We start from the raw sequence: 115,343 nt of genomic DNA on the forward strand, positions 1-115,343 counted from the left end.
TGCGGCGTCGTGTGAGCTGCTAGGCGCGCTCGCAAGTGATATAATGCCGCCACTTCGGTGCCGCGGAGCTGGCACCCCGTGTCTGCTTCACGCCACTGCCGCGCTGCAGTACCGACGGAGCATGCGTCGTTGCTGCAGTGGCGCCAACAGTTGAGTTCAAGGATTTGACGAATCATGGGTGAGATCGCCAGAGAGATACTGCCAGTCAACATCGAGGACGAGCTCAAGCAGTCGTATCTCGATTACGCGATGAGCGTCATCATCGGGCGTGCCTTGCCGGATGTTCGCGATGGCCTCAAACCGGTTCACCGTCGCGTACTGTTCGCGATGCACGAGCTGAACAATGACTGGAACAAGGCCTACAAGAAATCTGCCCGTGTCGTCGGCGATGTGATCGGTAAATACCACCCGCACGGTGACAGTGCGGTCTACGACACCATCGTCCGCATGGCCCAGCACTTCTCCATGCGTTATGTGCTGGTGGATGGTCAGGGCAACTTCGGTTCCATCGATGGCGACAGCGCCGCGGCGATGCGTTACACCGAGGTGCGCATGGCGCGCCTGGCGCACGAGCTGCTGGCCGACCTCGAGAAGGACACCGTCGATTGGGTCGACAACTATGACGGCACCGAGCGCATTCCTGCCGTGCTGCCGACCAAGACCCCGAACCTGCTGGTCAATGGCTCCTCCGGTATCGCCGTGGGCATGGCCACCAACATCCCGCCCCACAACATGGGCGAGGTCATCGACGGCTGTCTGGCGCTGATCGACAACGGCGATCTGACCATCGATGAGCTGATGGAATTCATTCCGGGGCCGGACTTCCCGACCGCCGGTATCATCAACGGCCGTGCCGGCATCCTCGATGCCTACCGCACCGGTCGTGGTCGTATCTACGTGCGTGCCGTGCATACCATCGAGCACAACGACAAGAACGGCCGTGATCACATCATCATCACCGAGCTTCCCTACCAGGTGAACAAGGCGCGTCTGATCGAGAAGATCGCCGAACTGGTCAAGGACAAGAAGATCGAGGGCATCGCCGAGCTGCGTGACGAGTCCGACAAGGACGGTCTGCGCGTGGTCATCGAGACCAAGCGTGGCGAGTCCGGTGAAGTGGTCGTCAACAATCTCTTCTCCCAGACCCAGCTCGAGACCGTGTTCGGCATCAACATGGTCGCACTGCACGAAGGTCAGCCGAAGATCCTGAATCTCAAGCAGATTCTGGAATCCTTCGTGCGTCACCGTCGTGAAGTCGTCACCCGCCGCACCCTGTTCGAGCTCAAGAAGGCGCGTGAACGTGGCCACATTCTTGAAGGTCTGGCGGTGGCGATCTCGAACATCGATGAGGTGATCGAGCTGATCAAGGGCTCGCCGAGCGCGGCGGAAGCCAAGGAAAAGCTGATCGATCGCGAATGGCAGCCGGGCCAGGTGGTCGAGATGCTCGAGCGCGCCGGTGCCACTTCCTGCCGTCCGGAAGATCTGCCGGAAGGTCTGGGGCTGTCTGAAGACGCCAAGCACTACCGTCTGTCGCCGGCCCAGGCTCAGGCCATCCTCGAGCTGCGTCTGCATCGCCTGACCGGTCTCGAGACCGAGAAGCTGCTGGCCGAGTACTCCTCCATCCTCGAGCGCATCGCCGAGCTGATGGAGATCCTGTCCTCTGCCGACCGCCTGATGGAAGTCATCCGCGAAGAGCTGCGCGAAGTGCGCGCCCAGTACGCCGATGAGCGCCGCACCGAGATCATGACCAGCCGTCGTGACCTGACCATCGAAGACCTCATCAACGAGGAAGACATGGTGGTGACGGTCTCGCGCAGTGGCTATGCCAAGACCCAGCCGCTGTCTGACTACCAGGCCCAGAAGCGTGGTGGCCGCGGCAAGTCCGCCACCTCGATGAAGGACGAGGATGTCATCGAGCACCTGCTGGTCGCCTCGACCCACGACACCGTGCTGCTGTTCTCCAACAAGGGCAAGGTGTACTGGCTCAAGGTCTACGAGATGCCGCAGGCGTCACGTGGCTCGCGCGGCAAGCCGCTGGTCAACCTGATTCCGCTGGACGACGGCGAGTGGGTCACCACCATCCTGCCGGTGCGCGATTACGCCGCTGACAGCTACATCTTCTTCGCTACCGCCAACGGCACGGTCAAGCGCACCGCGCTGAGCCAGTTCTCGCGTCCGCGCAGTGTCGGCCTGATCGCGCTGGACATCGAGGAAGGTGACCGCCTGATCGGTGCCGACATCACGTCTGGCTCAGACCACGTCATGCTGGTGTCCTCCAACGGGAAGGCGATCCGCTTCGAAGAGCAGAACGTGCGCGTGATGGGCCGTACCGCCCGTGGTGTGCGCGGCATGCGTCTGCTCGACGATGCACAGGTCATCAGCCTGATCATTCCGCGCACCACCGCGATCGATGACAATGAGATCGAGGTCGATGACGCCGCGGACGCGACGGCGGAAGGCGTCGAGAGCGCTGATGTGGCGGCCACCGAGGGCGCGTCGGAAGACAGCGTCGCCAGCGGTGAGGTGCCGCAGTGCTACATCCTGACCGCGTCCGCCAATGGCTTCGGCAAGCGCACGCGCCTGGAAGAGTTCCCGCTGCGTGGCCGTGGTGGCCAGGGCGTGATCGCGATGCAGACCAGCGAGCGCAACGGTGATCTGGTCAGCGCGGTGCAGGTCAGCGACAACGACGAACTGATGCTGATCACCGACCGTGGCACCCTGGTACGTACCCGCGTCGCCGAGGTGTCCACCACCTCGCGCAACACTCAGGGCGTGACCTTGATCCGCACCGCGGAAGAGGAGCGTCTGGTGACGACGGTGCGTGTCGACGAGCCGGAAGAGGTCGTCGTGGTGCAGGATGAGCTGGACGAAGAGGCGCTGAGCACCGACGAACAGGTGCAGGCGGGAGATGACGCCGAGTCGACGGATACCCCGCCGACAGACGCGGAATAAGACGCTGGATTGCGACCGCCTTCGGGGCGGTCGCTTCACTTTCGGGAAATAAGACGACATGACACGCAAGTTCAACTTCTGCGCCGGTCCTGCTGCACTGCCGACCGCTGTCCTGGAGCGCGCCCGCGCCGAGATGCTGGATTATCAGGGCCGCGGACTGTCCGTCATGGAGATGAGTCATCGCTCCGACGAATTCGTGGCCATCGCCGAGAAGGCCGAGGCGGACCTGCGCGAACTGCTCGAGATTCCGTCCAACTATCGCGTGTTGTTCATGCAGGGTGGCGCCTCGACCCAGTTTGCGGGTGTGCCGCTGAACCTGCTGGGCGCGGGTGGCAGTGCCAACTATCTGTATACCGGTATCTGGGGCAAGAAGGCGATCAAGGAAGCCGAGCATCTGGCGGTGGGCAGCCACGTGGCGGCCTCCAGCGAGAGCAATGGCCTGATCGCCGTGCCGCGCCAGAACGCGATCCAGCTCTCGGGCGATGTGGGTTATCTGCACTACACCGCCAACGAGACCATCGGCGGCCTCGAGTTCGACTACATCCCCGAGGTGGCAGCGGATGGCGTGCCGCTGGTGTGTGACATGTCGTCTTCCATCCTGTCTGGCCCGCTGGATGTCAGCCGTTTCGGCGTCATCTATGCCGGCGCCCAGAAGAACATCGGTCCGGCGGGTCTGACGCTGGTCATCGTGCGCGAAGACCTGCTCGATCGCGCCCGCAAGGACTGCCCGACCATGCTGAACTGGAAGACGGCCGCCGAGGCCAATTCCATGTTCAACACGCCGCCGACCTACGCCTGGTATCTCTCCGGGCTGGTGTTCGAGTGGCTCAAGGATGAGGTCGGTGGCCTCGCCGCCATGAACGCGATCAATGATCGCAAGGCGCAGGCACTCTACGCTGCCATCGATGGCAGCGACTTCTATTCCAACCCGATCGTCACCGAGAACCGCTCACGCATGAACGTGCCGTTCGTGCTGGCCGATGACCGTCTCGACAAGACCTTCCTCGCCGAGTCCGAAGCGGCGGGTCTCTTGAATCTGGCCGGTCACCGCAGCGTCGGTGGCATGCGTGCCAGCCTCTACAACGCCGTGCCGGAAGCTGCCGTCACTGCGCTGGTGGACTTCATGGGCGACTTCGCGCGCCGTCACGGCTAAGGGAGGAGGTGAGATGTCGGATTCCAAGGAAAGCCCTGCGCCGCAGGCGGCGGGCAAGGCGGTGACACTGGACGACCTGCGTCAGCGCATCGACGCCATCGACAACGAGCTGCTGAACCTGATCAGCGAGCGTGCGGGCTGCGCGCAGCAGGTCGCCGAGGTCAAGCTGGCGGCCGGTGACGTGGGCGAGGATGGCCAGGTGCAGTTCTACCGTCCGGAGCGCGAAGCCCAGGTGTTGCGTCGCATCATGGCCAACAACCCCGGCCCGCTGAAAGGCGAGGAGATGGCGCGTCTGTTCCGCGAGATCATGTCCGCCTGTCTGGCGCTGGAACAGCCGATCCGTCTGGCCTATCTCGGCCCGGAAGGCACCTTCACCCAGCAGGCCGCGCTCAAGCACTTCGGTGACAGCGCCGTGACCAAGCCGATGGCCGCCATCGACGAGGTGTTCCGCGAGGTGGAAGCGGGTGCGGTGCAGTACGGTGTGGTGCCGGTGGAGAATTCCACCGAGGGCGTCATCAACCACACGCTGGATTCGTTCATGGGCTCGCAGCTCAAGATCTCCGGCGAAGTGGTGCTGCGCATTCATCATCACCTGCTGGTGGGCCCGAATACGCGTCGCGAGAAGATCTCACGCATCTATTCCCACGCCCAGTCGCTGGCCCAGTGCCGCAAGTGGCTGGATGCCCACTTCCCGCACGCCGAGCGCATCGCGGTGTCCTCGAATGCCGAGGCCGCGCGTCAGGTGCGCACCGAGTGGCACAGTGCGGCGATTGCCGGTGACATGGCGGCCAAGCTCTATGAGCTGGAGAAGGTCGAGGAGAAGATCGAGGACAGCCCCGACAACTCCACGCGCTTCCTGATCATCGGTGACAGCTCGGTGCCGGCGTCCGGCGATGACAAGACCTCCATCGTGGTGGCGATGCGCAACCAGCCGGGGGCACTGCACGACCTGCTGGCGCCGTTCCACCGTCACCAGATCGACCTGACCCGCGTCGAGACGCGTCCGTCACGCTCCGGTGCCTGGAACTACGTCTTCTTCATCGACTTCCGTGGCCACCGCGATGACCCGCTCATCACGGCGACGCTGGAAGAGCTGCGCCAGTGCGCGGCGGACGTCAAGGTGCTCGGGTCCTACCCGGTCGGTGTGCTGTGAGCGAGGTTGACCACACGCGCCATGCTGAGCCGTCAGACCTGTTGTCCTCGCTGCCGTCAGCGGAGCGCCTGGCCGGTGAGCGGCGTATCCTGCTGGTCGGGCTGGGCTTGATCGGTGGCTCGCTGGCCGCGGCATTGCGCGCGGCGGGCCATCGCGGCGAGATTCTCGCCTGTGATCGTGACTCCAACGAGATCTGCCTCGGTCAGCGCATGGGGCTGATCGACGGTGGCAGCACGCAACTGGCGGCGCTGGTGCCGGGTGCCTCGCTGATCGTGCTGTGCGTGCCGGTGATGGCGATGCAGAGCGTGATGGCCGAACTGGCGCCGTTGCTGGATGATGACGCCGTCATCACCGATGTCGGCAGCACCAAGGGCGCGATCCGCGATGCGGCGCTCGGCGTCTTCGGTCGCATGCCGCCGAATCTGGTGCTCGGTCACCCGATCGCCGGGTCCGAGAAGAGCGGTGTCGCGGCGTCCAATCCCGAGCTCTATCGCGATCACAAGGTGATCCTGACGCCGGAGCCGGACAGCGATGCCGAGGCCGTGGCGCGCGTGGCGGCCATGTGGTCGGTATGTGGTGCCCAGCTTCTGAGCATGAGCGTGGCGCGGCACGACGAAGTGCTGGCGCGCACCAGCCACCTGCCGCACCTGCTGGCGTTCTCGCTGGTCGACAGCCTGGCGCGCCAGGATGAGCGGTTGGAGATCTTCCGCTACGCGGCGGGCGGTTTCCGTGATTTTACGCGCATCGCGGGCAGTGACCCGGTGATGTGGCGCGACGTCTATCTGGCCAACCGCGATGCGGTGCTGGAGGCGTTGGATGAATTCGAGGCCGGGGTAGCGCGGGTGCGCGCTGCCGTGACCGCGGGCGATGGTGAGGCGATGCTGGGGATATTCACCCGCGCAAGCCACGCCCGACACTACTTCAATACCCTCTTGAAACAGACGAGTTATCAGACCATGGAACAGCAGAACGTGCGGTACCGTGCACTGCCGGGTGGGCAGGTTCAGGGGCGCATTCGTGTGCCGGGCGACAAGTCCATGTCGCATCGCTCCATCATGCTGGGCGCATTGGCGACCGGCGTGACCGAAGTCGAAGGCTTCCTGGAAGGGGAAGACAGCCTGGCCACGCTGCAGGCCTTCCGCGACATGGGTGTGGTCATCGAAGGCCCGCATCAGGGGCGTGTCACCATTCACGGTGTGGGTCTCAACGGCCTGAAGCAGCCGCCGGGCCCGCTGTATGTCGGCAACTCCGGCACCGCGATGCGCCTGTTCGCCGGTCTGCTGGCCGGTCAGGCCTTCGACACCGAGCTGACTGGTGATGCCTCGCTGACCAAGCGTCCGATGGACCGCGTCGCCAATCCGCTGCGCGAGATGGGCGCGGTGATCGATACCGCAGACAACGGCCGTCCGCCGCTGCGTATCCACGGTGGTCAGCCGCTCAAGGGCATCCGTTACGAGATGCCGATGGCGTCCGCTCAGGTCAAGTCGTGCCTGCTGCTGGCCGGTCTCTACGCCGAAGGCGAGACACGTGCCATCGAGCCGGCGCCGACGCGTGACCACACCGAGCGCATGCTCAATGGCTTCGGTTACAAGGTCGAGCGTCAGGGTGCCGAGGCGTGGCTGAACGGTGGCGGCAGCCTCGAAGCCTGCCCGATCGACGTGCCGGCCGACATCTCCTCCGCGACCTTCTTCCTGGTCGCCGCGGCCATCACGCCGGGCTCCGATCTGGTGCTGGAGCACGTCGGCATCAACCCGACGCGCATCGGCGTGATCAACATCCTCAAGGCGATGGGGGCCGACCTGAGCGTCTCCAATGAGCGCGAAGTCGGCGGCGAGCCGGTGGCAGACCTGCACATCCGCTATGCGCCGCTCAAGGGCATCGACATTCCGGAAGACCAGGTGCCGCTGGCCATCGACGAATTCCCGGCACTGTTCATCGCCGCCGCCAACGCCGAGGGCATGACCCGTCTGCGTGGCGCCGAGGAACTGCGCGTCAAGGAATCCGATCGCATCCAGGTGATGGCGGACGGTCTGGCGCAGATCGGCGTCGAGCACGAAGTGGTCGCGGACGGTATCGATATCCGTGGCGGCGCCTACGGTGGCGGTCTGGTCGACAGCCACGGCGATCACCGCATCGCGATGGCCTTCAGTGTCGCGGCGCTGCGCGCCCAGGGCGAGATCCTGATCGACGACTGCGCCAATGTCGCGACCTCCTTCCCGAACTTCGTGGCGCTGGCCGCTGAAGTCGGCATGCAGGTCGAGAACCTCGGTGCCGTGGCACCCGGCCAGGAGGCTTCATGAGCGGGGAAGCGACACCTCATCACAGCCAGATCTGCGACGCGCCGGTGTTGACCCTTGATGGCCCCGGCGGGGCAGGCAAGGGCACCATCAGTCGTCTGGTCGCGGCGAACCTGGGCTGGCATCTGCTGGATTCCGGTGCGCTGTATCGCCTGACGGCACTGGCCGCCGAGCGTCATGGCGTGGCGCTGGAAGACGAGGACGCCGTGGCGACCATCGCCGAGCACCTCGATGTGCAGTTTGACGCCGAAGGCGACGCCACCAGTGTGATTCTGGAAGGCGAGGACGTCACCCGTGACATCCGTCTCGAGTCGGTCGGCAACAATGCCTCCATCATCGCGGCCCAGCCGCGCGTACGGACTGCACTGCTGGCGCGCCAGCGTGCCTTTGCGCGTGCGCCGGGCCTGGTGGCCGATGGTCGCGACATGGGCACGGTGGTCTTCACCGGTGCGCCGCTCAAGATCTTCCTGACGGCAAGCGCCGAGGAACGTGCGCGTCGTCGTCATGCCCAGTTGCAGGAAGCGGGTGTCGATGCTAATATTTCGAGCCTTTTGACAGAAATACAGGCGCGCGATGCGCGTGACATGGGCCGGGCAGTCGCCCCGCTCAAGCCTGCAGACGACGGCGTGATCCTCGATACGACGGATCTCGACATCGACCAGGTGATCGAACGCATCCAGCAGCTGCTGGTCGAATACGGCCTGGTAGCGGCGCGCTGAGACTCGAGTCTCAGCCTGTAAGTCGTCAGAAAAACGGATTGATCGCCTGCTGTTGCAATACGGCCTCAGGGTCGGGCAGCAGCGGGTTTCGCTCGCTTCGCGAGTGATGATGCAGAACCCAGATGACACCGAGGTGTCATCAACCCCCCGGCAAGGTGTCATGGGGTGCATCGGCGGCAAGCGGAAAGCCGGTGTATCTCGAACCAGCGTCAACGCCCCCGGGGATATGTAGATATGGCCCGTGCTTGCTGGTGGTACGGAGACTGCGGTGCAAGCCGCCCCAAACGTTGATCATGTAGGAATACCATGAGCGAGAGCTTTGCTGATTTATTTGAACAGTCACTCCAGGACATCAACATGGAGCCGGGCGCAATCGTGTCCGCTACCATCGTGGATATCGATGGCGACTGGATCACTGTCAATGCCGGTCTGAAGTCTGAAGGTCAGATTCCGTCTGAACAGTTCCGTGACGAAAGTGGCCAGCTGTCCATCAGCATCGGCGACGAAGTCATGGTTGCACTGGAAGCCGTGGAAGATGGCTTCGGTGAGACCCGCCTGTCCCGCGAGAAGGCCAAGCGTGCCGAAGCGTGGAAAGAGCTGGAAGCCGCCTTCGAGAAAGACGAGATCGTCAAGGGCGTGATCAACGGCAAGGTCAAAGGTGGCTTTACCGTCGACATCAACACCATCCGTGCCTTCCTGCCGGGTTCTCTGGTCGATGTCCGCCCTGTGCGCGACACCGCCCACCTCGAGAACAAGGAACTGGACTTCAAGGTCATCAAGCTCGACGCCAAGCGCAACAACGTTGTCGTGTCTCGTCGTGCCGTCCTCGAAGCCGAGAACAGCGCTGAGCGTGAAGCCCTCCTGGCCACTCTGCAGGAAGGTCAGCAGATTCAGGGTATCGTCAAGAACCTGACCGACTACGGCGCCTTCGTCGACCTCGGCGGCGTTGACGGCCTGCTGCACATCACCGACATGGCATGGAAGCGCATCAAGCATCCGTCCGAGATCGTTGCTGTCGGCGACGAGATCAATGTCAAGGTGCTGAAGTTCGACCGCGAGCGCAACCGTGTGTCTCTGGGTCTCAAGCAGCTGGGCGAAGATCCGTGGGTCAACATCAAGGCTCGCTACCCGGAAGGCGCCAAGATCAACGCACGCGTCACCAACCTCACCGACTACGGCTGCTTCGCCGAGCTGGAAGAGGGCGTCGAAGGTCTGGTCCACGTGTCCGAAATGGATTGGACCAACAAGAACATCCACCCGTCCAAGGTCGTCAATGTCGGCGATGACGTGGAAGTGATGATTCTGGACATCGACGAAGAGCGTCGTCGTATCTCCCTGGGTATCAAGCAGTGCACCACCAACCCGTGGGAAGACTTCAGCGGCAAGCACAACAAGGGCGACCGTGTCTCCGGTACCATCAAGTCAATCACTGACTTCGGTATCTTCATCGGTCTGGAAGGCGGCATCGACGGCCTGGTTCACCTCTCCGACATTTCCTGGAACGAAGCTGGCGAAGAAGCCGTGCGTCGTTACAAGAAGGGCGAAGAAGCTGAAGCGGTCATCCTGTCCATCGATCCGGAACGTGAGCGCATCTCTCTGGGCGTCAAGCAGCTCGAGAGCGATCCGGTCTCCGAGTACCTGGCCGTCAACGACAAGGGCGCTATCGTGTCCGGTCGTGTTGTCGACATCGATGCCAAGGAAGTTCAGGTAGAGCTGGCGACTGACGTCATCGCTATCCTGAAGGCTTCTGAAATCAGCGCTGACCGTGTCGAAGACGCACGCAACGTCCTGAGCGTCGGCGATGCTGTCGAAGCCAAGATCGTCGGTGTGGATCGCAAGAGCCGCCTGATCAACCTGTCCGTCAAGTCCAAGGACCAGGTTGAAGCACCGCGTCGCGATGCTGCCAAGCCGCGTACCCAGGAAGTCGAGAGCAACGGCCCGACTACCATCGGTGATCTGATCAAGCAGCAGCTGGGTCAGGAGTGATCCCGAGACACTCCACCTCCTCGTGAGGTGGGGTGTCCGGATCCACGCTGAGGTGACATGCCTCTGGTAGTCACCTCGGCGTCTCCGAATCGGTATCCTGCATGAGGCGCATGTCATATGCGGGAACGAAAAAAACCGCCACCCTTCGGGGTGGCGGTTTTTTCATGCCTGGTCGTTACGGGTGGCTGCTGGTCATTGTTGGTCGTTGCTTGTCATTACCAGTCGCCACCTGCCAACCACCTCATCTGGCGTCGTTCAGTGCGCTTGCGAGGCTGCGGGCTGACTTACCTTGGCCAGCAGTTGCATCTGGCGTAGCGAGATCGTGCAGTACAGGCTGCGGTAGAGCGTCGGTTCCTGCGTCGGGTCGGTCTTGAGCAGGCGAGCTTCCAGCTGGTGGATGTCGCTGGCCAGCTGTTCCGCGTCCGGGGTCTGAGTCTGTCGTGCGGCTGTCTGAGTCATGTAAAGGCGCTCCGTGAGTCCATGGTCGTGGATTGGATCAGGGTCGGCTCTTCTTGTGGGTGTCTCGAGGTGCGTCGCCACGCTGGCCTGTCATGACCCTTCGTGTGTTGGCGTGGCGGCGTCTCTGCCTGCTCTTGCGGCAGTTCTCGACCTGCATGGCAGGTCTCAAGGTCGCAAAGGAGCCTTTGCCTGACACTGCAGCCTTCGCGCGTGACTTCCTTGCTGGGCTGCAGCTACTGCATGAGTCTGTGCCGTATCTCTATGCCGGTATTTCTATACCGGTATTTCTGTACCCGTATTTCTATACCTAGGCTGTGTGACGGGTTCTGCGGTGCCTGACGTCTTGCCTATCAAGCATAGCGGAAGGTCTACAGTGCACCTTGATCCGTGTCAGAAGGATGACGTTGCGCTGACAGGCTGTTGCGAAGTGGCAAGTGCCAAGTAGCAACAGTCCGAGCCTCAGTACATGAAGGGACGGCCGTGCACGACTCAGGGCGCCTCGTGATCGCTCTGCTCGCTGCCTGTGCCAGCGTTCGCCGCTGCCGTCTGACGCTCAAGATTGGACAGCATGCCACGCAGGATGGAGAGCTCGCGACGTGTCGGCTCGGCACGCGCGAACAGGGCGCGCAGCCGCTCTTCGGTCTGGGAGTGGGGTTGGTTGAGGAAGCCGGAGCCCTGCAGGGCGCGACCGAGATGCTCATGGAAGTAGCCGAGCTGTTCGCGGGTCGGCAGCTGATCATCCTCACGGCGCGCGACAGGCGCCTCCTGAGGCTTGTCGAGCGTCAGGCGCCATGCACTGCGGCACTCGTGCGCCAGCACCTGGACGGCCTGTGAGACGTTGAGGATGCCGTAGTCCGGGTTGGTGGGGATCGATACCTGATGCGTGCAGCAGGCGATCTCCTCGTTGGTCAGTCCGAAGCGCTCGCGGCCGAATACCAGCGCCACCTTGCCATCGCGCGCGATATCCATGGCGTGCGCCGCCATCTCGCGTGGCTCATCGAAGTGGGGCAGCGGGACGCTGCGTAGACGAGCGCTGGCCCCGATGACCAGCTGGCAGTCATTGACGGCGTCTTCCAGGCGCTCGACCACGCGCGCGTTTTCCAGCAGCTCCGCGGCGCCGCTGGCCATGCGTGTCGCTTCCTCGTCGGGGAAGCAGCGCGGATTGACCAGCACCAGGTCCTTGATGCCCATGGTCAGAATGGCGCGAGCGGTGGCGCCGATATTGCCAGGGTGGAAGGTCTGCACCAGCACGACACGCACATTGTCGAGGGCGCTAGTGGTCGGGGAAGCGGCGGGGGTATCAGTCATGAGAAGGTCCTGGGCAAGCGAGGCGCGCGGCCTGAGCGGTTGGCGTCGTCGGTCGTGACCGTATGCATTTCAGCCTCAATACATCGTCAGCCTCGATGCACTGTCATCACCAGGCGCAATGTCTCGGGTCGCGGCAAAAAGTGGCGCCTAGTGTAGCGTGGTGAGCGGGAGGCGTCAGGTGCCGAGAGCCGCGGCGCTTACCGTATAAGGGCCGCGGCGTTCACTGTATGGGTCTCGCGCTGCTCACCGCACGGAACTCGCAGCGCTCGCCGAATGACAGGCATGAAAAAACCGCCCCTGCTTGCGCAGGAGCGGTTCGGGTCACGACGGGTGAGTCGTGGGGGGGGGCTGGCTTACATCATGCCGCCCATGCCACCCATGCCGCCCATACCACCCATGTCGCCGCCGGCAGCGGCCTTGTCTTCCGGATCTTCAGCGATCATGCATTCGGTGGTGATCATCAGACCGCCGATGGAGGCCGCAGACTGCAGTGCAGAACGGGTCACCTTGGCCGGGTCCAGCACGCCCATCTCGAACATGTCGCCGTAGACGCCGGTAGAGGCGTTGTAACCGTAGTTACCTTCGCCAGCCTTGACGTTGTTGAGCACGACAGAGGCTTCTTCACCGGCGTTGGTGACGATCTGACGCAGCGGCGCTTCCATGGCACGCAGTGCGATAGCGATACCGTGAGTCTGATCTTCGTTGTCGCCTTTCAGGTCGACCAGCTGACCCAGCACGCGAACCAGGGCAGTACCACCGCCAGGCACGACGCCTTCTTCGACGGCTGCACGAGTGGAGTGCAGGGCGTCTTCGACGCGAGCCTTCTTCTCTTTCATCTCGACTTCGGTGGCAGCACCGACGCGGATGACGGCAACGCCGCCGGCCAGCTTGGCGACACGTTCCTGCAGCTTCTCGCGGTCGTAATCAGAGGAGGTTTCCTCGATCTGAGCGCGGATCTGGGCAACGCGTGCTTCGATATCGCCTTCGTTGCCGGCGCCATCGATGATGGTGGTGTTTTCCTTGGACATGGTCACGCGCTTGGCGGTGCCCAGGTGGTCCAGGTTGGCCTGTTCGAGGTTGAGGCCGACTTCTTCGGAAATCACGGTGCCACCGGTCAGGACAGCGATGTCCTGCAGCATGGCCTTGCGACGGTCACCGAAGCCCGGTGCCTTGACGGCAGCGACCTTGACGATACCGCGCATGGTGTTGACGACCAGAGTCGCCAGCGCTTCGCCTTCGATGTCTTCGGCGATGATCGCCAGCGGCTTGCCGGACTTGGCAACGCCTTCCAGCACCGGCAGCAGTTCGCGGATGTTGGAGATCTTCTTGTCGACCAGCAGGATGTACGGGTCTTCGAGTTCGACCGCCATGGTGTCCTGGTTGGTGACGAAGTACGGAGACAGGTAACCGCGATCGAACTGCATGCCTTCGACCACTTCCAGCTCGTCTTCGAAGCCACGACCTTCATCGACGGTGATGACGCCTTCCTTGCCGACCTTCTCCATCGCTTCCGCGATGATCTCGCCGATGCGAGAGTCGCCATTGGCGGAGATGGTGCCGACCTGGGCGATGGCCTTGGTGTCGGTGCACGGCACGGACAGTTCACGCACGGCCTTGACGGCTTCGATGACGGCCTTGTCGATGCCGCGCTTCAGGTCCATCGGGTTCATGCCCGCGGTCACGCCTTTCAGGCCTTCGTTGACGATGGACTGAGCCAGCACGGTGGCGGTGGTGGTGCCGTCGCCAGCCACGTCAGAAGTCTTGGAAGCGACTTCCTTGACCATCTGGGCGCCCATGTTCTCGAAGCGATCCTTCAGCTCGATTTCCTTGGCGACGGAAACGCCGTCCTTGGTGACGGTCGGAGCGCCGAAGGATTTTTCCAGTACCACGTTACGGCCTTTCGGACCGAGGGTAGTCTTGACCGCGTCGGCCAGGACATTGACTCCACGCGCCATGCGCTTGCGTGCATCATCGGAGAAACGAACGTCTTTTGCAGCCATGTTTATCTCTACCTTTAATCAGTAAGTCGAAGCGTTGGAACCCGAAAAAGCTGAAACTCAGCCTTCCACCACGGCGAGGATGTCGCTCTCGCTCATGATCAGCACCTCTTCGCCGTCGATTTTCTGCTTCTCGACGCCGTAGCCATCCTTGAAGATCACGGTATCGCCGACTTTCACGTCCAGCGGGCGAACTTCACCGTTTTCGAGGATGCGACCGTTACCGGCAGCGAGAATCTCGCCACGGGTCGGCTTTTCCTGGGCGCTGCCGGGCAGAACGATGCCACCTGCAGTTTTCTGTTCTTCTTCCACGCGACGAACCACGACGCGATCGTGCAAGGGACGAATGTTCATTGCTCACGTTCTCCTGATGGTAAATCCCGCCAGCTCCCGTTCTTTGTCGGTGAGTCTGGCGTTCAATGGGGTTGCCTACCGAGTGTTGGGCCCCGCCGCTGGGGGCGTGGCCGTTATCCATTGCACCGCTTTTATGGTGGCGGGGGGACAGCTTTCAAGTAGGCGATCATAAAAAAATTTCAAATCGGTGCATCTTGTGCGTCGCATGAAAGCTACGCACCCTGGCTGCAGCCTCTCTTCCGCAAGGTTCCGCTAGATGAATCAACGGCTTGAGTGTATCCGAGCCATTCACCGTTGGCATATAGCTGGCAGCCTCCAGACGGTGTCCATTGGTACAAGACGCCAGAGGGTGATCAGCGGCCAGGGTGAGTCTTGTGCAAGGCGCAAGGGTTCGGGCGGGCAGCTCACAGAGCGCGAACTCTGCCAGTGACAGGCGGGCGGGTAGGGAAGGGGGGGTAGAGGCCAAGGCTGGACAGGGCAGCGTGATGGGGCCTGTGAGGCGAGATATCGCGAATGAAAAAGGCCCGGGACTGGTGTTCCAGTGCCGGGCCTATCGCTTTCAAACATGACTTTCAAACATGGTTCTCAAGCAGACGATTGCGCGTAGTGCTTGTGCGTGACAAGGCGCTAGAGGCGCGGCTCGTCACGGCTGATGTAATCGCCTTCCAGCGGCTCGCCGGTCTGCTGGCTGCTGCCTTGCTGCCCTGCATGGTTTTCACTTGCGTGCTGCTGATAGCCACCGCTGCGTGATGCGCTGTCAGCACGGGCGTCGGCTTCCCAGTCACCCGTGCGGGTGCTGCGCGAGGTTCCCGTAGCAGAGAAGCGGCCCTTGAAGAAGCGCGCGATCGTGCCATTGCCGCTCAGGCCGCGCGTCAACAGTCCCCGTGAGGCGGGGAGCAGGCACAGCAGGCCGAAGGCATCAGACAGAAAGCCCGGCGCCATCAACAGGGCGCCGCCGAAGATGAGTGCCGCGCCTTCCATCAGCTCGCCGGAAGGCATCTCGCCACGTTGCAGGCGTTCCTGGGCGCGCACCAGTGTCGCGCGACCTTCGCGGCGAATCAGATGCAGGCCGACGGCGCCGGTGATCAGCACCAGCGCCAGGGTCGGCAGCAGGCCGATCTGGCTGCCGAGGCTGAACAGCACCACGAAATCCAATAACCCGAACAGGGTAATCACTAACAGTATGGGCATCGTCTCTCCCGAAGCAGGTAAATGGCAGGTTGCGCCAATGCGTCAAGGGTAAACCAGCCGCCGGATGGGGAACAGTCGAATCGGGCTCATGAACGGGCCATGATCTGCTGATGAGCCGCTGATGGTCGGCGGCGTGGATGGCTGGCGCTGCAGGAGTAGCGGTGCCATGCTGAACGATGTTGCATGTTGCAGTGCACAATAGAGGGGTTAGACAGGGAGAGTTAGATAGAGAGAGCCGGCCAGGGAGGGTCGGACAGGCAGAGCCCAAGCGTCCGCAGGGGGCGGGCCGAGGCTCACTCATCAGCATTCTCTGCTTTCGCGCACGCTGTTGCTGGCGTGCGTTGACGCCGTCGGTGCGTTGCGTTGGCGGATCTCGCCTGCGTTGAGGCAGGACACGCCGCGATCTGTTGCACTGCATCATGAGAATTCACCGCGAGCTGGCAGCGGGCGTCATCCCGAGGCATTCTCTGTCACGATGACGCTCAATACTGAAGGACGCGGTGCGGGACACTCGACACATCGATCGTGACGCCCGTACGGCATGCGGGCCTCGCATCCGGCAGACGTTCCTCACTGCCGGCAGACAACCTGGGAGACGGGACATGAAGCTTGACGACAAGGTCATCGCGATTACGGGCGGCGCTCGTGGGCTGGGGTTGGCCATGGCGCGCTATCTGGGCGAGAAGGGAGCGGTACTGGCGCTGCTGGACATCGAACAGGACGGCCTGGATGACGCCGTCGCGAGTCTGGAGGCTGCAGGCATCAAGGCGCAGGGTTTCGTGACCAATGTCGCGGAAGAGGATTCCGTCACGGCGGCCTTCTCGGCCATCAAGAGCGCATTGGGACCGGTGAGCGGTCTGGTCAACAATGCCGGCATCACCCGCGATGGGCTGCTGATCAAGGCGCGTGATGGCGTGGTGGAGAAGACCATGTCGCTGTCCAGCTGGCAGCAGGTCATCGATGTCAATCTGACCGGTGTCTTCCTGTGCACGCGTGAAGCGGCCAGCCAGATGATCGAAGCCGGCCAGCCGGGCGTGATCGTCAATATCTCCAGCATCTCGCGCGCCGGCAACATGGGGCAGAGCAACTACACCGCCGCCAAGTCCGGTGTCGCGGCACTGAGCGTGACCTGGGCCAAGGAGCTGGCACGCTACAGGATTCGCGTCGGTGCCGTGGCGCCGGGCTTCATCGCCACCGAGATGACCGCCGGCATGAAGCCGGAGATGCTCGACAAGATCAAGAGTGGCATCCCGATGCGCGACCTGGGCCGCCCGGAAGATATCGCCAGCAGCGTGGCCTTCATCTTCGACAATGACTACTTCACCGGGCGAGTGATCGAATGTGATGGTGGTCTGCGCATCTGACCCGATGGCTGGCGTCAGCCGATGAGACCCAAGCCCCCGCGATGGCAGCATCGTGGGGGCTTTCTCTTGAGGCGATGCATCCAGCGCAGGCCGCTGCGCGTAGAAGTCAGTATTGCCGTTCATTGCTACAAGGAGACACGTCATGCAACGTCGCCAATTCATGGGGCTGGTGCTGGGGGCGGGAGCGATGCTGGCGCTGCCCAGACTGTCTGCCGCGCGTCCGGAGCTTGAGCTCGAGCGTGGCGCGGACATCACGCCGCTGACCCTCGAGGAAGACGAATGGCGTGCCCGCCTGAGCCCGGAGCAGTATCGCGTGCTGCGCGAGGAGGGCACCGAGCGTGCGGGCTCCAGCGAGCTCAACAAGGAGCATCGCGACGGCGAGTATCGCTGTGCCGGTTGTGATCTGGCGCTGTTCTCTTCTGCCACCAAGTTCGAGTCCGGCACCGGCTGGCCCAGCTTCTTCGATCATATCGAAGGGCGCCTTCTGACCAAGACCGACTACGGGCTCATCTGGCCGCGTACCGAATATCACTGCGCGCGCTGCGACGGGCATCAGGGGCATGTCTTCGAGGATGGCCCCGAACCCACCGGCCTGCGCTGGTGCAACAACGGTGTCGCGCTGCGCTTCGTGCCCGCGTGAGGCGCTTGGGAGGCACCCCGGTTGTCGCAGTGAGCGGCTAAAGCAATCTTGCCGCTTTGTGGTAACGTGACGACATCGTGATACAGACGGCCCGGTCGATTCCACGACCGGGCCGTCTGTATATTGCCGCATGAATTCTGCTGTAAGGGACTGACGTTTCATGGACGCTACTGCAACTGACGCTACCACTTCCCGTCCTGCACCGACGCTGTCGCCTGCTGCCACCACTCGCCGCATCCAACAGGCGCTGGCCGGTGAGCTTGGGGTGCGCGAAGAACAGATCACCGCCACCGTCGAGCTGCTGGATGGCGGCGCGACCGTGCCGTTCATCTCGCGCTACCGCAAGGAAGCCACCGGCGGGCTCGATGACACCCAGATGCGTCAGCTCGAAGAGCGCCTGCGCTATCTGCGTGAGCTGGAGGAGCGGCGTCAGGTCGTGCTCGAGTCGATCGCCGAGCAGAACAAGCTGAGCGCCACGCTTGAGCGGGATGTGCTGGCCGCCGACAGCAAGCAGCGCCTGGAAGATCTCTATCTGCCGTATCGCAAGAAGCGCCGTACCAAGGCCCAGATCGCGCGTGAAGCGGGGCTTGAGCCTCTGGCCGATGCGCTGCTCGCGGACCCGACGCTGGAGCCGGAGGCTCAGGCGGCTGGCTTCGTCGCTGCCGACAAGGACGTTGCCGATACCAAGGCGGCGCTGGATGGCGCCAAGCAGATTCTGATGGAGCGCTTCGCGGAGGACGCCGCGCTGGTCGGTCGCCTGCGTCAACGTCTGTGGGACGACGGCATCCTCAGCGCTCGCGTCATGAAGGGCAAGGAGCAGGAGGGCGCCAAGTTCTCCGATTACTTCGAGCATGACGAGCCGCTGCACAAGGCCCCCTCGCACCGTGCGCTGGCCATGCTACGTGGTCGCAATGAAGGCGTGCTGAGTCTCGCGCTCAAGCTGGAAGGCGAGGACGACCTGCCGCGTCACCCGATGGAAGGCGCCATCGCGGCGCATTTCTCCATCGAGGATCAGGGGCGCGCCGCGGACCGCTGGTTGAAGGAAGTGGTGCGCTGGACCTGGCGCGTCAAGCTCTATACCCATCTGGAAAGTGAATTGATCGGCCGCCTGCGCGAGCGCGCCGAGCAGGAGGCCATCCAGGTCTTCGCCGACAACCTGAAGGACCTGCTGCTGGCGGCGCCGGCGGGGCCCAAGGCCACGCTGGGGCTGGACCCGGGGCTGCGTACCGGCGTCAAGGTCGCGGTGGTGGATGCCACCGGCAAGTATGTCGATCAGGCCACCATCTATCCGCATGCGCCGCACAATCGCTGGGACGCCTCGGTGGCCGAGCTGGTCAAGCTGGTCGAGCGGCATGACGTCGAGCTGATCGCCATCGGCAACGGCACCGCCTCGCGCGAGACCGACAAGCTGGCCGCCGACGTGCTGACGCGCCTGTCCGGCCGTCGCCTGCAGAAGGTGATGGTCAACGAGGCCGGCGCGTCCATCTACTCGGCCTCGGAATATGCGGCCCGCGAATTCCCGGACCTGGACGTGACCATCCGCGGCGCGGTCTCCATCGCCCGCCGCCTGCAGGACCCGCTGGGCGAGCTGGTCAAGATCGAGCCCAAGTCCATCGGCGTCGGCCAGTACCAGCATGATGTCAGTCAGGTGCAGCTGGGGCGCAGTCTGGAGGCCGTCGTCGAGGATTGTGTCAACGGTGTCGGCGTCGACCTCAACATGGCCTCAAGTGCGCTTCTGTCACGCGTCGCCGGTCTCAACACCACACTTGCCGAGAATATCGTCGCGCACAGGGATGCCAATGGCCGTTTCGCCTCGCGCCAGGAATTGCTCAAGGTCAGCCGGCTGGGTCCGCGCACCTTCGAGCAGTGTGCCGGTTTCCTGCGCATCGCCTCCGGCAAGAATCCGCTGGATGCCAGTGCCGTCCACCCGGAGGCCTATCCGCTGGTCGAGCGTATCGCCAAGGCGCACGGGCGTGATCTGCCGAGTCTGCTGGGTGACAGCGCCTTCCTGCGCACCGTGAAGCCGACGGAATTCACCGATGAGCACTTCGGCCTGCCGACGGTGACCGACATCCTGCGTGAGCTGGACAAGCCGGGACGTGACCCGCGCCCCGAATTCCGCTTCGCCGAGTTCAAGGAAGGTGTCGAGACCCTCAAGGACCTCGAGCCGGGCATGAAGCTTGAGGGCGTCGTCACCAACGTGACTCACTTCGGGGCCTTCGTGGACATCGGCGTGCATCAGGACGGCCTGGTACACATCTCTGCCCTGTCGCAAAAGTATGTTGCCGACCCGCGCGAGGTGGTCAAGGCGGGCGACATCGTCAGCGTCAAGGTGATGGAAGTCGACATCCCGCGCGCGCGCATCGCGCTGAGCATGCGCATGAGCGATACTCCCGCCGAGAAAGGCGCGGCAGGCGAGGCGCGACGCGGCGCAGAGGGTGGTCGCGGTGGGCGCTCGCAAGGTGGCGGTGGCCGTCAGGAGCGCGGTGGTCGCGGCAGCAATTCTGGCGCGAGCGGCGGCGCGGCACCGGCCAACAATGCGATGGCAGCAGCATTGCTCAATGCGCGCAAGTCGAAATCATAAGCCTTGAAAGCATTTTTTACGCGCCCATAATGTGGGCATACTGACCTGACGCGAACGGTACCTGCCGTTCGCGTCTTGCATGGCATCCGGTGCAGCACGCGGGCCATGGTCATCCAATTCGACCGGAGAGGCTGGGCTTCTCCCCATGCGAAAGGGTTCATACCTTGTCCGAGCAACTCGCGTCCGCCATTGCGCGACTCACGCCCCAGGCCCGTCAGGGTCTCTTCGGGCGCCTGCGCCGTGGTATCGAGAAGGAAGGCCTGCGGGTTACCGCTGGCGGTGACATCAGCCAGACGCCGCATCCGCGTTCTCTAGGGTCGAAGCTGACCCACCCGTACATCACCACGGACTATTCCGAGTCTCTGCTCGAGTACATCACCCCGGTGTTCACTCGTCCCAAGGAGTCGCTGGAGTTTCTGGCTGACCTGCATCGTTTCAGCTATCGCAACCTGGGCGATGAGCTGATCTGGCCGGCCAGCATGCCGCCGCGTCTGCACGGCAACGACAGCGTGCCGATCGCCGATTACGGCACCTCCAACAGCGGCACCATGAAGCATATCTACCGCAAGGGGCTGGATGTCCGTTACGGACGCATCATGCAGTCGATTGCCGGTATCCATTACAACTTCTCGCTGCCGGATGACTTCTGGAGCCTGCTGCAGGGGCTGGAAGGGGCAGAGGCGGAAGATGCGCGCGACTTCCGCTCGCGTCGCTATTTCGAGCTGATCCGCAACTTCCGTCGTCACAGCTGGATCCTGCTCTATCTGTTCGGCGCCTCGCCGGGCATCGATGAGAGCTTCCTTGATGGCGGCAATGATGATCGCCTCAAGCGTCAGGCGGACCGCAGCCTGGTCTCGGCCTACGCCACCAGCCTGCGCATGTCGGACCTGGGCTATCAGAACAAGGTGCAGGCGCAGCTCAAGATCTGTTTCAACTCGCTGGACAACTTCGTCGGCACGCTGCGTCACGCCATCGTCACGCCGTGGAAGGATTACGAGAAGCTGGGCGTCAAGCAGGCCGATGGCAGCTGGTCGCAGCTCTCCAGCAACATCCTGCAGATCGAGAACGAGTACTACTCCGACATCCGTCCCAAGCGTGTCACCCGGCAGAACGAGACGCCCAGCCAGGCACTGGAAGGGCGTGGTGTCGAGTACATCGAAGTGCGCTGTCTGGATCTCAACCCCTTCCTGCCGGTCGGGATCGACGAGACGCAGATCCGCTTCCTCGATACCTTCCTGATCTGGTGTCTGCTGACCGAGAGCCCGTGGATCGACGACGAGGAATGCGCCACGCTCGACAACAGCAAGCGTCGCGTGGTCGAGGCTGGGCGTGATCCGGAACTGACCCTGAGCGTCAATGGTGAAGAGCGTCGCCTGCGCGATCTGGCGGCCAACATCATGGATGAGCTGGGAGAGGTCGCGGGCCTGCTCGACAGTGGCGACAAGACAGGCAGCGCGCACCGTGATGCGCTGGCAGCGCTCGCGCCGCGCTTCGACGATGCCCAGACCACACCGTCGGGCCGCCTGCTGACCAGCATGCTCGACAACGGCAGCAACTTCGTCGACGAAGTGCTGGCACTTGCCAAGGGTCAGGCCGAGCAGTTCAAGTCAGAGCCGACGGAGCGTGCGCGCGGCTATCTGCTCGATCAGCTGGTCGAGACCTCGCTGCAGCAGCAGGGCGATATCGAGAAGGGTGATCATCAGGATTTCGACACCTTCATGGCCGAGTACTTCGCGTCCGCCCATGGTACGCAACCGGCGTGATCTCGTGACGCAACGCCAATTCATGTTCAGGTCATCGCGACACGGCATGATAGATATCAGTCGCTGATAGTGACGGATTCGGCTATCGCTTCATCATCGGCGCCTCAGGCTTGAGGCGCCGATGATGTATGTGGCCTGTGCAGCCAGACTGAGCGCGGCTGCGGGGCACGACGCGGTGCAAGCCTCAATGCAGTCGCAGGGCCTTGATGGTCTTGCGGCTGCGTCATTTCTCACCCATGACTCCACTGGAGTTCCACCGGCAAGGACGGCAAATGACACAAGCGCACAAACAATCGGGGCAGCAGCCAGTCGCGCGCAAGGGCGGGATTGCCCAACTGGCGAGCTGGAGCGGGCGCCAATGGTGTCTGTTGGGAGCGCTGGGGTGCGCCTTTTTGCTGGGCGTGGCCTTCGTGCTGCAGTTCGCCTTCGATCTGGCGCCGTGTTCGCTGTGCATCTTCCAGCGCGTGGCGGTGGCCGTGGCCGGCGTCTTCTTCCTGCTGGGAGCCTTGCATGGCCCCGGACGCATCGGCACGCGTATCTACGCGCTGGGCGCACTGGCCGGCAGCATTGGCGCGGTCGTGCTGGCGGGTCGCCATATCTGGCTGCAGTCACTGCCGCCGGATCAGGTGCCGGCCTGTGGCCCGGGCCTCAACTACATGCTGGAAGTGCTGCCGGTATGGGACGTGATCACCCAGGTGCTCAACGCCTCCGGTGAGTGCGCCCAGATCAGCGCGCAATGGTTGGGTCTCTCGATCCCGCAGTGGTCGTTGATCGGCTTCTGTGGGCTGGCGCTGGTGCCGCTGGCGATGATGTGGAGCAGCTTTCGCCGTTGAGGCAATATGCCCTGCCACCATGGTGGGGGGTTGGCAGCGTGCACGGCATGGAGGATAGTGGGTTGGCAGCGGGGCGAGCACCGGATGTCAGCCCCTATCGTTCGGGTCATGCCAGAGGAGGCGCCCATGCTGGAGGAATGCACCACTGCGGCGGAACGCTTTCGTGGCGTTCATCAGTTGGTTGATCGCTGGCTGGACCAGCGACGCGAGATGCTGGTCTGCTTCATGGATCTGCACGAGGCCTGCGTGAATGACCTCGAGCAGCTCGAGATGACACGCGTCAATCGCTTCATCGAGCTTTTGATGGACTACATCTCGGCGGGGCATTTCGAGGTCTATCCTCAGCTCAAGGAAGAAGGCCGTGTCTTCGAGGACACCGCGGCGCTGGCGGTCTGCGAGCAGCTGATGCAGCGCCTGGAGCCCTCCACCGAGCTGGTGCTGTCCTTCGATGAGGATTTCTCCAGTCCTACCCGCTGCCAGCACTATCGCGCCCGACTGCCGGAATGGCTGGCCCGCCTGCAGCAGGGGCTGACCGAGCGTTTCGCGCTGGAGGATCAGCTGATCCAGCGTCTGCATGCGGTGCACGAGCCCATGGCCCAGTCGGCCCAGTCGGCCCCGTCGGGTCAGTCGGTGTCCTGAGGCCGCCTACCGCCAGGCACCCATCGACAGGCACCCATCGACAGGCACCCATCAAAAAGCCCCGCCAGCGAATGCTGGCGGGGCTTTTTGATGCTCATCCCGATGCGTGTCTCGAAAGAGGCTTACATCAGTGAGGAGGCTTCCGGACGCTCGATCTCGGTCAGTTCGATCTCGCCGGTCAGCAGATCACGCTCGAAGGTTTCCTTGTCGATGTTGAAGCCAAGGAATTCCTGGGCGAGATACATGTCCTTCTCGGCGTTGCCCAGACAGCTGGTACCACCCGGTGACGGCGTCATGTTGAAGACGATGCCGGTGCCCGGATTGATCTTGGCTTCGCCCATCACGAGCTTCTGCTTGCTCTTGTCGATCAACTGCGGACGAACGCCACCGAAGCCCTTGGCGAAGCTGACGTCCTTGACGTCCAGGCTCGGCACGATCTTCTTGATGTCGCCGTGGAACAGACGCTCACGCAGCACCGGCACCTCGAACATGAAGTTCTTGAAGATGTAGTTGCGGATGTCGCGCACCTTCATCAGGTCCCACAGGGCCTTGACGACGTTGCGGTCCATGCGCAGCACCTTGAGGAACTCCCAGAAGGTCTTGCCGTTGTAGCGCTCCAGCAGCGGCAGCATCAGGGCGGTCGGACCGAAGCGGGTCTTGCCTTCCACCAGCACGTCCGGGTCGCCGTGGACGGCGGCGAACGGCAGATTCTCGTTCTGGATGGTGTAGACCTTGCCGTTGAGCACCTTCGGGGTGAAGTAGAAGGAGCCGGCCATCGGCAGACAGGACTTGTCCAGGCCGTAACCCATCTTGTGGGCGAACAGCAGGGAGTGACCGCCGGCGCTGACCACGACATAGCGTGCGCTGAGCTCGCCCTTGTCGGTCTTGACCTTGTAGACGTCACCTTCCTTGCGGATGTCTTCCACGGCGGTCGAGAGGCGAACGTCGAAGTTCATGCCTTTCTCGGCCGCTGCCTTCTCGCCTTCGCTGACGAAGGCTTCCGACAGGGTGGTGTAGTTGACGGCGGTATATTCGTCGGTGGAACCCAGCGCGACGATTTCCTCGTCAGGACGACGACCTTCCACCACCTTCGGCTCCAGCTCGGCGATGTCATCACGCTCGAGCAGCTTCAGGTTGGGGAACAGCTGCTTGAAGGTGTCGAAACGCTTGCGCAGGAACTGGCATTCCTTGGCACCGACCGCCAGCACCATCTTCGGATACTTGTAGACGATGTGATCGCGCTCACTCTCGCTGAGCTTGGTGGCGAAGTTGACCACCATGCCCGCGGTGCGCTTGGTCACACGCGCCTTCTCGACCGTGTAGTTGGTCTCGATGTCGCCGCAGTGAATGGTCTGGGAGTTGTTGCGACCGTGCGAGTTGACGATCGCGACGTGGTCGTACTTTTCCACCAGGCCGACCGACTTGAGGTCGGTGTAGCGGGCGAGTTCATAGAGAAGGGCGGTGCCGGACACGCCGCCACCCACAATCAGGACATCGTATGTCGTTGAGGACATGGCTGCTCACGCTCAAGGTTGGTGAGGGACATCCCCCGGACCCGACCGGGATTCCGGAGGCCGTCCTGCCGTGACGGGGCAAAAGTTGCCGCACCAGGCTCGACGGTTCGATGGACACACATTATAGACACATCTTGTGCGAAATGATTCAGCAAATAAGGTCGACTTTATGGTGAATGCTTGTAGCCACATGAAAACCTTATAGCTGAGGCTGCTCGACCTTATGGATCGAGAAACTTCATGTAAATCAGTCTTTTATCAGTCGCGCAGCGAAATGATCCGCCAATCGCGCGCGTCAGCGGCGGCGCGCAGTTGCTCATCCGGGTCCACTGCGATGGCAGTATCGACACGCTCCAGCAGCGGCAGGTCATTGATGGAGTCGCTGTAGAAGGTGCTGCCATCCAGGGTGTGGTCACGCTCGGCCAGCCAGGCCTCGAGGCGGGTCACCTTGCCGGCCTGGAAGCTGGGGACACCGCTGACGCGACCGGTGTAGCGGCCGTTGACGATCTCGGGCTCGATGGCGATCAGCTCATCGACGCCCAGGCGGTCCGCGATGGGGGCGGTGATGAAGCGATTGGTGGCGGTGATGATCAGCAGGGTGTCGCCGCGTGCCCGGTGACGTGCCAGCAGCTCTTCCGCCCGCGGCAGGATGATGGGCTCGATCTTGGCGGCCATGAACTGCTGGTGCCAGGCCGCCAGCTGCTCCGGACTGTTCTCGGACAATGGCTTGAGTGAGAAGGCCAGGTATTCGTGAATGTCCAGCTCGCCACTCTGGTAGAGCTGGTAGTAGCGCTCGTTGGCTTCACGGTAGACGTTGGCGTCGACAGCGCCCTGTTCGACCAGAAATTCGCCCCAAGCGTGATCACTGTCCCCGGCGATCAGGGTATTGTCGAGATCAAAGATGGCCAGACTCACGGAAAACTCCTTGCTCTGCCCAGCCACACTCGGCTGGGCGACAGACACGGACAACAGAGCACGATAGGGTGCCGGCCCAGTGTTTGCGCGGGTGTACGGTGGCCGACGAGCAGTCTCGCACGGCCGTGTTGCACTGCAATAGCGTGAAGGCAGCGATTATTGCAGAGGTGCTCGGGCTTTCACACCGCCAAACCGCGTATTGAAGCGCTTTCAGCCTTTGTGGAAGAATGGTTTCAATTAACGAATCAAAGGTGACATCCGTGATCGACGCTGACGGCTTTCGCCCCAACGTTGGCATCATCATTGCCAACTGTGAGGGCCAGCTGCTCTGGGCGCGCCGGGTAGGACAGAATGCGTGGCAGTTTCCGCAAGGGGGCATCAAGCCAAACGAGACACCGCAACAGGCGCTGTTTCGTGAACTCGAAGAAGAGATCGGCCTGAAAGCTGAGGACGTCGAGATACTGGCCTGCACCCGTGGATGGCTGCGCTACCGGTTACCCAGACGCATGGTAAGAACGCACTCCCGACCGATCTGCATCGGTCAGAAGCAGAAGTGGTTCCTGTTGCAGATTCGCTGTCAGGACAACCGCGTAAGTGTGGATACCACACCCAATCCTGAATTCGATGGCTGGCGTTGGGTAAGCTACTGGTATCCGCTGGGGCAGGTCGTGGCCTTCAAGCGCGAGGTCTATCGACGCGCCCTGCGTGAGTTGGCGCCGCGTCTGCAGCGTCTGGTAGACACCGAGCGGCTCAAGGCGCTCGCCGAGGGGCCATCGCTGCATGAGGTGCGGGGTGCCTGCGGGCCGTCTGGCGCCAGTGGCTCACCGGTCGGTACCGCCAATGCGGCGGCGGCCAAAGGGCTCGATGGCACAGGTGCCGCAGATTCCGGGGCCGATGGCGCCAGCTCCGAGGGTCACGGACGTCATTCGTCCGGCTGATGGCGTTGATGGGCGCGGGTGGCTGAGCGTGGGGCACGCCGCCGTGGCTGAGCAATCACCTTCTCGACGTCTTCGATGCGCGAGATACACCATGCTTGAGGTACTCCATGCTTGAGGTGCTACGTCGTATCGTTCAGGAGGTCAATGGCGCACGTTCTCTGGACGCGGCACTGGCGACCATGGTGTTGCGCATACGCAAGGCCATGAAGACGGACGTCTGCTCCGTCTATCTGCTGGCACCGGAAAGCGATCGCTTCGTGCTCAAGGACACCATCGGTCTGCGCTCGTCGTCGGTGGGGCAGGTCAGTCTGGCACGTGGCGAGGGCCTGGTCGGGATGGTGGCGCTCAGAGAAGAGCCGCTCAACCTCGAGGATGCGCCCGCACACCCCCAATTCCGTTATTTCGAGGAGACCGGAGAAGAGCGTTTCTCCAGCTTCCTCGGTGTCCCCATCATCCATCAGCGTCGTGTGCTCGGGGTGCTGGTCATCCAGCAGCACGAGAAGCGCCGTTTCGATGAAGGGGAGGAAGCCTTCCTTGTTACCCTCGGCGCGCAGCTGGCGGGAGTGCTGGCCCATGCGCTGGCCACCGGGGCGCTGGGCAAGCTGGCCGGTACCAGCGGCCAGGCGACCTTCTCCGGCGTGGCCGGCTCGCCCGGTATCGCCATCGGCAAGGCCTTCGTGCTGTCTCCGCCTGCCGACCTGGACGCCGTCCCCGACCTGATCCCCACCGATATCGAATTCGAGATCGCACGCCTCAAGGAGGCGATCAACGCCGTGCGCGAAGAGATTCGCGTCGCGGCGGAGCGTCTCGCCAGTCGTATCTCCACCCAGGAGCATGCGCTGTTCGAGGTCTATCAGCAGATGCTGGGTGACGCGGCGCTGGGGCAGGAAGTCGAGAAGCGCATCCGTGAAGGACAGTGGGCGCCGGCGGCGCTGGCCGATATCGTGCGCCGCCATGTGCAGTATCTCGAGCGGGTCGATGACGACTATCTGCGCGAAAGAGCCGCCGACATACGGGATCTTGGGCGCCGCGTGTTGTCACACCTGCAGGAAGAGGGTGACAGCGGTCCGATCGAATACCCGGAAAACACCATCCTCATCGGTCACGAGATCAGTCCCGCCACGCTGGGGGAAGTCCCGCGGGAACGCCTCAAGGGGCTGGTCGCGGTCAGTGGCTCGAGTACCTCGCATGTCGCCATCCTGGCGCGTGCGATGGGGATTCCCACCGTGCTTGGCATGGTGGATCTTCCGTTGTCGCGACTGGGCGGTGCACCGGTCATTCTCGATGGTCACCGTGGTCGACTGGTAGTGCGTCCCGAGCTTGAGCTCGGCGCCTACTATTCACGGTTGATCGAGGAGGAGCAGGCGTTGAGTGCGCTGCTGGAACAGGAGCAGGATCTGCCAAGCGTGACCCCGGATGGTCATGTTCTGCCGCTGATGGTGAATACCGGCCTGGCGCTGGATTCCGTCGCGTCGCTCAAGTCGCGGGTCGGCGGGGTCGGGCTCTACCGCACCGAAGTGCCGTTCATGATGAGTGACCGCTTCCCCAGCGAGCAGGAGCAGGCGCGTCTGTATCGTGAGCAGCTGCTGGGCTTCGCGCCGCTGCCGGTCACCATGCGTACGCTGGATATCGGCGGTGACAAGGACCTGCCCTATTTCCCGATCAACGAGGCCAATCCTTTCCTGGGCTGGCGGGGCATCCGGGTGACGCTCGATCACCCCGAGGTGCTGATGGTGCAGCTGCGGGCCATGCTGCGTGCCGCGGAAGGGCTGGACAATCTGCGCATCATGCTGCCGATGATCTCGGGAATCGAGGAAGTCGATGCGGCGCTGGCGCTGGTCAATCGGGCGCTGGTCGAGCTGGCCGAAGAGGGCATCAACGTCTCGCGACCGAGTGTCGGCGTGATGATCGAGGTGCCGGCGGCGCTCTACCAGCTGGAAGCGCTCGCCACCCGGGTCGACTTCTTCTCGGTGGGCTCCAACGATCTCACCCAGTATCTGCTGGCGGTGGACCGCAACAACCCGCGCGTGGCAAGCCTCTACGATGCCTGTCATCCGGCGGTGTTGCGCGCCCTGGCGCGTCTGGCGGAAGAGTCGCGTGCGCTCAAGATGCCGGTGAGCGTCTGCGGTGAGCTGGCGGGCGACCCCGCCGGGGCCTTGCTGCTGCTGGGCATGGGCTTTGACAGCCTGTCGATGAATGCCCCGAGTCTGCCACGCGTGCGTGCGGCCATTCGGCGGGTGTCACTGAGTGCGGCGCAGGGGCTGGTGGACGAGGTGCTGTGTCAGCCCACCGCCGATGAGGTTCATGACCTGTTGCTCCACCGCCTGCAGGCCTGGGATCTGGCCCATCTGCTGCCGCCGCGCGACAACGCGCCTGTGGCACAGAAGGCTGGTGAGACGACTAGCTGAGCCGCCAGCTGCCGATATCTCCTTCCTCGTCGCTCCCCGTGGAGAGCAAGCGGGTCATGGCCCTGCGGCTGGCGATGGTATGACCCTCAGGGCTGAAACGGCGCTCCAGCAGGGTCAGGGTCTGCACCACTCCGGACGGATCAGTCGTATCCCTTGTCGGGTGGCGTTGCCAGCGCACCAGGGTCGAGGCCCGCGTGCCATATTCGGCACTGACGATAAACGGGCTGGACAGCAGGGCTTCGCGTTCGGGCGAGAGTCCGGTGGCCGGTAGCTGAGTCGGCGCGGGCCGCCAGTCATCCTTGAGCAGGTCGAGCAGCGCGTCGTCGCTCAATGGCCGTGCGGTTGTCTGACCGGCACGGACTGACGGGTCGAGGAGGACTGCCAGGCGGTCACTCAGGCGTCGTTGTTTGGGCCAGTCGGTCTCGGGATGGCCATTGCTCAGGCTGTGGATGCCCGCGCCGAGGCGGCTCACCTCGGCCCCTTGCGGGCCATGATGCAGGCGCCACAACGCCTTGCCATCGCAGACCAGCAGGTTGCACCAGTCCACGGCCTCAAGCGTCAGCGCAGACAGCTTCTGTGCGTCCGCTCCCTCCAGTGCCGCGGGCACGCTCTCTCCCGCGACCAGTGCGCGCAACCAGTCTTCAAGGCGCCAGCGCGAGCATCGACCCAGCGCCTGACGCGCCGCGGCCGCGACCAGCTGGCCACGGCTGATGCTGGCCGTCGGGGCAGGGTGGTCCAGCTGGCGCACATTGGTCAGCGTGGCGAGGCTGCCGGCGGGGTGCATGACCAGCCAGCCGCCGCCGGCCACCAGGTCGCGTCCGCCGCACAGGACACCATCCGGCCACACGCAGAGCCCGGCGGTGGCGCGTGCGTGAAACTCATCCCGGTTGCCGATCAGTAGCAGGCATTCGCCCTGCGGCGAGTCCGGTTGCCAGTCAAATGCCATCAGGCACATGTCGCCACTCCATCAGGGGGTCGGGAGAAAATAGCGCCTCTGTCACGCTGGCACTGCATGACGCCTGACGGCGGCTTGCGTATGCTGCTGCTTTGTCTCGACAGCTTGCGCTGGTCAGCGGTCGGGCTTGCCGACGCCTCACCTACAGGATGCTTTCAGATCATGTTCTCGCGCCGTGCTTCCTCTGTCGAGCCACCGCCTGCGGCGGCGATGGCTTCGAATGCCCAGAATCCCGCCAGTGGCCTGGAGAAGGTCTGGGCGCGCATGATTCGGCTGACGGCTGGCCCGCTGCTGCTGGCGGAGCTGGCGGTGGCGTTGAGCTTTCTGGTCGGGGCCGCCGTGGTCTGGGACAGCACGCAGCATGCCGCTGTCGATACCGCGCTGGGGGAACTCCGGCAGGAGCATGCGCTGGCCACGGCGCTGGTCAGCGAGCGCCTGGAAACCCAGCAGCGTCGCCTGCAGATTCTGGCGCGCTATGCACGGCGCCATCTCGACTTCGGCGCCAACGGGAGCAGCGCCTATGACGATGGCCTGGACCAGTTCTCGCTCACCGAGCAGGGCCAGCTGTTCAGACCGGTATCGCGTGGGGGGGCCGCACTCTACGGCGAATTCGCAGGGCCGTTGAGCGATGAGGATCGTGACGCCGGGCGGCGACTGATGCATATGCAGTGGCTGCTGTCGGACCTCTACTCGTCGGACCCCCTGATCTCACGCCTGTTCGTGAGCCTCGATAACAGCATGGTCATGCTCTATCCCTGGTTCAACGTGCTGGATGCCTTCGCGCCGGGCAGCGATTTCATGCCCTATACTGGCGTGCTGCCGGACACCGTGCGTCAGCTTGCCGAGAACACCGACAATGGTGCGGCGCGCGTGGTCTGGCTACCGCCGCATCCGGGGCCTGCCGGTCTGCCGCAGATCACGGCGCTGGCGGAGGTCTCACTCAGCAATGGCCAGAAGGCGCGTGTCGGGCTGGATCTCGCGCTGCCGCAGATGGAGGCGCGCCTGCTGCTGCCGGGGCATGCCCCCTCGGATGCCTTCTGGCTGGTCGATGACCACCTGAACGTCTGGGCGGCCAGCAGCAATGTCGGTGACGGCCATTCCCAGGAGCTGCCCGCGGATATCGCCCGCGCGATGGATACCAGCCTGCGCGGTGCCACACTGGATGACCCGCACGGGACTCAGGTGGTGGTGTGGGACAGCTTGCCGGTCACTGGTTGGCGCCTGGTGTCCAGCACGCGACTTGAGGTGCCCGGCCAGGTGCCGCTGCTGACCCTGTTGCTGGGCAGTGGTGGCGCGCTGCTGCTGGTGTTTGCCGTCGTCATGCTCATTCTGCAATGGCGCCTCAGGCGCATGGACCAGCGCCTGGGGCAGCCCTTGGAGTGGTTGGCGCGCCAGAGCGAGCGTATCGAGAATGGTGAGGTGATGGAGGAGTACCCGCCGGTGGGGCGGCAGGCCTATCCGGCGGATGACATCCTGCGGCGTCACCGTGGGGCCGTGGCCTTGCTGCGTCGTGGTCGCGGCCATGAGCTGGATGCCTTGCCGCTGCCGGCCTTCGTGATGCGTCATGGGCTGTTGGCGATGGCCAACCCGGCCTTCGAGAAGCTGTTCGGGCTGGTATTGCATGAGGCGCTGGGCCGGTCGGTGGGCAGCTTGCTGATGCTGGAGCCCAACCCCAGCGTGCCCAGCAGTCGTGAGCTCCGGGTACATGACGCCGAGGGCCGCATGCGGCGCATGCGCCTGGAGCTGTGTCGCTTCAACAATGACCCGGCGCAGGTGCTCGGCGTGATGATCGATGAGTCGGAGCACGATCAGGCCAGCCAGCAGTTGCTGGTCGCGCGTGACCGTGCCCGCGAAGAAGCGCGTCTGAAGAGTGATTATCTGGACATGCTGCACGCTGAGCTGACGCCGCCGCTGCAAGGGCTGGTGCGCAAGCTTGGTCAGCTCAGGCGTGAGCGTCATATCGAGGATGCCGAGCTCAGCCTGCTGCAGGGCCGCCTCGACAGCGTGGCGCAACTGCTGGACGCCCTGACCGAGCGCGAGGAAGTGGTACGGACACCGCTGGAAGAGAATGACTTCTCGCCGACCGAGACGCTGGGGGCGCTGCTCGAGGACATGCAGCAGCGCCATCATGATGTCGGCTGCCCCTTCGAGTGGCAGCTGGGACCGATGCCGGAGGCATTGCGCGGTGATGTGCGCCGCCTCGCGCAGCTGTTCGAGCATCTGGCGGAAGGCTGCGTGCGCCGCGAGAGCGCCAGTCATCAATCTCTGCTGCTTGAGCTGCAGCAAGCCTGTGAGCTGCCGGCCTGTCGCGATGCAGCGTTCTCTGCAGAGGGCTCAGAGGACGAGGGCGCTGGCTGTTGCTGTCTGCGGCTCGAGCTGCGTGGACATGTCGGGCTCGATATCGGTCATCAATCGCCCTCGAGCCTTGTCATGGCGCGGCGCTTGATCGACGAGCTGGGCGGCAGCTATCGCCAGATCAACCTGGACGATGAGCAGGCGCTGGAAATCCTGCTGCCGATGATATGGCCGGGCAAGCCGACCGAAACCCGCATTCTGGTGGTGGATGACGGGCCGGTGAATGCGATGCTGGCGCGCACGGTGCTCGGGCGGCAAGGGTTGTTGGTCGATACCGCCAGCAGCGGCGAAGAGGCGCTGGCCGCACGTGGCCAGCATTTCTACGCGCTGGTGTTCATGGATATCTTCATGCCCGGCATGGATGGCGTCAGTGTCAGCCAGCGCTGGCGCGAGCAGGAAGCCGCTGCCGGCAGTGAGCGGCGCAGTGTCATCATCGCGCTGACCGCCAATGCCAGTGAGGCCGATCGCGAGCGCTTCTTCGCCGCCGGGCTGGATGATTATCTGGGCAAGCCCTACCGCCCTCAGGCGCTGATCGACAAGGTCAGCATGTGGCTGCCTGATGTGACGCTGACGCCACGCGCGTCCGGCAGCGGCGAAGGTTCGCTATCAACAGACGGCTGACGGTCATGGCGCTGAGAGGCCCGGGCCACTCTCGGCAGACAGTCACCACAATGCAGCATGAAAGGAGTCGGGTATGTGGTGGTGGTATCCCCTGTTGGGCGCAGTCGCCGGCATGATTGCGGGGTTGTTCGGGATCGGCGGAGGGCTTGTCATCGTGCCGGTGCTGGCCGCGGCCTTCGTGCTGCAAGGCGTCGCGCCGGAGGTATTGATGCACCTGGCGATCGGCACCTCGCTGGCCACCATCGTGGTGACCTCGCTGTCGTCGGCGCGGGCACATCATGAGCGCGGTGCGGTGCGCCTCGATTGGCTCAAGCGGCTGTTGCCGGGGCTGGTGGTCGGCACCGGGCTGGGCGTGGTGCTGGCCAGTGAACTGAGCGGCGAGACGCTCAAGCTGGCCTTCGGCGTCTTCGTGCTGCTGGTGGCGGCCAAGCTCGGGCTGGATCTCAAGGTGGGCCAGATGGCCCAGGCGCCCGGGCGGGTCGGTCAGTTCGTGGGCGGCAGTACCGTCGGCGTGATTTCCTCGCTGTTCGGCATCGGTGGCGGCACGGTGATGGTGCCGATGCTTTCCAGCTGGCAGGCGCGCATGACCGAAGCGGTGGGGACCGCGGCCGCGGCAGGCTTTCCCATCGCGCTGACCGCCGCACTGACCAACATTATGGTCGGCTGGCATGCCCCCAATCTGCCGGAGCACGCCATCGGCTATGTCCATTGGGTGGCGTGGCTGGGCATCGTGCTGGCGTCCGTGCCGTTTGCGCGCCTCGGGGCGCGGCTGGCGCATGCCTTGCCGGCTCTGCTGCTCAAGCGCCTGTTCGCGCTGATTCTGGTCGTCGTCGGACTGCGGTTTCTGCTGGCGTGAGCGGGAATACGCTGCCTCAGGCAGGTCGTGTTCATGCTTTGACTGTTATGCTCTGCCCGCCTGAGAGGCGATGACTGCATCGCCCAGTACGTTGGTAGAGCCCGACTTCCTCATTCAAGGTTTTCACATGTTGCAATATCCTGAGATCGACCCCGTGGCGTTGGCGCTGGGGCCCTTCAAGATTCATTGGTACGGGTTGATGTACGTGATCGGTTTCGCGGCAGCCTGGGGGCTGGCGCGAGCACGTCGCGCACGTGTCGGCCTGAGTCAGGACGCGGTGGGCGACCTGATCTTCTTCGGCGCTCTGGGTGTGGTGCTGGGTGGCCGCCTGGGGTATGCGCTCTTCTATGGCTTCGACAAGCTGCTGGCGGACCCGGTGTGGATCTTCAAGGTCTGGGATGGCGGCATGAGCTTCCATGGCGGCCTGCTGGGCGTGTTGATCGCGATGCTGATGTTCGCGCGTCGCCATCAGCTGACCTTCTTCCAGCTGACCGATTTCATCGCGCCGATGGTGCCGATCGGCCTCGGCGCAGGGCGGCTGGGCAATTTCATCAATCAGGAGCTGCCGGGGCGCATCACCGATGTCTCCTGGGGCATGGTCTACCCGCTCTACGGGCCGGAGCCGCGTCATCCCTCGCAGCTCTATCAGTTTGCACTGGAAGGCGTCGCGCTGTTCGCCATCCTGTGGTTCGTCTCGCGTGAACCGCGTCAGAAGGGCTTGATCTCCGGCCTATTCCTGCTCTGCTACGGCTGCTTCCGGTTCATCACCGAATTCTTCCGTCAGCCGGACTCCCAGCTTGGCTTCATCGCCTTCGACTGGCTGACCATGGGCCAGTTGCTGTCGCTGCCGATGGTGCTGTTCGGGCTGCTGTTGATGGCCTGGTCGCGCGGTCAGGAAGTGGCGCAGCCGCCGGTGCCTCGCGCCTCCTGAGGGGCAATGCAGGCGTGAATACAGGGGGCATTCGGTGTAAACTGGCCCCCTGCCAGATACGCAAGAACGCGGCCATCGGGCCGCGTTCTTGCGTATCTGGCAGCGTCAAATATCGTCAACTGAACGATTCGAATTCATGAAGAGGCTGGTGCAGGGCGATCCACGGCACCGCTCGCCGCGCCAGCCTCTGACACGCCGTACGGACTTGCCACCATGCAACCCTATCTAGATCTGATGCGCCATGTGCTGGAAAACGGCACACAAAAGGGCGATCGCACCGGCACCGGCACTCTGAGTGTCTTCGGTCACCAGATGCGCTTTGATCTGGCCGAAGGCTTTCCGCTGGTCACGACCAAGAAGCTGCACCTGCGCTCGATCATCCACGAGCTGTTGTGGTTCCTGAAGGGCGATACCAACATCGCCTACCTGAAGGAAAACGGCGTGCGTATCTGGGACGAGTGGGCCGATGAGAATGGCGACCTCGGGCCGGTATACGGTTACCAGTGGCGCAGCTGGCCGAACCCGCAAGGCGGTTCCGTCGATCAGATCAGCCAGCTGATCGAGCAGATCAAGACCAACCCGGATTCGCGCCGTCTGATGGTCTCGGCCTGGAACCCGGCGCTGGTGGACGAGATGGCGCTGCCGCCTTGTCATGCACTGTTCCAGTTCTACGTCGCCGATGGTCGCCTGTCCTGCCAGCTCTATCAGCGCAGCGCGGACATCTTCCTCGGCGTGCCGTTCAACATCGCAAGCTATGCGTTGCTGACCCAGATGGTCGCGCAGGTGTGTGGCCTCAAGCCGGGCGAGTTCATCCACACCCTCGGCGATGCCCACCTTTACAGCAATCATCTCGAGCAGGCCCGTGAGCAGTTGACGCGTGAGCCGCTGGCGCTGCCGCAGCTGGTGTTGAATCCGGAAGTCACGGATCTGTTCGACTTCACCTTCGATGACATTGCCATCGAAGGCTATGAATCCCATCCGCATATCAAGGCGCAGGTGGCTGTATGAGCGATAATGAATTCTCTCCGCTGACGGCGGCGGCTGACACCGTCGTGCCCGTCGCGATGATTGCCGCCATGTCGGTCAACCGCGTGATCGGCGTCGACAACCAGTTGCCGTGGTATCTGCCGGAAGACCTGAAGTTCTTCAAGCATGTCACCCAGGGCAAGCCGGTGATCATGGGACGCAAGACCTTCGCCTCCATCGGCAGGCCGCTGCCCAACCGCCTCAACATCGTGGTCACGCGTGACAGCGAGTTCAGCCACGATGGTGTGCGGGTCTGCAGTGACCTGGCCGCCGCGCTGAGCATGGCGGACCACCACGCGATGATCGAAGGCGTGGATGAGATCATGGTGATCGGGGGCGGTCAGATCTACGCCCAGGCGCTGCCGGTGGCGACGCGCCTCTATCTCACCGAGGTTGCGGTCGAGATCGAGGGCGATGCCCATTTCCCGGCGCTGGATGCAAGCTGGCAGGAAGCGCAGCGCGTCCCGGGGGAGAGCGGTGAGGGCCTGCCGGCTTATGACTTCGTGCGCTTCGAACGCCGCGACGTCTGAGCCACTGGCTGGCCGGCGTGACCTTTACAGTCAGCAGGTACTGACACAGACTGGTGCCAAACGGAACTGCCCATAGCGTGCAAGGGAGGCTCAGGCCTTGACGATGGATCGCCTCGAAGCGCTGTATTCTGCGCTTGAACATGAAGCCGACACACAGCGACAGCAGCGTGACACAGAGCGCCAGGCCCGTGCGGCCCTGGAGTCGGAAAATGCCCGCCTGCGCGATGCGCTGGCCCAGCTGGAACAGCAGGCAGCGTCTGCAGCCACGGCAGATGCCGATGCGCATCAGCATGCGCTGGCAGAAGCCGAGCGTGCACTGGCCGCAGAGCGTCATGATCGTGAGCAGCTCGCTGAGCAGCTCGCGGCGGCGCGCCAGACATTGCAGGAGCAGCAGGCGCAGTTAAGCGCAGTGAATGAGGCGTTGCTGGCGCGAGATGCGCAATTGCGTGAACTGGTTGAGCAGGCTGAGCAGGCTTCTGCGCCGCAATCCTCCACGAATGCGGAGGCGGGTCTGGCAGCGCAGCAGGAGGCGCAGGCAGAACGCCTGGCCTCAGAGCGCCTGAACGTGAGTCAGCCGGCAGCTGACGCGCAGACAACGACGGCTGCTGATTCGTCTGAGGCTCAGGCACCGCAAGCTCAGGTACCGCAGGAGCAGGAAGCGCAGCAGAGTGATGCCGAGCAGAGCGAGGCCCCGCAAGCACAGCAGGCTTCTCAGCCTGAGTCGGCGCCTTCTCCGCATGCGCTGCTCAAGCAGTGGTACAAGCGCTATCCGGATACCTTCTTCAAGGGCCATACCCGGCCGCTGAAGATCGGCATCCATATCGAGCTGCTGGAAAAAGAGCCCTGGGATGACAAGCTGGTGCGGCGCGCGCTGGCGGGTTATGTCCATCTGCCGCGGTATCTGAAGGCGGTACGGGCGGGCACGCAGCGCGTGGACCTCTCGGGTCAGTCGGTGGGTGCCGTGACGGAAGATGAGGCACGCCATGCCCGTCAGCAGCTCGATGAGCTGACGCGCCAGCAGAAGGCGCGTGAAGAACAGGCGACCGATCAGCGCATCAGCCACAAGCTCAGCGAGCTGATGACCAAGCACCGTCCCTGAACACCGTCCCTGAGAATGTGCTGGCAGGTGGTGTGACAGCTGAGGAAGACGCTCGGTCGACAATGATCGGTGCTAACAGACAAGGCCCCTGTGCGGATTCCCGCACAGGGGCCTTGTCGTTGGTGGGCGGAAATCCGCACAACTCCTCACAGATCGCCAGTGCTGGCGGAATTCGGCTCACCTGTGCGCGAGTTGTGTGCGAACTGTGCGTCTTCAACTCATTGAATTGTCTTGATTGTCTCGTCTATCTGGCGGCTGTGGCGCAATGCTCGCAGTGTCTCGGCTATCCCTGCTCGCGCCGCACCTCTGCGCGGCTTCGTGAGGGAGCCGCGCAGACGGGATATCGAATGCCCTACAAGACCAACAATATCCGCAATTCAAGAGGATTCGCCATGCGCCTTATCAAGCCAGCCCTGACCGCCCTGAGTGCTGCCATCCTGTTTGCCTCAGCGACGGCCATGGCCGACCCGATCACCATCAAGTTCTCCCATGTGGTGGCGGAAAACACCCCCAAGGGCCAGATGGGCAAGAAATTCCAGCAACTGGTAGAGGAGCGTCTGGGCGACAAGGTGGAAGTCGAGCTCTACCCCAGTTCGCAGCTGTACGGGGACGACAAGGTGCTGGAAGCCATGCTGCTGGGCGATGTGCAGCTGGCCGCGCCGTCACTGTCCAAGTTCCAGAAATATACCGATCAGCTGCAGGTCTTCGATCTGCCCTTCCTGTTCAAGGACATGGGCGCTGTCGAACGCTTCCAGAGCAGCGAGACGGGCCAGTCATTGCTGACGTCGCTGGAATCCAAGGGACTGGTGGGGCTCGGTTATCTGCATAACGGCATGAAGCAGCTGTCCGCGTCATCGCCGCTCAAGACACCGGAGGATGCCGACGGCAAGAAATTCCGCATCATGACCTCCGATGTGCTCGAGGCCCAGTTTGACGCGGTGGATGCCGTCTCGCTGAAGAAGCCGTTCTCCGAGGTCTTCATCCTGTTGCAGACCAAGGCCATCGACGGTCAGGAGAACACCTATTCCAACATCTACTCCCAGAAGTTCTTCGAGGTGCAGCCGTACATCACCGAATCCAACCACGGCGTGCTGGATTACATGGTGGTGTCCTCGGCGCGCTTCTGGAATGGCCTGCCGGATGATGTGCGTGGCGAGGTCAAGTCGGCGCTCGATGAGGCCATCGTCTACGGCAACCAGCTCTCCGAAGCCAAGAACATGGAGGCCAAGCAGGCCATCCTTGATTCCGGTCAGAGCGAGATCATCACGCTCGACGATGCCCAGCGTCAGCAGTGGGTCGACGCCATGAAGCCGGTATGGGGCGAGTTTGCCGACGACATCGGTCAGGATATCGTCGACGCCGCGGAAGCTGCCAACCAGTAAGCCATCAGGCCATCCATCACTTGCCCCATCTTGAACGCCACGACATCGGCGATCTCGCGTGGGGCAAGTGTCCTTGAGCGACATGAGGATTTTTGCCATGGCACTACGATGGCTTCACAAGGCGGAAGAGACGCTGTTCACGCTGCTGCTGGTAGCGATGGTGCTGCTGGTCTTCGTCGAGGTGGTGTTGCGCTTCGTCTTCAATACCGGCATCAGCTGGTCACAGGAGGCCACGCTGTATCTGGCGGGCTGGTTCGTGCTGATCGGCGTGTCCTGGGGCGTCAAGCAGGGCGCGCACATCGGCGTGGATGTCGTGGTCAAGATGCTGCCGATGCTCTGGCAGCGCGTGGCGACCTTGCTGGCGCTGGCGATCTGCATGGCGTACTGCGTGATGCTACTGGTCGGCAGTTATGAATATCTCTCGCTGATGAAGATGATCGGCATCGAGCTTGAGGACATCGCGATTCCCAAGTGGTACGCCCTCACCATTCTGCCCATTGCCATGTTGCTGCTGATGCTGCGCTTTGCGGTACTGGGCTGGAAGGTGATTCGTGGCGATGCCAGTGGCTTCGGCTTTCATGACGAAGGCGAGGACAGCATGCATCTGGTGCAGTCGGACGCGCCGGATGGCCAAGACCACGGCGATGCTGACCGTGACAGTGACCAGGGAACACCAAGATGACCATAGCCACTCTGTTTGCGCTGCTGTTCGGCGGCATCTTTCTCGGCATGCCGATCGCCTTTGCGCTGGGCTTCTCGAGTGTCACCACGATCCTGCTGTTTTCCAGTGACTCACTGGGGTCGGTGGCGATCAAGCTGTTCGAAGCCCTGTCGCATCACTACACCCTGCTGGCGATCCCGTTCTTCATTCTCTCCAGCACCTTTCTCTCGACCGGTGGCGTGGCACGTCGCCTGATCACCTTCGCCACCGATGCCATCGGCCACGTGCGCGGTGGGCTGGCGATGGCCTCCGTATTGGCATGCATGCTGTTTGCCGCCGTGTCCGGCTCCTCTCCGGCCACGGTGGCGGCAATCGGCTCCATCGTGATCGCGGGCATGGTGCGCCAGGGCTATACCGAGTCCTTCGCGGCGGGCGTGATCACCAATGCGGGGACACTGGGTATCCTGATTCCGCCGTCCATCGTGATGCTGGTGTATTCCGCCGCCACGGAAGTCTCGGCGGCCAAGATGTTCATGGCCGGCCTGATTCCGGGGCTTTTGATGGGCGGTATCCTGATGGTCGCCATCTATATCGCGGCGCGGATCAAGAAGTTGCCAGCACAGCCTTTCCCCGGCGTACGGGTGCTTGCGCGCTCCGGCCTGATCGCCATGGGCGGTCTGATGTTGATCTTCATCGTGCTGGGGTCGATCTATGGTGGCGTGGCCAGTCCCACCGAAGCCGCGGCCGTGGCCACGGTGTATGCCTGGTTCATCGCCGTGGTGGGCTATCGCGACATGGGGCCGCTGAAGAACGTGCCGTGGCGCAAGGGCAACGAAGCCTGGGGGAGTGCGGGGTTGCGCGCGCTATGGCAGGTGCCTGCCGGGCTTCTGGGGTCCTTCACCGATCAGGAGGTCAAGAAGGTGGTACTGGATGGCGCGCGCGTCTCGATGATGCTGCTGTTCATCATCGCCAACGCGATGCTGTTCGCGCATGTACTGACCACGGAGCGCATTCCGCACACCATCGCCGAAACCATCATCGGCTGGGGACTGCCGGCGTGGGGCTTCCTGATCGTGATGAATCTGCTGCTGCTGGCGGCGGGCAACTTCATGGAGCCCTCGGCCATCCTGCTGATCATGGCGCCGATCCTGTTCCCCATCGCGACGCAGCTGGGGATCGATCCGATCCATCTCGGCATCATCATGGTGGTCAACATGGAGATCGGCATGCTGACACCCCCCGTGGGGTTGAATCTCTTCGTGACGGCGGGGATCACCGGCAAGCCGATGACCTGGGTCATTCGGGCAGCATTACCGTGGCTGTCGCTGTTGCTGCTGTTCCTGGTGTTGATCACCTACGTGCCGGCTATCTCGCTGTTCCTGCCCAACTGGTTGAGCAGTTGAGGATCACTGCCTGCTGACAAGGTGTGATGGCAAGAATGGAGACATGGCTCTATGAAGGGCTTGTTGACTGGATTCGATGACCAAGCCTGATGACCGATATTGATAGCAGACTCATGAATGAATCATTGGCACAGGGACGGTGCCTTTCATGAAGATAAAGCTGAGAGGAAACCACAACTTGGCATCAGACAAGCACAGTAGTTGACGGGTATTTGTTCTGCGACTTTTGTCGCAAACGATGTTTTTCCACAATGAATCCGGGATTAACGCTCAGCGATGCGCTCGGTGATGCAGGAATCCGCGTCAAGACGCATGGTTGTCATGAATCCTTCATTCTTGAGCCCTAGAGTATGCTCACGCCAGACAACCGACCGATGGATAGGTTCAGGAGTGGTGATCGAAAACAGTGTTTTTTTCTGTTGCACATCCTGAAAGCCCGGTATATGGTTTCCCTGCGAGCATTGGATAATAACTAGGCCACAGAGTTTTAGAGGCGTCATCAAGCGCCCGGAACCTTGGTCACTGCCACCGGCAGACACGATCGAACAGTTAACGCTAGTTAAGGAACTATCGCGATGAAAAAGACACTTCTGGCTACTGCCATCGCCGGCGCTGCTGCCCTGGCTGCTACTTCTGCTTCCGCTGCTACTGTCTACAACCAGGACGGTACCAAGCTGGACATCTACGGTAACGTTCAGCTGGCATACGGTTATGTCGACCAGCTCGGCGGTGATCCGGAAAGCGAACTGGCTGACAACGGCTCTACCTTCGGTGCCAAGGGCGAGCACAAGATCAACGACGATATCGTCGGTTACTTCAAGGCTGAGTGGGAATACGACGCTGACGAATCCAAGGGCGGCGGCAACGGCCTGAACGATGGCGACCAGTCCTACGTCGGTGCCAAGGGCTCCTTCGGTGACGCGCGTATCGGTTCCTGGGATCAGCTGATGGATGACTGGATCCAGGATCCGATCTCCAACAACGAATACTTCGATCTGACTGACTCCAGCGGTAACATTTCTGGCGACAGCTCTGTTCGTGAAGGCAACAAGCTGCAGTACATGTCTCCGGTCATGGGCGGCATGCAGTTCGCCGTCGGTTCCAACTTCGAAGGCGACGGTGAAGACGAGAACGTCACCGATTCCAACCAGGCATCCTTCTATGCCGGTGGTAAGTACACCGTCGGTGGTTTCTCCATCGCTGCCGTGTATGACGATCTGGGTCAGTTCGACGGCGTGGATGACGGTACTGGTGCAAGCCAGGGTGATATCGGTGAGCAGTACGGTCTGACCGCACAGTACACCGTCGATGCACTGCGTGTTGCTCTGAAGGCTGAGCGCTTCGCTGCCGACGCTGAAAACGCTGACGTCGACTACTACGGTATCGGTGCACGTTACGGCTACGGCATGGGCGACGTCTACGGCGGCTACCAGTATGTCGATGCAGAAGATGGATCTGACCTGGCTGCTGACAATGGCGGCGACGACAGCTTCAACGAATTCAACCTGGGTGTGACTTACAACATCTCTTCCGCGATGTACACCTACATTGAATACGCCCAGTACGATCGTTCTGGCGATGCTGGTGACGGCGCTGCAGTCGGCATCTACTACGGCTTCTAAGACGTCTTCAATCGTCTAGCAAGCTAACGAAAGCCGGTCCCTCGGGGCCGGCTTTTTTACGTCTGTCTCTTTTGTGATGACTGACTCCCTGTCCGATGAAGGGAGGGTGGCCAATGCGCAAGCATGAGCGTCATGGTCACGAAAAAGCCCCTTTGATCTGATGATCAAAGGGGCTTTTATCATGCGCCTCTCAGGGAAATGATGGCGCTGGCGGATAACCGGTCAGCGCTATTATCCGGCCATCATTTCATGGCGTCGAGGTCTTCACGCTTGGGCAGTGCAGCATAGGCACCCGGGCGAGTCACGGCGAAGGCGCCGCACGCCGCAGCACGCTCCAGTGCAGCGTTGAGGTGACTCTCGTCTTCGCACCAGTCGCTCAGGTTGTCGGCATTGATGCCGGCTTCGCTGAGGGCTGACAGGAAGCCCCCGATGAAGGCATCGCCACCGGCCGTGGTATCGACCGCCTTGACGGTGGGCGGCGTGATGCTGACGGTCTCGATGTCGCCGCTCTGCTTGCGCACCAGGGCACGGATCACGCCCGGGCCATCGGTGAGCACGATCAGGCGCACACCGGCTTTCAGGCGCGCTTCGAGCCAGTCGGTCTGCGGCTGACTGCCGGTCAGTGCCTCGACCTCTTCCTGGGACAGCTTGAGGATGTCGGCGTTGTCCAGCAGGCGCGTGACCAGGGTCACATCGACCTGCTGGTTCGGCCACAGGTTGTGACGCAGGTTGGCATCCACGCTGACCAGAGAGCCTGCAGCACGTGCGCGTGACGCCAGCACGAAGCTGGTGTCCGCGATGCCGGCGTCGGTCAGGCTGTTGCTGCACAGGTGGAAGATGGCGGGAGTCGCGAACAGCTCAGGTCCGGCGTGCTCCGGACGGAACAGCAGGTCGGCGGCCGGCGGACGATAGAAGTCGAAGCGGCGTTCACCCTCTTCATCACGAGATACGAAGGCGAGTGCGGTGCGCGCATGGCTGGTGCGCTTGACGTGATCCATCTGCACGCCATGAGCGCTCAGTTCGTCATGCAGGAAGTCACCGAAGCTGTCCTGACCCAGCATGCCGACGAAGTGACTCGGCAGGCCGAGGCGGGCACAGGCCACCGCGACGTTGGCCGGTGCGCCGCCCGCGTAGGGCGTGAAGGTTTCCTGCTCGACGGCCTGGCCGCCGAGCTTGTTGGAGAGCATGTCGACGAGCGCTTCGCCGAACGCGATTACCGGAGTCATCAGGAGGAGGTTTCCTTGCGAGTGGTCGTCGTGGAGCCTTTGGCTTTCTTGCCCGGCTTGTCGTTGCTGTCATCCGCTTGGGTGGCGCCACCGGCAGGGAAGTGATCGCGGACCAGTGCCAGCAGGCCCTGGGTGGACGGATCGAAAGCCTTCACGTCGGTATCGATACGCGCGCTGATTTCCCCGGCGATGCGCTTGCCGAGCTGCACGCCCCACTGGTCGAAGGAGTTGATGTTCCAGATCACGCCCTGCACGAAGACCTTGTGCTCGTAGAGGGCGATCAGGGCGCCGAGATTGCGCGGTGTCATCTCATCCAGCAGCAGGGTGCTCGACGGGCGGTTGCCCGGGCAATTGTAGTGCGGATCGAGGTTGCTGCCATCCTGGCTGCCTTCCATGAAGGCGTTGGCCTGCGCCAGCATGTTGGTGATCAGCGCGAAGTGGTGCTCTTCGGTACCCGGCTCCGGCTTCAGCGAGGCGATGAAGTCGATGGGCACGTAGCGCGTGCCCTGGTGCAGCAGCTGGAAGAAGGCATGCTGACCGTTGGAGCCGGTCTCGCCCCAGACGATCGGGCCGGTCTTGTAGTCCACGGGACGGCCGAAGATGTCGACTGACTTGCCGTTGGATTCCATGTCCAGCTGCTGCAGGAAGGCGGGCAGCTGATGCAGGGCCTGGTCGTAAGGCACGATGGCCTGGGTCTCGGCGCCCATGAAGTTGATGTACCAGATGCCGATCAGCGCCATCAGGACCGGCATGTTCTCGGCCATCGGCGCATTGATGAAGTGCTGGTCCATCTCATGGGCGCCTTCCAGCAGCTCCATGAAGCCTTCATAGCCGATGGACAGGGCGATGGGCAGGCCGATGGAAGACCACATGGAGTAGCGACCGCCAACCCAGGCCCAGAATTCGAAGACGTTCTCTTCGCGAATGCCGAATTCCTTGGCCGCCTTGCGGTTGGTGGAAGCCGCGACGAAGTGGGCACCGACGTCGGCGTCCTGACCGGCGTGCTCCAGGAACCAGCGGCGCGCCGTCTTGGCGTTGAGCAGGGTTTCCTGGGTGGAGAAGGTCTTGGTGGAGACGATGAACAGCGTGGTGGCCGGATCCAGGCGCTTGAGCACCTTCTGGATGTGGTTGCCATCGACGTTGGAGACGAAGTGGAAATTGATTTCCGGGTGGCGATGCTTGAGCAGCGCACGGCAGGCCATGTTGGGGCCCAGATCAGAGCCGCCGATGCCGATGTTGACCACGTCACGAATCCGCTGGCCGTCGTAGCCTTTCCACTCACCGCTGCGCACGGCTTCCGAGAAGGCGCGGATCTGCTCGCGCGTCTTGTGGATTTCCGGCATCACGTCCTTGCCATCGACGATGACCGGCGTGTTGGTCTGGCTGCGCAGTGCGGTGTGCAGTACTGGGCGGTTCTCGGTGACGTTGATGATGTCGCCGGAGAACATCTGCGCGCGACGTTGAACGAGTGCAGAGTGCTCAGCCAGTTCGACCAGCGCCTCCATCACCTCATCGGAGATGTGGTGCTTGGAGTAGTCGAGAAACAGGCCGCCGACGCGCAGGCTCATCTTCTCGAAGCGCTTGGGATCCGCCGCGAAGTAATCGCGGATGCGGTCGTTGCGGGTCACCTCGCCCAGCCGGGTCAGCGCCTGCCAGGAAACACTACGGGTCAATTGCAGCATGGAAGTGTCCATCGTATGGGTTGTTGAAGTTCATCGGGGCGGGTCGCATTCTGTGGCGGCCCGACGCACGCTTGCAGGTGAGGCGAGACTCACTGTCAGCCGGGAGTCGTGTCGATGACACGATTCAGGCGCTTGGCGCTCTCGGTTGGTCGACAAGGTGCGCAAGGTGCCGGCCACGCCGTGAGCCGCGTGGCCGGCTGTCATTCACTCGCCGCTCGTCTCATCACCGCTCAGCGGTGAGATGTGCTGAGCCAGCAGATGCTGAGCGCCCGGCGGCAGCCAGACCGGATCGAGGCGCGTGCAGGCGGTCTCGACACATAGGAAGCTGCGCGCATTCTCGACGCTGGTGTCGGCCGGCGGCGCGTCCCCGGGATGCCAGACCACCGTGGAGTCAGAACCCTGCTTGGCGATGCGCAGCTGACGCTTGCCGTCCTCGAGCACCTGAATCTGGCTGGTCTGGTAGATGCGGTCCAGCGGGCCGCGCACGCCCAGTTCGCCCTGCTGGTCGAAGCGCGAAAAGTCCTGGCGCTTGTCCAGGTAGCTGGCGCCGGCCAGACCGGTGACGCGACACTCGAAGGCATTCGGCACTGCGAAGTAGGTATGCAGCGCGCCGGTCATCTTGATCGGGGCCTCGCCACGGTTTTCCGTGATCAGCTCGACCTTGAGGAAGCGGCGGCTGGCAAAGATCACCACGCGCGGAGAGAGGGCGGCGTGCAGCGCTGAGACCGGTGAGGCATGGATCTCGACGCCTTCCTCTTCCTCGTCCACCGCATCGATGCGCCAGTCGGCCTTGCGAGCGGGGCCGTGCAGTTCGCTTTCGCCCTCGGGGAATTCATCCGCGAACCAGGGCCAGCACAGCGGAATGCCGCCGCGAATGCTGCCCGGCAGGGCGGCGGGCGTTTCCGTCACCCACAGCCAGGGAGAGTCGCCCGTCGGCTGATAGTGCAGCACCTGAGCCCCCTGGTGGCAGACCACCAGCTCGCCCCACTCCTGGTTGAGGATCAACAGCGAGCGGCCCTGCCATTCGACAGTGCGTTGGCCAGCGGTGTCGGCGATCAGTGCGCGCAGACTTTCGGGGATCATCTCGAGCTACCTCGATGGTTCAGGAGGTGGCGGTGCATCATGCCACCTCTTCATTGTGCAGAGCCTCGGCGGCGCCCAGCAGGCCGGTCCACGGCGCGGTCACCACCCAGGTGGGTATCGCGGCATTGTAACGGCTCAGACGATTCTTGTCGGTGAAGGCGTGTCGGAAATCGCTGCGCATCAGCAGATCCAGGTTGCGCGGCAGCACGCCACCGCACAGATAGACTCCGCCACGCGCCCCCAGCGTGAGTGCTGCATCGCCGGCGACCGCGCCAAGAATCTTCATGAAGCGCATCACGGCATCAAAGGCGAGAGCATTCTGCGGTTCATCGTGATGCAGGTGCTCATGTGCTGCCTGGCTGACGTCAGCGGCGCATGCCAGCGGTGATTCCTGCTGACGCAGCTCGCCCAGGGCCTGATAGATCTCGAGCATGCCCTGGCCACACAGCAGGCGCTCCACCGAGACGCGACCATGGCGACGGCGGAAGATGCCAAGCAGGCCATCCTCGATCTCGTCGGTGGGGGCGAAGCTTGCATGCCCCCCCTCCGTCGCGAGCGGAATCCAGTTGTGCGTGCCGCGCACCAGTCCCGCGACACCCAGGCCAGTGCCGGGGCCGATCACCAGGCGTGGCGAGGCCGCATCGCCACTACCTTCGGTGAGCTCCTCACCGATGGCCAGGCGTTCGCTGGCCTCGATGTGTGGCACGCCCAGCGCCATGGCGGTGAAATCATTGAGGCACTTGAAGCGCTCAAGCCCCAATGATTCGCGCACCTCGCGCTTGAGAAACGTCCAGTGATTGTTGGTCATGCTGACGCGTTCATCATGCACGGGGCAGGCGAAGGCCAGGCAGGCCTCGACGGGTTGCTCGGCCTCTGACAGGCCCAGCATCCGATAGTAGGCCTGGATGGCCTCCTCAAGCCCGGCATGCTCGGCGCAGGCGAGCGTCTGGATGTGCTGCAGGGTGTGGCTGCCCGGCTGGACAAGTGCCAGCCGGGCATTGGTGCCACCGATATCGCCTACCAGAGCAAGGCGATGGGAGGTGTCGCGGGTCATCGTCCGGCATCCTTCCTTTGCGTCAGTGCCTCAGGAGAGTGACAGGGTGCGCCCATCACATCAGGTCGTGGCCGCTGCCCGGCAGGTCGCCGTAGCCTGCAAAGCTGGAGGCGCCTTCCTCGGCACCGCCGACCAGTGAACGCATGCCGGAGAACAGCTCGCGGCCAAGGCCGTGATGATAGCTGTCGCGAGTGATGGTCTCGGCCTCGCGCTCGGCCCATTCGGCTTCATCGACCAGCGCCGTGAGGGTGCCGGCATTGGCATCCAGGCGGACCACGTCGCCTTCGCGCAGGCGTGCCAGCGGACCGCCGTCGAGCGCTTCCGGCGTCATGTGAATGGCGGCCGGGACCTTGCCCGAGGCGCCAGACATGCGGCCATCCGTCACCAGTGCGACCTTGAAGCCGCGGTCCTGCAGGATGCCGAGGTAGGGCGTCAGCTTGTGCAGTTCCGGCATGCCGTTGGCACGCGGACCCTGGTAGCGCACCACGGCGACCATGTCCTGCTCCAGCTCACCGGCTTCGAAGGAGGCCTTCATCTCATCCTGGTCGCTAAACAGCTTCACCGGTGCCTCGACGAGACGATGCTCTTCCTTGACGGCAGAGACCTTGATCACGCCGCGGCCGAGGTTGCCGTCCAGTACGGTCAGGCCGCCTGTCGGGGCGAACGGGTTGGCCACCGGGCGCAGCACATCCTCGTCGAGGCTGTCGGTGGGGCCGTCCTTCCAGACCAGCTTGCCGTTCTCGAGGAAGGGCTCGCGGACATAGCCGGCCAGGGTGCCACCGTCCTGGGTGGGGATGTCGTGGAGCAGACCCGCCTTGAGCAGTTCACGGATCAGGAAGCTCATGCCGCCGGCCGCCTGGAAGTGATTGATGTCGGCCTGGCCGTTCGGGTAGATGCGCGTCAGGCTCGGCACCACCGCGGAAAGCTCGGTGAAGTCATCCCAGGTGATGGTCACGCCCGCAGCGCCGGCCATCGCGACCAGGTGCAGGGTGTGGTTGGTGGAGCCGCCGGAAGCCAGCAGGCCGACCATGGCATTGACGATGGCGCGGGCATCGATCTGGCGATAGAAGGGACGGTAGTCGCCGCCGACTTCACTATTGCGGATGGTCTGCTCGGCGGCGTGACGCGTCAGGGCTTCGCGCAGCGGGGTGCCCGGATTGACGAAGGACGCGCCCGGCAGGTGCAGGCCCATCAGCTCGACCATCAGCTGGTTGGAGTTGGCGGTGCCATAGAAGGTGCAGGTGCCCGGGCTGTGGTAGGACGCGGACTCGGCTTCCAGCAGCGCATCGCGGCCGACCTTGCCTTCGGCGAACAGCTGACGGACACGCGCCTTCTCGTTGTTGGGCAGGCCGGAGGGCATCGGGCCGGCCGGCACGAACAGCGTCGGCAGGTGGCCGAAGCGTGCGGCGGCGATGAACAGGCCCGGGACGATCTTGTCGCACACGCCGAGGAACAGGGCGCCATCGAACATGTTGTGCGACAGGCCGACAGCGGCGGCCATGGCGATCAGGTCGCGGGAGAACAGCGACAGCTCCATGCCCGGCTGACCCTGGGTCACGCCATCGCACATCGCGGGCACGCCGCCGGCGAACTGGGCGGTGGAGCCCATCGCCTGTACGGCTTCCTTGATGATGCGCGGATAGTCCTCGAACGGCTGGTGGGCGGACAACATGTCGTTATATGACGAAATAATGCCCAGGTTGGCCGAGTTCATCAGCTTGAGACGATTCTTGTCGGTCTCGCCACAGGCGGCAAAGCCGTGCGCCAGGTTGCCACAGGAGAGCTCGGAGCGGTGTACACCGCGGCGCTGCTGGCTTTCCATCAACTGCTCATAGGCGGCGCGGCGTTCGCGGGAGCGGTCGATGATGCGCTGGGTCACGTGCTCTACGGTCTGGTTGACTGACATGCTCTTACCTCATGTATCAGGCGGCGCAGGGCGCCGAGGCTGGCGAAAGAAAGCGTTTCCCGCTGTGTGGGCGTGCTGCTATCCGGCGACGCTATCCAGTGGTGATGGCGGTGTAAAGCCTCTGGCCTCACTCGTGTCGCGTCGTTCGGTTACCGGGGTAGCCTACAGTAGCGCGTCATGGCGCTCGAGAAACGGTTTTGTTCGGAATATTCGGTAAATTTAACAAAAAAACTGCTTGAAGACTGGACGACTTTCGGCCAAATTATGGGAAAAGCGTGTAGGATAATTTCACGGAACGCATTGCAGGCTTTCGTTCCTGGATCAGGTCTGGTCCTGCACCCGCCATACGCCACAGGAGTTGAGTCATGACATTACGCGTCGCCATCAATGGTTTTGGTCGCATCGGTCGCAACGTGCTGCGTGCGCTGTATGAAGGTCAGTACAACGATCGTATCCAGGTCGTCGCCATCAATGATCTGGGTGATCCGAAGCTCAACGCTCACCTGCTGAGCCGCGATACCGTCCACGGCCGTTTCGCCGAGACCGTCTCGCACGACGAAGAGAACCTGTTCGTCGGTAACGACAAGATCCGCATCCTGGCCGAGCGTGACCCGGCCCAGCTGCCGTGGTCCAGCCTGGACATCGACCTGGTGATGGAATGCACCGGTCTGTTCACCAAGCGTGCTGCCGCTGCCAAGCACATCGAAGCCGGCGCCAAGCGTGTGCTGATCTCCGCGCCGAGCGGCGATGCCGATGCGACCGTCGTGTTCGGCGTCAACGAAGATGTGCTGAAGGCCGAGCATCAGGTCGTCTCCAACGCGTCCTGCACCACCAACTGCCTGGCGCCGGTCGCCAAGGCGCTGAATGATGAAGTCGGCATCGAGAACGGCCTGATGACCACCATTCACGCCTACACCAACGATCAGAACCTCTCGGATGTCTACCACTCCGACCCGTACCGTGCCCGCAGCGCGACTCATTCCATGATCCCGACCAAGACCGGTGCCGCCGCGGCGGTGGGTCTGGTGCTGCCGGAACTGAACGGCAAGCTGGATGGTCTGGCGATCCGCGTGCCGGTCATCAACGTGTCGCTGGTCGATCTGACCTTCACCGCGTCGCGTGATACCTCCATCGAAGAGATCAACGCCATCGTGGCCAAGGCCGCCGAAGGCTCCAGCGTGCTGGCCGTCAACGAGCTGCCGCTGGTGTCCATCGACTTCAACCACGATGCACACTCTTCCACCTTCGACAGCAATCACACTCGCGTCAGCGAAGATCGCCTGGTCAAGGTCATGGCGTGGTACGACAACGAGTGGGGCTTCTCCAACCGTATGCTCGACACTGCGCTGGCAATGCAAGCCGCCAAGTAAGCGCTTGGTGAGTCCCGCGCGGCCTTTGATCCCTCATCGATCAACCGACAAGGCCGCGCGGGACAGCAAGAATTCGGGAGTCTGTCAGTCTGTCGGCAAGACAGGAGGCAGGCTCCCAACAGGTGAGGACGAGTGGCCCGAGGATTCTCGCGTCGCGCTCAGGCTCCACGGACAAGGCAATGCCATTCGTCCCCTTTGAATCGGTGGTCGGTCAGGGTTGGCGCCAAGACCGGCTTCGATGCTGCTCGGAATGACATCGCGTCATCCATTTTTGAACCTCTCCCAATGGGAGAGGTTTTTTTTGCGCACCACGAAAGTGCGGGAGGTGCTCCAGGGCGCAAAGTGTCGTTGCCTTGCGTCAATGGCGTGACCTTATGGCAACTTTTCTGAGCACGATCGCGACAGAGTCGGGTCAGGTGGTGTGAAACGTGCGCTGATACGTCGAGAAAGGTGGTCAACATGTCGTCATCGTAATTCACGGTCGAGTGAAATTAGCGAAACTGTGGCGGTGTGTTACACTTCGCACCTGTTGGCCTTGCGTCTATCGGTGAGCCAGGTCATGACAACGTCAAATCATGCAGGCGGCCATATGGCCTGCGAGTGATCCATTGTTGTGCGCAATTCAGGGAAGGTATTGCCACACTGCCGCACACTCTCCGGCAGTTATCTCGACTTCCACAGCAGGCTGTCTCAGATGCACGATGCCATCCGCGAAGCTCATGAATTGATCGGTGCTACCTTGCGCGACCCGCGTACCCAGCGCGAGGGCAAGGTCGTGGGTATGGACCTGGGGCGTGAGCAGCCGGCGATCTATGTGCTATGGCAGGAAAGTGCCGCAGCGGAGCGCATCGGCATGGAGCCGGATGATTTTCGCGCGTTGCTCGAGCACCTGCGGGCGCGCCTGCCGGTCAAGGCGCCTTCCGCCCAGCAGGACAAGGGCAGCAGGCAGTCGCGGCGTCACAAGCGCAAGGCCCCGCGCGCTACTGCCCAGCCGGCTGGCGAGAGCAACGACGGCCGCAGCGGCGCACATGACACCCCGTCCTCCGCGCTCATCGACGATGCCATGCCGCGTTCCGCGCAAGGCTAGAGCTGTTCCAGGCCAGCTCTGTTCAAGGCCAGGTCTGATCAAGGCCAGCTCTGCCCAAGGTGAGCTCTCAAAAAAGCCCGAAGCTTATGCTTCGGGCTTTTTGCATCCTGAGGTTTTCCCTTCGGTGCCGCTTGCGTGATATTCGCCCACAACATTGCGCCAGCGCTGCCGATAAGGGAGATAGTCAGACGCATAGGCAAAGGTCGCAATCGTTCATATGCCGTCATCTGCCCGGATCTTCGCGCAACCAAGCGTTGGGGGTACTGCTGGCTGCCAGCGCCATGGATAGGGCATTCTTGAGCAAACCGCATGACAGAGAAGGGGTTTCACGTTGCCTGAATCATTCGCGGATAGTCGTTTGCTGCAGCATCATTATGCTGTCGTGGCAGATGTGTTGTTCACGCTCAGTGCTGATGGTCAGCGCCTGATTGCCATGAATGCAGCGGCGGAACGCCTGCTGGGATATACGGTGCGGGATTTTCTCAAGCAGCCGGAGCTCTGGCTTTCGCTGGTGATCACCGCCGACCGGCAGCGATTGAGTGACTTTCGCGCCTCGATGGGGCGGGTCGAGCGTACGACGTATCGCATGCGCGACCGCAGCGGGCAGCTGTTGTTGCTCGAGGAATGTCTGTGGAGTTCCGGCGTGGGGCATCCGCTGTGTGGGCGTGTGACGGATATCACGCAGCGTGACAAGGCCAATGAGCAGGAGCAGCAGCTGGCGCGTGCCTATCGTCTGATGATGGTGCGCAGCCGTGACCCGATGGCGATCCTGCTGCTCAAGGATGAGAGCCTGGTGATCAGTCATGCCAACCCGGCCTGGCACCTCTATCACGATGCGGCCTGTGCGCATTCCCGCCTCTCGCTTGAGCACCTCTACCTCCCTCATGTCCTGCGTACCCTCGAGAGAGCCGAACCCTGGCAATGCGATATCAGCCTGTCGCTGCCGCGGGGGGAAACCAGGTTGTCCGTGCAGATGGTCAGTCTGGGACGCTCGCTCGCCGACGAGGGGCGTCAGGTGGCCGTGATGGCGCGCGACATCACCCAGGTACATCAACGCCTCGAGCATGTGATCGATCAACAGCAGCGTCTGGCGCGGCGGGTGGATGAGACGCCCGGCGCGCACTACGCGACCGCTGGTGAATGGCCGCCAGAGGAATTGGAGTATCTGTCGGCAGGCAGCGAGGCGCTCACCGGGCTCTCGCATGACCTGCTGATGGCAAGCCCGGGTCTCTGGCAGGCCCGGTTGGCGCCGGAGGAGCTGGCCATCTGTCAGCAGTGCTTCGGCGAGGCCGTGCGGGAGCGCCATAGCCGTCTGAGTCTGTGTTACGCCTTCGTGCATGTGGATGGGCGCAAGCGCTATCTCCAGGATGACATGCAGCTGAGCTACTCCCCTGAGGGAGAGGTCACCGCCGTGCTCGGCAAGCTCAGTGATGTCACCCAACGCGAAGCGCATCGGCGCCAATTGGACAACCTTGTCCAGCAGATGCGCGGCGTCGTCTTCCAGTGTCGCCTGAGCCAGGAGGGCGAGCTGCGTTATACCTACCTCTCGCCGGTCGCCTCGCAAGTGCTGGGGCTCGACCCGCAGGCCGTCATCGACGACCCCATGCTGCTGCTGGCACGCATCGCGGGTCGCGAGCGTGAGCAGCTGCTCATGTCACTGCAGACCAGTGCCCAGCAGCAATCGCCCTGGGAGGCGGAGATACGCTATCAGCATCCGGATGGTCAGGAGTGCAGGCTGGCGTGTGTCGGGCTGCCGCAGGTGATCGACTCCCCCGAGGGCGGCGTGATCTGGAATGGCTATTGTGACGATGCCACCGCTCGATACCGTATCGAGGATGAGCTGCGCCAGAGCGAGGAGCGCTATCGCTTCATCCTCAACTCCGTCAGCGATCTGGTCAGCATCGAGGACTCCCACGGCATCTGTCAGTACATCAGCCCCTCGGTGGAAAAGCTCTGCGGCTATCGCCCGCAGGAGATCATCGGCCAGGAGATCAAGCAGCTGATCCATCCCGATGACATGCTGCGCATCGCGCAGGAGGTCCATCGTGCCGCCTGTCTCGGCGAGGTATTTCGAATCGACTTCAGAATTCAGCACAAGGCTGGGCATACGCTGTGGTTCGAGTCGATCTCGACGCCCTCGATGGACCCCGTCACCGGGCGTTATCAGCGCGTGCTGTCGGTGTCGCGCAACATTCATGAGCGCAAGCTGGTCGAACAGCGGCGTGAGCATGAGGCGATGACGGACGCCATGACCGGCGCCATGACGCGAGCCAGCTTCCTCGACACGCTCGAGACCCTGCTGAGCTCGTCATCGCGGGAGCAGATGGCGTTGATCCTGTTTGATATCGACCACTTCAAGCGCGTCAATGACACTCACGGCCATGCGGCGGGCGATCAGGTGCTGATCAGTCTTGGCGAGGCGTGTCGTGCCCAGCTGCGGCGCGATGACTGCTTTGCGCGTCTGGGCGGCGAGGAGTTTGCCGTCCTGCTCACCGATGCCGGTACCGCCACCGGTGTCGGAATGGCCGAGCGCCTGCGACAGCAGATCGCGGCGCTGGAGGTGCGCTTCAAGTCGCTGACACTGCGCTGCACCATCAGCATGGGAGTGGCGACACCGCTGCCGGGGGAGACCCGGGATGGCTACCTGCACCGTGCCGATATGGCGCTCTACAGTGCCAAGCGCAGCGGTCGCGATCGGGTGGTGCTGGCATCGCAGTCCTTGAGCGAGGACAATTGAGCCAATACTGGTGATCAATCGGGCACACCTGCAGCCGGTGTCTCGGGTTGTGGATCGCGTCATGCAAGTGGATCACGTCATACAAGGAGTAGGCGATGCGAATGTTACGTGGCTGGTGCGCTGGCACCCTGTTGTTTGCACAGTCGGTATTTTCCGCCGGACAGGCCATGGCCGCCGAGGATGCACCGCTGGTCAATCGTCTCGAGGGGCCGCAGGTGGTGACGGAGACGGTGACCTATCGGGCCAATGGTGAGGAGCACGTAGGCCTGATCGCACGCGATGCCAAGGCGCAGGGGCGCCGCCCCGGTATCCTGCTGGTACATGAGTGGTGGGGCTTGAACAGCTATGCCCGCAAGCGCGCCGAGCAGCTGGCAGGACTTGGCTACGTGGTCATGGCCGTCGACATGTATGGCGGTGGGCGCACGGCCGAGCACCCCAAGGAAGCCGGTGCCTTCTCCTCTGCGGTGATGAGTGACTGGCCGAAGGCGGAATCCAGCTTCAATTCGGCGTTGGCGGTGCTGCGCTCACGCCCGGAAGTCGATGGCGAGCGCATGGCGGCGATCGGCTACTGCTTCGGCGGTGCCGTGGTGCTCAACATGGCGCTGACCGGAGCGCCGCTCAAGGCAGTCGTCAGCTTCCATGGCAGCCCGTCGATTGCCGTGACGGAGCCCGAGCCGTTTGCCGGCCGGGTCGTGATCCAGAATGGCGCGGCAGATACGCTGGTGCCGCAGGAGGATCTCGACAAGCTGGTCGCGACCTTCCAGTCTCTCGAGACGCGCACCACGCTGATCCAGTATCCGGGCGCCAAGCACGCCTTCACCAATCCGGAATCGGATGCCAAGGCGGCCAAGTACGATCTGCCGCTGGGCTATGACGCGGCCGCGGATTCGGCTTCCTGGCAGGTCATGCTCAATCTGTTCAATGAGGTCTTCAAGACACCGAAGAAATCCGTCAAGACCTGATGCGTCAAGACCTGATGCGTCAAGGCCTGAGCTGCAAGACCTGAGCCGTCGTCACCGGTGCTGAAGGTGATCGACATGAAAAAGCCCGCCCGGGAGGTTTCCGGGCGGGCTTTTTCATGGGGCTTTTCCAGCAGCTATTTCATGAGCCTGTTTCAAGGTCTCTGGCAGGAGGCAATGGCAAGGCGTTCAGCGATCGCTGAGCGCGCGCTTCAATCCAGCTCCTTGAGCGACAGCACCTGGTGCGCCAGACGAATCATGTCGGGGTCGCCGGTGTGTTTGCTCGAGACGTCCGACAGCTTGATCACCGGCACCCACTCCTGACCCTCGGGGCGAGCTTCGGTCATCTTGATCACCATGTTCATCGGTTGCGGGCCGACATCATTGGTGAAGTTGGTGCCGATGCCGAATGACATGCCGATACGCCCGGCGCAATAGCGCACGATGCGATCGACCTTGTCGGTGTCCAGGCCATCGGAGAACACGATGGTCTTGGTCTTGGGGTCGATGCCCAGCGACTCATAGTGACGGATGGTGGTCTCGGCGAAGTCGATGGGGTCACCACTGTCGTGGCGCACGCCGTCAAACAGCTTGGCGAACTTCTTGTCGAAGCTCTTGAAGAAGGCCTGGCTGGTGAAGGTGTCAGACAGGGCGATTCCCAGGTCACCGCGATAGACCTTGACCCAGTTCTCCAGCGCCAGAATGTTGGCCATCTTGAAGCCGAAGCGCGCGGCATGAAACATGAACCACTCATGGGCGTGCGTGCCGATCGGCTTGATGCCGTGGCGCTGCGCCATGTGCACGTTGCTGGTGCCGATGAAGCAGCCGCGGCCGTGGTCCTTGAGACCCGCGACCACCTTGTCGTGCACATCGTAGGAGTGCCGACGACGAGTGCCGAATTCCGCCACGCGGATGCCGAGTCGCTTGTAGTGCTCGATCTTGGCCAGGGTGCTGTCGCGCAGGGCCTGATCGCTGTCGCGTTGATCTCCGCCCAGCTGATACCAGAGCTCGCTGATCATCGCCATCAGCGGGACTTCCCACAGGATGGTGCGATACCAGTAGCCTTCGATATGCACTTCCAGCTCATCACCGGTCTGGGTGATGGTGATTTCGGAGGGATCGAAGCGGAAGCCCGCCAGGAAGTCGCGGTAGGTCGGGTCCAGGAAGGGGCAGTGAAGCTCGAGGAAGGATTTCTCTTCCACGCTCAATGCCAGTTCGGCCATGTTGTCTACCGCGATGCGCAAGGCCTCGCCGAACCCCGGCGGGAACGAATGCTCGCCACGGTTGATGAGGGCATAGCGAGCGCGCGCATACGGAAACAGTTTCACCACGGCGTTCTGCATGGTGAACTTGTAGAAATCATTATCGAGAATCGAGTACAACATCGAGGCTCGCTCAGTATCAAGGCGGCTCGGGGGAACCGGAATCGCTGGCAGGGCAGGCGCTGCGAGAGGCAGGCATGCCCCGCTGGCACGGGGAAGCAATGTCGACGCATTATCCGTGCAGGCGCGCTGCACGTTCAAGCGGGAGTGCCCAGGCGTAGGTCAGGTGCTGAAGGCCATGATGCCGAACATGGTCAGCATCATGCCGCCGAACATCAGCAGGCCGGCCAGCGACAGGGCGATCAGCAGATAGCCGAGAATCAGACCGGCCAGGGCCCAGCTGTCACCGGCTTCGCCACTGCGGCGGATCTGGCTGCGCGCAATGTGGCCACACACGACGCCGCCGAGTGCCGCAGGCGCGAGCAGGCAGCCGAGCACGCTCAGGGCAAAGGCGGCCACTGCCATGAGATTCGTGCTGGCATGGGTGTCCTGCGCGGGCGGGGTCGGCGCAAAAGGCCCTTGCGAGGACTCTTGAGCGCGCCCCTGGGTCTGTGAGCCGCTCGTGGACGTGTCGTCGCGCGGCGTGGGAGTCTCTGTCATGTGGGTCTCGTTGTCCTGCATCATGACGACACACTAGCATGTCCTGGGATGTGCGGCATGTCTGCACCAGCGGTGGGCATGGCAAGACTATGAGGAGAGTACGGTGACAGGGCAATGGCAGGCAGAGGATGAGGCGGCTCAGGCGTTGACAGGGGCGGCGACAGACCAGCAACAGGCTGTGAGCGCCGCAGATGCCGCACAGAAGCAGGGCTGGCGCCTGGAGGTGCTGGATTCCCTCGACGCCCTCACCGCCAGTGAATGGAATGCGCTGGCAGGCGATGACTATCCCTTTCTGCAGCATGCCTATCTGAGTGCGCTGGAAAGCTGCGGTGCCGCCAGCGCCGCCAGTGGTTGGCATCCTGCCCATCTGGTGGTGCGAGACGCCGACGGCCGCTTGCTGGCGGGGCTGCTGCGCTATCTCAAGCTGCACTCGCGTGGCGAATATGTGTTCGATCAGCAGTGGGCGGAGGCCCTGGAGCAGGCTGGTGGGCGCTATTATCCCAAGCAGCTGACTGCCGTGCCGTTCACTCCCAGTGATGGCCCCCGCCTTGTCACCTCGCCGCAGTTGACGTCGCCCGCAGCCCGACGTGCCTTGCTTGAGTGGTTGTGGCCGCATCTCAAGGCCGGCATCGCGCCCGCCGCTGAGCCGGGTAGCGCGCTGCGTCGTTATGAGCACAGCGGGTTTCATCTGCTGTTTGTCTCGGCACAGGAGCGGCAAGACTGGCAGGCGGCGATTCCGGAGCTGATTTCGCGTCCCGGGATGCAATATCACTGGCAGTCACGCGGCGAGCCGGACTTTGCCACCTGGCTTGAGAGTCTGCGCTCCAAACGGCGCAAGGAGATCCGTCGCGAGCGGCGCAAGGTCGCCGAGCAAGGCTTCACGCTGGCCAGGCTCGAGGGAGCGCAGATCGGCCCTGATGACATCGAGGCCTTCTACCGTTGCTACTGCATGACCTATCTCGAGCGCGGCCAGCGCCCTTATCTGCCGCTCGATTTCTTCCAGCAGCTCAGGCGCAGCATGCCCGAGCGGTTGCTGCTGGTGCAGGCGCGTGATGAGCAGGGCGCGCCGGTGGCGGCAGCCTTGTGTCTGATCGGCAGTGACTGCCTGTATGGTCGTTGGTGGGGCAGCGAAGTGCATGCCGACTGTCTGCACTTCGAGGTCTGCTATTACCAGGGGCTCGAATTCTGCCTGCAGCGAGGGCTCAAGCGCTTCGATCCCGGCACCCAGGGTGAGCACAAGATCAGCCGTGGTTTCGCGGCGTATGCCACTGGGTCGCTGCATTGGCTGATGCATCCCGGGCTTCAGGAGGCGGTGGCAGAGGCGGTCGAGGAGGAGGCACGCTGGCTCAGCAAGGCCCGTCAGCAGGTGACGGCAATGCTGCCCTACCGGGAGACCGCGCCTCAGACAGCGCAGGAGTGATGACCCTCAGCCTTCGTCACTGCCATCCGCTATCCGCTGGCGGATTCTCCCGCGGAGTCAGAGGCAAGAAAGATTGCGAATAGAGCACTACACTGAGTTATATATGAATGCTCTAATCCAGAGGCGCCCATGCTGATCAAGGACTGCGATTCACGGGAATACGACCTGCTGGTGCTCGAGGTGCTGGCGCAGGATGCTGCGCTTGCCGCGCCCGAGCGCCACAAGGTGCTGGAGGCCCTGCGTGCGATACGTGCCCGTCAGGCGCGTCGCCGTGCGCTGGCAAGCCAGCTGGATGCCTTGTTGGGGACGCGGGATGATTGGGTCGTGCTGCATGATGTGCGCCTGGCGCAGGCAGAGGGCGTGATCGAGATCGATCACCTGCTGATCAACAGCCTCATGCAGGTCTGGGTGCTGGACGCCTCCTGTTTTGATCTGACGCTCTCGATCACCCCCTTCGGTGAGCTGTTGGCCCATAGCGGACGAGTCTCTGAGGGTGGCGAGACACCCTCAGGCGAAGATGGCGTCATGGCACATGCCGTAACGCCGTGTCCCTTGCAGACGATCCCTGAGCGTAGCCGCACTATCGTGCAATGGCTGGAGGCCTCCTCGTTGTTGCCTGTGCGCCTGGGGATGACCCTGCAGCCGCAATTGCGCTATCGCATCGTGGTGGCCGATGCTGCTCAGGTCAGTCGGCCGCCGGAAGACATCGTCGACAGTCGTGCGCTGCTGTCCTTCGCGCGCCTCAAGCGTCAGTGCCTGCAGGTGAGCGGCAAGACCGCTTACGTGACACGGCTGCGCAGTTTTACCCACCGCCTCGATCAGCGCCGCCTGCGCCAGCTGGGGCGCGCCATCGCGACCCAGCATGTGGCCCCCAATACGGATTGGGTGGCGGAGCTGGGCCTGGCCGCCGGCACGCGCGCGACGGAGGGCGACGCTGCCACTCAGGTATCCCCGCTGGCCTATCTATGCCAACCGCCGCTATCGCCTGAAGAGCTGGCGCGGGCCTCAGGCGAAAGCGCTGCCGTGGCGGCAGAGTCCGATGACATGGAAGGGGCGTCGGATGACACGACGCTGGCGGTCCAGCGTGGCGTGACATCTACGGCTGCCCTGAAACGGCAGTGCGGTTTTGGGGGGCGAGGGCTGCAGGCCGCGCATTGGCAGCCCGGGCACCAGGCTCTGGATCAGGATGGCCGAGAAGGCCCCGCTAGCCCGCAGGCGGCAGGCGAGCAGCCGGGGGCTGCGGCCGACAATCAGCAGGGCGCGTCTTCCGCCCAGTCGCAGGATGAGGAAGGCTTGCCGCGCTGCCAGGGCTGTCGGCGATGGCTTTCCACCCAGAGTGTCGACTTCTGTCGCCAGGCAGATCAGGCACGCGCGCTGGGCGGGCGCCTGCTTTGCAAACGCTGTCGCGACGCCTCATGCCAGTGAGGCAGCAGCACGGCGCTATCCTCAAGTTCAGGCTTTCAGCTTCGGGCTTCTGCCTCAGCCCTCTGTCCTAGCCCTTTATCCTCCCAGCACTTTGGCCCAGCACTTTGGCCAGTCTGGCGTTCCAGGGCGTGGTGTGTGGCATGACGGGGCCCCAAGGCGTCAATTTTCTTTTCGACTTCTGATTGTTTTTCTCTAGTGCAATCAAGCAACTGCATCAACCAGGGCGTACAGATCAGTCGTTGCGATGTTTTTGATGTTGCAGTGCAACAAAGACTGTCTTATGCTGCATTGCAGCGAGGATGGAACCTGGTCGATAGCACTATCTGACCGCGACGGCTTGATAGTGACGGCTTGATAATGATGGCTCGGTCACTACGGTGCACCAGCCCGGTTCAGTCCTGATAACCGAACGGAGCAACGCTCCGGTTCATTTCAGTGTGATGCCAATACCCTGGAGGGTGCCTACATGTTCAATGCCAACTTCGAGAAGTCCGCTCAGCAGTTCGACGATATGTTCCTGTCTCCGCTGCGTGCGTTCAGCGCCCTGAGCATCGATTACAGCGAGAAGCTGATCGGCGCACAGATGGAACTGACCAAGTCCTATGCTGATGCTTCCCTGACCCAGGCGCGTTCCATGCTCGAGATCAAGGACAGCGAAGGTCTGAAGAACTTCGTCAAGGAGCAGCAGGAAACCGTCAAGACTCTGGGCGAGAAGCTGCAGAACGACACCCAGAAAGTGGTCGAGCTGAACCAGGAATACGCCAAGAAAGGTCAGGAACTGGCAGAAAGCAACGCCAAGTCCGCCTCCGAGGCCATGCAGAAAGTCGCCAAGTAAGCGACTGCTGCCGACGCTCTCAGGCGAGCGTCCCCAACGCCCATCCGGTCTTCCGGGTGGGCGTTCGCGTGTCTGGGGTACTGAATCTGATTACTCGTTGCTGGAGAGGGAAGCGTTGGCATCATCCCCTTGAGCGTTAAGGCAATGATGACGGTGTACGGGTAATGTCGCAGGGAGTGCGCCGGCGCTATCAGTCGGCGTTATCAGTCTCGTCATGAGGCAGCGCTATCAGGTCATGTCACCGCAAGTGACGGTCATGGATGATCGAGCAAGGCTCCCCGGCGGCATATGCCGGGAGGTATCAACACAAGGAGTGTGTGATGAATTCTGTCAGTGCGGCATTGGCAGCGTTAATGGATGCGGTCTCGGGCTTGAGTGGGCAATTCGGTGAGGGTGTCGCCTCGCATCTGACGACGACAGCAGGGCTTCAGCGCGAGCATGTCGAGACCCGCTATCAAGGGCAGGTGATCGATTTCGATACCCTGCATTGGCGTGTTCTCAATGACTCGGTGTGTGCCAACAAGCGCCAGAATGCCATGGCCCATACCCGTTGCAGTCAGGCAGCCAGCGAGATGTTTGCCTCGACGTGCCGGGAAATGACCAGCAACCCTCCGACTCTGCCTTCGCAGCGTTACCACAGTACGCGGCGTATGGCATGCAATGCCGCGGTCAGTTACCGGCCCAGTGTCGGCAACATCCAGTGGGCGGAAACCTCCGCTGCCGATGACTTGGCCGAGGCGGAATGCAACGCTGCCACGGCGGCACTGCTCGGCAGCAATGATCTCGATGCCATCCAGTATCAGCGGCGGGTCTGTGCAGGACGCTAGCGGCGAGCTCTGCCTTGGGCCACAATGACCTGCCACGCCGCCGGTGATTGCCGGCGGCATTTATTCGATCAGTGACAGGTGATAGACATGGCACAGGCCACAGCGCGTCATATTCTCGTTTCCAGCGAAGAACAGTGTGCAGCTCTCAAGACCGAAATCGAGAACGGCCGCGATTTCGCTGATGCCGCTCGCGAGCACTCCTCCTGCCCGTCCGGCCGCAGTGGCGGCGACCTGGGTGCCTTCGGCCCGGGCATGATGGTCAAGGAATTCGACGAAGTCGTGTTCAGCGCCCCGATCAACACCGTGCAGGGCCCGGTGAAGACCCAGTTCGGTTATCACTTGCTGGAAGTCACCAGCCGCACGTGAGCCTTCTGTCACGCTCATGAGATGTCATGAGCCCCTGGCAGGATGTGACGAAAACGCCCCGACCATCACTGGTCGGGGCGTTTTTTGTGTCGCTCGGAAAGTCAGCCTTCCTGTGTGTCAGGCGCTTGGCTAGACCTCCTGATAGAGCTGGCTGCCTTCACGCTTGAACTTGTCGGCCTGCTCCTGCATGCCGGCCATCACGCTGTCGGCATCGCCGGTCAGACCATGCTCATTGGCGTAATCGCGCACTTCCTGGGTGATCTTCATCGAGCAGAACTTCGGCCCGCACATGGAGCAGAAGTGGGCGACCTTGGCCGAGTCCTTGGGCAGCGTCTCGTCGTGGAAGCTGCGCGCGGTGTCCGGGTCCAGGCCCAGATTGAACTGGTCTTCCCAGCGGAACTCGAAGCGCGCCTTGGAGAGCGCATTGTCACGGCGTTGCGCGCCCGGGTGGCCCTTGGCCAGATCGGCGGCATGCGCGGCGATCTTGTAGGTGATGATGCCGGTCTTGACGTCGTCCTTGTTGGGCAGGCCCAGGTGCTCCTTGGGGGTCACGTAGCAGAGCATGGCGCAGCCGAACCAGCCGATCATCGCGGCGCCGATGCCGGAGGTGATGTGGTCGTAGCCCGGGGCGATGTCGGTGGTCAGCGGGCCGAGGGTGTAGAAGGGCGCCTCGTCACATTCGCTGAGCTGCTTGTCCATGTTCTCCTTGATCAGGTGCATCGGCACGTGACCCGGGCCCTCGATCATGACCTGGACATCGTGCTGCCAGGCGATCTTCGTCAGCTCGCCGAGCGTCTCGAGCTCACCGAACTGGGCGGCGTCATTGGCATCGGCCACCGAGCCCGGGCGCAGGCCATCGCCCAGTGACAGGCTGATGTCGTAGGCCTTGCAGATCTCGCAGATGTCCTCGAAGTGGCGATAGAGGAAGCTTTCCTCGTGATGCGCCAGACACCACTTGGCCATGATCGAGCCGCCGCGCGAGACGATGCCGGTCACGCGGCTGGCGGTCAGCGGCACATAGCGCAGCAGGACGCCGGCGTGGATGGTGAAGTAGTCGACGCCTTGCTCGGCCTGCTCGATCAGCGTGTCGCGGAAGATCTCCCAATCGAGGTTCTCGGCCACGCCATCGACCTTCTCCAGCGCCTGATAGATCGGCACCGTGCCGATGGGCACGGGAGAATTGCGCAGAATCCATTCACGGGTCTCGTGGATGTTGGCGCCGGTCGAGAGATCCATCACGGTGTCGGAACCCCAACGGATCGCCCAGGTCATCTTGTCGACCTCTTCCTCGATGGAGGAGGTGACCGCCGAGTTGCCCAGGTTGCCGTTGACCTTCACCAGGAAGTTGCGGCCGATGATCATCGGCTCGCTTTCCGGGTGATTGATGTTGGCGGGAATGATGGCGCGGCCGCGGGCGACTTCCTCACGCACGAATTCGGCGGTGATCTCGTCGGGCAGGTTGGCGCCGAAGCTGTGGCCCGGGTGCTGGTGGCCCAGAATGCTCTCGACGGCTTCGCTGCCCTGATATTCCTCACGCAGCGCGATACGACGCTGATTCTCGCGAATCGCGATGTATTCCATCTCGGGGGTGATGATGCCCTGACGCGCATAGTGCAGCTGGGTGACATTCTTGCCCGGCAGGGCGCGACGCGGGCGGTGGTCCAGCTCGAAGCGCAGGGACGACAGGCGCAGGTCGGCCTGGCGCACGCGGCCATATTCACTGCTCAGCTGATTGAGCTGTTCGGTATCACCGCGCTCCTCGATCCACTTCTCGCGCAGCGGCGCCAGGCCCCGGCGGATGTCGATCTCGACCGCCGGATCGGTGTAGGGGCCGGAGGTATCGTAGACGACGATCGGCGGGTTCTCTTCCAGGCCGCTGGAGGTCTGGGTCGGCGAGCAGCCGATCTCGCGCATGGGCACGCGGATGTCCGGGCGAGAGCCTTCGATATAGATCTTGCGCGAGCCGCTCAGCGGCGCGATGGCTGCGGCGTCGACCTGTGCTTCGCTGGCGAGGTGGCGGCTGCCATCCTTGCGACCGGCGCGCGCGCGCGCCTTGGGGGCAGCCTCAGGCTGCGAGGCGAGCGGTGACTCGGCGGCGTTGGTGGCTTGCGGGTCTTGTGTCGTCGGGGCAGTGCTCATGCAGGTCTCCTCAAAGGGCGACGTCACGGCTGACGTCATCATGGGAAGACCGTGCGCAGGGAGAGGATGGTCGTCGCCGACTCCTTGCCAGCAGGTGGCCCGGGAGCGAGGCGGCCGCGCGCAGCGGCTGGCCATCAGCTTGATTCCTACGCCGGTCCTAACCGGTTCAGGTTCCACGGGACCCCTTGCTGGCAAGCTCGCACGTCAGGGCGGCGAAGCATGCATGCAGGATCTCAGCCGGTTCCACCGGCACCCCGTCAAGCGTGTTCAGATTTCAATGCGAGAGGGTGTTGCCCGAAGCGTCAGGCTTGCCTCGGGGAGTATTCTCGCATCCAGGCTCTGTTGGCCTGTCAGTCGTGCCATCCATGGGGGATGGCGTCATCCCGAGCGGCTCATGGCGAGCGCCGGGACGTCAGTCCGTCATGCCTCAAGCGCGATCGAGGCCCATCTGCCAGAAGTCGATCTCGAGTCGCGTGGCGTCCCGGAAGACATCGACCAGTTCACCCAGTCGACGCTCCGAGACCTCCGAGAGACGCGCATCCAGCCATTCACGTTCGGCTTCGACGGCTTCCTTGAAGTCATCGCTGGAGTACATCGCGATCCAGTCCGCGTATGGATTGTTCTCGATCTCGGTGGTGTCCTGATCGAGCAGCCACTCGGCGATCTCGCCGTAGCCGATCAGGCAGGGCGCGAGCGCCACGTGCAGATCGAGCAGGTCGCCGCGCTGGCCGCAATCGAGCACGTAACGGGTATAGGCCAGGGTGGCGCGGGATTCCGGCAGCTCGCTCAGGTCATCCTCGCTGATGCCCCACTCGCTGCAGTAGCCGATATGCAGATCGAGCTCGGTATTGAGGATGGTGTCGAGACTGGCCGTGGCCTGACGCAGCTCCGCGAGGGTGCGGCTCTTGTAGGCGGCCAGCGCCCAGGCGCGCGCGAAGTGGATCAGGAACAGGTAGTCCTGCTGCAGGTAATGGCGGAAGGACTCCTCCGGCAGACGACCTTCGCCCAGCTGGCGAACGAAGTCGTGCTCGAGATAGTCACGCCATTCCTCGGCGCAGGCACTGGTCAGGTCGTTGAAACTAGGCATGACGCATCCCTCGGTGAGCGTGCTGACGACCCGTGATGGGGCGACAGGTCTCTGGCGCAAGCGTGGCCAGTACCGGAACAGGAGCAGGGGAAAAGCGGGGGAGGTGCCGACAGTCACCGTGAGAAAGTGGTGACGATATCGAGTGGCATCGCTTCGCGCTTGATCCCTACGCCGGTACTAGCCGGATCAGGTTCGGCGGGATCGTCATTCACGCAAGAACATCGCCTGCGCATGACATCTCAGCCGGTCTTACCGGCACCCCGTCAAGCTGTGACATATGAGTCACGATGCAGCGAGTGTAACAGCCCTGAGGCGCAGAAGAAGGGCAGTGTGAGCAAAAATGCATACGACTTTGGGAGGCATGCCGAACCTGTGAAGAGTCTCAAGCGGGCTTGTTTATGGAAAGCCTCAAGCGGCAAGGTCGGCCATGAGTGCCGGCAGGTGGCGCGACAGTCGCGCAAGGTCACGCGGCTCATCGACATCCCAGCTGGTCGGCAGGCAAGCGGCCGTTTTCCCGGCCCGGGCCAGCAGCTCCAGAGTGTCCCGGCAGACATGGGCATGACTCCAGCGGGGTAGCAGGAAGGCTTGCGGGCAGGGCGCCTTGAGGCCGATCAAGCCATAGCCGCCATCGTCGGTGGGCTGAAGCACCGCGTCGTGAGTGCGCAGTCTATGGGCTGCCTCGCGCAGCCGCTGGCTGTCCAGCGCCGGCAGATCGGAGCCCATCAGCAATACCGGCCCCTCGGGCAGATGTCGGGCCATGGCCCGGGACATTCGCTCACCGAGCTCCCCCTGCGGCTGTGCCTCGAAGGTGAGGTCGGCAGAGGCATCGACAACGCTTCGCAGCCGGGCTTCCAGCGCTGCCCGCAGAGCCGCCTGTTCAGGTGTCTGACCCGACGGCTCGGCAGAGGGCGTCAGCATCACCACGACCTTGCCGAGGCGCGCGGCGCAGGCGTGGTCAACGATATGGCTCAGCATCCGCGCGTAGAGTCGAGCTGCGCCCTCGGGGCCGAGTGCGGGGATCAGGCGTGTCTTGCAGTGGCCGGCGATGGGCAGGCGACCGAAGATGATGAGAGTCGGGCGCACCTCTGACGCGGCATCAGCTGTGGGCAAGGTAGGCAACGCCGTATCACGCATGGGGCATGCCGCGCTGCTCACAGGCCTGCGCCGCGGCGCGATAGCCGTAAAGGCGTGCCAGGCGTGCAGGGGAGACGCCACACCAGGCCGCCAGCCGCAGTCCCCACATCTTGACGATGGTGCGCCAGACGCCGTGGGTCTCCCAGCGTCGACCGCTGGTCGTGACACGCGCCGTCAGGTTCATTGGCGGGGTCAGATGCTTGAGCTGGGCACTCAGCCAGATATCTTCCATCAGTGGCATGTCGGCAAAGCCGCCGATGGCCTCGAAGGTCGAGCGCTGCACGAACTGGGTCTGGTCGCCCGTGCTGATGCTGGTCAGCCGCGAGCGCAGATTCATCATGGCAGCGATCATCGGTAACCACGGCGACTCGCCCTTGATGCTGACATCGAAGCGGCCCCAGTCGCTGCGGCGATGCGTCGTGACGGCCTCCTTGAGCAATGCCAGCGCATTGTCGGGCAAGTCGGTATCGGCATGCAGAAACAGCAGCCATTCTCCGCGTGCACGTGCGGCTCCGGCATTCATCTGGCGTGCCCGGCCCGGCTCACTGTTCAGCACGACATCACACAGCGGTCGGGCCAGTGAGGGGGTGCCATCCGTAGAGCCACCATCCACCACGATCACTTCACAGTCACCCCCCGCGCGCAGGCGACTCAGGGCAATCAGGGTTTGCACGATGTCGGCTGCCTCGTCATGCACCGGCATCACGATGCTCAGCCAGGGAGCGCGCGTCAGGTGCATGCATGTGCTCGACAGGGAGTCCCGGTTGGCGGGCGTCCGTGATGCTGGGGGTGGCTGCTGGTTCATGGCGGCAGGCTCCGACGATGGCGTATTCGTTGGATCATACGCAGGAGTTCGTAGGCTGGATGCACGAGCGAGAGACGCTCTCTCAACGCGTCATCGCTCATTAAACGCTTGGCGTCGACCCAGTGTCGCTCCATGGCCACACAATGCCTAGCTGGCCATTGGGTGCATGCGAGGGCACAGGACTACATTTCTGTAATTCGCAGGCGGGGCATGCCAGGCAGGTTTTCAGAATCTGTAGCAGGCAAGCGCTGCATTCATCGGCCCTATTTATAGGCCCTCTCCATAGGCCCTCTGCCAGACAGCTCCCGGAAAGAGAGCCTGAAGAGAGGGCTTGGAGAAGAGGGCTTGGAGAGAGGACTTGGAGAGAGCGCGTGAATAAGGGCCAGGGCCTCGCTTCTCAAAAGCCCGTTCTGCTGAAGGTGAGGTCATCAATCGAAGGTGAGGCGATAGAGGCCAGCCGCGCCGCTATCCGAGGTGAAGTACAGGCTGCCATCAGGGCCGAACAGGACATCGAGCGGGCGAATCCAGCGCTGACCGCTGCTGCTGTCCTGCAGACCGGTCAGTACCGGCACCAGGCGTGCTTCAGTGTCTGGCGTCGCCAGCTTGAGGCCCAGCAAGCGAGGCTCACGGCGGCTGGCCGGGTCACCCGCCGCGTTGCCGGAGGGCGCCGTGCCCCAGCTGCCGTGGACTGCCACCACGACATCCATGTCTGCCGCCAATGGATGCTCTGGCGGTACCACCGCGATTCCCATCGGCGCACTGCGAGCGGGGATCTCGGCCAGCGGCGGCGCAATCTCGTCACGCTCACGCGGTGAATCGCTCGTGATGCAATCATCCGCCTGCCAGCGGCCATCGACCCACTGATACCAGGGCATGCCATGGAAGCTGCCTTCGCGGGCAGCAACCACCAGCTCGCGAGGATGTTCATAGCCCCAGTGGTCGGGGCCGTTGTTGGTGGCCAGCAGACGCGGCTCATCTTCCCTACCTGGCTGCCAGGCGAGGCCTACCGGGTTGCGCAGCCCGCTGGCCCAGGGCTGCCAGTGCGGGGCATCGCCGGATTCCTCAAGGCGCAGCACGCCGCCGCGGCGTTCACTGAAGGAGTAGCCCTGCTCGCTGCCTGAAAGGTATTGATTCGAGCAATTGCCCTGGATGCCCAGCGCCAGATAGAGGCCACCATCCGGCCCGAGACTCAAGGTGCGCGAGTTGTGGCCACCGCCGCCGGGCAGGGCGATCAGCTCACGAAAGTCATCGCGGGTGAGAGACTCGCCGGGTGAATAGTCGGCGACCAGCAAGGCGGCGGTGGTCGCGACATAGAGCTTGTCGCCGCGCACCACCAGCGAGTGAGGGTAGCCCGACAGTTCGGCCAGCGTCTTCACGGCAGAGAGGTTGCCGTCCGGCGTCAGCTGAGCGCGATAGACACGCTCGGCCCGCGAGCCGATCAGCAGTTCGCCAGCATCAGTGAGGTGCAGCATGCGTGGACTGTCGAGCGAGGCCAGCCGCTCGAGCGTGGCGCCCTCAGGCAGCTTGAGCGCAGGGGCATCGCTGGGCACTTGCTGAGCGCTCACCAGCGACAGTGAGGAAGCGGCATCTGTCTCTGCCTGGGCTGGCAGAGACAATGCGAGACAGGCCGCCGCGGCACTTGCGGCCAGGCGTGTTGCCGCACTTGTTGCCAACCTTGTCGCCAAGCCTGTCACCAGACTTGCCGGCAGGCGTGTCGATACCGCCCGGGACAGGGAGGGGCGCCGGGGCGATGCGCCACTTGTGAGGTGAGCGGTGTGAGCGACGTGAGTCTCGATCGGCATCCTTGCCTCCTGTCATTGAGCCATGCGCATTCAGTCTGGGAGCTGATGGCCTGATCCGCCAGTGCTGCCCTCAGCCGCGCTTGCTGGCCTTGCGGCGATGCTTGAAGTAGCGGCGCCAGCCCTTGAGCGAGAAGAAGGAATAGGTGCGCGCATAGAAGCGGGCTTCCTGCCAGCCCGGTTGTTGCTCCATTTCCTGCGGGCTCTTGCGCCAGCGCTTGTATTCCCACTGATACTGGGCCGGCGCCAAGGCGATCGCCGCTTCCACCGAGGCATTCACCCCGCGTGCCGAGGCGACTTCCTCTTCGCAATAGACACCCTCATCCGCGGCGAGGAAGTGGATGGCGAAGCCATGGCCATCTTCCAGGCGCTGGGCGACACCGGTGACGACGCGCGCATCGGTTCTCGCCACCAGCTTGGGCAGCAGGGTGGCGGTATAGGCGGGGCGGCCATAGAAGTCGGCGAAGACGCCGCTGCCACGGCCCGGCTCCTGATCCGGCAGTATGCCGATCGCTTCGGCGCGCTTGAGCGCCTTGAGCAAGGCAGCGACGCCACGCGAGTTGGTGGGCACCAGGCTCGCGCCCATGCGTTCACGACCATTGCGGATGATCGGGTCGAGGCGCTCGAACTTGGGTGGCTCGTACATGGCGGTGAACGGGAAGTGGCTGGAGAGCCAGAAATTGAGCACTTCCCAGTTGCCGAAGTGCGGCGCCAGTACGATGACGCCGCGCCCCTCGGCGCGGGCCTCGTCGAGCAGGTTGCGGCCGTGGACCTCGAGAATCGAATCGCGCACGGCGTCTTCATCGCCCAGCCACACCTTGCCCAGTTCCAGCATGGTGGCGGTGGAATGCGCGAGGCTGTCGCTTGCCAGACGCGCGCGCGCCTGCCTGTCGAGCTGCGGGAAGGCCTGGCCCAGATTCTGGCGCGTGACCCGGCGCTCACGGGGGTTGCACAGCTGCACCACACGCGCCAACGGGCGCGCCAGCCACCAGAGCTGGCGGGTGCTGAGCCCGGACAGTCGCTGCCACAGACAGGCCACGGAATTGGCCTTGAGAGGAGTCAGGCGCTGTTCCATGGCCTGTTCGAACCGCTTGAGAGTCTTGTCCATCGTCACACGTGAAGTTCCGGTGGTCTGGCGTGAAAGATCGCGCCTGTCTGACGCGAAGGCAGGCGCCGTGACATCGTCAGGTGTCGCGGTGCCGCACTCGAATGATGCTCATTGTGCCAGAGGGGGACGGTGCCTGCAGGCTCCATCGTGGCAGGCGCAAGACACTGGCGCGGGGTATCATTCAGCACTCAGACAGTCGCCACCTTCGATACGTTCACCTGCTGCGGAATTGCCCGTGCCGCCGCGGTATCGCGCGTGGCACCGAGTCGTCACCGCCAGCCGTGTGGTGACGTCGACCCTCATCGCCAGTGTCCCTTGCCGCGGAGCCCTGATGTCAGCCCCTGATTCCCTCGTTCCCTATCCGCCTGCGGATACTGTCTGCCCGCTGTGTGAGGCGTCCCAGAGCCAGCATGTACTGCACCTGGTACAGCGGCGCAGGCCGTGCCCCGACACCGGTCAGCGACCGCCCGCCGACGAGCGCGATTACCTGCGCTGCCCGGAATGTCATCTGCTGTATCTGGCGCCGTCCCAGCGCCTGGATGCCAGGGCAGAGCAGGACATCTACGACCAGCACGAGAATGACCCGGCAGACCCGCGCTATCGAAGCTTCCTGGCCAAGCTCTTCACGCCGATGTGCGAGCGGCTCGCGGCCGGTGCCAGCGGGCTCGATTTCGGCTGTGGGCCGGGGCCTGCCCTGGCGCAGATGTTCGAGGAGGCGGGCCATCCGATGGCGCTGCACGACCTCTATTATCATCCGAACCCGGCAGCGCTCACCCGCCAGCATGACTTCATCGTCAGTACCGAGGTGATCGAGCATCTCTACGCGCCGGGCGAGGTCTTCCGCCAGTGGTTGCGCTGCCTCAAGCCCGGCGGTCTGCTGGGGGTGATGACGCAGCCCGCCTCGGATGATCCGGAGGCGCTCAGGCGCTGGCACTACCTGCGTGATCCGACGCATGTGTGCCTGTTCAGCCCGGCGACCTTTGCCTGGCTTGCGCGCACGCACGGACTCGAGCTTGAGCAGGTCGCCAACGACAGCGTCATCTTCCGCGTGCCCCAACCCGCCTGACAAGGGCGTGGGGCAGGGCATGGGACAGGGCGTGGGACAGGGCATGGATAGGGCGCTGGACAGGGCGCAGCGACACCCAAGACGATATTGTCGCCAAATGACGCAAAAAGGCTTGGATTTGGCGCGGACTGTCACTATATTGCCCGCGCCTTGACGTATTCTCGCAGGGCAAATTCCCCCTCCCGACGATATCCGCACCTTGCGGCATTGGCTGATCGCTGACTGGCGGCCGGCCGAGGATCTGGTCATGCCCCGTCATCTGTTGTTGATGTCCCTTGCGCCCCTGCTCGGCCTTGCCTTGCTGGGGATCGGTAACGCCATGCTGACCTCGCTGGTCCCGTTGCGGCTGTCTGCCGCCGGCGTCTCGAGCGAGGCGATCGGCCTGATCAGCTCGGCCTACTATCTGGGCCTCGGGCTCGGCGCGCTGGTCAACGACCGCCTGCTACTGCGCATCGGCCATATCCGCGCCTATGCCGGCTTCGCTTCGCTGGTGGCGGTCGCGGCACTGGCCATGGGGCTGGGTGAACACCCGGTGGTGTGGTTCCTGCTGCGCATGATGATCGGCTGGTCGCTGGTCGGAGTGTATCTGGTCATCGAGAGCTGGCTGCTGAGCGCCGCCGACCCCGCCGTGCGCGGTCGCCTGCTGGCGCTCTACATGATCGTGCTCTACGGCGCGGGGGTGCTCGGTCAGCTGCTGCTGGGCGTGACCGCCATGCTGAGCCTCGAGGCGGCCTTCATGCTGGTGGCGATGCTGGCGGCGGCCTCGGTATTGCCGCTGGTACTGCTGCCGCGCGTCTCGCCGCTGATCGAACAGTCCGAGCCCTTGAGTCCGTGGCGGCTGATTCGCATCACGCCGACGGGCGTGTTCGGCTGTCTGGCCTCGGGACTGGTGGTGGCGGTCATCTATAGCCTGCTGCCTCTGGCACTGGGCGATGGCGGCACCCTGAGCACCGCGGAGATCGGTCAGCGCATGGCGCTGGTGATTCTCGGCGGCATGCTGCTGCAGTACCCCATCGGCCGCTGGTCTGACAGCCACGATCGCCAGCAGGTGCTGATCATCCTGTCGATCGCCATCGTCGGCTTCGCCGCCTTGCTGATGGGGCTGGCGCGCGAGGGTATCGCCCAGCTGACGGTGCTGTTCCTGCTCGGCGGCGCCGCCTTCACGCTCTATCCGGTGGCGGTCAGCCACGCCGCCGACCGTGCGCCCGCCGGTGCCCTGGTGCGCATGAGTCAGGGCCTGCTGTTGATCAACGCGGTGGGGTCGACCCTGTCACCGCCGGCGGTATCGCTGCCGATGGCCGAGATGGGTGCGATGCCCGGCATGGCGCTGAGTCTGGCGGTGATGGGCGGCGGCATGCTGCTCTTCTTCGTCTGGCGACGCGTGATGCGTCCGGCGCCGCAGCCGTTGGCACCCTTCGAGACCCATGCTCCGCAGACACCGCTGGGCACCGAGCTTGCGGTCGGGCCTGAACTGGTCGAGGCCGCCGAGGACCACCTGCGTGACGCCGAGGCCGATGACCCGCTGGTCGAGGTCACGCGTGAGCTGGTCGCTGACATGCCGGAGCTGATCACGGATGCCTCGCTGGACAGCCTCGAGGAGATCGAGGTCAAGGAGGAACAGGCGCGGCACGACGAGCAGGCCTTGAATGACGAGCAGTCATTGCAGGACGCGCAGCGCCAAGTGCCGCCACGCGATGACACGCCGCTGGCGCGCGACTGAGGGACGCTGGCGCGGCGCTGTCCAGACCTGTCTGGCCGGGCCTTCCCGCCCGGGAATCAGCGTGCGGGATCGACCAGGTTGCCCTGTGAGCTGTTGCGCCGGAACCAGCCGGTGACACTGGCGCGTGCCTGATGCGTCGGCAGCACCTCATGGGGGATCTGCTCGGAGAGGAAGCACACGAAGGTGCCGGCCTCGGGGGTGACGCGTGCCATTTCGCGGCTGTCATCCTCGGGGTCGTAGAGCACGATCTCGCCGCCGCCATCGCGCGGCCAGTCCTCATTGAGATAGAGCACGCTGGAGATCAGGCGATTGCCGCGGCCGCGAAAACTGTCGAGATGCTTCTTGTAGAAGCTGCCGACCGGATAGTGGGCGAAATGGGCCTCATATTCGAACAGCCCCAGATAGAGGGCACGGTTGAGCTCATCCTTGAGCACGTTCATCGCTTCCAGATAGGCGCGCTGGGCGCGTGAATTACGGTCCAGCCAGCGAATCGCGTCGCCGCGGATGTCCGGGCGCAGATCATGCTCGCGTCCGCGCCCGATACCCGCCGCCATCAATTGCTGCCGCGTCTCAAGCTCCGTCAGTTCGTCATTGAGCTGACGGATGACCTGACGCGGCAGGAAGTCGGGGCGCACGCTGTAGCCATGCTCGACCAGTTCATCGATCAGCAGGTTCAGCGCGACAGGGTCCAGCAGTGGGGCGGGTGCAGGTGCAGCGGGCATCAGGCGCTCCGAACGGGAAGTGGCGTGGCATCGTGGGCGAGGAGTTATAGTCCAGTGCCATTGTCGGTGCAATATCGTCGGTGCAATGGCAGCGGTGCAATGCCATCAGGGCGATGACATCAGGGGAATGGCGAGCCGCTCGGCGGGAACACACCTTGTCTGGTTCAGCTGCTCAGGAGCTCAGGAACTCAGGAGTTCAGGGTCTTGAGGTTCAGGGCCGAGGCGGCACGGGGCGCGGCGGCAGATGGCGCAGCGGGGCACCAGGCGGTGGCGCTGCCTTGAGGCTCACGGCATGGCCAAAGCCGATGGCCATCAGTTCGACCAGCATCATCGAGGACAGCCCCCACAGCACCTGGTCGGCCACGCGATAGCTGGGCACGTACCAGGTCTCGTCACCGACGGTGATCACATCGGTATGCTCGCGCTCGTCCTTGAGCAACATGCTCAGCGGCATCTCGAAGATCTGCTCGATCTCGCCGGGGTCAGCGCGCAGCGGCAGGTCGGCGGGAATGCGCCCGACAAAGGGCGTGACACGCATGCCGTGCAGGGAAATCACGTCGCTCAGCTGGCCGAAGACCTCCACGGCGCTGGGCGGCAGCGCGACTTCTTCCTCGGCTTCGCGCAGCGCGGTGGCCAACAGATTGCTATCATCGGGTTCGGCCTTGCCGCCGGGGAAGGCCACCTGGCCGGGGTGCTGGCTGAGATGGCTGGCACGCCGCGTGAGCAGCAGCGTCGGTTCGGGACGATCGATCAGCGCGATCAGGACGGCGGCGCGGGGCAGCTGGTGGTCGGTCGCAAGGGGTTGATGTGCTTGCAGGCGTTGGCGCAGGGCTTCTAGCATGTCGTTTCCTCGTAGGCATTCATCATGTGGCGCGAGGGTCCTGGCGGTCAAGGCGACTGCCATGCCGCTGGGCCCACCGCGCAGCGAGGAAGCGGAGACGGGATGTCACTGAAGGGCGCCTTGAGATTTCATGGGAGAGCGAATGAATTATTGCAGTCACTGTGGTGAAACGGTGCGTCTGGCAGTGCCGCAGGGCGATGATCGTCTGCGCTACCTGTGTGATAGCTGCGGCACCATCCATTATCAGAATCCGCGCATCATCGCGGGCACCCTGCCGGTGCGGGACGGCAAGGTGTTGCTCTGTCGGCGTGCAATCGAGCCACGGCTGGGCTATTGGACCCTGCCGGCCGGCTTCATGGAGAACGCCGAGACCACCAGCGACGCCGCTGCCCGCGAGACGCGGGAAGAAGCCGGCGCCGAGGTCAAGCTGCAGGGGCTCTATACGTTGATCGACCTGCCGCACATCAATCAGGTCTACATGCTGTTTCGGGCCGAGCTGATCAGCGGCTACTCGGCCGGCGTCGAGAGTCTCGAGGTGGCACTGTTCGCCGAGGAGGAGGTCCCCTGGCAGTCGCTGGCCTTCCCGACTATGGAAGTGACGCTGCGCCGCTACTTCGAGGACCGCAGCCACGGCGAGGGTGACGAGCATTTCCCGCTGCATCTCGAGCAGATCGACCTGGAAACCCGCGAGCACTTCTTCAATACCACCTTCCTGCCCGCGAGCTAGATCGTCTGGCCATTGCTGACCTCGCGTGCCTCGCTCTTCGGGGTGCGTGGGGTCAGAACGTTTCCAGTCGCCAGCAATCGAAGGCGACTTCTTCATAGGGATGGGCCTCGCGCAGCGCCGCCACGGCAGCGGCGATGAGCGAATCGTCACATACCAGCTCTATCTTCAGTTCGGCGACGCGCTCCAGCGTGCCGCAGGTCCCGATATGCGGATTGGCGCTGGCCAGTGGCCGAAACTGGCCGGTGCCGCGTGTCTCGAAGCAGCAGGTCTCGTAGTCGCCGATGCGCCCTGCACCGGTGGCGAAGACGGCTTCCTTGACGTGTTCGGCGTCATTCTCCGGGACGAAGAACGCAAGCTTGTACATCGGATGACTCCTGGCAGAAGGGTGAGGGGGCGCTGTCATCAGGTGGCCCTGATCGACAGGGGTGCGTCAAGCGTGGCAACGGATGCTGGCAGTGCCTGCGTCACGCTCCCGGATGATGGCATAATGCGCGCTGCAACGGCCAAGGACATCGCCATGCTCAAATGGATCAATATCTCACTGCTGCTGCTGCTGGCACTGCTCCAGTATCGGCTGTGGTGGGGCGAAAATGGCATCACCGAATTATTCGATATTCGCGCACGCGTGCAGCAGCTTTCCAAGGAAGATGCGGTGCTGGACAACCGCAATCAGCGGCTCGGTGCGGAAGTGGTCGACCTCAAGAATGGCCTGGCGGCCATCGAGGAGCGTGCACGCAATGACCTCGGCATGGTGCGCAAGGACGAGCAGTTCCTGTGGGTGCCCAATGTCGCGGTACCGGAACGCAAGGCGCCATCACCCGATGAAGTGGCGGACGGTGCGCTGGAGGGCAAGGGCCTGGAAGGCGGGCTGCCCAAGGTGATCACGCCATGATGCCGACAGACACCTCGCGCGAGCCCCGTCTGTGGTATCTGGTGCCGGCCGCCGGCGTAGGCAGTCGCATGCAGGCCGACCGCCCCAAGCAGTATCTGGAGCTGTCGCCCGGCGGCTGCGTGCTGGAGGCGACGCTGGCGACACTCAAGCGCGCGCTGCCCGAGGCAGGGCTCTGTCTGGTGCTGGGCGCCGATGATGGCTATTTCTCGCCGTCGATGGTGCCGTGGCAGGACTGGCTGCGCGCCGATGGCGGCAGCGAGCGTGCCGACAGCGTGCTGGCGGGCCTGGATTGCCTGAGCCGCCACGCCCATGACGATGACCTCGTGCTGGTGCACGATGTCGCACGCCCCTGCGTTCGCGAAGCCGATATCCATGCGCTGGTCGAGACCGCTCGTCGCAGTGCCGATGGCGCCATCCTCGCGGCCCCCGCCAGTGACACCATGAAGCGCGCCGCGCCGGCCGGCGACTCCCGCCCGCATGGCGATGGCGATGAAGAGCGTGCGCCGAGCATCGCGCACACCGAATCCCGCGTCGGCCTGTGGCATGCCTTCACGCCGCAGGCCTTCCCGCTGGGCCTGTTGCGACGGGCGCTGCGTGAAGCGCTTGGGGAGAACCCCGCGCTCATCACGGATGAGGCCTCGGCACTGGAGGCCTGTGGCCGTGCCCCCGTGCTGGTCGCCGCCGCCCGCGACAATCTCAAGATCACCCATCCGGAAGACCTCGCCATGGCGCGCCTGCTGCTGGCCGCGCGCGAGGCGCTTCCCGATAGCCCCCGGACGTCTGCCTGACATGACTGAGCAATCTGCAACACCCGCTGCTGCCACTTCCTCTGCGCAATCCGCGACCTCTTCCCCGCAGGCTGGCCATGTGCCGATGGCCCTGCGCATCGGCCACGGCTTTGATGTGCATCGCTTCGGCGATGGCGATCACCTGATGATCGGTGGCGTGAAGATCGCCTACGAGCATGGCTTCGTGGCGCACTCCGACGGTGACGTGCTGCTGCATGCACTGTGTGATGCGCTGCTCGGCGCCTGTGGCATGGGCGATATCGGCAAGCATTTCCCGGACACCGACAGCGAGTGGTCCGGCGCCGATAGCCGTGGCCTGCTGCGCCACGTGATCGGGCTGGTCAATGCCGCCGGTTTCGGGGTCGGCAATGTCGATCTCACCGTGATGGCGCAGGCGCCGAAGATGGCGCCGCACATCCAGGCGATGCGGGGAGTGATCGCCGAAGACCTGCGTGTGCCGCTGGCGGTCGTCAACGTCAAGGCCACCACCACAGAGCGGCTCGGCTTCACCGGTCGCAAGGAAGGCATCGCCGCCGAGGCGGTGGTGCTGCTGGGCGCGCTGCCGACCGCGGGCGGAGCCGAGCATGTCTGAAGTGAATGACATGTCTGAGTCGCCCGAGGCGGATGCGCTGTTTGCCGAGGCGCTGACAGCGCTGGACGCCGCGGGCAGCGAGGCGTGGGTCAAGGAAGCCGAATTGATGCAGCGCTGGCCGCATGCGCATGGCGGCCCGCTGGGAGCAGGCGACTTCCGTCACACGCCGGAGGACTTCCGGGTCACCGAGCTGATGGACTTCGTGCCCGAGGGCCACGGCGAGCATCAGTGGCTGTGGGTCGAGAAACGCGGCCTGACCACCGATGACCTGTGCCGTGAACTGGCCAGCCTGTGCGAGGTCGCGCCACGTGATATCGGCGTGGCCGGTCTCAAGGACAAGCAGGCGATCACCCAGCAGTGGGTCTCCGTGTGGTTGCCGGGGCGTGAAGCGCCGCAGGATCTCAGCGATGCGCTGGCCGAGAAGGGCGTCCGCGTGCTGGCCAGCGTGCGTCATCCGCGCAAGCTCAAGCGTGGCGTGCATCGCGGCAACCGCTTCGCGCTGCGTGTCAGTGGTGAGGCCGTCGCGCATCCCGAGTTCGAGGCGCGCTGGCAGACGCTGATACGTGATGGTGTGCCCAACTATTTCGGGCCGCAGCGCTTCGGCCATCAGGGACATAATCTCGGCCGGGCACGTGCCGTGCTGGTGCGTGGCTGGCGCAAGCGCGATGACCGCAGCGGCATGCTGCTGTCGACCGCGCGCAGCTTCCTGTTCAACGAGGTGCTGGCTGCGCGCCTCAAGGCGCATTGCTGGGCGACGGCGTTGAGCGGTGAGGTGTTTGCGCTCAACGGGACGGGCTCGCGCTTCGTCACCGATGGCAGCGAGTCGGCCGAGACGCTGGCGCAGCGCCTGGCGAGTGGCGATATTCATCCCACTGGCCCGCTGTGGGGCACCGGGCGTGCGGAGGCTCATGCTCAGGTCGCCCAGCTCGAGCAGGTCCTGGCCACGCGTTGGCCGCAGCTGTGCGAGGGGCTCGAGAAGGCTGGCGTCAAGGCGGAGCGTCGTCCGCTGCGCCTGATGCCCGGCAAGCCGCGTCTGGAGTGGGATATCACGCCAGAGCAGGCAAAAACCGAAGGTGGCGAGGCCAGTGTCTGGCTGCACTTCGATCTGCCGCGCGGCAGCTTCGCGACGGGCCTGTTGCGTGAACTGATCGCCCACCCGCTGCTGTAGTGCCGTCAGGCGACATGACGACTATCCGATGATTCGCAAAGGAGTGAGATGATGCGCAGGATTCTGCTTTCCAATGATGATGGCGTGCACGCTCCGGGGCTCAAGGCGCTGCATGACGCGCTGGCCGGGCAGGCACGTATTCGTGTGGTCGCGCCGGACCGTGACCGCTCAGGGGCCAGCAACTCGCTGACGCTGAGTCGGCCGTTGCTGCTGTCCGCGATGGAGAACGGCTTCTACAGCGTCGACGGCACGCCCGCGGATTGTGTCTATCTGGGCGTCAATGGGGTCTGGGACGAGAAGCCTGACATCGTGATTTCCGGCATCAACCATGGTGCCAACCTGGGCGATGACGTGCTGTATTCCGGCACCGTGGCGGCGGCGATGGAAGGGCGCTCGCTGGGCATGTCGGCGATCGCGATGTCACTGTGCGGCAAGACCCACTTCGAGACCGCTGGACGCGTTGCGGCGAGCCTCGTCGGCGCGGCCGAGACCCTGGCATTGCCGCCGCGCTCATTGCTCAACGTCAATGTGCCGGATGTGCCGTGGAGCGAGATTCGCGGCTTTCGCGTCACGCGTCAGGGCCACCGTGGCCCGGCGGGCGCCCCGATCGAGGTCAAGGACCCGCGTGGCCGTACCCGCTACTGGATCGCGCTGGCCGGCGATGGCATCGATGATGGCGATGACACCGACTTCGCCGCCATCGCGGCCGGCTATGTGTCCATCACGCCGTTGATGACGGATCTCACCTCCCATGGGGCGCGTCACGATGTGGCGCAGTGGCTCGAGGCGCTGACCTGAGCGACGTAGCGCCAGCCAAGGCTCAAGATTTCGCTGTGAAGTCCTCGTTCGAAGGATATGAATCAAGACCATGAAGGACGTGTATCAGAACGCTTTCCCGCTTGCGCAGTCAGACAGCGCAGCGGGAATCGCCGGGCCCTTGCATCTCAGGCGACCGGACACGGCGCAGCTGAGCGGTATCGGCATGACGTCCCAGCGCACGCGAGACCGCATGGTGGCGCGCCTGGAGGATGCCGGCATTCGCGATGAGCGGGTGCTGGAGCTGATGGCCAGTGAACCGCGCCATCTGTTTCTCGATGAGGCGCTGGCGCACCGTGCCTATGAAGATACTGCGCTGCCGATGGGGCAGGGACAGACCCTGTCCCAGCCTTACATGCACGCCCGCATGACGGAGCTTGCCCTGGCGCAAGCGCCGCGCCCGCGTGAGGAGTGTCGGGTGCTGGAGGTCGGCACCGGTTCGGGCTATCAGACATTGCTGCTGGCGCGTCTGTTCGCTCGGGTGTCTTCGCTCGAGCGCATCGCCGTGCTGCACGCCAGGGCCGCTCAACGCCTTGGCTGGTTCGGGCTCGACAATGTCGAGTTGCGCCATGCCGATGGTGGGCATGGCTGGCAGGACGATGACTCGGCATTTGATCTGATCGTGGTGACCGCCTGCGCGCCACATCTGCCGCAGGCGTTGTTGAAGCAGTTGGCCCCGCAGGGGGTGATGATCGTGCCATTGGCCGAGGACGACAGTGATCGTCAGTGGCTGACACGAGTGCGCCACGTCGGCGACACTCAGGATATTCAGCGGTTCGAGGCCGTGCGCTTCGTGCCGTTGCTCGAGGGAGTGATCAGGTGAAACGAGCTTTGAGCGTGTTCTTCAAGGGCGCTGGCATGGGGGCGGCGGATGCCGTGCCCGGGGTATCAGGCGGCACGATTGCCTTCGTGACCGGCATCTATGAAGAATTGATCGAGTCCATCAAGCGCTTCGGCCCCTCCGCCATCGGCGTATGGCGTGAGCAGGGCTTCAAGGCGCTGTGGCAGCATTTGAATCTGGCCTTTCTGCTGCCGCTGGTCGCTGGCATCTTCGCCAGCCTGATCAGCGTGGCGCATCTGGTGACCTGGTTGATGGAGGCGCAGCCGCTGCTGCTCAACGCCTTCTTCTTCGGGCTGGTGGTGTGCTCCGGGGTGGTGGTCGCGCGGCGTATCACCACCTTCCGGATGGGCTATCTGGTGTGGTTGGCGCTGGGGCTGGTGCTGGCCAGCAAGTTGCCCAGCCTGTTGCCTGCCACCACCGATGCCTCCTGGGTGCTGGTGGTCGGCGGCGCCATCGCCATCAGTGCCATGCTGCTGCCGGGCGTTTCCGGCAGCTTCCTGTTGCTGACCATGGGCCTCTACGGCACGGTGATGACTGGCATCAAGAGCTTCGATCTGCAGCTGATCTTGCTGTTCGGCAGCGGCTGTGCCATCGGGCTGTTCACCTTCTCGCGTTTGTTGTCGTGGTTGTTTCGTCATCATCACACCGCGACACTGATGCTGCTGACGGGCTTCATTCTCGGCTCGCTGCCGGTATTGTGGCCGTGGCGCACCATCACCGATTATCGTCTGGGACCCAAGGGTGAACAGGTTCCGCTGGATTACCACTTCATGATGCCGGATACCTATACCAGTGTGACCGGTGAGCCTGCCCAGCTGTGGGCGGCACTCGCCCTGATGCTGGCCGGCGTATTGCTTGTCTGGTTTGCCGGAGAGCGCTCCGGCCCGGATGACGACTCCAGCAATTCCCGCAAGGAGCAGGAACATGCGTGACAGGATGGACAAGGGAATCAAACTGACGTTGGCAGGTCTGGCGCTGGGTGCGCTGACAGCCTGCAGCACGGCGACCACTCGCCCGCAGGTTCAGGACCTCAACGCCGGCAATGCGCGTATCACCTCCGACACCTATACCGTTCAGCGCGGTGACACCCTGTATGGCATCTCCTGGCAGAGTGGCCAGGATTTCCGGGATGTGGCGCGCATGAACGGCTTGAATCCGCCCTATACCCTGCAGCCGGGGCAGACGCTGCGACTGGACCCCAACACCCAGCTGCCGGCCAGTGCGGCGGGCGCTTCCGGTACGAGCGTCGCCTCGAGCGGTGGCGTCGTTGCCACGCCGATGGGCGAGGGCAGTGATGGTTCGATCGCCGGCGGCAGCGAACTGCCTGACTGGCTGGCGCCGGATGAGTCCGCCATGGCTCAGCAGCAACAGCGCACCAGCCAGGCCCAGTCGCTGACGACCGGCTCGGGTGGCGTGTCATCGGCCGCCACCGGTGCCGCGGCGGCTGCCGGGCTGGGGCCTGTCTACCAGGAAGGCAGTGAAGAGGCGCTCGCCGAGACGGCGCGCAACTCAGCCAATGACAGCGCAGAGCAGGCCAGCAGCAGTGCTGCGCAGGCCAGTAGCTCTGCTACACAGACAGCCAGCCAGACGGCCAGCGAGGCAGCTGCCAGTGCGGCCGCCGCCCAGGCCGAGGCGCGCAAGGCTGCCAAGGAAAAGGCCGAGCAAGCCGCCGCTGCCGCCGCAGCAGAGCGTGAGAAAGCGGCCGCTAGCGTGAAAAATGAGGCTGCCAAGGTTGAAAAGGGCACCAACGTCGCTGGCGAAACCGCCAAGGCTGCACCGGCCAAGAAGACCTATGTTCCGGTAAAAAACGTTGACTGGCAGTGGCCTACGCAAGGCGAGATCATCGGCAAGTTCGGCGAGTCCGAGAGTGTCACCGGCGGCATTGATATCGCTGGTCAAAAGGGGCAACCTGTCAAGGCAGCAGGGCCGGGAATCGTGGTCTACGCCGGAAGCGGAGTACGTGGTTACGGTAACCTCATCATTCTCAAGCACAACGACCGCTATCTGAGCGCCTACGCCCACAACGACACTCTGCGTGTATCAGAGAACGATGTGATCGACGCCGGACAGGTCATCGCCACTCTGGGAGCCACTGACGCTGAACGTGCGCAGCTGCACTTCGAGATTCGCGAGGATGGGCAGCCCAAGGACCCACTGAAATTCCTGCCTAAACGCTGATTCCCACCGCTGCCACAACAACAAGTTCCTGGCACCAGACCAGAGACAACGGGGTATCGACATGAGCATGCTGGAAAAGGATATCGATCAGGCTGAGGTTGAGTTGTCCCTTGAGGATGTCGAGGAGGACGACGATACGCTTGAGGCAGAAGCGGAAGAGGCGGCATTCGAACGCGCCTTGAATCGTGAAGAGCGCAAGCACTACCAAAGCCTGGATGCGACCCAGATCTACCTCAACGAGATTGGTTTTTCCCCGTTGCTCAAGCCCGAGGAAGAAGTCTACTTCGGGCGTCTGGCACAGGCGGGCGACCCCGCCGGTCGCCAGCGCATGATCGAGTCCAACCTGCGTCTGGTGGTCAAGATCGCGCGGCGCTATCTGAACCGTGGCCTGTCGCTGCTCGACCTGATCGAGGAGGGCAATCTGGGGCTGATCCGCGCGGTGGAGAAGTTCGACCCCGAGCGCGGCTTCCGTTTCTCGACCTACGCCACCTGGTGGATTCGCCAGACCATCGAGCGGGCACTGATGAATCAGACGCGCACCATTCGTCTGCCGATTCACGTCGTCAAGGAACTCAACATCTACCTGCGTGCCGCGCGCCAGCTGACCCAGAAACTGGATCACGAGGCCACCGCGGAGGAGATAGCCGACTTCCTCGACAAGCCGGTCGATACCGTCAAGAAGATGCTGGGGCTCAATGAGCGCGTGTCATCCGTCGACTACCCGATGGGCGGCGAGAGCGACAAGCCGCTGATCGAGACCATCGCCGACGAGAATGACACCAGCCCGGAGTCCAGTCTGGTGGATGTCGACGTCAAGGCGCATGTCGATGAGTGGTTGGCGGAACTGACCGAGAAGCAGATGGAAGTGGTGGTGCGCCGCTTCGGGCTGCGCGGTCATGAAGCCGCGACGCTGGAGGAAGTGGGCGAGGAGATCGGCCTGACGCGTGAGCGGGTGCGTCAGATTCAGGTCGAGGCGCTCAAGAAGCTGCGGCGCATGCTCGAGAAGCAGGGGCTGACGCTCGAATCCATCTTTGAATGATGCGCGGGAACAGTCGTCATGGCTGTCGATACCCTGATGCAGGTTGCCAGTGAAAACGGCCCGCTCGTGATTCGAGCGGGCCGTTTTCATATTGTGTCATCATTATTCTGGCAGAGTGGGGGCATTCTGACGCACTGCGCTCGAGTGCAGGGTGCCCCATGGCACTGTTGTCAATTTGGAAACGCTGTATCGTGCAACAAAGTTAGCCAACTAACTGGACGCCCAAAAGAGCGACGATTAGACTAAGGCCACTTTTTCCACGACCCGCTTGAGCAGGGCTGAGGCAGTAGTCCAGCCGATGTGTGAGCTACCTTTTACCTTGTCCTGGTGCTTTCGAGGCGCCATGCAGGTCACGACTGTCACTGATCAGGAACAACGCATACATGGCCAACATTCGCATACTGCCACTGGTGCTGGCGATGGGTTTTGCGACCCAGGCTCAGGCTGCCAATCTGCTCGACATCACGCGTGATGCATTGACCCACAACGCCAGCCTGTCCTCCTCTCGCTCGCTCTATCAGAGTGTCGAGGACAATGAGCGTATCGAGCTTGCTGACCTGCTGCCCCAGATCACTGCCACGGGGACCGTGTCGCGTACCGATGTCACCGGCAATTCCCAGAGCGGCACCGAAGGCGATTACACCGACAGCAATATCGTGGTCAACGTGAACCAGCAGCTCTTCGATGCCGCCGACTGGTATGAGCTCGCGACCAGCAAGGACACCACCCGTCAGCAGAAACTGCTGCTGGATTCCGATCAGCAGCAGCTGCTCTATGACGTGGCGTCTGCCTATTTCACCATCCTGAACAATCGTGATGTGCTCGATGCGCGCATCGCTCAGGAAAAGGCCTTCTCCCGCCAGCTGGACCAGGCCAATCAGCAGTTCGAGGTCGGTCTGATCGCGATCACGGATGTGCAGGAAGCCAAGGCATCCTTCGATGACGCGCGTGCCCAGCGCATCGCGGCCGAAGCCGATCTCCAGGTCAGCTTCGAGGCCCTGCAGCAGCTGACGGGTCAGCAGTACGATTCCATCGATGGTCTGGAAGAAGATCTGGCGATCGAAGCGCCGGTGCCGGCCAGCCGCGGCAAGTGGGTCGAGATGGCATTGTCCAACAACCCGCTGATCGGTGCTGCCCAGAAGGGTGTCGATGTCGCCAGAGGCGATGTGAAGACCTCCCGCGCAGGCCACCTGCCGGAAGTCGGCGCCTTCGCGACCTACTCCTACGATGAAACCGACATCGATACTGCCGGGGGGTATCAGGAATACAACCAGATCGGTATCCAGGCCTCCCTGCCGATCTATACCGGTGGCCGCACCTCCGCCCAGGTACGTCAGAGCACCCATCTGCTAGAGCAGAGCCAGTACGACTTGCTCGACCAGCAGCGCTCCACCACCCAGAGTGTGCGTTCGCTCTACAGCCAGGTGCGCAGCGACGTCCTGACCGTCAAGGCGCGTAAGCAGGCGATCGTCTCCAGCCGCAGTGCACTGGAAGCGACTCGCTCCGGTTATGAAGTCGGCACCCGTAACATCGTCGATGTGCTGGACGCCGAGCAGGCCCTGTATCAGGCGCTGGCGGACTACGCCTCTTCGCGTTACACCTATGTGCTCGACCTGCTCAACCTGCGTCAGGCGGCAGGTATCATCGATATCAACAGCGTGCGTGACCTCAACGAGAGCCTCAAGGCAGATCGTCAGGTGTCCCTGGTGCTGAATGATGAGAGCTCCGACGAGCTGGAAAACGCAACACCCTGATCGTCCCGCGCTGGCTATCGCCACGTGCTGCATACACCCCCGCAGGCCCTGCCTGCGGGGGTGTATGCGTTTTGGGGCATGCGTTTGAGGGCATCAGTTGGTCAGGCCACTGATCGTCAGGCATGTGTTCACCAGGCAAGTGATGGTCAGACAGCAAGGCGCCAAAAAGCAGCGCGCAAGGGCAGCGCGGCCTCGCTGCAAGCGGTTTTGCAGTGGCTTCGGTCGAAAATCCTGCATGTGTTTTAACAGGTAGTGGTTTCTATCGGTAATTTGGGAAAAGTTTGGTGGTTTACAGCGTGACCTGACGGCGATGATGGAAAATAATTGAGGGGCTTGCTCTGCTATCTGTCATTTTCACCGATCACTCTGGAGTCCCCACATGTCCCGCCCACTGCGCGCTGATATTGATCTCGATGCACTGCGTCACAACTATCAGCTGGCCTGCGAGCTGGCGCCGCATTCGCGCGCCCTGGCCGTGATCAAGGCGGACGCCTACGGGCATGGTGCGGTGGCGTGCGCGCAGGCACTGGCGGATCTCGCCCCCGCCTTTGCGGTGGCCACGATAGAGGAGGCGCTGGCGCTGCGGGCGGGCGGTATCTCTCATCCGGTCGTGTTGCTTGAGGGGGTGTTCGAAGCCGCGGAGTACGCCTTGGCGGCCGAGCATGACTTCTGGTGCGCCATCCACAGCGAATGGCAGTTGGCGGCCCTCGAACAGAGTGAGCTTGCGCAGCCGCTGTCCTGCTGGATCAAGTTCGACTCAGGCATGCATCGTCTCGGCTTCACGGCCGAGCAGGTGCTGGACGCCAAGGCGCGCCTCGAGGCGTGTGGCAAGGCGCGTGACCTGCACCTGATGACGCACTTCGCCAGCGCTGACAGCCTGACACCAGACTACTTCCAGCAGCAGATGGCGGCGGTGACAGCCCTGGCGACCGAGGCAGAGCTGCCGCTGTGTCTGGCCAACTCACCGGCGACGCTTGCCTGGCCAGAGACGCATGCGGCCTGGAACCGCCCGGGAATCATGCTCTACGGGGCAGACCCGCTGGAAGGTGCCAATGACGCCAGCCGGCGCCTGAAGCCGGTGATGACGCTATCTTCGGCCATCATCGCCGTGCGTGAGATCGCCATCGGCGAGCCGGTAGGGTACTCGGGGCGCTTTGTGGCCACGCGTCCGACGCGTATCGGTGTCGTCGCCTGCGGCTATGGTGATGGCTATGACCGCCATGCCGTGGATGGTACGCCAGTGCTGGTGGATGGTCAGGAAACGGTGCTGGCCGGCAAGGTGTCGATGGACATGCTGACGGTGGATATCACGGACCTGCCCGAGGCGGGTGTCGGTTCTCGTGTGGTGCTGTGGGGCGAGGGGCTTGAGGTCAATCGCGTCGCCGCCAGCAGCGACACCATCAGCTATACACTGCTGACGGGGCTGCTGCCGCGCGTGCCCAGACACTATCATGGCGGCGTTGGCAGTGTGGCGGACGACAAGGGTGTCGCGCAGTTGGCCAGCGCTCAGCCGCTGGATACGCACGCCTGACCTGACGGCAAGGCTCGCGCGGTCTACAATGGCCGCCGTTGCCCGTCGAACGAGAGAGTCATGGCCAAGAAGAGCTATCCCGAGAGTTTTGCACACCCCCGCTACTGGCTGACCTGGCTGGGCATCGGTGCCATGAAGGCTTCGGCCTATCTGCCCTGGTGCGCCAAGTTGTGGCTGGGGCGTGGCCTTGGTGAGCTGGCATGGCGCTTCGGCAAGCGTCGTCGTCACATCACCGACACCAATCTCAAGCTGTGCTTTCCCGAGTGGAGCGAGGCGGAGCGCGCGCGTCAGGTGCGCAAGACCTTCCACGCCAACGGCATCGGTATCTTCGAGACGGCCACCGGCTGGTGTCGTGATCCTGAGCACATGCGTGATCGCGTGACCTTCAAGGGGCAGGAGCACATGGAGCGCGCCATGGCCCAGGGCAAGGGGGCGCTCATCGTGGGCATCCACTTCTCGACCCTGGATCTGGGCGGCGCACTGCACTCGCTGTTCTTCCCGGCCGATGTCGTCTATCGCCCTCACGACAACCCGCTGTTCGAGCGCTTCATGACCCGTGCGCGCAATCGCATCTTCGGGATCGCCATCGATCGTCACGACCTGCGGGGCGTGGTGCGTCGCATCAAGAGCGGTCATGGCGTGTGGTATTCACCGGATCAGGACTTCGGGCGTGATGTCAGCGTGTTCGCGCCGTTCTTCGGCATCGATGCCGCCTCCATCAAGCTGACGGCCAAGATCGCCCGCATGACGGGCGCGCCGGTGATGCCCTTGATGTTCCACCGCAATCCGGACAATCGTACCTATACGCTGGAATATCTGCCGGCGCTGGACAACTTCCCGAGCGGCGATGACGTCGCCGATGCCACGCGCATCAACGCCTTCATCGAAGGGGCGATCCGCAAGCATCCCGAGCAGTATCTGTGGCTGCACCGTCGCTTCAAGACACGTCCCGAGAAAACCGATCCGTCCCTGTACTGAGGTGAACCATGAGCAACGACATCTCTTCTCACGTCACCCTGGCCGAGGTGGAAGCGCGGCTGGCCGCTGGCGATACCTTCGTGCTCAATCAGGTCGCGGAATGGTGCCCGGATTGCACCGAGCGTCAGCGTCCGGCGTTGCCCGCCTTCGAGGCGGCGCTTGCCCGTGGCGGTCTGCCACTGGTGACCCTGTGCGTGCAGCAGACCCGTGGGGTCTATCTCAGCGATGCTCATGCACAGCTGAGTGAGCGCATCGGCGGTGCGGGCTATCCGCGTACCTTGCTGGTTCGCCACGGCCAGCCGGCGAGCCTCGACAGTGGGTTGAACCGCGTCGAGGTGATGAGCGAGCCCGATCTCGTCGCCTACGCCGAGGCCTTGATCGCCGCGCTGTAGACCGTCACCCCTGGCATCGATCATCCGCCGCTGTCAGGGGGATGACGCGAGTGATGCACACAGCAAAGGCCCCCGTTCGGCATCTCGCCGAACGGGGGCCTTTGCTGTGTAAAGCGGCACCCGACAAGCAACATCACCTGCCCGAGCTGCATGCGTGCGGTCAACCGAGTGCCGCCTATCGTGTGCCTATGACAAGACGTGCGGATGACGGGGCAGGCTTTCAACCCATCACAAGGGCTGAGCCAAATTCTTTTACTGAAGTGCGACATCATGTTGACAAAGCTTTAGTTTATTACCATCTTGGCAATAACGAGTCAGGTGGCTGACACACCTCCTGATCGCCGCTTTCAGCACTCTGGAGTGCGCTTGGGGCGTCATCCGTCAGGGGCTGACTCCCCCGCGACAATTCTCACATGACATAAGGAATTGACATGCTCAACTACGCCATCATCTTTCTGATCGTTGCTGTCATTGCCGCCGTACTGGGCTTCGGCGGCATCGCCGGCACCGCAGCGACCATCGCCAAGGTCCTGTTCGTGATCTTCCTGGTGCTGTTCCTGGTGTCCTTCTTCAAGAGTCGCCGCAAGCCGTGAGGCTCTGGCTTCCTGCCACGGATCAGACTGACGGCAACAGGCCGCAAGCCATCACGTGATCGGATAGACGGCTTTGAGACAGTACGACTTCGAGACAGTACGGCTCACGGACAGTACTGCTCAGAAATAGTACGAGTCAGAGACAGCAGCGCCTGCGACGGTGATCGACCGTCGCGGGCGTTGCTCGTTCAGGCGCTGGCCTTTTTACCACTGAGGGCTGGGTAGGTTCAGGCGATGGTGACCGGCCTGCAGACCGTGTTCGATGAAGCGACGATCCACCTCGAATTCGGCCTGGGCGAGAATCGCCTCCACCACCTTGTCGGCATGCTGTTGCAGCAGCACCAGATGGCCGTATTGCGCGCCCATCAGGGACAGGGTCTTCAACAGCTCCAGCAGGGCCAGACAGATCGAGAGGTCATCACGGCCATAATGCAGAATCGGCGTGATGGAGCGGTAGAGGAGGCTTGCGAAGGACTCCATCTGCCAGCTGACGCGAACGGCCTTGTGATCATCCACGCAACAGTTGCACAGCGGCACCGACATGCGCTCGCTGAGCAGCTCCGTCAGCTGGTGCATGCACAGCCGTGCCGTGCCGGGGTCATTGATGCCGGGCGACAGCGCCTTGATGGCGACTTCCATCAGCTGGGTCAGGCCGTGCTCGTGCAGGTCCTCGACGGACTCCCCATCCAGATAGCCAAGGGCGGCACGCAGGTTCTTGATCAACTCGGCCTGCTGCTCTTCGTCGAGCTCTTCCCCCGCCGTCGCGCCCTCTGGCAGGCCGTTGGGCCACTCGATGCGCATCAAGGGCATGCCGCTGACGATGAAGGCGCCCAGCGCGAAATCCAGATGCACCACCATGTCATGCTTGATGGCCAGCTGGCGCAGCGCCGAGAAGTCGACCTGCTGGATGTAGCCGCGCCGGCGTGCCCGCAGCAGCTGGCACTGGTCGTCGTCACGGCTGACCTCGCGCTCGCAGAAGCCATCGTCACGATTGCGCTGACGCAGGCGCTCCAGCGAGAGGCGGGTGCGTCCGGACAGGCGCCGCGCGACGGCGTTGATCTGCACCGACTGCGAGACCTGATGGATGAAGTAGACGAACATCCCCAGGCAATTGACCATCATCAGCACGCCCAGATAGACCGCCAGCGAGCGCCACAGGGTCGGGGAGTCTCCCGTATTGGGCACCATCAGGTTGACCAGCAGGAACAGCAGGCTGCCCAGGTAGTGGCCGAGTACCAGCTGGTGATGACGCTCGGTCACCAGGCCCAGCAGCAGCTTGTGGGAGAACTGCGCGCCGGCCTGGGTGAGCACGCTCATCACCATGGTGAAACTGAAGACCATCAGCGAGATCAGGCCGCCGACCAGCGCCGCCAGCAGGGTGCGCGGGGTGTCATGTTCCTTGAAGGTCAGTGCTTCGAAAAAGTCGCTATTGGGCAGCGAGGAAGGGTCCGGCAGCCCGGAGGGCATCACCGAGATCAGTCCCAGCAGGGTATAGACCATGGCCAGCATGCTGGGGAGATAGGCGATGCTGGTGGTCCAGGTTCGCAGCCACATGAGGGGTTGCTGTAGCCAGCGATTCATAGACGATTCCCGAACGGATGGATTGGCAAGCTCCTGTTATGACGGCTCGCGCCGAGCACTGCAAGTCAGCATGACGTGCTGGCAGGAGGGGGCAGGGGGTGAGGAGGGGAGGAAAGAAGCAGAACAGGGCCGAACAAGGCGGACAGAGCGGGCAGAACCGAACAGAGCAGACAAGAGCGGGCGGAACCGAACGGGGCGGACAGACTGGAACGAACAGCAGGGCCCGATGACAAGACGCCCCCACCGGATGACCGGTGAGGGCGTCTTGCGGCTTGCGTCGATCAGCGTGGCTGACCTTGCAGGCTCATCAGGCGTCGATACGCTTGTACTTCATGCGTTTGGGAGCATCGTTGCCGACACGCGCGTGATAGTCCGCTTCGTACTCGGTATAGCTGCCTTCGAAGAACACCACGTTGGAGTCACCCTCGTAGGCGAGGATGTGGGTCGCGATGCGATCCAGGAACCAGCGGTCGTGCGAGATGACCATCGCGCAGCCCGGGAAGGCCAGCAGGGCCTCTTCCAGGGCACGCAGGGTCTCGATGTCCAGGTCGTTGGACGGCTCATCCAGCAGCAGCACGTTGGCAGCCTGCTTCAGGGTCTGGGCCAGCTGCAGACGGCCACGCTCACCACCGGACAGATCAGACAGACGCTTCTGCTGGTCAGTGCCCTTGAAGTTGAAGCGGCCGACATAGGCGCGCGACGAGACTTCATGGCCATTGATGTTGAGCATGTCTTGACCGCCGGAGACGGCTTCCCAGACGGTCTGATTGTCTTCCAGACCATCACGCAGCTGCTCGACGTAGGCGACCTTGACGGTCTCGCCCAGCACGACTTCGCCGCTGTCCGGGGTGTCCTTGCCGGTCACCAGCTTGAACAGCGTGGACTTGCCCGCACCGTTGCCGCCGACGATACCGACGATGGCACCCTGAGGGATGGTGAAGGACAGATCATCGAACAGCAGCTTGTCGTCGAAACGCTTGGTGACGTTGTGCAGCTCGATGACCTTGTCGCCCAGGCGCGGTCCCGGCGGAATGTAGATCTCGTTGGTCTCGTTGCGCTTCTGGAAATCACCGGACTGCATTTCCTCGAAGCGGTTGAGACGCGCCTTGCTCTTGGCCTGACGGCCCTTGGGATTCTGACGAACCCACTCGAGTTCCTGCTGGATGGCCTTGTTGCGCGAGGCTTCCTGCTTGGCTTCTTGCTGCAGGCGAGCGTCCTTCTGCTCGAGCCACGAGGAATAGTTGCCTTCGAAGGGAATGCCCTGGCCACGGTCCAGCTCGAGAATCCAGCCGGCGACGTTGTCGAGGAAGTAGCGGTCGTGGGTGATGGCGACCACGGTGCCGGAGTAGTCGTGCAGGAAGCGTTCCAGCCAGGCGACGGATTCGGCGTCCAGGTGGTTGGTTGGCTCGTCCAGCAGCAGCATGTCCGGGCTCGAGAGCAGCAGACGGCACAGTGCGACACGGCGGCGCTCACCACCGGACAGCACGCCGACATTGGCATCCCACGGCGGCAGGCGCAGTGCTTCGGCGGCCACTTCCAGCTTGCGCTCGAGGTTGTGGGCGTCGGAGGCCTGGATCAGGTCTTCCAGCTTGGCCTGACGCGCGGCGAGGGCGTCGAAATCGGCGTCCGGCTCGGCGTAGGCGGCATAGACTTCATCAAGTTCGGTCTGGGCGTTCTTGATGTGGGCCAGGGATTCTTCCACGCACTCGCGCACGTTCTTGGAATCATCCAGTTCCGGCTCCTGGGGAAGGTAGCCGACATTCAGACCCGGCATGGGACGTGCTTCGCCGTTGTAGTCCTGATCGACGCCGGCCATGATGCGCAGCAGCGAGGACTTGCCCGAGCCGTTGAGACCGAGCACACCGATCTTGGCACCCGGGAAGAAGGACAGCGAGATGTCCTTGAGAATCTCGCGCTTCGGGGGAACGACCTTGCCCACCCGGTTCATGGTATAGACGTATTGCGCCATGGAATCCCAATTTGGTTGGAGAATGGAATGACGCGCAGATGATAGTGCCCGGCGTCACGCTTGGCCAGCCGGGCAGCCTGTGCCAGGCGAGCGCGGCGACTCACTGCATGACATTCCCTGTCCTGACGTCGACCCCTTCCATGGCCTGTCCGTTCCCTGGTATCCCTTCCCCTGCACGCCGCTGGCGGCGAGCTTACTCCTCTTCGCCCCAGTCGCTGGCGTCGATCAGATCATCATCATCGGCTTCATCGTCCCAGCCTTCGCGGATGGAGCGAGCCAGGGCGCGCTCCTCGAGCAGGGCTTCAAGACGTTGGCGGGAGTCATTGCGTTGTGGCTTGGCAGGTGCGCTGGAGGGCGACAGCTCGAAGTCCACATCGGTGGGGCTGTCTTCGGCGAGTGCCGTGGCATCGATATCATCGAGGAATTGTTCACGGGCCATGGGCGGACCTCACGATCTTGGAACGACCTACCCGATATCCAGCGCCTGGACTGGCCTGTGATACCGGGCACCGCCAGCGGCGATGCGCCGAAGGCTCTCTGGCTATATACCGCCCGTTGACGAGGATGACAAGCCTTTCGCTCAGCTCGTCAGGGCTTTCGCCAACTGCCACTGGCGAGAGGCCCACAACGACAACGCCCACCGGTGGGGTGGGCGTTGATGGTGCCATGCGGCATCTGATCTTCAGTGACTGCTCTTCAGTGACCGTTCTTCACTCAGCGGCCTTGAGCGTCCGGCGCTCAATTGGACTCGCTGGGGTGCTCCGCGCGCAGGCGTTCCAGCTCTTCCTTGGCGGTCATCAGGCCGGTGACATCCTTCTGGACGCCAACGAAATACTGCAGGTTGTCATGCTCATCGAAGACCGGTGTCATGGAAAGTTCATTCCAGAACAGGCTGCCATCCTTGCGATAGTTGCGCAGTATCTCGCGGCACGGGCGCTTGTCGCGCAGCGCGGCACGGATGTTGTCCAGCTGCGGCTGATCGCGGTCATCATTCTGCAGGAAGCGGCAATCGCGGTAGAGAATCTCGTCGGCGCTGTAACCGGTGAGGCGCTCGAAGCCCTGATTCACGTAGATCAGGATGTTCTCATCGCCTTCCTGTTCCGCCACCACGATGCCATCGTCCGAGGCATTCACGACTCTCTCGAGCAGCTCGGGGCTGATCATGTGGGGTCTTTTCATCTGACTCTGATCCTTGCGGCTTAAGAACCCGGCCATGAAGACCGAGCCCGAGAGTACGGGTATAGGGTGCCTGTCCGTGTACCCGGACATTCCAGCACCATGATCGGTTTCACTATGGCGGGGAGACGCGGCTTATGCAATCGCAGCCGCTAATGTGACAGGGCCCGACATCCTTGTCAGGCCCTGTCAGCGTAAGAGTCGATCAGATCAATAAGGGGGAGAGAGGGGTACAGGGGTAACAGGGGAGCCGTCACGCCCGCCCCGGATGCTCAGTCGTCCTCCACCTCCGGCAGGCGCTGCGCGCAGAGCGCGGCACAGGCCGCGACGACCGCCAGAATCATCAGCAACCATTCACTGCCCAGCCACTGGGCGAGACCGCCGATCAACAACCCCAGCACCAGCATCAGCACGCCGGTCAGGGTGTTGGAAAGTGCGACGTAGAGGGCACGGTTGTCAGAGGTGGCGAGATCGACCACGTAGGTCTTGCGTCCCAGGCGGATACCGGCGTGGGCGATCACCAGCAGCCCGTAGACCAGCGCGTAGCTCCAGATGTTGTCGGCCAGTGCCTGCGGCCACCAGGCCATGCTGCCGGCCAGGGCGCAGCAGACGGCGGCGCCGGCCCCTGCGTTGCGCATCACGCGGCGGCTGGAGGTGTCGGCCAGCCTGCCCCAGATGGGGCTGGCCAGCATGCCGGCCAGTCCTGATACCAACACCAGCACGCCCAGTCCGCCCAGGCTCTCACCGCTCTGCTGCTGGCCGAGCAAGGCGATATACGGCAGTGCCAGCGCGCTTGAGAGCAGCAGGGCGCGCGCCAGATTGAAGTTGCGGAAGGCGGCGTCATGCTTGAGCTGGATGACCCCGTCACGCACTGTCTCCCAGGCATTGGCGCCGCCGCTGGTGGCACCGCTGTCCTCGCGGATCATGGCGGCGCACAGGGCATTGAGTGTCCAGCCCAGCGCCGCGATGGCCATCAGTATCGCCAGCACCTGCTGCCCGGGCTGCTCGCCCAGCAGCATCAAGGCGACACCAGCCAGCAGGGTCATCGCCCCCGCCACACTGCCACTCCAGCCCATCAGGCGCCCGCGGCGCTTCTTGGCGATGGTCTTGCCCAGCACGTCCTTGGTGGCGATGGAGGCCACCCCGCGCCCGAGCGACAGCAGGATCAACAGGATCAGTACCAGACTGCCCGCGAGGGTGCCATCGAGCCCGTGACGCGTGGCGAAGTTGCCCTCGGCCAGCAGGCTGATCATCACCAGCCCCAGTGCCATCAAGGCCTGGATGGAGGCCCCGGCGACCCACACCCACTTGCGTTGCGGCAGTGGGCGAATGAAGCCTGCCACCAGCAGCTGAGGCAGCAGGGCGCCCGCCTCGCGAATCGGCACCAGCAGCCCCACCATCCACACCGGCGCCCCGATCAACCCCAATAGCCACGGCAGTACCAGCCGCGCACTGGCCATCTCGTCGGCCAGTTTGGTACCCAGCGAGGCCAGCAGGTGACGCCAGAAATTGCCGGGTTGCTGGTGGCAGGCATCCTCGGAGATGTCCTTGCACATGCGCGAATCTTCATCGCCGGTCATGCGCTCGAAGAAGCGACTCTGACCGCTGCCCGACGGCCTCTCGTGGGCTTTGTCTGCAGACTCCCGCTCAGTCTCGCGGTCTTGAGCGTCTGACGGTGAGGAGGCCTCGGTAGAGGAAGACAGGGGTGACATGTGGCCAGGGCTCCGCTATCGGCGTCGTGTACGGGAAGTCGTGATGCAGATCACGCCCGTGCTGCCGGTTGAAGAAGGATCGATCGCAGTGCGACGTCACTGAAGGAATGACTGCGCCGAGTATAGTTTATGTACAGTTTGTGTGTAGGTTTTTGGTGTTGACCATTGCGCGACAGTGCAGTGAAGTGATCATTACATCATTGATTGGAGTAGGCACCACCATGGATCAGGCATCCACGCTGAAAGTCCGGATTCACTACTGCACCGGCTGCAACTGGCTGTTGCGAGCGGCCTGGTATGCACAGGAACTGCTGTCCACCTTCGGAGAAGACCTCGGTGAGGTGGCCTTGGCGCCGAGTCACGGCGGCCATTTCGAGGTGCTGTGCCAGGCCACTCCTGATTCGGAGTGGCTGGTACTGTGGGAGCGCAAGCGCGACGGCGGCTTCCCCGACAGTCGTGACCTCAAGCAGCGCGTGCGTGATGTGCTCGATCCTGAGCGCGATCTGGGCCATATCGACCGCGCCAGTCGTGAGCAGAGCTCGTAAGCAGCTGTGTTTACGGCATGGGTTCGATCACCACCATTTCTTGCGCTTGAGCAGCCACATCTGCATCGCCACCACGCCCAGCGTGATGCCGACGAAGGCAGCGAAGCCCCACTGGCTGTCGCTGCCCGGTATGCCGCCGACGTTGACCCCCAGCAGCCCGGTGAGAAAGCCCAGCGGCAGGAAGACGGCGGTGATGACCGACAACAGATACATGCGCTGGTTGAGCTGCTCGTTGTGCTCACTCATGCGCTGTTCATGGATGATCAGCGCGCGCTCCTGCATGGCCTGGAAATCCTCCACATAGCGCGACAGCTGGTTGGCGATCTCGCGCAGGTCCAGACGCGCCTGCTCATCGATCCACAACGGCCCCTGGGAGAGTTGTGCCAGACAGTCGCGCTGCGGCCCCATGAAGCGTCGCAGGGTGATCAGGGGGCGCCGCAGGCGGGTAATGTCATCGGGGTCGATCTCGACATCATTGAGCTGGTCTTCCTCGATGATGGCGAGCTGCTCATCGAGGCGATGGCTGAGTTCCGCCACGCGATCGACCAGCGCATCGCTGAGCATCGCCAGCAGCCAGGAGATGCTTTCCGCGCCCTGGCCGGCCTCCAGTTGCTCACGCACCTGAGTGATCGACTGGAACGGCCGGCGGCGCAGGGTGATCAGGCGGGTTGGGCTCATCCACAGGCGCAGTGACAGCAGGTCCTCCGGCGCGGCGCCGGGATTGAGGTTGATGCCGCGCAGCGTGGTGACCATGCCGCCGCCGAAGCGCGCCACGCGCGGGCGGGTGTCCAGCTCGGTCAGGGCCTCGATGCTCGGCTCATCCAGCTGGGCAAGGTCGTCCAGGTAATCATTGACGTCGCCGCGGGTGTAATCGAGGTGCATCCAGATCAGCGCTTCGGGGTCCTGCCATTGCTCGCGCAGGCTGTCGTCATCGAGCAGGCTGGCGCCGCCCTTGCCATCCAGGCGATAGGCGCTGACCAGTGCCGTGGTCGGGGCATCTCCCGCAGGGGGCGCGGGTGCCGGCGCGGCTTGCGGATCGGTGGCATCAGTCATTCACGAAATTCCTTTTTGGTGGCGCGGCTTGCAGCAGCGGGCAGGGCACGCGATGCTCGAATGTCAGGCCGTGGGCATTGTCGGTGCCATCGCCGTGACACTCATCGCCAGGAAGGCGATACCCGAAATGCGAGGAAGGATGCCATGAGTCAGGATAGGGAAGCCATGCTCTACGGTCTGGGCGCCGTGGCCTTGTGGTCGACGGTGGCGACCGCCTTCAAGCTGGCGCTTGAGCAGATGTCGCCGCTGGAGCTGGTATGGCTGGCGGCACTGGTGTCGTGGTTGTTGATCGGCGTGCTGATGTGGCGTCAGGGCAAGCTGCGCGAAGCGCTCACCACCGGCTGGCGGGGCGGCTGGCGTACGGCACTCTGGGCCGGGTTGATGAATCCGGTCGGCTACTATCTGGTGCTGTTCGGCGCCTACGCGCGGCTGCCGGGCCAGGAGGCGATGGCGCTCAATTACACCTGGGCGCTGGCGATGGCGTTTCTCGCCGTGCCGATTCTCGCGCAGCGCCTGACGCGCATCGATGTCGCGGCGGGGCTGATCGCCTACGCCGGTGTGTGGACCATCGCCACGCGTGGCGAGATATTCGATGTCGCCTTCGCCGACCCGCTGGGCGTCGGGCTGGCGCTGGGCTCGACCCTGCTGTGGGCGCTCTACTGGTTGCTCAATGCGCGTGATCCGCGCGCACCGCTGGTCGCCCAGTGGCAGAACTTCAGCATCGCCTTGCCGGTGCTGACGCTGCTGGTGGCCTTCGGGCCGGGCTTTGGCAACTTCATCGGCGCAAGCGCCAACCCCCAGGCGCTGACGGCGGGCATCTATGTCGGCCTGTGCGAGATGGGTATCGCCTTCGTGCTCTGGCAGCTGGCGGTGCACAAGGTGTCGCGCACCGCCAAGGTCTCCAACCTGATCTTCCTGTCGCCACCCATCTCATTGACGCTTCTGCACTTCATCGTCGGCGAGCCGATCCTGACCTCGACACTGGCGGGGCTGGTGCTGATTCTGGCCGGACTCGGCCTGCAGCAGCTGCAGAAGGCGCCGGCAGAACTGTCACAGTCGACCTGAGCGAGCCGCGCCGTCGGCGCACAGCCTGCCAATCAGTCGTCAGTCGTCGGGCAGGATGAGGCGATCGGCATCCACCACGATCAGCGGGTCCGGGGTGCCGATCATCTTCTTGTCCTTGCCGGGGTAGTCGAGCTGACTGAGCACATGGCGTAGCGCGCCGATACGGGCCCGGCGCTTGTCGTCGGAGCGGATCAGCGTCCAGGGCGCATGATCGCTGTGCGTGCGCGCGAACATCGCCTCGGCGGCATCGGTGTACTCATCCCATTTCTTCTGCGCCACGGCGTCCATCGGTGACAGCTTCCAGTGGGTCAGCGGGTCGGCGGCGCGCTTGGCGAAGCGGATCGATTGCTCCTCGCGGGATACCGAGAAGTACAGCTTGACCAGGTGCAGGCCATCCTCGACCCACAGGCGCTCCTGCTGGGGCACCTGCACCAGAAAGCGTTCGACTTCCTCCGGCGTGGCGAAGCCCATCACCGCCTCGACCCCCGCGCGGTTGTACCAGCTGCGATCGAACAGCACGATTTCGCCACTGGTGGGGAAGCGCGAGACGTAGCGCTGGAAATACCACTGACCCTTTTCCGTCTCGTTGGGCTTGTCGAGGGCGACGATGCGCGCGAAACGTGGATTGAGATACTCCATGAAGCGCTTGATGGTGCCGCCCTTGCCGGCGGCGTCACGCCCCTCGAACACGATGGCCAGGCGTCCGCCACTGTCGCGCAGCCAATGCTGCACCTTGAGCAGCTCGATCTGCAGCGCCCGCTTCTCGGCCTCATAGACCTTGCGCTTGAGGCGCTCGTCGTAGGGGTAGGCGTCACTGGAGACCGGCCCCAGCGTCATGCGCGGGGCATCGCCAGTGGCGTGCTTCTTGCTGGCCTTGCCCTTGGCATCCTTGCTCTTGGCATCCTTGGCCTTCGAATGCGCCTTGCCGGCATCCGCCTTCCTGTTGTTGGATTTACTCATGGCAGTACTCCCTGTGAGGATGGGGCCTGGCCCCGACGACCGACGACCGACGACCGACGGCCCGGGCTGATGACGTCAGCGCTGCAAGGCCTCATGGCCCAGGCGGCCTGCCTGACAGGCACTGATCAGGCAGGCGCGGATTGTCATCTCGCGGCAAGGTAGGCGCATGCAAGCTGTCGTGATATGCGCCGCGCCTGATATTGATTACTCCGCTGATGCCGTGTGTTGCGCCAGTGGCGCGAGTGTCGGCCAGATGGTGTCGAGCAGTTGCGGTTGCGCCTTGGCGGTGGGGTGAATGCGGTCCTGCTGCATCAGCTTCTCGCTGGCCGGGGCCGTGGCGATGCCCTCGAGGATGAAGGGCACCAGCGGCACGGAATATTCATCGGCCAGATCCCGATAGACCTGACGGAAGGCATCGGTGTAGGCCGGGCCGTAATTGGGCGGAATCTCGATGCCGAGCAGCACGGGCTGGGCATCAGCGTCCTCCACGGCCTCGATCATGCTGGCCAGATTGGCCTGCATGCGGGCGGGGGGCAGGCCACGCAGGCCGTCGTTGCCGCCCAGTTCGATCATCACCAGTGAAGGGTCGTGTCGCTCGAGGAGTGCCGGCAGACGGTTGAGGCCGCCTTCGGTCGTGTCGCCGCTGATGCTGGCATTGATGACCTCAGGCGCATCGCTGCCCAGGTTGTCCTCGAGGCGCTCGTCGAGCAGCGCGACCCAGCCCTGGCTGCTGTCGATGCCGTAGCCGGCCGAGATGGAGTCACCGACCACCAGCCACGGGGCCGGCGCATCGGCCAGCGCCACCTGGGGCGTCAGCACGGCCACGAGGCTCAGTGCCGTACTGGCGAGGGCATTGCGCAGTCGCTTGAGTCCCGGCGTGCCGGGGGCTTTGCCACCGCTCGCCAGGCACTGGGTGTCACGGCGATTCACTAGCCATTTCTGCATTCATCATCTCCATCATCTGCACACTATTCATACCCGTTTCGGGGTCTGGAGTTCGTGCCCACCCCGTTCTCTACCATAAGCGAGCAGACACGATGTCACATAACGCCTCCATTAACGACGCGACGCATGCGTCGGATCAAACCTCGTCAGACACGCAGGCCAGCGCAACGCCTGCGCCGGTGCTGGAAGTGAGCGGGCTGGCGCAGCGGGTGACCAGTGGCGAAGGGCGCCTGACCATCCTCGAGGACCTGGAGCTTGCCGTGCAGGCCGGTGAGAGCGTCGCCATCATTGGGGCCAGCGGTTCCGGCAAGTCGACGCTGCTGGGCCTGCTGGCGGGGCTGGACAGCCCGAGCGAGGGCGATATTCGCCTGTTCGGAAGCTCGCTTGCAGGGCTTGATGAGGATGGTCGTGCGGCGCTGCGCGCGGGACAGGTCGGCTTCGTGTTCCAGAACTTCCAGCTGCTGCCGACGCTGACGGCGCTGGAGAACGTGCTGATGCCGCTGGAGCTGGCCCCGCAGGGCGATATCGAGGCGCAGGCACGTGACTGGCTGACGCGGGTCGGGCTGGGAGAGCGACTCGATCACCTGCCGCGCCATCTGTCCGGCGGCGAGCAGCAGCGCGTGGCCATCGCACGCGCCTTTGTCGCGGGGCCGGGGCTGGTGTTCGCCGATGAGCCGACCGGCAATCTGGATACCGCCACCGGCGAGCGCATCGCGGAGCTGCTGTTCACCCTCAACCGTGAGCGGGGCACCACGCTGATTCTGGTCACCCATGATCTGACGTTGGCCAGGCGTTGTGATCGCTGCCTGAATCTCGAGGCCGGCAAACTGGTGGAGTGGAAGGATGAGGCGAGTGCGCCGGCCGTGGCGACGCCACAAGGAGGCGACGATGTCTGAGTCCCGGGTGTCTGACCGCGCGGCGACATCTTCCGCCAACGCGCAGCGCCCGCGTGGGGCGCGCCTGCCGCTGGCGCTGCGTGGCCTGCTGCGCGACCTGCGCGCCAGTGATGTGCGCGCGCTCTTTCTGGCACTGATGCTGGCGGTCGCCGCGACCACCATGATCGGCTTCTTCCTGGATCGTCTCGACCGTGGTCTCAATCGCCAGGCGAGCCAGCTGCTCGGCGGGGACCTGGTACTGGAGTCCAGCAACCCGCTGGACCCGCGCTTCGCCGAGGCCTTCCGCGCAGCGGGGCTTGAGATGTCGCCGCAGCTGGGCATGGTCTCGATGGCCTCGCACGGCGACAGCTTCGTGCTGTCGAGTCTCAAGGCGGTGTCGCCGGGCTATCCGCTCGCCGGCCGGGTGGAACTGGAGTCGGATGCCTCGGGCGAGGAGGCTCAGGCGCCAGGCACCAGTTCACGCGCGGAGATTCCGCCGCCGGGCGAGGCTTGGATCGTGCCGCGCCTCGCCATGGCGCTGTCGGCCGAGGTCGGCGATACCCTGACGGTCGGGCGCAAGCAGCTGACCATCAGTGGCCTGATCACGCGTGAGCCTGATCAGCAGGGTGGCTTTTCCGAGTTCAGTCCGCGCCTGATGTTCAACATGCAAGATCTCGACGCCACTGGTCTGATCCAGCCCGGCTCGCGGATGGAATATCGCCTGCTGGCGGCGGGCGACCCGGCGGCGGTGCAGCAGGCACGTGATGCCATCGCGCCGCTGCTGGCGAGTGCCGACAACGCCGAGGTGCGGCTCAAGGACGTGCGCGAAGACCGCCCGCGTCTGGGGCGCTCACTGGAGCGTGCCGACAAGTATCTGAGTCTGGCCGGGCTGGTGGCGGTGCTGCTGGCCGGGGTCGCGGTGGCGATGTCGACGCGCCGCTATGTGGAGCGTCATCTGGATAGCGCCGCGCTGTGGCGCTGCTTCGGTGCCTCTCAGCGTCAGTTGTCACGGCTGTTCGCGGCCCAGCTCGGCTGGTTGGCCCTGTTGGCGAGTACCGGAGGGGCGGTGCTGGGCCTGTTGGGGCAGATGGGGCTGGTGGCGCTGCTGGAGCGCTTCCTGCCGCTGGAGCTGCCCGCGCCGGGGCCGCTGCCGCTGGCGTTGGGGATTCTGACGGCGCTGGCGGTGCTGGTCGGCTTCGCCGGCCCGATGCTGCTGCGTCTGCGTCAGGTCAGCGCGCTCAAGGTGCTGCGGCGTGAGCTGGCCCCGCTGCCTGCCTCGGCGTGGGTGGTGGTGGCGATCGCCAGTCTGGTGTTCGGCGCCCTGATGTGGCTTTACTCGGGCGATCTCATGCTGGCGGCCGGCCTGCTGGTCGGTGGCATCATCGCGCTGGGCCTGTTGATGGTGGTGGGGCAGCTGCTGCTGTCGCTGATGCTCAAGGTAGTGGCCCGCATGCGCGGTCAGGGCGGCTGGAGCCGGCCGATTCGCCTCGCCGGCAGCATGCTCGCCAGGCGGCGCGGCGCCAGCCTCGGCCAGCTGGTCGCCTTTGCCGTGACCTTCGCGGCGATGGCGTTGATCGCGCTGGTACGCGGTGACCTGATCACCCGCTGGCAGGCGCAGATTCCGACCGATGCGCCCAATCACTTCGCGATCAATATCCAGCCTAGAGAGCAGCAGGCCTTCGGCGAGCAGCTGACCGCGATGGTGGATGAGCAGGCCGGCGACAGCCAGAGCGAGCTCTACCCGATGGTGCGTGGACGTATCACGGCGCTCAAGGGCGAATCCCTGCTGGGACGCACCCAGCAGCGTCTGCAGGCAGCCCAGTCGGATCAGCCAGCGGCAGGCGGCATGCAGGAAGGACGCAGCGACGAGGGGGATGGCGAGCAGCAGGGCGTCCCGCAGCGTGAGCTGAACCTGACCTGGCATCGTGATCTGCCGGACCACAACCGCCTGTCGGCGGGCGAGTGGGCACCGATCAGTGATTTCGCCGATGCAGACAGCGAGACGCGCAGTCGCCTCGCCGCCACGCAGGGCGTGCCGGTGTCGATGGAGGAGGAGCTTGCCGAGCGCATGGGGCTGGTCATCGGTGACAGCCTGTCGTTCACCATCGGCAGCGAGACCGTCAAGGCGCAGGTGGTCAATCTGCGCCATGTCGACTGGGACAGTTTCCTGCCCAACTTCTACGTCATCTTCCCGCCCGGTGCGCTCGAGAGCTTCGCCCACAGCTACATGACGGCGTTTCATCTCGAGGATGAGCGCAAGCTGGCGCCGCTGGTGCGCGACTACCCCAGCGTGTCGTTGATCAATATCGACGCCATTCTGACCCGTGTGCAGGAGCTGATTGCCCAGGTGTCGCGCGCGGTGGAGCTGATTCTGGGGCTGGTGCTGCTGGCGGGGGCCAGCGTGCTCTACGCGGCGCTGGTGGCCAGTCGTCCGGCACGTGAGCACGAAGGCGCGCTGTACAAGGTGTTCGGCGCCGGTCAGGGGCTGCTGGCACGCCTGCAGGCCGCTGAGTTCGTGCTGCTCGGTCTGCTCAGTGGGCTGCTGGCGGCGATGCTCGCCGAAGGCGCGGCGGTCGGACTCTATTCCGGCTGGCTGGGGCTGCCGGTGGTGCTGCATCCGTGGCTGTGGGTGCTGCTGCCGCTGGCGGGCGGCGTGTTGATCGGCGGGCTGGGCTTCTGGCTGTCGAGAGAAGTGAGGCGCCAGCCGCCGATGGCGGGGCTGCGCGCCCTGCAGTGAGCGCTGTCAGGCCTCGTCATCGCAGCGCCGGATGATCACGTCTGACGACGTCAACCTGCGGCCTCATGATCGTTGTCTCGGTCATGGGGCCGTCTTGCGTTAACAATGATGCTGATTCATGTGAATCGGACCGCTGGCTGAGGTATCATGCTGGTCCTGATCTTACCCCCAGATGGCGAGCCGGCCGCGCCGGAATTCGCTGTCGTCATCACCCTTCAGGCGAGGACACCCGATGTTCACCCGTGACATGCAGATTGCCGGTTTTGATGATGCGCTCCTGAGCGCCATGGACGACGAAGTCGTTCGCCAGGAAGCTCACATCGAGCTGATCGCCTCCGAGAACTACGCCAGCCCCCGCGTCATCCAGGCGCAAGGCTCCCAGCTGACCAACAAGTACGCGGAAGGCTACCCGGGCAAGCGTTACTACGGCGGTTGCGAGTTCGTCGACAAGGTCGAGCAGCTGGCCATCGATCGTGCCTGCGAACTGTTCGGTGCTACCTACGCCAACGTTCAGCCGCACGCCGGTTCCCAGGCCAACAGTGCCGTCTTCCAGGCGCTGGTCTCGCCGGGCGACACCATTCTGGGCATGAGCCTGGACGCGGGTGGTCACCTGACTCACGGTGCACGTCCGAACTTCTCCGGCAAGCACTACAACGCCGTGCAGTACGGTCTGGGCGAGAACGGCCTGATCGACTACGCCGAAGTCGCGCGTCTGGCGCGTGAGCACAAGCCGAAGATGATCATCGCCGGCTTCTCCGCCTACTCCCAGATCATCGACTGGGCCGAGTTCCGCAAGATCGCCGACGAAGTGGGTGCCTACCTGCTGGTCGATATGGCCCACGTGGCCGGTCTGGTCGCCGCTGGCGTCTACCCGAGCCCGCTGCCCCACGCCCACGTCGTCACCACCACCACGCACAAGACCCTGCGCGGTCCGCGTGGCGGCCTGATCCTGTCCGCCGAAGGCGATGCCGACATCGAGAAGAAGCTGAACTCCGCTGTCTTCCCGGGTGGCCAGGGCGGCCCGCTGATGCACGTCATCGCGGCCAAGGCAGTGTGCTTCAAGGAAGCGATGGACCCGGCCTTCACCACTTACCAGAAGCAAGTGGTCAAGAACGCCAAGGCCATGGCGTCCGTGTTCCTGGAGCGCGGCTTCGAAGTCGTCTCCGGCGGCACCGAAGACCACCTGTTCCTGCTGTCTCTGGTCAAGCAGGGCCTGACCGGCAAGGACGCTGACGCTGCGCTGGGCCGTGCCCACATCACCGTCAACAAGAACGCCGTACCGGGTGACCCGCAGTCGCCGTTCGTCACCTCCGGTCTGCGTATCGGTACCCCGGCCGTCACCACGCGTGGCTTCCAGGAGCAGGAGTGTCTGGAACTGGCCGGCTGGATCTGCGATATCCTCGATGCGATGGTCGCCGGCGATTCCGCCGCTGCCGAAGCCGAGGTGCAGGCCAAGGTCTCCGCCGTCTGTGCACGTCTGCCGGTCTACGCCTGAGGCGTGACGAGGTGCCAGCCCGGCTGGCCCTCACTGCAGGAGTGCTGACAGTGGCATAACGCTGTCATGCACCAGACAAGAAACGCCTGTCGCGCAAGCGGCAGGCGTTTTTTTGTGCCCGCACCACGGCCAGCCGAGGCCGAGTGGCGTGGTGCACAGCGGGGTGGGAGAGTGGTCAACCAGCGCTCAGAAAGATCAGCCTGTGCCCGGGAGCGGACGCGCTACGCTATTCTCGATGCCGGACACACTCTGCTCATCTTCGTGCAAGGAGGCTTTCATGGCCGTCATGCAGCACCATGCCTTTCTGATCCTGGTCGAGAACAGCGGCAATACCTCACTGAGCAGCCAGGGCAGCGGCGAGGTCCGCATTTCCGTCGCCACGCTGGGGACGCTGAGGGCGGCCGAGCGGCTGGTCAGTGAGCTGGTCGCCCAGGGCGTCAGCCAGATCGAGCTGTCGGCCAGCTTCGGCGCGGCAGGCGAGGAAGCGCTGAGAACGGTGGTCGCGGACAGCGGTGCCGAGCGTACGGTGTCGATCGGGCGCGTGCGATTCACGGCCTGACGCTGCACAAGGGGGAAATTGCCAGTACCTGAATAGTCCTTTCGCAACATGGAGTTGCGTAAAGGTGTGACCAAAGTCGGGTCTCACCCTTGGTCTAGGGTGTCTTGTTGGCATGTCTGACATGGGCTATTCCTTGACGGACAAGAGCGCGCCGCGATGCATCCCGTGAAGGATGTGCGCGAGCTACAAATGACGCGCCACGCCATCAAGGAACGTTCGATCATGACCACGCCTCCCACGAGTGCCGCTGGCGGCAGCCCGCGCGCCAATGCCTCTTCTGGAACGTCTGCCTCAGCTGGCGACACCTCGACCGCGCGCGTCGATGTCGCCGAATGGCTGGCGCAGGCCATCTTCGAGAATCGCTACCCGCCGGGCAGCCTGATTCCTCGTGAGCTGGACCTGTGCGATCAGCACGCCCAGAGCCGCGCCACCGTGCGCACCGCGATCCAGAGCCTGGTCAATGCCGGGATTCTCACCCGCACCACCGGCCAGGGCACCCGCGTCAATCCGCTCAGCGAGTGGCATCTGCTCGATCCGCGTGTCACCGGCTGGATGACGCGCTACGCGATGCCGCATCCACAGCTGGCACGGGACATCTACGCCTTCCGTATCTCCATCGAACCCTTCGTCGCCGCCCTGGCGGCTACCGAGGCCACCGCCCAGGACCTGTCCGCCATCGAGCAGGCCTACGACGGCATGGCCGCAGCGGTGCATGGCGGCAGCGCCATGGAGGAGTTCGACCGCGCCGATATCGCCTTCCACGACGCCATCTTCGCCGCGACCCACAACGTCATCTGGGCGCAGCTTGGCCATGTGCTCAAGCCGTCGATCAGCCTGCTGGTGGCGACTTCCAATCACAATGCCTCGGAGCTGGGTGACAGCCTCGGCCGCCATCGCGCGGTGATGGAGGCGATTCGTCTGCGCCAGCCCGATGCCGCCCACGCCGCGACCCTGCATGTGCTGGACCGCACCGGCCAGGACCTCGGGCTTGCCATGCCTGCGGCCTCTGAAGGCAGCCATCCCGCCGGGCGCGCCCAGGAACCGCTGGAGCTGCTGCGCCGCTTCGGCCAGCTGCCCAGCCTGTCTGCACCGCTATCAAGCGAGTGAACGGCACCTCGCGGCGTTTCGCCACGCCGGGAAGTGCCTGCACGTCTTCCACTGACCCTAGAACGTCATAACAACAAGCCAGGAGTTTCACCATGCCGCGTTCCACTATCTCGTCGCTCACCACTACCTCGCCGCTCACCACTGCCGCTCCCGCCCGTTGCACGCTCAAGGCGCTGGCCCTGTCCACCGCCGTGGCCGCCACGCTGATCGCCACACCGAGCTGGGCCGCCGAGTACGAATGGACCTTCCAGACCTCCGAGACGGCCGGGGAGCCGCAGTTCGAGGTCAAGAAGGCCTGGGCCGACAGCATCAAGACCATGTCGGATGGCCGCATCGCCATCGAGATCCTGCCGGTCAATGCCGTGGTGCAGGCCAACCAGACGCTGGATGCCGTCAGCGCCGGCATCCTGCAGGGCCACCTGACCGATCCATCCTACTTCTCAGGCCAGAATCCGGCCTTCGGCATGCTGGGCAATCTGGTGGGGGCCTGGGGTGACCCGCTGGAATATCTCGAGTACATGCAGCACGGCGGCGGTGAGGAGCTCTACAACGAGCTGGTCGAGCCCTACGGCGTGCACCTGATCGGCGCGGGCGCCACCGGGCTTGAGTCCTTCGTCTCCAAGAAGCCGGTACGCACCGTCGATGACCTCAAGGGCCTCAAGGTGCGTGCGCCGGAAGGCATGGTCTACAACATCTTCCAGAAGGCCGGCGCGGCGCCCGTCAACCTGCCGGGTTCCGAGGTCTACACCGGTCTGGAGAAGGGCGTGATCGACGCGGCGGATTACACCGTCTTCGCCACCAATGATGACCAGGGCCTGCACAGCTTCGCCAAGTACCCGTCCTACCCGGGCTTCCACTCCTTGCCGATGGTGGCGGTGTCGATGAACAAGGGCATCTGGGACGGCCTGCCGGCGGATCTCAAGGCGATCATGGAGACCGCCACCGACGCGATGGCCTACGACATGGTCTTCACCCTCAAGGCGCGTGACATCAAGGCGGTGAGCGCGGCGCGTGCCAATCCGGATATCGAGGTGATCGACATGGCGCCGGAGGAGCGCGCCAAGTTCCGTCGCATCGCGCAGCAGGAGTGGAAGGTGTGGGCCGAGAAGAATGAGCTGACCGGCAAGGTCTACGAGTCCGTGGTCAGCTTCCTGACCGACCGCAACCTGATGTGAGCCCGCTGGCGCGCGGGATGGGCGCCAGCCGCCGTGTGGCAAGAGGCAGCTAGTCACGCTTTTGGCGACACGATCGCAGAACGATAAAGACGCAGGAGATCAAGGTCGGCGTGCTCACTGGGCGCGCCGATTCTCCTTGAGGCAGCGAGTCAGCAAGGAATTCGATATGGCAGAACATGATGTGGCGTCGCCGGGGCTACCCGAGGCGTCGGATGACCACGACCCGAATCTGGGCACGCGGACGCCGCTGGACCGCCTGGTGGGCAAGGGCACGCGCGCCGCGGCGTGGCTGGTATTGCTGGCGATGGCGATCAGCGTATTCGAGGTGGTGATGCGCTACGGCCTCGATTCGCCGACCTCCTGGGTGCACGAGACGGTGATCTTCCTGGTCGCGACCAGCTTCGCGCTGGGCGGCCCGGCGGCCCTGGCCAACAATCGCCATATTCGCGTGCGTGTGCTCTACGACCTGGTCGGCACGCGCTTTCGCTACGTGCTGGACTGCTTCAATGACGTGATGACGTTCGTCTTCTGTCTGGCGATGAGCTATGCGGGCTGGGTGATGTTCTGGCGTGCCTCGCACAGTCCGCTGGGCGAGTGGCAGCTGGAGCGATCCGGCACCTCATGGAATCCGCCGTTTCCGGCGCTGACCAAGGGCGTGATCCTGTTCGCGCTGGCGGTGATGACCCTGCAGGCGCTGTGGCATCTCTACCAGACCTTCTTCTCGCCCCGTCCGCCCGAGGGCGGCAGTGAGGGAAGTGGCGCATCCGACGCCACTTCCGATGCCGCTCCCGACGCCACAGCTGACCACAAGGAGCCGCGCTGATGGATATCGCAACGGCTACGATGCTGCTGGTCGGCGGCATCTTCGCGCTGCTGGTCACCGGCCTGCCGCTGGCCTTCGTCACCGGCCTGGTCGCGCTGGCCTACACCTTCGGCTGGTTCGGCCCGATGGCGCTGCCGCTGGTCACCAGTCGTGTCTATGGCTTCGTCACCGAGTATTCGCTGGTGGCGGTGCCGATGTTCGTGTTGATGGCCTCGCTGCTCGATCGCTCGGGGATCGCCAAGGACCTGTTCAATGCCATGCGCGTGATGGCAGGGCGACTGCCCGGCGGCGTGGCGATCCAGACCATCGTGGTGGCGTTCTTCCTCGCCGCGATGTCCGGCATCATCGGCGGCGAGATCGTGCTGCTGGGGATTCTGGCACTGCCGCAGATGCTCAGGCTCGGCTATGACAAGCACATCGCCATCGGCGTGGTGTGTGCCGGCGGCTCGCTGGGCACCATGATGCCGCCCTCCATCGTGCTGATCATCTATGGTCTGATCGCCAACCAGTCGATCGCGGACCTGTTCACCGCGGCGATCACCCCGGCCATCGTGCTGATGGCAAGCTACATCATCTACGTGCTGATCCGCTGCCTGCGCAACCCTTCACTGGGGCCGGTGATGCCCGAGGAGGAGCGCCGCGCCAGCTTCCAGAGCAAGCGTGAGCTGCTCAAGGCCATCGGTGTGCCGGCGGTCATCGCGGGGCTGGTGCTGGGCTCCATCTACGGTGGCGTGGCCTCGGTGACCGAAGCCGCGGCGATGGGCAGCTTCGGCGTGCTGGTGGCGGTGATGCTGCGCGGCGAGTTCTCCATCACCCTGATGCAGCGTGCGCTATCCCAGACCATGAACACCTGCGGCATGATCATCTGGATCGGTATCGGCGCGGCGGCGCTGGTCGGGGTCTACAACCTGATGGGCGGCAACCGCTTCGTGTCGAGCATGATTCTTGGCCTGGATATCCCGCCGCTGGCGATCATCATGGTGATGATGGCGATCCTGCTGCTGTTGGGGCTGTTCCTCGACTGGATCGGCATCGCGATGCTGACCCTGCCGATCTTCGTGCCGATCATCGTGCAGCTCGGCTACGACCCGGTATGGTTCGGCGTGCTGTTCGCGGTCAACATGCAGGTGTCCTTCCTGTCGCCACCCTTCGGGCCTGCCGCCTTCTATCTGAAAGGCGTGGCACCGGAAGGCATCAGTCTCAAGGATATCTTCGTCTCGCTGCTGCCGTTCATCGCCATCCAGCTGTGCGTGCTGGCGATGTTGCTGCTGTGGCCGCAACTGTCGCTGTGGCTGGTCTAGTCTCTACAGACGTTGCCCGCTTGCCGAAGACTCGACGCCCTCGCAGATGCGAGGGCGTCGTCGTTGGTGACGAAAGATTTGCGCCGTCGTGTGGCGGGGCATCATGCAAGGCAGGCTTTGTGCTCTCTTGTGGTGCAAATGAGCGGACGCACAAACACGGTCACGATGAGAGGGGGCAGGCTGTCATGGCAGATGCACCATCTTGGCACATTCCCTGCAATGCTCTTGCAATGCCTGTCCGGTGCCACGAGATCCTGTCGAGGTGACCCCCGACACGCTGCAGCACTTCACGAGGAGAGTTCACATGTCAGAGACTCAAGCACCGCTGTTGTTGCTGACCGATCTGGATGGCTCGCTGCTGGATCACCACGATTACTCGCCGGGGCCGGCGCGCAGCTGGCTGACCCGCCTGCGCGCGCGCGGTGCCTGGATCGTCCCCAACACCTCCAAGACGGCGGCCGAACTGGCGCCGCTGATGGACTCGCTGGGCTTGGCGGGCCAGCCGTGGATCGCCGAGAACGGCGGCGTGGTGGCGTTGCCGGCCGATTGGCTGAGCGCCTACCCGCTGGAAGAGGCCAGCACCCCGGATGCACACGGCCTGTGTCGTATCGCGGTGGCGATGCCCCGCGACAGGATTCTCGCGGTGCTGGAGGAGCTGAGCGGAGAATTCGCCTTCGAGGGCTTCGCCTCGATGTCGGTGGCGAGAATCAGCGAACTGACGGGGCTGGGGGAGGGCGACGCGGCCCTGGCGGGACAGCGTGATGCCAGTGAACCGCTGGTGTGGCGCGACGCGCCGGAGCGTCTCGAGGACTTTCGCACGCGCCTGGCCAGTCATGGCCTCAAGCTGACACGTGGTGGGCGCTTCCACCATGTGACCGGGGACAGCGACAAGGGCGTGGCAGCGCGCTATCTGATCGCCCGCTACCGGCTCTGCGAGCGGGTGCGCCCCTGGACGCTGGGCTTCGGTGATGGCGCCAATGACCTGCCACTGCTGGCCGCCGTCGACAACGCTGTGCTGATCCCCGGCGTCGGTGATACCTCACAGCGTGATCGGGAGCTTGCCGATTATCCGCAACTGGCGGATGAACGCCGCTGTTTTCGCGCCAATCTCCCCGGACCGCAGGGATGGGTCGAGGGATTGCGTCACTGGCTGGCCAATGGCCAGCCGGAAGAATGGACATCCAGAGGTCTGGGCGCCTGACGCCTGCCTGATGCGTGTCTTCGGCATGACAAGGAGCTGACATGAGCGATTTTTACCAGAATGGCATCATCACCAACTTCCATAACCTGACCGATCGTCCGGTGGAAGATCTCGAAGCGGACCTGATGCGCTTCTCCCGCAAGCGACCGATGAGCCTGATTCTGCCGTCGCTGTATTCCGAGCTGGAAGGCCCGGCGCTCAAGCATATCGTCGAGGAGCTGGCCCAGGTGCCCTACCTCAGCGAGATCGTGATCGGGCTGGACCGCGCCGACCGTGACCAGTTCGAGCATGCCAAGGAATTCTTCTCACATCTGCCGCAGCATCACCGCATCCTGTGGAACGACGGCCCGCGTCTGCGGGCGCTGGATGAGGAGCTGACCGAGCATGGCCTGGCGCCGATGGAAGCCGGCAAGGGGCGCAATGTCTGGTACTGCTCCGGTTACGTGCAGGCCTCGGGCATCGCCGAGGCGGTGGCACTGCATGACTGCGATATCGTCACCTATGACCGCGGCCTGCTGGCGCGGCTGATCTACCCGGTGGCCCATCCGCAGTTCAACTACGAGTTCTGCAAGGGCTACTACTCGCGCATCGCCCAGGGCAAGCTGAACGGCCGCGTGGCGCGCCTGATGGTCACGCCGCTGATCCGTGCGCTCAAGAAGGTCTATGGCCCGCTGCCGTACCTGGATTATCTCGACAGCTATCGCTATCCGCTGTCCGGCGAATTCTCGATGCGCACCGACGTGCTGGCGGACATCCGCATTCCCAGTGACTGGGGGCTGGAGATCGGCGTGCTGTCCGAGGTGCATCGCAACTATTCCACCAAGCGCCTGTGTCAGGTGGATATCGCCGATGCCTACGATCACAAGCACCAGCCGCTGTCCGAGGAAGATGCGCTGGGCGGCTTGAATCGCATGAGTCTGGACATCGCCAAGGCCATGTATCGCAAGCTGGCCACGCTGGGCGTCGAGATGCACGGCGAGACCTTCCGCACCATCAAGGCCACCTATTACCGTATCGCGCTGGACCTTATCGAGACCTACTACAACGATGCCGTCATGAATGGCCTGACGGTGGACCGCCACAGCGAGGAAGCGGCGGTGGAGCTGTTCGCCGCCAACATCATGGATGCCGGCAGCGCCTTCCTCGACAATCCGCGCGACAAGCCCTTCATCCCGAGCTGGAACCGGGTGCAGTCAGCCGTGCCGGACCTGCTCGAGCGCATGCACGAAGCGGTGGAGCTGGACAACCAGTAACGCTCGCGGCGGGAAACAGCAAGACCAACGACAACGGGGCTGCCACTGGCAGCCCCGTTGTCGTTGGCAGGAGGAGAAAAAGAGGGTGTCAGACGACCTCGATGGCCGGCGGGCGCACGGTTTGCTCCATCAGCCAGGCCGCCTGATAGGGACGGCGAGCCATGGTGGGGTCGTAGGCCTTGTCGTGGCACAGGTGGTCGGTCAGCGCGACGCCTTGCCAGCTTTCCGGCAGAGGCAGCACGCGCGGCTGATCCGTGACATTGAGGGCGAACAGCAGGCGACGCCCTTCATGGGTGACACGCTCGAAGACGAAGAAATCCGGGCCGACATCGAAGACATTCTGGTCGGCGTCCGGGTGGAAGCAGGGTTCGTTGCGGCGCAGTGCCATGCGGCGCTTGAGGGCGTGGAAGACCTCATGGGTCGCGGTGTTGGGGCTTGCCAGCAGCGCTTCCAGTTCATCACGCTGCCATTTGCGGCGGTTGATGGCGCGCAGATGGCCATCGCGCTCGACGCCTTCCTGGTGGTTGGGAGTCGCGGTCAGCGAGTGGATGTACAGCCCCGGGATGCCCTGCAGGCTCAGCATCAGGGTCTGGCTGGCGATGAAGCGCTCGATCTGCCACGGGTCCTGGCCGCGCCGCGTGCCCTTGAGCGCATCGAAGTAGCTGATGTTGAGCTCATAGGGGGTGTCGGCGCGCCCGGGGTTGGCGCGCATGCTGACGTAGCCACCGAAGTCATGCACCAGCCGCACCAGGGTGTCGCGCTCGTGGTCGGGCAGCAGTCCCTCAAGGGCACGAACGCCGATACCATCGTGGCTGGCGGTGAAGTTGAAGTAGCTGCAGCCGGAAGGCAGTGACGGCAGGCTGGCGGCCCACTGGGTCAGGGCGCTGGCATCGCCGGAGGTCAGGGTGTGCAGCGTCAGCGGCGGCAGCGTGAACTGATAGATCAGGTGCGCTTCATCGGCCTGGGCGCTGCCCTCGATGGCGGTGAGGTCGTGCTGTGACAGGCGATCGAGCCCGAAGTAGGACATGTTCTCGGCGTGGGGCACGTTGGTCTCGGTGATCAACAGGCTGCCCGGCGCCAGATGGTCGACGATGGCGCGCAGCAGGCGCACCACGGCGTGTGTCTCCGGCAGGTGGATGCAGGAGGTGCCCTGGCGTTTCCACAGGAAGGCCACTGCATCGAGGCGGATGATGCCTGCGCCCTGCTCGAGGTAATAAAGCAGGATGCCGATGAATTCGAGCAGCACATCGGGATTGGCGAAGTTCAGGTCGATCTGGTCATCCGAGAAGGTTGCCCAAAGATGGCGCAGGCCACGACGGGTATGCACCGGCGTGAGCAGTGCAGACGGGCGCGGGCGCACGACCTCGGAGACATCGGTGTCGGGGTCCATCTCGATGAAGTAGTCGCGGCCGGGCTGCACGCCGGCCAGATAATCGGCGAACCACAGTGACTCGCGCGAGCAGTGATTGATGACCAGGTCTGCCATCAGGTCGCGGTGCTCACTCAGGCGCCGGATGTCCTGCCAGTCGCCGAGGACCGGATTGACCTCGCGATAGTGGATGACGCTGAAGCCATCATCGCTGCTCCACGGAAAGAAGGGCAGCACGTGGACACCGGACAGGCTGTCGTCCAGTCGGCTGGCGAGGAAGTCGTGCAGGGTCGCCAGTGGCGCCTCGCCTTCCTGCTGCAGGCTGTCGCCGTAGGTGATCAGCCACTGGTCGCGCTCGCTCCAGAGCGGCTCGCCTTCCGGTACGCGGGGGTTGAGGCGCGTGCGATGGAAATCCAGCACCGTCTCCAGGCGTCTGAGGACTTCTTCATGACGCTGTGGGTAGATTTCGGCGAGCAGGCGTGTGGCGTGCGCCTGGAAATCAGCTTGCGAGAGACGTTTGGCGAGAGAGACTCTGGCGCGCGGCCTGGCGCTGCCCTCGCTCGGCGCAGGATCGGGTGCAGTGGATGTCGAGTGATCGGGAGATGACGTATCGGACATGGGCAATCCTCGTGGCAGCAAAAGCGGTCAGACTCTGCCTCGTGAGCCGCAATGGGCAGAGCGTGTCGCGGGTGATCTTCGGGAAGCCCGCCGGCGCAACCCTGCGGGGGCCGGTGGCAAGACTGAAATCACATATCAGATGAAGTCGGCTGGCCGTCGTTTGGTGAAATGCCTGAATGGCGCATCGCTGAGCGGCGCCCGTGGGTGACGGCCTGGCGCCTTTACTCATGAGTCATGCACGCCTCGGGCCAGATTCGTCAAGCCTGCAAGGCAGGACGGCCAGCCTGCATGTGCCGGCTGGCCGTCCTGTCTGGCGTCATGTGGCCTGCGGCCAGCTGACGCCACTGCGCTTCATGACATGCTTTACTTGCGCAGCACGCGATACAGAATCAGCAGAATGACGGCGCCGAGCACGGCGATGACAAAGCTGGCCAGATTGAATCCCGTCACTTCTCCAAAGCCCATCAGGGTGCCGACCCAGCCACCGACCACGGCACCCAGGATGCCGATGATGCTGGTGACGATGATGCCACCCGGGTCCTTGCCGGGCACGATCACCTTGGCGATGATGCCGGCAATAAGACCGAATATGATCCATGCAATGATT

Annotated in this window: 95 protein-coding genes, 1 pseudogene and 2 riboswitches (1 of these 98 only partly in view); of the genes and pseudogenes, 62 read left to right on the top strand and 34 right to left on the bottom strand. The window is 63.6% G+C overall.

All coding sequences use genetic code 11. The features are described from left to right. Window positions 1–174: 174 nt before the first annotated feature. The 6 genes from gyrA (at window position 175) to rpsA (ending at window position 10,260) form a co-directional block, all read left to right on the top strand. Window positions 175–2,952 carry a DNA gyrase subunit A gene (gene gyrA, locus QD280_RS14775; RefSeq protein ID WP_279839849.1) on the top strand — a complete coding sequence of 926 codons (2,778 nt, stop codon included), beginning with the start codon at window positions 175–177 and terminating at the stop codon, window positions 2,950–2,952. A gap of 58 nt (window positions 2,953–3,010) precedes the next feature. Next, window positions 3,011–4,105: a 3-phosphoserine/phosphohydroxythreonine transaminase gene (gene serC / locus QD280_RS14780; protein WP_054555590.1), complete on the top strand. Its 1,095-nt coding sequence runs from the start codon at window positions 3,011–3,013 to the stop codon at window positions 4,103–4,105. A gap of 13 nt (window positions 4,106–4,118) precedes the next feature. Beyond that, on the top strand, window positions 4,119–5,258 hold the full coding sequence (gene pheA, locus QD280_RS14785; protein WP_052384256.1) for a prephenate dehydratase: 1,140 nt from the start codon (window positions 4,119–4,121) through the stop codon (window positions 5,256–5,258). 68 nt (window positions 5,259–5,326) lie between these two features. Then, entirely contained in the window at window positions 5,327–7,558 is a 2,232-nt protein-coding gene (locus QD280_RS14790) for a bifunctional prephenate dehydrogenase/3-phosphoshikimate 1-carboxyvinyltransferase (RefSeq protein WP_131433164.1), read from the top strand. Next, window positions 7,555–8,274 carry a (d)CMP kinase gene (gene cmk, locus QD280_RS14795; protein WP_192837493.1) on the top strand — a complete coding sequence of 240 codons (720 nt, stop codon included), beginning with the start codon at window positions 7,555–7,557 and terminating at the stop codon, window positions 8,272–8,274. The genes QD280_RS14790 and cmk overlap by 4 nt, the downstream gene beginning before the upstream one ends. 306 nt (window positions 8,275–8,580) lie before the next feature. Beyond that, entirely contained in the window at window positions 8,581–10,260 is a 1,680-nt protein-coding gene (rpsA, locus tag QD280_RS14800) for a 30S ribosomal protein S1 (RefSeq protein ID WP_043331442.1), read from the top strand. A gap of 255 nt (window positions 10,261–10,515) precedes the next feature. Here the strand turns inward: rpsA and QD280_RS14805 are convergent, their stop codons facing one another. From QD280_RS14805 to QD280_RS14825, 5 genes are all read right to left on the bottom strand, one after another. Further along, entirely contained in the window at window positions 10,516–10,719 is a 204-nt protein-coding gene (locus QD280_RS14805) for a hypothetical protein (protein ID WP_043331440.1), read from the bottom strand. A gap of 489 nt (window positions 10,720–11,208) precedes the next feature. Beyond that, complete coding sequence (locus QD280_RS14810; protein WP_192837494.1) at window positions 11,209–12,027, bottom strand: RNA methyltransferase; 819 nt, start codon at window positions 12,025–12,027, stop codon at window positions 11,209–11,211. A 353-nt stretch (window positions 12,028–12,380) separates the two neighbouring features. Continuing rightward, complete coding sequence (groL, locus tag QD280_RS14815; protein ID WP_192837495.1) at window positions 12,381–14,027, bottom strand: chaperonin GroEL; 1,647 nt, start codon at window positions 14,025–14,027, stop codon at window positions 12,381–12,383. Between the two features lie 57 nt (window positions 14,028–14,084). Beyond that, complete coding sequence (locus QD280_RS14820; RefSeq protein ID WP_043331438.1) at window positions 14,085–14,378, bottom strand: co-chaperone GroES; 294 nt, start codon at window positions 14,376–14,378, stop codon at window positions 14,085–14,087. Window positions 14,379–15,005: 627 nt separating this feature from the next. After that, complete coding sequence (locus QD280_RS14825) at window positions 15,006–15,569, bottom strand: FxsA family protein (protein ID WP_192837496.1); 564 nt, start codon at window positions 15,567–15,569, stop codon at window positions 15,006–15,008. Window positions 15,570–16,171: 602 nt separating this feature from the next. On the opposite strand from QD280_RS14825, the gene QD280_RS14830 reads away from it, so the two are divergent. From QD280_RS14830 to rsd, 6 genes are all read left to right on the top strand, one after another. Then, window positions 16,172–16,933 carry an SDR family oxidoreductase gene (locus QD280_RS14830; protein ID WP_153636394.1) on the top strand — a complete coding sequence of 254 codons (762 nt, stop codon included), beginning with the start codon at window positions 16,172–16,174 and terminating at the stop codon, window positions 16,931–16,933. Window positions 16,934–17,075: 142 nt separating this feature from the next. Beyond that, complete coding sequence (gene msrB / locus QD280_RS14835; protein WP_279839850.1) at window positions 17,076–17,573, top strand: peptide-methionine (R)-S-oxide reductase MsrB; 498 nt, start codon at window positions 17,076–17,078, stop codon at window positions 17,571–17,573. A gap of 160 nt (window positions 17,574–17,733) precedes the next feature. Then, complete coding sequence (locus tag QD280_RS14840; RefSeq protein WP_279839851.1) at window positions 17,734–20,157, top strand: Tex family protein; 2,424 nt, start codon at window positions 17,734–17,736, stop codon at window positions 20,155–20,157. Between the two features lie 164 nt (window positions 20,158–20,321). Next, entirely contained in the window at window positions 20,322–21,920 is a 1,599-nt protein-coding gene (gene gshA / locus QD280_RS14845; RefSeq protein WP_082388318.1) for a glutamate--cysteine ligase, read from the top strand. 272 nt (window positions 21,921–22,192) lie between these two features. Next, complete coding sequence (locus tag QD280_RS14850; protein ID WP_279839852.1) at window positions 22,193–22,753, top strand: disulfide bond formation protein B; 561 nt, start codon at window positions 22,193–22,195, stop codon at window positions 22,751–22,753. A 126-nt stretch (window positions 22,754–22,879) separates the two neighbouring features. Continuing rightward, window positions 22,880–23,392: a sigma D regulator gene (gene rsd, locus QD280_RS14855; RefSeq protein WP_215823319.1), complete on the top strand. Its 513-nt coding sequence runs from the start codon at window positions 22,880–22,882 to the stop codon at window positions 23,390–23,392. 122 nt (window positions 23,393–23,514) lie between these two features. On the opposite strand, the gene QD280_RS14860 is transcribed toward rsd, so the two are convergent. Beyond that, complete coding sequence (locus QD280_RS14860; RefSeq protein ID WP_043331433.1) at window positions 23,515–24,906, bottom strand: FAD-dependent oxidoreductase; 1,392 nt, start codon at window positions 24,904–24,906, stop codon at window positions 23,515–23,517. 258 nt (window positions 24,907–25,164) lie between these two features. Then, entirely contained in the window at window positions 25,165–25,821 is a 657-nt protein-coding gene (locus tag QD280_RS14865; protein ID WP_054555583.1) for an HAD family hydrolase, read from the bottom strand. Between the two features lie 260 nt (window positions 25,822–26,081). Between QD280_RS14865 and QD280_RS14870 the strand changes: the two are divergent. Beyond that, window positions 26,082–26,555, top strand: a pseudogene (locus tag QD280_RS14870) (RNA pyrophosphohydrolase); the annotation flags it as partial. 311 nt (window positions 26,556–26,866) lie between these two features. After that, on the top strand, window positions 26,867–29,167 hold the full coding sequence (gene ptsP / locus QD280_RS14875; RefSeq protein ID WP_052384254.1) for a phosphoenolpyruvate--protein phosphotransferase: 2,301 nt from the start codon (window positions 26,867–26,869) through the stop codon (window positions 29,165–29,167). Here the strand turns inward: ptsP and QD280_RS14880 are convergent. Then, window positions 29,160–30,122, bottom strand: a complete 963-nt coding sequence (locus QD280_RS14880) for an NRDE family protein (protein WP_279839853.1) — start codon at window positions 30,120–30,122, stop codon at window positions 29,160–29,162. The two genes, ptsP and QD280_RS14880, sit on opposite strands and share 8 nt — an antisense overlap. Before the next feature lie 162 nt (window positions 30,123–30,284). On the opposite strand from QD280_RS14880, the gene QD280_RS14885 reads away from it, so the two are divergent. From QD280_RS14885 to QD280_RS14930, 10 genes are all read left to right on the top strand, one after another. Further along, on the top strand, window positions 30,285–33,098 hold the full coding sequence (locus tag QD280_RS14885; RefSeq protein ID WP_279839854.1) for a response regulator: 2,814 nt from the start codon (window positions 30,285–30,287) through the stop codon (window positions 33,096–33,098). A gap of 73 nt (window positions 33,099–33,171) precedes the next feature. Next, window positions 33,172–33,954 (top strand): sulfite exporter TauE/SafE family protein, encoded by a 783-nt coding sequence (locus tag QD280_RS14890; RefSeq protein WP_279839855.1) that lies wholly within the window; start codon window positions 33,172–33,174, stop codon window positions 33,952–33,954. 127 nt (window positions 33,955–34,081) lie between these two features. Beyond that, on the top strand, window positions 34,082–34,885 hold the full coding sequence (lgt, locus tag QD280_RS14895) for a prolipoprotein diacylglyceryl transferase (protein WP_054555578.1): 804 nt from the start codon (window positions 34,082–34,084) through the stop codon (window positions 34,883–34,885). Window positions 34,886–35,098: 213 nt separating this feature from the next. Then, window positions 35,099–35,893 (top strand): thymidylate synthase, encoded by a 795-nt coding sequence (locus QD280_RS14900; protein WP_043331428.1) that lies wholly within the window; start codon window positions 35,099–35,101, stop codon window positions 35,891–35,893. Then, entirely contained in the window at window positions 35,890–36,441 is a 552-nt protein-coding gene (locus QD280_RS14905; RefSeq protein ID WP_054555577.1) for a dihydrofolate reductase, read from the top strand. Before QD280_RS14900 ends, QD280_RS14905 begins: the two co-directional genes overlap by 4 nt. Window positions 36,442–36,544: 103 nt before the next feature. Beyond that, window positions 36,545–37,540, top strand: coding sequence for a ProQ/FINO family protein (locus QD280_RS14910; protein WP_279839891.1), 996 nt, complete (start codon window positions 36,545–36,547; stop codon window positions 37,538–37,540). 392 nt (window positions 37,541–37,932) lie between these two features. Continuing rightward, on the top strand, window positions 37,933–38,922 hold the full coding sequence (locus tag QD280_RS14915; protein ID WP_192837504.1) for a TRAP transporter substrate-binding protein: 990 nt from the start codon (window positions 37,933–37,935) through the stop codon (window positions 38,920–38,922). Window positions 38,923–39,019: 97 nt separating this feature from the next. Continuing rightward, window positions 39,020–39,604 carry a TRAP transporter small permease gene (locus QD280_RS14920; RefSeq protein ID WP_279839856.1) on the top strand — a complete coding sequence of 195 codons (585 nt, stop codon included), beginning with the start codon at window positions 39,020–39,022 and terminating at the stop codon, window positions 39,602–39,604. Then, complete coding sequence (locus QD280_RS14925) at window positions 39,601–40,986, top strand: TRAP transporter large permease subunit (protein WP_043331424.1); 1,386 nt, start codon at window positions 39,601–39,603, stop codon at window positions 40,984–40,986. Before QD280_RS14920 ends, QD280_RS14925 begins: the two co-directional genes overlap by 4 nt. 575 nt (window positions 40,987–41,561) lie before the next feature. Beyond that, the gene (locus tag QD280_RS14930) at window positions 41,562–42,608 is read left to right on the top strand and encodes a porin (protein WP_279839857.1); all 1,047 of its coding nucleotides are present in this window, start codon (window positions 41,562–41,564) and stop codon (window positions 42,606–42,608) included. Window positions 42,609–42,850: 242 nt separating this feature from the next. Here the strand turns inward: QD280_RS14930 and QD280_RS14935 are convergent, their stop codons facing one another. The 5 genes from QD280_RS14935 to edd form a co-directional block, all read right to left on the bottom strand. Further along, the gene (locus tag QD280_RS14935) at window positions 42,851–43,834 is read right to left on the bottom strand and encodes a carbohydrate kinase (protein ID WP_054555573.1); all 984 of its coding nucleotides are present in this window, start codon (window positions 43,832–43,834) and stop codon (window positions 42,851–42,853) included. Then, window positions 43,834–45,516 carry a glucose-6-phosphate isomerase gene (gene pgi / locus QD280_RS14940; RefSeq protein WP_279839858.1) on the bottom strand — a complete coding sequence of 561 codons (1,683 nt, stop codon included), beginning with the start codon at window positions 45,514–45,516 and terminating at the stop codon, window positions 43,834–43,836. Before pgi ends, QD280_RS14935 begins: the two co-directional genes overlap by 1 nt. 204 nt (window positions 45,517–45,720) lie before the next feature. Then, complete coding sequence (locus QD280_RS14945; protein ID WP_279839859.1) at window positions 45,721–46,599, bottom strand: D-hexose-6-phosphate mutarotase; 879 nt, start codon at window positions 46,597–46,599, stop codon at window positions 45,721–45,723. 37 nt (window positions 46,600–46,636) lie between these two features. Beyond that, window positions 46,637–47,653 (bottom strand): glucokinase, encoded by a 1,017-nt coding sequence (gene glk / locus QD280_RS14950; RefSeq protein ID WP_279839860.1) that lies wholly within the window; start codon window positions 47,651–47,653, stop codon window positions 46,637–46,639. A gap of 55 nt (window positions 47,654–47,708) precedes the next feature. Further along, window positions 47,709–49,559 (bottom strand): phosphogluconate dehydratase, encoded by a 1,851-nt coding sequence (gene edd, locus QD280_RS14955; RefSeq protein ID WP_279839861.1) that lies wholly within the window; start codon window positions 49,557–49,559, stop codon window positions 47,709–47,711. Between the two features lie 365 nt (window positions 49,560–49,924). Between edd and gap the strand changes: the two genes are divergently transcribed. The 4 genes from gap (at window position 49,925) to QD280_RS14975 (ending at window position 55,715) form a co-directional block, all read left to right on the top strand. Next, window positions 49,925–50,929 (top strand): type I glyceraldehyde-3-phosphate dehydrogenase, encoded by a 1,005-nt coding sequence (gap, locus tag QD280_RS14960; RefSeq protein WP_192837510.1) that lies wholly within the window; start codon window positions 49,925–49,927, stop codon window positions 50,927–50,929. Between the two features lie 694 nt (window positions 50,930–51,623). Then, window positions 51,624–52,016 (top strand): hypothetical protein, encoded by a 393-nt coding sequence (locus QD280_RS14965; RefSeq protein ID WP_279839862.1) that lies wholly within the window; start codon window positions 51,624–51,626, stop codon window positions 52,014–52,016. A 382-nt stretch (window positions 52,017–52,398) separates the two neighbouring features. Next, window positions 52,399–54,753, top strand: coding sequence for a PAS domain-containing protein (locus tag QD280_RS14970; RefSeq protein ID WP_279839863.1), 2,355 nt, complete (start codon window positions 52,399–52,401; stop codon window positions 54,751–54,753). Between the two features lie 95 nt (window positions 54,754–54,848). Further along, window positions 54,849–55,715 carry a dienelactone hydrolase family protein gene (locus QD280_RS14975; RefSeq protein WP_064503214.1) on the top strand — a complete coding sequence of 289 codons (867 nt, stop codon included), beginning with the start codon at window positions 54,849–54,851 and terminating at the stop codon, window positions 55,713–55,715. A 209-nt stretch (window positions 55,716–55,924) separates the two neighbouring features. On the opposite strand, the gene pncB is transcribed toward QD280_RS14975, so the two are convergent. Beyond that, a complete protein-coding gene (gene pncB, locus QD280_RS14980; protein WP_279839864.1) occupies window positions 55,925–57,097 on the bottom strand; it encodes a nicotinate phosphoribosyltransferase in 1,173 nt (390 codons plus the stop codon). A gap of 159 nt (window positions 57,098–57,256) precedes the next feature. Next, window positions 57,257–57,634 carry a DUF4190 domain-containing protein gene (locus QD280_RS14985; RefSeq protein WP_279839865.1) on the bottom strand — a complete coding sequence of 126 codons (378 nt, stop codon included), beginning with the start codon at window positions 57,632–57,634 and terminating at the stop codon, window positions 57,257–57,259. A gap of 103 nt (window positions 57,635–57,737) precedes the next feature. On the opposite strand from QD280_RS14985, the gene QD280_RS14990 reads away from it, so the two are divergent. From QD280_RS14990 to QD280_RS15010, 5 genes are all read left to right on the top strand, one after another. Continuing rightward, window positions 57,738–59,054, top strand: coding sequence for a GNAT family N-acetyltransferase (locus QD280_RS14990; RefSeq protein WP_279839866.1), 1,317 nt, complete (start codon window positions 57,738–57,740; stop codon window positions 59,052–59,054). A 129-nt stretch (window positions 59,055–59,183) separates the two neighbouring features. Then, complete coding sequence (locus QD280_RS14995) at window positions 59,184–60,479, top strand: nuclease-related domain-containing protein (RefSeq protein WP_279839867.1); 1,296 nt, start codon at window positions 59,184–59,186, stop codon at window positions 60,477–60,479. A gap of 466 nt (window positions 60,480–60,945) precedes the next feature. Continuing rightward, complete coding sequence (locus tag QD280_RS15000; RefSeq protein WP_043331409.1) at window positions 60,946–61,314, top strand: phasin family protein; 369 nt, start codon at window positions 60,946–60,948, stop codon at window positions 61,312–61,314. A 320-nt stretch (window positions 61,315–61,634) separates the two neighbouring features. Continuing rightward, on the top strand, window positions 61,635–62,141 hold the full coding sequence (locus QD280_RS15005) for a hypothetical protein (RefSeq protein WP_279839868.1): 507 nt from the start codon (window positions 61,635–61,637) through the stop codon (window positions 62,139–62,141). 87 nt (window positions 62,142–62,228) lie between these two features. Then, window positions 62,229–62,507 (top strand): peptidylprolyl isomerase, encoded by a 279-nt coding sequence (locus QD280_RS15010; RefSeq protein WP_043331408.1) that lies wholly within the window; start codon window positions 62,229–62,231, stop codon window positions 62,505–62,507. 129 nt (window positions 62,508–62,636) lie between these two features. Here the strand turns inward: QD280_RS15010 and thiC are convergent, their stop codons facing one another. The 6 genes from thiC to QD280_RS15040 form a co-directional block, all read right to left on the bottom strand. Next, entirely contained in the window at window positions 62,637–64,646 is a 2,010-nt protein-coding gene (thiC, locus tag QD280_RS15015) for a phosphomethylpyrimidine synthase ThiC (protein WP_084589207.1), read from the bottom strand. Between the two features lie 126 nt (window positions 64,647–64,772). Further along, a riboswitch (TPP riboswitch) is annotated at window positions 64,773–64,913 on the bottom strand. 160 nt (window positions 64,914–65,073) lie between these two features. Continuing rightward, window positions 65,074–65,733: a thiaminase II gene (tenA, locus tag QD280_RS15020; protein WP_043331406.1), complete on the bottom strand. Its 660-nt coding sequence runs from the start codon at window positions 65,731–65,733 to the stop codon at window positions 65,074–65,076. Between the two features lie 146 nt (window positions 65,734–65,879). Continuing rightward, window positions 65,880–66,006: riboswitch (TPP riboswitch) on the bottom strand. Between the two features lie 135 nt (window positions 66,007–66,141). Further along, window positions 66,142–66,843, bottom strand: a complete 702-nt coding sequence (locus QD280_RS15025; RefSeq protein WP_279839869.1) for a TIGR04282 family arsenosugar biosynthesis glycosyltransferase — start codon at window positions 66,841–66,843, stop codon at window positions 66,142–66,144. Between the two features lie 16 nt (window positions 66,844–66,859). Next, window positions 66,860–67,606 (bottom strand): TIGR04283 family arsenosugar biosynthesis glycosyltransferase, encoded by a 747-nt coding sequence (locus QD280_RS15030; RefSeq protein WP_279839870.1) that lies wholly within the window; start codon window positions 67,604–67,606, stop codon window positions 66,860–66,862. Between the two features lie 494 nt (window positions 67,607–68,100). Then, the gene (locus QD280_RS15035; RefSeq protein ID WP_279839871.1) at window positions 68,101–69,474 is read right to left on the bottom strand and encodes a PQQ-dependent sugar dehydrogenase; all 1,374 of its coding nucleotides are present in this window, start codon (window positions 69,472–69,474) and stop codon (window positions 68,101–68,103) included. Between the two features lie 70 nt (window positions 69,475–69,544). Continuing rightward, window positions 69,545–70,579, bottom strand: a complete 1,035-nt coding sequence (locus tag QD280_RS15040; RefSeq protein WP_279839872.1) for a lysophospholipid acyltransferase family protein — start codon at window positions 70,577–70,579, stop codon at window positions 69,545–69,547. 331 nt (window positions 70,580–70,910) lie between these two features. On the opposite strand from QD280_RS15040, the gene QD280_RS15045 reads away from it, so the two are divergent. Both QD280_RS15045 and QD280_RS15050 read left to right on the top strand, forming a co-directional pair. Then, window positions 70,911–71,645 carry a class I SAM-dependent methyltransferase gene (locus QD280_RS15045; RefSeq protein WP_279839873.1) on the top strand — a complete coding sequence of 245 codons (735 nt, stop codon included), beginning with the start codon at window positions 70,911–70,913 and terminating at the stop codon, window positions 71,643–71,645. Between the two features lie 247 nt (window positions 71,646–71,892). Next, on the top strand, window positions 71,893–73,365 hold the full coding sequence (locus tag QD280_RS15050) for an MFS transporter (protein ID WP_279839874.1): 1,473 nt from the start codon (window positions 71,893–71,895) through the stop codon (window positions 73,363–73,365). Window positions 73,366–73,421: 56 nt separating this feature from the next. On the opposite strand, the gene QD280_RS15055 is transcribed toward QD280_RS15050, so the two are convergent. Together QD280_RS15055 and QD280_RS15060 are read right to left on the bottom strand one after the other, a co-directional pair. Then, window positions 73,422–74,087, bottom strand: a complete 666-nt coding sequence (locus QD280_RS15055) for a 2OG-Fe(II) oxygenase (protein WP_192837520.1) — start codon at window positions 74,085–74,087, stop codon at window positions 73,422–73,424. A 211-nt stretch (window positions 74,088–74,298) separates the two neighbouring features. Beyond that, window positions 74,299–74,928, bottom strand: a complete 630-nt coding sequence (locus QD280_RS15060) for a CoA pyrophosphatase (RefSeq protein ID WP_054555561.1) — start codon at window positions 74,926–74,928, stop codon at window positions 74,299–74,301. A gap of 142 nt (window positions 74,929–75,070) precedes the next feature. Here QD280_RS15060 and QD280_RS15065 point away from each other — a divergent pair, with 142 nt between their 5' ends. Beyond that, window positions 75,071–75,655 carry an NUDIX hydrolase gene (locus QD280_RS15065; RefSeq protein WP_279839876.1) on the top strand — a complete coding sequence of 195 codons (585 nt, stop codon included), beginning with the start codon at window positions 75,071–75,073 and terminating at the stop codon, window positions 75,653–75,655. A gap of 52 nt (window positions 75,656–75,707) precedes the next feature. Here QD280_RS15065 and QD280_RS15070 read toward each other — a convergent pair whose 3' ends face one another. Further along, complete coding sequence (locus QD280_RS15070) at window positions 75,708–76,019, bottom strand: NGG1p interacting factor NIF3 (protein WP_279839877.1); 312 nt, start codon at window positions 76,017–76,019, stop codon at window positions 75,708–75,710. A gap of 153 nt (window positions 76,020–76,172) precedes the next feature. On the opposite strand from QD280_RS15070, the gene ftsB reads away from it, so the two are divergent. The 14 genes from ftsB (at window position 76,173) to QD280_RS15140 (ending at window position 89,217) form a co-directional block, all read left to right on the top strand. Further along, window positions 76,173–76,547: a cell division protein FtsB gene (gene ftsB, locus QD280_RS15075; protein WP_054555736.1), complete on the top strand. Its 375-nt coding sequence runs from the start codon at window positions 76,173–76,175 to the stop codon at window positions 76,545–76,547. Then, window positions 76,544–77,335 carry a 2-C-methyl-D-erythritol 4-phosphate cytidylyltransferase gene (locus tag QD280_RS15080; protein WP_279839878.1) on the top strand — a complete coding sequence of 264 codons (792 nt, stop codon included), beginning with the start codon at window positions 76,544–76,546 and terminating at the stop codon, window positions 77,333–77,335. The genes ftsB and QD280_RS15080 overlap by 4 nt, the downstream gene beginning before the upstream one ends. A 91-nt stretch (window positions 77,336–77,426) precedes the next feature. After that, complete coding sequence (gene ispF, locus QD280_RS15085) at window positions 77,427–77,927, top strand: 2-C-methyl-D-erythritol 2,4-cyclodiphosphate synthase (RefSeq protein ID WP_279839892.1); 501 nt, start codon at window positions 77,427–77,429, stop codon at window positions 77,925–77,927. Beyond that, a complete protein-coding gene (locus QD280_RS15090; RefSeq protein ID WP_347881975.1) occupies window positions 77,920–79,095 on the top strand; it encodes a tRNA pseudouridine(13) synthase TruD in 1,176 nt (391 codons plus the stop codon). The genes ispF and QD280_RS15090 overlap by 8 nt, the downstream gene beginning before the upstream one ends. Window positions 79,096–79,146: 51 nt before the next feature. After that, window positions 79,147–79,893, top strand: coding sequence for a 5'/3'-nucleotidase SurE (gene surE, locus QD280_RS15095; RefSeq protein ID WP_043331401.1), 747 nt, complete (start codon window positions 79,147–79,149; stop codon window positions 79,891–79,893). Window positions 79,894–80,077: 184 nt separating this feature from the next. Beyond that, the gene (locus QD280_RS15100) at window positions 80,078–80,734 is read left to right on the top strand and encodes a protein-L-isoaspartate(D-aspartate) O-methyltransferase (RefSeq protein WP_279839894.1); all 657 of its coding nucleotides are present in this window, start codon (window positions 80,078–80,080) and stop codon (window positions 80,732–80,734) included. Continuing rightward, window positions 80,731–81,684 (top strand): DUF368 domain-containing protein, encoded by a 954-nt coding sequence (locus QD280_RS15105; RefSeq protein WP_279839879.1) that lies wholly within the window; start codon window positions 80,731–80,733, stop codon window positions 81,682–81,684. Before QD280_RS15100 ends, QD280_RS15105 begins: the two co-directional genes overlap by 4 nt. Beyond that, the gene (locus QD280_RS15110) at window positions 81,677–82,930 is read left to right on the top strand and encodes a peptidoglycan DD-metalloendopeptidase family protein (RefSeq protein ID WP_279839880.1); all 1,254 of its coding nucleotides are present in this window, start codon (window positions 81,677–81,679) and stop codon (window positions 82,928–82,930) included. The genes QD280_RS15105 and QD280_RS15110 overlap by 8 nt, the downstream gene beginning before the upstream one ends. Window positions 82,931–82,991: 61 nt before the next feature. Then, window positions 82,992–83,969, top strand: coding sequence for an RNA polymerase sigma factor RpoS (gene rpoS / locus QD280_RS15115; protein ID WP_043331399.1), 978 nt, complete (start codon window positions 82,992–82,994; stop codon window positions 83,967–83,969). Between the two features lie 383 nt (window positions 83,970–84,352). Next, window positions 84,353–85,723, top strand: a complete 1,371-nt coding sequence (locus QD280_RS15120) for a TolC family outer membrane protein (protein WP_107336201.1) — start codon at window positions 84,353–84,355, stop codon at window positions 85,721–85,723. 379 nt (window positions 85,724–86,102) lie between these two features. Next, window positions 86,103–87,254, top strand: a complete 1,152-nt coding sequence (gene alr / locus QD280_RS15125) for an alanine racemase (protein ID WP_279839881.1) — start codon at window positions 86,103–86,105, stop codon at window positions 87,252–87,254. A gap of 60 nt (window positions 87,255–87,314) precedes the next feature. Next, window positions 87,315–88,232 carry an LpxL/LpxP family Kdo(2)-lipid IV(A) lauroyl/palmitoleoyl acyltransferase gene (gene lpxL / locus QD280_RS15130; RefSeq protein ID WP_216061341.1) on the top strand — a complete coding sequence of 306 codons (918 nt, stop codon included), beginning with the start codon at window positions 87,315–87,317 and terminating at the stop codon, window positions 88,230–88,232. Window positions 88,233–88,240: 8 nt separating this feature from the next. Continuing rightward, on the top strand, window positions 88,241–88,624 hold the full coding sequence (locus QD280_RS15135; protein WP_043331395.1) for a hypothetical protein: 384 nt from the start codon (window positions 88,241–88,243) through the stop codon (window positions 88,622–88,624). Window positions 88,625–89,055: 431 nt separating this feature from the next. Then, the gene (locus QD280_RS15140) at window positions 89,056–89,217 is read left to right on the top strand and encodes a DUF1328 domain-containing protein (protein WP_043331394.1); all 162 of its coding nucleotides are present in this window, start codon (window positions 89,056–89,058) and stop codon (window positions 89,215–89,217) included. 204 nt (window positions 89,218–89,421) lie between these two features. Here QD280_RS15140 and QD280_RS15145 read toward each other — a convergent pair whose 3' ends face one another. From QD280_RS15145 to QD280_RS15165, 5 genes are all read right to left on the bottom strand, one after another. Then, entirely contained in the window at window positions 89,422–90,771 is a 1,350-nt protein-coding gene (locus QD280_RS15145) for a DUF2254 domain-containing protein (RefSeq protein WP_279839882.1), read from the bottom strand. A gap of 334 nt (window positions 90,772–91,105) precedes the next feature. Beyond that, window positions 91,106–92,767 carry an energy-dependent translational throttle protein EttA gene (ettA, locus tag QD280_RS15150; RefSeq protein WP_043331392.1) on the bottom strand — a complete coding sequence of 554 codons (1,662 nt, stop codon included), beginning with the start codon at window positions 92,765–92,767 and terminating at the stop codon, window positions 91,106–91,108. A 193-nt stretch (window positions 92,768–92,960) separates the two neighbouring features. Beyond that, complete coding sequence (locus QD280_RS15155; protein WP_043331391.1) at window positions 92,961–93,206, bottom strand: hypothetical protein; 246 nt, start codon at window positions 93,204–93,206, stop codon at window positions 92,961–92,963. A gap of 299 nt (window positions 93,207–93,505) precedes the next feature. Next, a complete protein-coding gene (locus QD280_RS15160) occupies window positions 93,506–93,946 on the bottom strand; it encodes a PAS sensor domain-containing protein (protein ID WP_043331389.1) in 441 nt (146 codons plus the stop codon). Between the two features lie 269 nt (window positions 93,947–94,215). Continuing rightward, complete coding sequence (locus tag QD280_RS15165; RefSeq protein ID WP_279839895.1) at window positions 94,216–95,523, bottom strand: MFS transporter; 1,308 nt, start codon at window positions 95,521–95,523, stop codon at window positions 94,216–94,218. A gap of 353 nt (window positions 95,524–95,876) precedes the next feature. Here QD280_RS15165 and QD280_RS15170 point away from each other — a divergent pair, with 353 nt between their 5' ends. Next, window positions 95,877–96,200 carry a SelT/SelW/SelH family protein gene (locus QD280_RS15170; protein WP_279839883.1) on the top strand — a complete coding sequence of 108 codons (324 nt, stop codon included), beginning with the start codon at window positions 95,877–95,879 and terminating at the stop codon, window positions 96,198–96,200. A 27-nt stretch (window positions 96,201–96,227) separates the two neighbouring features. On the opposite strand, the gene QD280_RS15175 is transcribed toward QD280_RS15170, so the two are convergent. Next, the gene (locus QD280_RS15175) at window positions 96,228–97,253 is read right to left on the bottom strand and encodes a zinc transporter ZntB (protein WP_279839884.1); all 1,026 of its coding nucleotides are present in this window, start codon (window positions 97,251–97,253) and stop codon (window positions 96,228–96,230) included. Between the two features lie 144 nt (window positions 97,254–97,397). On the opposite strand from QD280_RS15175, the gene QD280_RS15180 reads away from it, so the two are divergent. Next, on the top strand, window positions 97,398–98,318 hold the full coding sequence (locus QD280_RS15180; protein WP_192837528.1) for a DMT family transporter: 921 nt from the start codon (window positions 97,398–97,400) through the stop codon (window positions 98,316–98,318). A gap of 39 nt (window positions 98,319–98,357) precedes the next feature. Here QD280_RS15180 and ppk2 read toward each other — a convergent pair whose 3' ends face one another. Together ppk2 and QD280_RS15190 are read right to left on the bottom strand one after the other, a co-directional pair. Further along, complete coding sequence (ppk2, locus tag QD280_RS15185; RefSeq protein ID WP_279839886.1) at window positions 98,358–99,278, bottom strand: polyphosphate kinase 2; 921 nt, start codon at window positions 99,276–99,278, stop codon at window positions 98,358–98,360. 204 nt (window positions 99,279–99,482) lie between these two features. Beyond that, complete coding sequence (locus QD280_RS15190; protein WP_279832373.1) at window positions 99,483–100,223, bottom strand: arylesterase; 741 nt, start codon at window positions 100,221–100,223, stop codon at window positions 99,483–99,485. A gap of 92 nt (window positions 100,224–100,315) precedes the next feature. On the opposite strand from QD280_RS15190, the gene QD280_RS15195 reads away from it, so the two are divergent. From QD280_RS15195 to QD280_RS15240, 10 genes are all read left to right on the top strand, one after another. Then, window positions 100,316–101,119, top strand: coding sequence for an ABC transporter ATP-binding protein (locus QD280_RS15195; RefSeq protein WP_192837531.1), 804 nt, complete (start codon window positions 100,316–100,318; stop codon window positions 101,117–101,119). Then, the gene (locus QD280_RS15200; protein WP_279839887.1) at window positions 101,112–103,835 is read left to right on the top strand and encodes an FtsX-like permease family protein; all 2,724 of its coding nucleotides are present in this window, start codon (window positions 101,112–101,114) and stop codon (window positions 103,833–103,835) included. The genes QD280_RS15195 and QD280_RS15200 overlap by 8 nt, the downstream gene beginning before the upstream one ends. A gap of 232 nt (window positions 103,836–104,067) precedes the next feature. Then, window positions 104,068–105,330, top strand: coding sequence for a serine hydroxymethyltransferase (gene glyA / locus QD280_RS15205; RefSeq protein WP_153636359.1), 1,263 nt, complete (start codon window positions 104,068–104,070; stop codon window positions 105,328–105,330). 277 nt (window positions 105,331–105,607) lie between these two features. Then, the gene (locus QD280_RS15210; protein WP_107336213.1) at window positions 105,608–105,889 is read left to right on the top strand and encodes a hypothetical protein; all 282 of its coding nucleotides are present in this window, start codon (window positions 105,608–105,610) and stop codon (window positions 105,887–105,889) included. A gap of 222 nt (window positions 105,890–106,111) precedes the next feature. Next, window positions 106,112–106,996 (top strand): FCD domain-containing protein, encoded by an 885-nt coding sequence (locus tag QD280_RS15215; RefSeq protein WP_279839888.1) that lies wholly within the window; start codon window positions 106,112–106,114, stop codon window positions 106,994–106,996. Window positions 106,997–107,088: 92 nt separating this feature from the next. Beyond that, on the top strand, window positions 107,089–108,171 hold the full coding sequence (locus QD280_RS15220; RefSeq protein WP_279839889.1) for a TRAP transporter substrate-binding protein: 1,083 nt from the start codon (window positions 107,089–107,091) through the stop codon (window positions 108,169–108,171). Between the two features lie 166 nt (window positions 108,172–108,337). Then, the gene (locus QD280_RS15225) at window positions 108,338–108,994 is read left to right on the top strand and encodes a TRAP transporter small permease (protein WP_153636355.1); all 657 of its coding nucleotides are present in this window, start codon (window positions 108,338–108,340) and stop codon (window positions 108,992–108,994) included. Then, window positions 108,994–110,295: a TRAP transporter large permease subunit gene (locus tag QD280_RS15230; protein ID WP_043331381.1), complete on the top strand. Its 1,302-nt coding sequence runs from the start codon at window positions 108,994–108,996 to the stop codon at window positions 110,293–110,295. The genes QD280_RS15225 and QD280_RS15230 overlap by 1 nt, the downstream gene beginning before the upstream one ends. A 304-nt stretch (window positions 110,296–110,599) precedes the next feature. Beyond that, window positions 110,600–111,496, top strand: a complete 897-nt coding sequence (locus QD280_RS15235; protein WP_192837537.1) for an HAD-IIB family hydrolase — start codon at window positions 110,600–110,602, stop codon at window positions 111,494–111,496. A gap of 41 nt (window positions 111,497–111,537) precedes the next feature. After that, the gene (locus QD280_RS15240; protein WP_054555542.1) at window positions 111,538–112,749 is read left to right on the top strand and encodes a hypothetical protein; all 1,212 of its coding nucleotides are present in this window, start codon (window positions 111,538–111,540) and stop codon (window positions 112,747–112,749) included. 88 nt (window positions 112,750–112,837) lie between these two features. Here QD280_RS15240 and QD280_RS15245 read toward each other — a convergent pair whose 3' ends face one another. Further along, window positions 112,838–114,736 carry a sugar phosphorylase gene (locus QD280_RS15245; RefSeq protein ID WP_279839890.1) on the bottom strand — a complete coding sequence of 633 codons (1,899 nt, stop codon included), beginning with the start codon at window positions 114,734–114,736 and terminating at the stop codon, window positions 112,838–112,840. Between the two features lie 363 nt (window positions 114,737–115,099). After that, window positions 115,100–115,343 carry the 3' portion of a GlsB/YeaQ/YmgE family stress response membrane protein gene (locus QD280_RS15250; protein WP_043331379.1) on the bottom strand. Its footprint extends 5 nt past the window's final position, so the window shows 244 of its 249 coding nt (coding positions 6–249); its start codon lies off the right edge, out of view; it ends in the stop codon at window positions 115,100–115,102.

The sequence above is a fragment of the Cobetia sp. 1AS1 genome (assembly GCF_029846435.1).
Lineage (GTDB): Bacteria > Pseudomonadota > Gammaproteobacteria > Pseudomonadales > Halomonadaceae > Cobetia > Cobetia amphilecti.

Bases quoted from the DNA above. Each gene is read 5' to 3' on its own strand.
- gyrA (WP_279839849.1), top strand. From the start codon at position 175: ATGGGTGAGATCGCCAGAGAGATACTGCCAGTCAACATCGAGGACGAG.
- serC (WP_054555590.1), top strand. From the start codon at position 3,011: ATGACACGCAAGTTCAACTTCTGCGCCGGTCCTGCTGCACTGCCGACC.
- pheA (WP_052384256.1), top strand. From the start codon at position 4,119: ATGTCGGATTCCAAGGAAAGCCCTGCGCCGCAGGCGGCGGGCAAGGCG.
- cmk (WP_192837493.1), top strand. From the start codon at position 7,555: ATGAGCGGGGAAGCGACACCTCATCACAGCCAGATCTGCGACGCGCCG.
- rpsA (WP_043331442.1), top strand. From the start codon at position 8,581: ATGAGCGAGAGCTTTGCTGATTTATTTGAACAGTCACTCCAGGACATC.
- QD280_RS14805 (WP_043331440.1), bottom strand. From the start codon at position 10,719: ATGACTCAGACAGCCGCACGACAGACTCAGACCCCGGACGCGGAACAG.
- QD280_RS14810 (WP_192837494.1), bottom strand. From the start codon at position 12,027: ATGACTGATACCCCCGCCGCTTCCCCGACCACTAGCGCCCTCGACAAT.
- groL (WP_192837495.1), bottom strand. From the start codon at position 14,027: ATGGCTGCAAAAGACGTTCGTTTCTCCGATGATGCACGCAAGCGCATG.
- QD280_RS14820 (WP_043331438.1), bottom strand. From the start codon at position 14,378: ATGAACATTCGTCCCTTGCACGATCGCGTCGTGGTTCGTCGCGTGGAA.
- QD280_RS14825 (WP_192837496.1), bottom strand. From the start codon at position 15,569: ATGCCCATACTGTTAGTGATTACCCTGTTCGGGTTATTGGATTTCGTG.
- QD280_RS14830 (WP_153636394.1), top strand. From the start codon at position 16,172: ATGAAGCTTGACGACAAGGTCATCGCGATTACGGGCGGCGCTCGTGGG.
- msrB (WP_279839850.1), top strand. From the start codon at position 17,076: ATGCAACGTCGCCAATTCATGGGGCTGGTGCTGGGGGCGGGAGCGATG.
- QD280_RS14840 (WP_279839851.1), top strand. From the start codon at position 17,734: ATGGACGCTACTGCAACTGACGCTACCACTTCCCGTCCTGCACCGACG.
- QD280_RS14850 (WP_279839852.1), top strand. From the start codon at position 22,193: ATGACACAAGCGCACAAACAATCGGGGCAGCAGCCAGTCGCGCGCAAG.
- rsd (WP_215823319.1), top strand. From the start codon at position 22,880: ATGCTGGAGGAATGCACCACTGCGGCGGAACGCTTTCGTGGCGTTCAT.
- QD280_RS14860 (WP_043331433.1), bottom strand. From the start codon at position 24,906: ATGTCCTCAACGACATACGATGTCCTGATTGTGGGTGGCGGCGTGTCC.
- ptsP (WP_052384254.1), top strand. From the start codon at position 26,867: ATGCTTGAGGTGCTACGTCGTATCGTTCAGGAGGTCAATGGCGCACGT.
- QD280_RS14880 (WP_279839853.1), bottom strand. From the start codon at position 30,122: ATGTGCCTGATGGCATTTGACTGGCAACCGGACTCGCCGCAGGGCGAA.
- QD280_RS14885 (WP_279839854.1), top strand. From the start codon at position 30,285: ATGTTCTCGCGCCGTGCTTCCTCTGTCGAGCCACCGCCTGCGGCGGCG.
- QD280_RS14890 (WP_279839855.1), top strand. From the start codon at position 33,172: ATGTGGTGGTGGTATCCCCTGTTGGGCGCAGTCGCCGGCATGATTGCG.
- lgt (WP_054555578.1), top strand. From the start codon at position 34,082: ATGTTGCAATATCCTGAGATCGACCCCGTGGCGTTGGCGCTGGGGCCC.
- QD280_RS14900 (WP_043331428.1), top strand. From the start codon at position 35,099: ATGCAACCCTATCTAGATCTGATGCGCCATGTGCTGGAAAACGGCACA.
- QD280_RS14905 (WP_054555577.1), top strand. From the start codon at position 35,890: ATGAGCGATAATGAATTCTCTCCGCTGACGGCGGCGGCTGACACCGTC.
- QD280_RS14910 (WP_279839891.1), top strand. From the start codon at position 36,545: ATGGATCGCCTCGAAGCGCTGTATTCTGCGCTTGAACATGAAGCCGAC.
- QD280_RS14915 (WP_192837504.1), top strand. From the start codon at position 37,933: ATGCGCCTTATCAAGCCAGCCCTGACCGCCCTGAGTGCTGCCATCCTG.
- QD280_RS14920 (WP_279839856.1), top strand. From the start codon at position 39,020: ATGGCACTACGATGGCTTCACAAGGCGGAAGAGACGCTGTTCACGCTG.
- QD280_RS14925 (WP_043331424.1), top strand. From the start codon at position 39,601: ATGACCATAGCCACTCTGTTTGCGCTGCTGTTCGGCGGCATCTTTCTC.
- QD280_RS14930 (WP_279839857.1), top strand. From the start codon at position 41,562: ATGAAAAAGACACTTCTGGCTACTGCCATCGCCGGCGCTGCTGCCCTG.
- QD280_RS14935 (WP_054555573.1), bottom strand. From the start codon at position 43,834: ATGACTCCGGTAATCGCGTTCGGCGAAGCGCTCGTCGACATGCTCTCC.
- pgi (WP_279839858.1), bottom strand. From the start codon at position 45,516: ATGCTGCAATTGACCCGTAGTGTTTCCTGGCAGGCGCTGACCCGGCTG.
- QD280_RS14945 (WP_279839859.1), bottom strand. From the start codon at position 46,599: ATGATCCCCGAAAGTCTGCGCGCACTGATCGCCGACACCGCTGGCCAA.
- glk (WP_279839860.1), bottom strand. From the start codon at position 47,653: ATGACCCGCGACACCTCCCATCGCCTTGCTCTGGTAGGCGATATCGGT.
- edd (WP_279839861.1), bottom strand. From the start codon at position 49,559: ATGTCAGTCAACCAGACCGTAGAGCACGTGACCCAGCGCATCATCGAC.
- gap (WP_192837510.1), top strand. From the start codon at position 49,925: ATGACATTACGCGTCGCCATCAATGGTTTTGGTCGCATCGGTCGCAAC.
- QD280_RS14965 (WP_279839862.1), top strand. From the start codon at position 51,624: ATGCACGATGCCATCCGCGAAGCTCATGAATTGATCGGTGCTACCTTG.
- QD280_RS14975 (WP_064503214.1), top strand. From the start codon at position 54,849: ATGCGAATGTTACGTGGCTGGTGCGCTGGCACCCTGTTGTTTGCACAG.
- pncB (WP_279839864.1), bottom strand. From the start codon at position 57,097: ATGTTGTACTCGATTCTCGATAATGATTTCTACAAGTTCACCATGCAG.
- QD280_RS14985 (WP_279839865.1), bottom strand. From the start codon at position 57,634: ATGACAGAGACTCCCACGCCGCGCGACGACACGTCCACGAGCGGCTCA.
- QD280_RS14995 (WP_279839867.1), top strand. From the start codon at position 59,184: ATGCTGATCAAGGACTGCGATTCACGGGAATACGACCTGCTGGTGCTC.
- QD280_RS15000 (WP_043331409.1), top strand. From the start codon at position 60,946: ATGTTCAATGCCAACTTCGAGAAGTCCGCTCAGCAGTTCGACGATATG.
- QD280_RS15005 (WP_279839868.1), top strand. From the start codon at position 61,635: ATGAATTCTGTCAGTGCGGCATTGGCAGCGTTAATGGATGCGGTCTCG.
- QD280_RS15010 (WP_043331408.1), top strand. From the start codon at position 62,229: ATGGCACAGGCCACAGCGCGTCATATTCTCGTTTCCAGCGAAGAACAG.
- thiC (WP_084589207.1), bottom strand. From the start codon at position 64,646: ATGAGCACTGCCCCGACGACACAAGACCCGCAAGCCACCAACGCCGCC.
- tenA (WP_043331406.1), bottom strand. From the start codon at position 65,733: ATGCCTAGTTTCAACGACCTGACCAGTGCCTGCGCCGAGGAATGGCGT.
- QD280_RS15030 (WP_279839870.1), bottom strand. From the start codon at position 67,606: ATGCACCTGACGCGCGCTCCCTGGCTGAGCATCGTGATGCCGGTGCAT.
- QD280_RS15035 (WP_279839871.1), bottom strand. From the start codon at position 69,474: ATGCCGATCGAGACTCACGTCGCTCACACCGCTCACCTCACAAGTGGC.
- QD280_RS15040 (WP_279839872.1), bottom strand. From the start codon at position 70,579: ATGGACAAGACTCTCAAGCGGTTCGAACAGGCCATGGAACAGCGCCTG.
- QD280_RS15045 (WP_279839873.1), top strand. From the start codon at position 70,911: ATGTCAGCCCCTGATTCCCTCGTTCCCTATCCGCCTGCGGATACTGTC.
- QD280_RS15050 (WP_279839874.1), top strand. From the start codon at position 71,893: ATGCCCCGTCATCTGTTGTTGATGTCCCTTGCGCCCCTGCTCGGCCTT.
- QD280_RS15055 (WP_192837520.1), bottom strand. From the start codon at position 74,087: ATGCCCGCTGCACCTGCACCCGCCCCACTGCTGGACCCTGTCGCGCTG.
- QD280_RS15060 (WP_054555561.1), bottom strand. From the start codon at position 74,928: ATGCTAGAAGCCCTGCGCCAACGCCTGCAAGCACATCAACCCCTTGCG.
- QD280_RS15065 (WP_279839876.1), top strand. From the start codon at position 75,071: ATGAATTATTGCAGTCACTGTGGTGAAACGGTGCGTCTGGCAGTGCCG.
- QD280_RS15070 (WP_279839877.1), bottom strand. From the start codon at position 76,019: ATGTACAAGCTTGCGTTCTTCGTCCCGGAGAATGACGCCGAACACGTC.
- ftsB (WP_054555736.1), top strand. From the start codon at position 76,173: ATGCTCAAATGGATCAATATCTCACTGCTGCTGCTGCTGGCACTGCTC.
- QD280_RS15080 (WP_279839878.1), top strand. From the start codon at position 76,544: ATGATGCCGACAGACACCTCGCGCGAGCCCCGTCTGTGGTATCTGGTG.
- QD280_RS15090 (WP_347881975.1), top strand. From the start codon at position 77,920: ATGTCTGAAGTGAATGACATGTCTGAGTCGCCCGAGGCGGATGCGCTG.
- surE (WP_043331401.1), top strand. From the start codon at position 79,147: ATGCGCAGGATTCTGCTTTCCAATGATGATGGCGTGCACGCTCCGGGG.
- QD280_RS15100 (WP_279839894.1), top strand. From the start codon at position 80,078: ATGACGTCCCAGCGCACGCGAGACCGCATGGTGGCGCGCCTGGAGGAT.
- QD280_RS15110 (WP_279839880.1), top strand. From the start codon at position 81,677: ATGCGTGACAGGATGGACAAGGGAATCAAACTGACGTTGGCAGGTCTG.
- rpoS (WP_043331399.1), top strand. From the start codon at position 82,992: ATGAGCATGCTGGAAAAGGATATCGATCAGGCTGAGGTTGAGTTGTCC.
- QD280_RS15120 (WP_107336201.1), top strand. From the start codon at position 84,353: ATGGCCAACATTCGCATACTGCCACTGGTGCTGGCGATGGGTTTTGCG.
- alr (WP_279839881.1), top strand. From the start codon at position 86,103: ATGTCCCGCCCACTGCGCGCTGATATTGATCTCGATGCACTGCGTCAC.
- lpxL (WP_216061341.1), top strand. From the start codon at position 87,315: ATGGCCAAGAAGAGCTATCCCGAGAGTTTTGCACACCCCCGCTACTGG.
- QD280_RS15135 (WP_043331395.1), top strand. From the start codon at position 88,241: ATGAGCAACGACATCTCTTCTCACGTCACCCTGGCCGAGGTGGAAGCG.
- QD280_RS15140 (WP_043331394.1), top strand. From the start codon at position 89,056: ATGCTCAACTACGCCATCATCTTTCTGATCGTTGCTGTCATTGCCGCC.
- QD280_RS15145 (WP_279839882.1), bottom strand. From the start codon at position 90,771: ATGTGGCTGCGAACCTGGACCACCAGCATCGCCTATCTCCCCAGCATG.
- ettA (WP_043331392.1), bottom strand. From the start codon at position 92,767: ATGGCGCAATACGTCTATACCATGAACCGGGTGGGCAAGGTCGTTCCC.
- QD280_RS15155 (WP_043331391.1), bottom strand. From the start codon at position 93,206: ATGGCCCGTGAACAATTCCTCGATGATATCGATGCCACGGCACTCGCC.
- QD280_RS15160 (WP_043331389.1), bottom strand. From the start codon at position 93,946: ATGAAAAGACCCCACATGATCAGCCCCGAGCTGCTCGAGAGAGTCGTG.
- QD280_RS15165 (WP_279839895.1), bottom strand. From the start codon at position 95,523: ATGACCGGCGATGAAGATTCGCGCATGTGCAAGGACATCTCCGAGGAT.
- QD280_RS15170 (WP_279839883.1), top strand. From the start codon at position 95,877: ATGGATCAGGCATCCACGCTGAAAGTCCGGATTCACTACTGCACCGGC.
- QD280_RS15175 (WP_279839884.1), bottom strand. From the start codon at position 97,253: ATGACTGATGCCACCGATCCGCAAGCCGCGCCGGCACCCGCGCCCCCT.
- QD280_RS15180 (WP_192837528.1), top strand. From the start codon at position 97,398: ATGAGTCAGGATAGGGAAGCCATGCTCTACGGTCTGGGCGCCGTGGCC.
- ppk2 (WP_279839886.1), bottom strand. From the start codon at position 99,278: ATGAGTAAATCCAACAACAGGAAGGCGGATGCCGGCAAGGCGCATTCG.
- QD280_RS15190 (WP_279832373.1), bottom strand. From the start codon at position 100,223: ATGCAGAAATGGCTAGTGAATCGCCGTGACACCCAGTGCCTGGCGAGC.
- QD280_RS15195 (WP_192837531.1), top strand. From the start codon at position 100,316: ATGTCACATAACGCCTCCATTAACGACGCGACGCATGCGTCGGATCAA.
- QD280_RS15200 (WP_279839887.1), top strand. From the start codon at position 101,112: ATGTCTGAGTCCCGGGTGTCTGACCGCGCGGCGACATCTTCCGCCAAC.
- glyA (WP_153636359.1), top strand. From the start codon at position 104,068: ATGTTCACCCGTGACATGCAGATTGCCGGTTTTGATGATGCGCTCCTG.
- QD280_RS15210 (WP_107336213.1), top strand. From the start codon at position 105,608: ATGGCCGTCATGCAGCACCATGCCTTTCTGATCCTGGTCGAGAACAGC.
- QD280_RS15215 (WP_279839888.1), top strand. From the start codon at position 106,112: ATGACCACGCCTCCCACGAGTGCCGCTGGCGGCAGCCCGCGCGCCAAT.
- QD280_RS15220 (WP_279839889.1), top strand. From the start codon at position 107,089: ATGCCGCGTTCCACTATCTCGTCGCTCACCACTACCTCGCCGCTCACC.
- QD280_RS15225 (WP_153636355.1), top strand. From the start codon at position 108,338: ATGGCAGAACATGATGTGGCGTCGCCGGGGCTACCCGAGGCGTCGGAT.
- QD280_RS15230 (WP_043331381.1), top strand. From the start codon at position 108,994: ATGGATATCGCAACGGCTACGATGCTGCTGGTCGGCGGCATCTTCGCG.
- QD280_RS15235 (WP_192837537.1), top strand. From the start codon at position 110,600: ATGTCAGAGACTCAAGCACCGCTGTTGTTGCTGACCGATCTGGATGGC.
- QD280_RS15240 (WP_054555542.1), top strand. From the start codon at position 111,538: ATGAGCGATTTTTACCAGAATGGCATCATCACCAACTTCCATAACCTG.
- QD280_RS15245 (WP_279839890.1), bottom strand. From the start codon at position 114,736: ATGTCCGATACGTCATCTCCCGATCACTCGACATCCACTGCACCCGAT.